Origin of the sequence: Mycobacterium leprae TN (assembly GCF_000195855.1) — a bacterium.
GTDB classification, from domain to species: domain Bacteria; phylum Actinomycetota; class Actinomycetes; order Mycobacteriales; family Mycobacteriaceae; genus Mycobacterium; species Mycobacterium leprae.
In genome coordinates this window covers 288,358-403,700 of sequence record NC_002677.1, presented here as the reverse complement: position 1 = coordinate 403,700, position 115,343 = coordinate 288,358, and the positions used below count along the sequence as shown (strand labels likewise).

88 protein-coding genes, 2 tRNA genes, 15 pseudogenes and 1 riboswitch (1 of these 106 running past the window's edge) are annotated in these 115,343 nt (G+C 57.9%); of the genes and pseudogenes, 42 read left to right on the top strand and 63 right to left on the bottom strand.

What is annotated here, in order from left to right:
• A protein-coding gene (locus ML_RS01580; RefSeq protein ID WP_010907667.1) for an SDR family NAD(P)-dependent oxidoreductase crosses the window boundary here: on the top strand, positions 1 to 3 show its final stretch. Its footprint begins 912 nt before the window's first position; the window shows 3 of its 915 coding nt (coding positions 913-915); the start codon falls outside the window, past its left edge; its stop codon occupies positions 1 to 3.
• A gap of 549 nt (positions 4 to 552) precedes the next feature.
• Here ML_RS01580 and ML_RS01575 read toward each other — a convergent pair.
• A complete protein-coding gene (locus ML_RS01575) occupies positions 553 to 759 on the bottom strand; it encodes a benzoate/H(+) symporter BenE family transporter (RefSeq protein WP_269147083.1) in 207 nt (68 codons plus the stop codon).
• Positions 760 to 804: 45 nt separating this feature from the next.
• The gene (locus ML_RS14780) at positions 805 to 1,074 is read right to left on the bottom strand and encodes a hypothetical protein (protein ID WP_231846677.1); all 270 of its coding nucleotides are present in this window, start codon (positions 1,072 to 1,074) and stop codon (positions 805 to 807) included.
• 758 nt (positions 1,075 to 1,832) lie between these two features.
• Between ML_RS14780 and ML_RS01565 the strand changes: the two genes are divergently transcribed.
• From ML_RS01565 to ML_RS01530, 8 genes and pseudogenes are all read left to right on the top strand, one after another.
• Positions 1,833 to 2,930 (top strand): alpha/beta hydrolase, encoded by a 1,098-nt coding sequence (locus ML_RS01565; RefSeq protein WP_049769636.1) that lies wholly within the window; start codon positions 1,833 to 1,835, stop codon positions 2,928 to 2,930.
• A 92-nt stretch (positions 2,931 to 3,022) separates the two neighbouring features.
• Positions 3,023 to 3,605: pseudogene (locus tag ML_RS01560) on the top strand (SDR family NAD(P)-dependent oxidoreductase); the annotation flags it as partial.
• A 610-nt stretch (positions 3,606 to 4,215) separates the two neighbouring features.
• Complete coding sequence (locus ML_RS01555) at positions 4,216 to 4,401, top strand: hypothetical protein (RefSeq protein WP_111480958.1); 186 nt, start codon at positions 4,216 to 4,218, stop codon at positions 4,399 to 4,401.
• Positions 4,402 to 4,631: 230 nt separating this feature from the next.
• Positions 4,632 to 4,835 (top strand): hypothetical protein, encoded by a 204-nt coding sequence (locus ML_RS01550; protein WP_111480957.1) that lies wholly within the window; start codon positions 4,632 to 4,634, stop codon positions 4,833 to 4,835.
• A gap of 62 nt (positions 4,836 to 4,897) precedes the next feature.
• A complete protein-coding gene (locus ML_RS18395) occupies positions 4,898 to 4,987 on the top strand; it encodes a hypothetical protein (protein ID WP_414085545.1) in 90 nt (29 codons plus the stop codon).
• A 37-nt stretch (positions 4,988 to 5,024) separates the two neighbouring features.
• Entirely contained in the window at positions 5,025 to 5,756 is a 732-nt protein-coding gene (locus ML_RS01540; RefSeq protein WP_010907665.1) for a phosphatidylserine decarboxylase, read from the top strand.
• Positions 5,753 to 6,655 (top strand): CDP-diacylglycerol--serine O-phosphatidyltransferase, encoded by a 903-nt coding sequence (pssA, locus tag ML_RS01535; protein WP_010907664.1) that lies wholly within the window; start codon positions 5,753 to 5,755, stop codon positions 6,653 to 6,655. Before ML_RS01540 ends, pssA begins: the two co-directional genes overlap by 4 nt.
• A 23-nt stretch (positions 6,656 to 6,678) precedes the next feature.
• Positions 6,679 to 8,520: pseudogene (locus ML_RS01530) on the top strand (AAA family ATPase); the annotation flags it as partial.
• 19 nt (positions 8,521 to 8,539) lie between these two features.
• Here ML_RS01530 and ML_RS01525 read toward each other — a convergent pair.
• The 3 genes from ML_RS01525 to ML_RS17180 form a co-directional block, all read right to left on the bottom strand.
• A complete protein-coding gene (locus ML_RS01525) occupies positions 8,540 to 9,244 on the bottom strand; it encodes a class I SAM-dependent methyltransferase (protein WP_010907663.1) in 705 nt (234 codons plus the stop codon).
• Between the two features lie 713 nt (positions 9,245 to 9,957).
• Entirely contained in the window at positions 9,958 to 10,083 is a 126-nt protein-coding gene (locus ML_RS17185; RefSeq protein WP_269147053.1) for a hypothetical protein, read from the bottom strand.
• A 675-nt stretch (positions 10,084 to 10,758) separates the two neighbouring features.
• Entirely contained in the window at positions 10,759 to 10,887 is a 129-nt protein-coding gene (locus tag ML_RS17180; RefSeq protein ID WP_269147052.1) for a hypothetical protein, read from the bottom strand.
• Positions 10,888 to 12,360: 1,473 nt separating this feature from the next.
• Between ML_RS17180 and ML_RS01520 the strand changes: the two genes are divergently transcribed.
• Positions 12,361 to 12,711 carry a DUF7937 domain-containing protein gene (locus ML_RS01520; RefSeq protein ID WP_111480956.1) on the top strand — a complete coding sequence of 117 codons (351 nt, stop codon included), beginning with the start codon at positions 12,361 to 12,363 and terminating at the stop codon, positions 12,709 to 12,711.
• A 193-nt stretch (positions 12,712 to 12,904) separates the two neighbouring features.
• Positions 12,905 to 13,159, top strand: coding sequence for a hypothetical protein (locus ML_RS14775; RefSeq protein ID WP_156517121.1), 255 nt, complete (start codon positions 12,905 to 12,907; stop codon positions 13,157 to 13,159).
• A gap of 1,246 nt (positions 13,160 to 14,405) precedes the next feature.
• On the opposite strand, the gene ML_RS01510 is transcribed toward ML_RS14775, so the two are convergent.
• The 4 genes and pseudogenes from ML_RS01510 to glnX all read right to left on the bottom strand — a co-directional run bounded on the left by ML_RS01510 (position 14,406) and on the right by glnX (position 19,367).
• Entirely contained in the window at positions 14,406 to 14,570 is a 165-nt protein-coding gene (locus ML_RS01510) for a hypothetical protein (protein WP_156511965.1), read from the bottom strand.
• 198 nt (positions 14,571 to 14,768) lie between these two features.
• Positions 14,769 to 17,045, bottom strand: coding sequence for a serine/threonine-protein kinase PknG (locus ML_RS01505; RefSeq protein ID WP_414085544.1), 2,277 nt, complete (start codon positions 17,043 to 17,045; stop codon positions 14,769 to 14,771).
• 26 nt (positions 17,046 to 17,071) lie between these two features.
• Entirely contained in the window at positions 17,072 to 18,049 is a 978-nt protein-coding gene (locus ML_RS01500) for a glutamate ABC transporter substrate-binding protein (protein WP_041323669.1), read from the bottom strand.
• Positions 18,049 to 19,367 (bottom strand): annotated as a pseudogene (gene glnX, locus ML_RS01495) (protein kinase G-activating protein GlnX). The gene ML_RS01500 and the pseudogene glnX overlap by 1 nt, the downstream one beginning before the upstream one ends.
• Before the next feature lie 221 nt (positions 19,368 to 19,588).
• Here glnX and ML_RS18390 point away from each other — a divergent pair.
• A pseudogene (locus ML_RS18390) lies at positions 19,589 to 20,166 on the top strand (NUDIX hydrolase).
• On the opposite strand, the gene thiE reads toward ML_RS18390, so the two are convergent.
• On the bottom strand, positions 20,159 to 20,866 hold the full coding sequence (gene thiE, locus ML_RS01490; protein ID WP_010907660.1) for a thiamine phosphate synthase: 708 nt from the start codon (positions 20,864 to 20,866) through the stop codon (positions 20,159 to 20,161). The pseudogene ML_RS18390 and the gene thiE sit on opposite strands and share 8 nt — an antisense overlap.
• Positions 20,867 to 21,023: 157 nt before the next feature.
• Here thiE and thiO point away from each other — a divergent pair, with 157 nt between their 5' ends.
• From thiO to thiG, 3 genes are read left to right on the top strand one after another with little or no spacing between them, the layout of a single operon-like run.
• Entirely contained in the window at positions 21,024 to 22,046 is a 1,023-nt protein-coding gene (gene thiO / locus ML_RS01485) for a glycine oxidase ThiO (protein WP_010907659.1), read from the top strand.
• Between the two features lie 7 nt (positions 22,047 to 22,053).
• The gene (gene thiS, locus ML_RS01480; protein WP_010907658.1) at positions 22,054 to 22,278 is read left to right on the top strand and encodes a sulfur carrier protein ThiS; all 225 of its coding nucleotides are present in this window, start codon (positions 22,054 to 22,056) and stop codon (positions 22,276 to 22,278) included.
• Complete coding sequence (gene thiG / locus ML_RS01475; protein WP_010907657.1) at positions 22,271 to 23,056, top strand: thiazole synthase; 786 nt, start codon at positions 22,271 to 22,273, stop codon at positions 23,054 to 23,056. Before thiS ends, thiG begins: the two co-directional genes overlap by 8 nt.
• A gap of 678 nt (positions 23,057 to 23,734) precedes the next feature.
• Here thiG and thiD read toward each other — a convergent pair.
• Both thiD and thiC read right to left on the bottom strand, forming a co-directional pair.
• A complete protein-coding gene (thiD, locus tag ML_RS01470; protein WP_010907656.1) occupies positions 23,735 to 24,574 on the bottom strand; it encodes a bifunctional hydroxymethylpyrimidine kinase/phosphomethylpyrimidine kinase in 840 nt (279 codons plus the stop codon).
• On the bottom strand, positions 24,571 to 26,202 hold the full coding sequence (thiC, locus tag ML_RS01465; RefSeq protein ID WP_162618306.1) for a phosphomethylpyrimidine synthase ThiC: 1,632 nt from the start codon (positions 26,200 to 26,202) through the stop codon (positions 24,571 to 24,573). Before thiC ends, thiD begins: the two co-directional genes overlap by 4 nt.
• 3 nt (positions 26,203 to 26,205) lie before the next feature.
• Positions 26,206 to 26,316, bottom strand: a riboswitch (TPP riboswitch).
• A gap of 1,722 nt (positions 26,317 to 28,038) precedes the next feature.
• Here thiC and ML_RS01460 point away from each other — a divergent pair.
• A complete protein-coding gene (locus ML_RS01460; protein ID WP_010907654.1) occupies positions 28,039 to 28,248 on the top strand; it encodes a hypothetical protein in 210 nt (69 codons plus the stop codon).
• Positions 28,249 to 31,596: 3,348 nt separating this feature from the next.
• On the opposite strand, the pseudogene ML_RS14765 reads toward ML_RS01460, so the two are convergent.
• The 5 genes and pseudogenes from ML_RS14765 to ML_RS01430 all read right to left on the bottom strand — a co-directional run.
• Positions 31,597 to 31,744 (bottom strand): annotated as a pseudogene (locus ML_RS14765) (IS21 family transposase); the annotation flags it as partial.
• A gap of 1,418 nt (positions 31,745 to 33,162) precedes the next feature.
• Positions 33,163 to 33,462, bottom strand: a complete 300-nt coding sequence (locus ML_RS14760; protein ID WP_049769633.1) for an RNA-dependent RNA polymerase family protein — start codon at positions 33,460 to 33,462, stop codon at positions 33,163 to 33,165.
• A 7-nt stretch (positions 33,463 to 33,469) separates the two neighbouring features.
• Positions 33,470 to 33,720 (bottom strand): annotated as a pseudogene (locus tag ML_RS14755) (RNA-dependent RNA polymerase family protein); the annotation flags it as partial.
• A 654-nt stretch (positions 33,721 to 34,374) separates the two neighbouring features.
• Complete coding sequence (locus ML_RS01435) at positions 34,375 to 34,518, bottom strand: hypothetical protein (protein WP_156511828.1); 144 nt, start codon at positions 34,516 to 34,518, stop codon at positions 34,375 to 34,377.
• A 65-nt stretch (positions 34,519 to 34,583) separates the two neighbouring features.
• Entirely contained in the window at positions 34,584 to 35,252 is a 669-nt protein-coding gene (locus ML_RS01430) for a VTT domain-containing protein (protein ID WP_010907651.1), read from the bottom strand.
• 132 nt (positions 35,253 to 35,384) lie between these two features.
• Here ML_RS01430 and fbaA point away from each other — a divergent pair, with 132 nt between their 5' ends.
• Complete coding sequence (gene fbaA, locus ML_RS01425; RefSeq protein ID WP_010907650.1) at positions 35,385 to 36,422, top strand: class II fructose-bisphosphate aldolase; 1,038 nt, start codon at positions 35,385 to 35,387, stop codon at positions 36,420 to 36,422.
• A gap of 15 nt (positions 36,423 to 36,437) precedes the next feature.
• Here fbaA and ML_RS01420 read toward each other — a convergent pair whose 3' ends face one another.
• Entirely contained in the window at positions 36,438 to 37,316 is an 879-nt protein-coding gene (locus tag ML_RS01420) for an Rv0361 family membrane protein (RefSeq protein ID WP_010907649.1), read from the bottom strand.
• A 111-nt stretch (positions 37,317 to 37,427) separates the two neighbouring features.
• Between ML_RS01420 and ML_RS01415 the strand changes: the two genes are divergently transcribed.
• Entirely contained in the window at positions 37,428 to 37,841 is a 414-nt protein-coding gene (locus ML_RS01415) for a DUF3151 domain-containing protein (protein ID WP_010907648.1), read from the top strand.
• Here ML_RS01415 and ML_RS01410 read toward each other — a convergent pair.
• The 3 genes and pseudogenes from ML_RS01410 to ML_RS01400 all read right to left on the bottom strand — a co-directional run bounded on the left by ML_RS01410 (position 37,838) and on the right by ML_RS01400 (position 40,269).
• Positions 37,838 to 38,749 (bottom strand): annotated as a pseudogene (locus ML_RS01410) (cation diffusion facilitator family transporter). The gene ML_RS01415 and the pseudogene ML_RS01410 sit on opposite strands and share 4 nt — an antisense overlap.
• Positions 38,750 to 39,064: 315 nt before the next feature.
• Complete coding sequence (locus tag ML_RS14750; protein WP_049769632.1) at positions 39,065 to 39,319, bottom strand: hypothetical protein; 255 nt, start codon at positions 39,317 to 39,319, stop codon at positions 39,065 to 39,067.
• Positions 39,320 to 39,579: 260 nt separating this feature from the next.
• A complete protein-coding gene (locus ML_RS01400) occupies positions 39,580 to 40,269 on the bottom strand; it encodes a hypothetical protein (protein WP_010907646.1) in 690 nt (229 codons plus the stop codon).
• 183 nt (positions 40,270 to 40,452) lie between these two features.
• Between ML_RS01400 and ML_RS01395 the strand changes: the two genes are divergently transcribed.
• The 5 genes from ML_RS01395 (at position 40,453) to ML_RS01375 (ending at position 46,144) form a co-directional block, all read left to right on the top strand.
• The gene (locus tag ML_RS01395; RefSeq protein ID WP_010907645.1) at positions 40,453 to 41,751 is read left to right on the top strand and encodes an adenylosuccinate synthase; all 1,299 of its coding nucleotides are present in this window, start codon (positions 40,453 to 40,455) and stop codon (positions 41,749 to 41,751) included.
• Between the two features lie 14 nt (positions 41,752 to 41,765).
• Complete coding sequence (locus ML_RS01390; RefSeq protein WP_231846826.1) at positions 41,766 to 42,404, top strand: PaaI family thioesterase; 639 nt, start codon at positions 41,766 to 41,768, stop codon at positions 42,402 to 42,404.
• A gap of 704 nt (positions 42,405 to 43,108) precedes the next feature.
• A complete protein-coding gene (locus tag ML_RS01385) occupies positions 43,109 to 43,333 on the top strand; it encodes a hypothetical protein (protein ID WP_145985162.1) in 225 nt (74 codons plus the stop codon).
• A 1,090-nt stretch (positions 43,334 to 44,423) separates the two neighbouring features.
• Entirely contained in the window at positions 44,424 to 44,867 is a 444-nt protein-coding gene (locus ML_RS01380) for a rhodanese-like domain-containing protein (RefSeq protein WP_010907643.1), read from the top strand.
• A gap of 56 nt (positions 44,868 to 44,923) precedes the next feature.
• Complete coding sequence (locus tag ML_RS01375; protein ID WP_010907642.1) at positions 44,924 to 46,144, top strand: O-succinylhomoserine sulfhydrylase; 1,221 nt, start codon at positions 44,924 to 44,926, stop codon at positions 46,142 to 46,144.
• A 1,631-nt stretch (positions 46,145 to 47,775) separates the two neighbouring features.
• Here ML_RS01375 and ML_RS18385 read toward each other — a convergent pair.
• Positions 47,776 to 48,365: pseudogene (locus ML_RS18385) on the bottom strand (SDR family oxidoreductase); the annotation flags it as partial.
• Between the two features lie 115 nt (positions 48,366 to 48,480).
• Here ML_RS18385 and ML_RS01370 point away from each other — a divergent pair.
• Entirely contained in the window at positions 48,481 to 48,852 is a 372-nt protein-coding gene (locus ML_RS01370; RefSeq protein WP_010907641.1) for a DUF3054 domain-containing protein, read from the top strand.
• Here the strand turns inward: ML_RS01370 and ML_RS01365 are convergent.
• Positions 48,841 to 49,596, bottom strand: coding sequence for an MBL fold metallo-hydrolase (locus ML_RS01365; protein WP_010907640.1), 756 nt, complete (start codon positions 49,594 to 49,596; stop codon positions 48,841 to 48,843). The genes ML_RS01370 and ML_RS01365 overlap by 12 nt on opposite strands.
• A gap of 87 nt (positions 49,597 to 49,683) precedes the next feature.
• On the opposite strand from ML_RS01365, the gene fgd reads away from it, so the two are divergent.
• From fgd to ML_RS17175, 6 genes are all read left to right on the top strand, one after another.
• Positions 49,684 to 50,694, top strand: coding sequence for a glucose-6-phosphate dehydrogenase (coenzyme-F420) (gene fgd / locus ML_RS01360; protein ID WP_010907639.1), 1,011 nt, complete (start codon positions 49,684 to 49,686; stop codon positions 50,692 to 50,694).
• Positions 50,654 to 51,226: a hypothetical protein gene (locus tag ML_RS01355; RefSeq protein ID WP_049769630.1), complete on the top strand. Its 573-nt coding sequence runs from the start codon at positions 50,654 to 50,656 to the stop codon at positions 51,224 to 51,226. The genes fgd and ML_RS01355 overlap by 41 nt, the downstream gene beginning before the upstream one ends.
• A 65-nt stretch (positions 51,227 to 51,291) precedes the next feature.
• A complete protein-coding gene (locus tag ML_RS01350; RefSeq protein WP_145985161.1) occupies positions 51,292 to 51,486 on the top strand; it encodes a hypothetical protein in 195 nt (64 codons plus the stop codon).
• A 57-nt stretch (positions 51,487 to 51,543) separates the two neighbouring features.
• Positions 51,544 to 51,714, top strand: a complete 171-nt coding sequence (locus ML_RS14735; RefSeq protein WP_156511953.1) for a hypothetical protein — start codon at positions 51,544 to 51,546, stop codon at positions 51,712 to 51,714.
• Positions 51,698 to 52,003: a hypothetical protein gene (locus ML_RS01345; RefSeq protein ID WP_049769628.1), complete on the top strand. Its 306-nt coding sequence runs from the start codon at positions 51,698 to 51,700 to the stop codon at positions 52,001 to 52,003. The genes ML_RS14735 and ML_RS01345 overlap by 17 nt, the downstream gene beginning before the upstream one ends.
• A 416-nt stretch (positions 52,004 to 52,419) precedes the next feature.
• A complete protein-coding gene (locus ML_RS17175; RefSeq protein WP_269147051.1) occupies positions 52,420 to 52,605 on the top strand; it encodes a hypothetical protein in 186 nt (61 codons plus the stop codon).
• A gap of 2,769 nt (positions 52,606 to 55,374) precedes the next feature.
• On the opposite strand, the gene ML_RS01335 is transcribed toward ML_RS17175, so the two are convergent.
• The 5 genes and pseudogenes from ML_RS01335 to ML_RS01320 form a co-directional block, all read right to left on the bottom strand.
• Positions 55,375 to 55,812 carry an FAD-dependent monooxygenase gene (locus ML_RS01335; protein ID WP_111480954.1) on the bottom strand — a complete coding sequence of 146 codons (438 nt, stop codon included), beginning with the start codon at positions 55,810 to 55,812 and terminating at the stop codon, positions 55,375 to 55,377.
• A 444-nt stretch (positions 55,813 to 56,256) separates the two neighbouring features.
• Positions 56,257 to 57,031 (bottom strand): annotated as a pseudogene (locus tag ML_RS18380) (DUF427 domain-containing protein).
• Between the two features lie 381 nt (positions 57,032 to 57,412).
• Positions 57,413 to 58,170 (bottom strand): annotated as a pseudogene (locus ML_RS14725) (hypothetical protein).
• Between the two features lie 1,117 nt (positions 58,171 to 59,287).
• A tRNA-Leu gene (locus ML_RS01325) sits at positions 59,288 to 59,361 on the bottom strand.
• Positions 59,362 to 60,905: 1,544 nt separating this feature from the next.
• The gene (locus ML_RS01320; RefSeq protein WP_145985160.1) at positions 60,906 to 61,103 is read right to left on the bottom strand and encodes a hypothetical protein; all 198 of its coding nucleotides are present in this window, start codon (positions 61,101 to 61,103) and stop codon (positions 60,906 to 60,908) included.
• A 347-nt stretch (positions 61,104 to 61,450) separates the two neighbouring features.
• On the opposite strand from ML_RS01320, the pseudogene ML_RS01315 reads away from it, so the two are divergent.
• Both ML_RS01315 and ML_RS14720 read left to right on the top strand, forming a co-directional pair.
• Positions 61,451 to 61,748 (top strand): annotated as a pseudogene (locus ML_RS01315) (WXG100 family type VII secretion target).
• A 797-nt stretch (positions 61,749 to 62,545) separates the two neighbouring features.
• Positions 62,546 to 63,152: pseudogene (locus tag ML_RS14720) on the top strand (response regulator); the annotation flags it as partial.
• A gap of 751 nt (positions 63,153 to 63,903) precedes the next feature.
• Here the strand turns inward: ML_RS14720 and ML_RS01310 are convergent.
• The 12 genes and pseudogenes from ML_RS01310 to ML_RS01265 form a co-directional block, all read right to left on the bottom strand.
• Positions 63,904 to 64,056 carry a hypothetical protein gene (locus tag ML_RS01310; protein WP_156511845.1) on the bottom strand — a complete coding sequence of 51 codons (153 nt, stop codon included), beginning with the start codon at positions 64,054 to 64,056 and terminating at the stop codon, positions 63,904 to 63,906.
• A gap of 1,457 nt (positions 64,057 to 65,513) precedes the next feature.
• The gene (locus ML_RS18375) at positions 65,514 to 65,747 is read right to left on the bottom strand and encodes an MMPL family transporter (RefSeq protein WP_111480951.1); all 234 of its coding nucleotides are present in this window, start codon (positions 65,745 to 65,747) and stop codon (positions 65,514 to 65,516) included.
• A 207-nt stretch (positions 65,748 to 65,954) separates the two neighbouring features.
• A complete protein-coding gene (locus ML_RS14715) occupies positions 65,955 to 66,170 on the bottom strand; it encodes a hypothetical protein (protein ID WP_049769627.1) in 216 nt (71 codons plus the stop codon).
• Positions 66,171 to 66,442: 272 nt separating this feature from the next.
• Positions 66,443 to 67,396 (bottom strand): Ppx/GppA phosphatase family protein, encoded by a 954-nt coding sequence (locus ML_RS01300; protein ID WP_010907637.1) that lies wholly within the window; start codon positions 67,394 to 67,396, stop codon positions 66,443 to 66,445.
• Positions 67,393 to 67,896 (bottom strand): DUF501 domain-containing protein, encoded by a 504-nt coding sequence (locus tag ML_RS01295; protein WP_010907636.1) that lies wholly within the window; start codon positions 67,894 to 67,896, stop codon positions 67,393 to 67,395. The genes ML_RS01300 and ML_RS01295 overlap by 4 nt, the downstream gene beginning before the upstream one ends.
• On the bottom strand, positions 67,889 to 68,572 hold the full coding sequence (locus ML_RS01290) for an FtsB family cell division protein (RefSeq protein ID WP_010907635.1): 684 nt from the start codon (positions 68,570 to 68,572) through the stop codon (positions 67,889 to 67,891). The genes ML_RS01295 and ML_RS01290 overlap by 8 nt, the downstream gene beginning before the upstream one ends.
• Positions 68,573 to 68,606: 34 nt before the next feature.
• Complete coding sequence (gene eno, locus ML_RS01285) at positions 68,607 to 69,896, bottom strand: phosphopyruvate hydratase (RefSeq protein ID WP_041323663.1); 1,290 nt, start codon at positions 69,894 to 69,896, stop codon at positions 68,607 to 68,609.
• Between the two features lie 137 nt (positions 69,897 to 70,033).
• Positions 70,034 to 70,823: pseudogene (locus ML_RS17700) on the bottom strand (lysozyme family protein).
• Between the two features lie 690 nt (positions 70,824 to 71,513).
• Complete coding sequence (locus tag ML_RS14710) at positions 71,514 to 71,669, bottom strand: hypothetical protein (protein ID WP_231846824.1); 156 nt, start codon at positions 71,667 to 71,669, stop codon at positions 71,514 to 71,516.
• A 290-nt stretch (positions 71,670 to 71,959) separates the two neighbouring features.
• Positions 71,960 to 75,634 carry a transcription-repair coupling factor gene (gene mfd, locus ML_RS01270; RefSeq protein WP_010907633.1) on the bottom strand — a complete coding sequence of 1,225 codons (3,675 nt, stop codon included), beginning with the start codon at positions 75,632 to 75,634 and terminating at the stop codon, positions 71,960 to 71,962.
• Between the two features lie 232 nt (positions 75,635 to 75,866).
• Positions 75,867 to 76,001 carry a hypothetical protein gene (locus ML_RS17165; RefSeq protein ID WP_269147049.1) on the bottom strand — a complete coding sequence of 45 codons (135 nt, stop codon included), beginning with the start codon at positions 75,999 to 76,001 and terminating at the stop codon, positions 75,867 to 75,869.
• 701 nt (positions 76,002 to 76,702) lie between these two features.
• Positions 76,703 to 77,314 (bottom strand): annotated as a pseudogene (locus ML_RS01265) (TetR/AcrR family transcriptional regulator).
• A 183-nt stretch (positions 77,315 to 77,497) separates the two neighbouring features.
• Between ML_RS01265 and ML_RS01260 the strand changes: the two are divergent.
• The 7 genes from ML_RS01260 (at position 77,498) to pth (ending at position 83,736) form a co-directional block, all read left to right on the top strand.
• Positions 77,498 to 77,569: transfer RNA gene (locus tag ML_RS01260), tRNA-Gln, on the top strand.
• Positions 77,570 to 77,666: 97 nt separating this feature from the next.
• Complete coding sequence (gene glmU, locus ML_RS01255) at positions 77,667 to 79,145, top strand: bifunctional UDP-N-acetylglucosamine diphosphorylase/glucosamine-1-phosphate N-acetyltransferase GlmU (RefSeq protein ID WP_010907632.1); 1,479 nt, start codon at positions 77,667 to 77,669, stop codon at positions 79,143 to 79,145.
• Positions 79,146 to 79,258: 113 nt separating this feature from the next.
• Positions 79,259 to 80,239 (top strand): ribose-phosphate diphosphokinase, encoded by a 981-nt coding sequence (locus ML_RS01250; RefSeq protein WP_041323655.1) that lies wholly within the window; start codon positions 79,259 to 79,261, stop codon positions 80,237 to 80,239.
• A 55-nt stretch (positions 80,240 to 80,294) separates the two neighbouring features.
• Complete coding sequence (locus tag ML_RS01245; RefSeq protein WP_010907630.1) at positions 80,295 to 80,609, top strand: thioredoxin domain-containing protein; 315 nt, start codon at positions 80,295 to 80,297, stop codon at positions 80,607 to 80,609.
• Between the two features lie 36 nt (positions 80,610 to 80,645).
• Complete coding sequence (locus tag ML_RS01240; protein WP_010907629.1) at positions 80,646 to 81,302, top strand: LpqN/LpqT family lipoprotein; 657 nt, start codon at positions 80,646 to 80,648, stop codon at positions 81,300 to 81,302.
• A gap of 1,174 nt (positions 81,303 to 82,476) precedes the next feature.
• Complete coding sequence (locus ML_RS01235) at positions 82,477 to 83,124, top strand: 50S ribosomal protein L25/general stress protein Ctc (RefSeq protein ID WP_010907628.1); 648 nt, start codon at positions 82,477 to 82,479, stop codon at positions 83,122 to 83,124.
• Positions 83,125 to 83,136: 12 nt separating this feature from the next.
• Positions 83,137 to 83,736 carry an aminoacyl-tRNA hydrolase gene (gene pth / locus ML_RS01230; RefSeq protein ID WP_010907627.1) on the top strand — a complete coding sequence of 200 codons (600 nt, stop codon included), beginning with the start codon at positions 83,137 to 83,139 and terminating at the stop codon, positions 83,734 to 83,736.
• A 110-nt stretch (positions 83,737 to 83,846) separates the two neighbouring features.
• Here the strand turns inward: pth and ML_RS01225 are convergent, their stop codons facing one another.
• The 5 genes from ML_RS01225 to ML_RS01205 form a co-directional block, all read right to left on the bottom strand.
• Positions 83,847 to 85,481 carry a fatty acyl-AMP ligase gene (locus ML_RS01225; protein ID WP_010907626.1) on the bottom strand — a complete coding sequence of 545 codons (1,635 nt, stop codon included), beginning with the start codon at positions 85,479 to 85,481 and terminating at the stop codon, positions 83,847 to 83,849.
• A 242-nt stretch (positions 85,482 to 85,723) separates the two neighbouring features.
• Entirely contained in the window at positions 85,724 to 86,695 is a 972-nt protein-coding gene (locus ML_RS01220; protein ID WP_197492506.1) for a 4-(cytidine 5'-diphospho)-2-C-methyl-D-erythritol kinase, read from the bottom strand.
• A 37-nt stretch (positions 86,696 to 86,732) separates the two neighbouring features.
• A complete protein-coding gene (gene rsmA / locus ML_RS01215; RefSeq protein WP_041322342.1) occupies positions 86,733 to 87,671 on the bottom strand; it encodes a 16S rRNA (adenine(1518)-N(6)/adenine(1519)-N(6))-dimethyltransferase RsmA in 939 nt (312 codons plus the stop codon).
• Positions 87,626 to 88,753 carry a resuscitation-promoting factor gene (locus tag ML_RS01210; RefSeq protein ID WP_010907623.1) on the bottom strand — a complete coding sequence of 376 codons (1,128 nt, stop codon included), beginning with the start codon at positions 88,751 to 88,753 and terminating at the stop codon, positions 87,626 to 87,628. The genes rsmA and ML_RS01210 overlap by 46 nt, the downstream gene beginning before the upstream one ends.
• 249 nt (positions 88,754 to 89,002) lie before the next feature.
• Complete coding sequence (locus ML_RS01205; RefSeq protein WP_064430326.1) at positions 89,003 to 89,860, bottom strand: TatD family hydrolase; 858 nt, start codon at positions 89,858 to 89,860, stop codon at positions 89,003 to 89,005.
• Between the two features lie 19 nt (positions 89,861 to 89,879).
• On the opposite strand from ML_RS01205, the gene metG reads away from it, so the two are divergent.
• Positions 89,880 to 91,493 (top strand): methionine--tRNA ligase, encoded by a 1,614-nt coding sequence (gene metG / locus ML_RS01200; protein ID WP_010907621.1) that lies wholly within the window; start codon positions 89,880 to 89,882, stop codon positions 91,491 to 91,493.
• A gap of 618 nt (positions 91,494 to 92,111) precedes the next feature.
• On the opposite strand, the pseudogene ML_RS14705 reads toward metG, so the two are convergent.
• Positions 92,112 to 92,714 (bottom strand): annotated as a pseudogene (locus ML_RS14705) (hypothetical protein); the annotation flags it as partial.
• An 87-nt stretch (positions 92,715 to 92,801) separates the two neighbouring features.
• On the opposite strand from ML_RS14705, the gene ML_RS01190 reads away from it, so the two are divergent.
• Positions 92,802 to 94,058 (top strand): aminodeoxychorismate synthase component I, encoded by a 1,257-nt coding sequence (locus tag ML_RS01190; RefSeq protein WP_010907620.1) that lies wholly within the window; start codon positions 92,802 to 92,804, stop codon positions 94,056 to 94,058.
• 1,093 nt (positions 94,059 to 95,151) lie between these two features.
• Here ML_RS01190 and clpC1 read toward each other — a convergent pair.
• The 14 genes from clpC1 to ftsH form a co-directional block, all read right to left on the bottom strand.
• Positions 95,152 to 97,698 carry an ATP-dependent protease ATP-binding subunit ClpC gene (gene clpC1 / locus ML_RS01185; protein WP_010907619.1) on the bottom strand — a complete coding sequence of 849 codons (2,547 nt, stop codon included), beginning with the start codon at positions 97,696 to 97,698 and terminating at the stop codon, positions 95,152 to 95,154.
• A 296-nt stretch (positions 97,699 to 97,994) separates the two neighbouring features.
• A complete protein-coding gene (lsr2, locus tag ML_RS01180; protein WP_010907618.1) occupies positions 97,995 to 98,333 on the bottom strand; it encodes a histone-like nucleoid-structuring protein Lsr2 in 339 nt (112 codons plus the stop codon).
• A 104-nt stretch (positions 98,334 to 98,437) separates the two neighbouring features.
• Positions 98,438 to 99,961: a lysine--tRNA ligase gene (lysS, locus tag ML_RS01175; RefSeq protein WP_010907617.1), complete on the bottom strand. Its 1,524-nt coding sequence runs from the start codon at positions 99,959 to 99,961 to the stop codon at positions 98,438 to 98,440.
• Positions 99,962 to 100,041: 80 nt separating this feature from the next.
• A complete protein-coding gene (locus ML_RS01170) occupies positions 100,042 to 100,866 on the bottom strand; it encodes a type III pantothenate kinase (protein WP_010907616.1) in 825 nt (274 codons plus the stop codon).
• A 2-nt stretch (positions 100,867 to 100,868) separates the two neighbouring features.
• Entirely contained in the window at positions 100,869 to 101,297 is a 429-nt protein-coding gene (panD, locus tag ML_RS01165; protein WP_010907615.1) for an aspartate 1-decarboxylase, read from the bottom strand.
• On the bottom strand, positions 101,297 to 102,238 hold the full coding sequence (gene panC / locus ML_RS01160; RefSeq protein WP_010907614.1) for a pantoate--beta-alanine ligase: 942 nt from the start codon (positions 102,236 to 102,238) through the stop codon (positions 101,297 to 101,299). Before panC ends, panD begins: the two co-directional genes overlap by 1 nt.
• Complete coding sequence (locus ML_RS01155) at positions 102,235 to 103,164, bottom strand: Rossmann-like and DUF2520 domain-containing protein (protein ID WP_010907613.1); 930 nt, start codon at positions 103,162 to 103,164, stop codon at positions 102,235 to 102,237. The genes panC and ML_RS01155 overlap by 4 nt, the downstream gene beginning before the upstream one ends.
• Positions 103,165 to 103,264: 100 nt before the next feature.
• On the bottom strand, positions 103,265 to 104,563 hold the full coding sequence (locus ML_RS01150) for a DUF6779 domain-containing protein (protein ID WP_010907612.1): 1,299 nt from the start codon (positions 104,561 to 104,563) through the stop codon (positions 103,265 to 103,267).
• Between the two features lie 145 nt (positions 104,564 to 104,708).
• Positions 104,709 to 105,185, bottom strand: a complete 477-nt coding sequence (locus ML_RS01145; RefSeq protein ID WP_010907611.1) for a DUF3180 domain-containing protein — start codon at positions 105,183 to 105,185, stop codon at positions 104,709 to 104,711.
• Positions 105,185 to 105,760, bottom strand: a complete 576-nt coding sequence (gene folK / locus ML_RS01140; RefSeq protein WP_010907610.1) for a 2-amino-4-hydroxy-6-hydroxymethyldihydropteridine diphosphokinase — start codon at positions 105,758 to 105,760, stop codon at positions 105,185 to 105,187. Before folK ends, ML_RS01145 begins: the two co-directional genes overlap by 1 nt.
• Positions 105,760 to 106,158, bottom strand: coding sequence for a dihydroneopterin aldolase (gene folB, locus ML_RS01135; RefSeq protein WP_010907609.1), 399 nt, complete (start codon positions 106,156 to 106,158; stop codon positions 105,760 to 105,762). The genes folK and folB overlap by 1 nt, the downstream gene beginning before the upstream one ends.
• Positions 106,151 to 107,005: a dihydropteroate synthase gene (folP, locus tag ML_RS01130; protein WP_010907608.1), complete on the bottom strand. Its 855-nt coding sequence runs from the start codon at positions 107,003 to 107,005 to the stop codon at positions 106,151 to 106,153. Before folP ends, folB begins: the two co-directional genes overlap by 8 nt.
• Positions 107,002 to 107,619 (bottom strand): GTP cyclohydrolase I FolE, encoded by a 618-nt coding sequence (folE, locus tag ML_RS01125; RefSeq protein ID WP_010907607.1) that lies wholly within the window; start codon positions 107,617 to 107,619, stop codon positions 107,002 to 107,004. The genes folP and folE overlap by 4 nt, the downstream gene beginning before the upstream one ends.
• Positions 107,620 to 107,635: 16 nt before the next feature.
• Complete coding sequence (ftsH, locus tag ML_RS01120) at positions 107,636 to 109,999, bottom strand: ATP-dependent zinc metalloprotease FtsH (protein WP_041323651.1); 2,364 nt, start codon at positions 109,997 to 109,999, stop codon at positions 107,636 to 107,638.
• A 987-nt stretch (positions 110,000 to 110,986) separates the two neighbouring features.
• On the opposite strand from ftsH, the gene ML_RS14700 reads away from it, so the two are divergent.
• Complete coding sequence (locus ML_RS14700) at positions 110,987 to 111,148, top strand: hypothetical protein (RefSeq protein ID WP_231846675.1); 162 nt, start codon at positions 110,987 to 110,989, stop codon at positions 111,146 to 111,148.
• A 2,969-nt stretch (positions 111,149 to 114,117) separates the two neighbouring features.
• Here ML_RS14700 and ML_RS01105 read toward each other — a convergent pair.
• From ML_RS01105 to ML_RS01095, 3 genes are all read right to left on the bottom strand, one after another.
• A complete protein-coding gene (locus tag ML_RS01105; protein ID WP_041322338.1) occupies positions 114,118 to 114,303 on the bottom strand; it encodes a hypothetical protein in 186 nt (61 codons plus the stop codon).
• Between the two features lie 474 nt (positions 114,304 to 114,777).
• Positions 114,778 to 114,957, bottom strand: a complete 180-nt coding sequence (locus ML_RS01100) for a hypothetical protein (RefSeq protein WP_231846674.1) — start codon at positions 114,955 to 114,957, stop codon at positions 114,778 to 114,780.
• The gene (locus ML_RS01095; protein ID WP_164920132.1) at positions 114,954 to 115,115 is read right to left on the bottom strand and encodes a hypothetical protein; all 162 of its coding nucleotides are present in this window, start codon (positions 115,113 to 115,115) and stop codon (positions 114,954 to 114,956) included. Before ML_RS01095 ends, ML_RS01100 begins: the two co-directional genes overlap by 4 nt.
• Positions 115,116 to 115,343: the final 228 nt, after the last annotated feature.

The window sequence follows — 115,343 nt, the reverse complement described above, 5'->3', positions numbered from 1 at the left end:
TGATCGACAAAATGAGCCAGACTGACCAGCACTCAAATTAGATTTTAGATTATTTTAAATTTTAGATTGGAGTGACCGGTACCTCATCTATGCGTCTATGCGCAGTCCCGCCACGCCAATGGATGAGCCCGATGCCACCCCCCTGGCTTATAGTGTGCCTACCTGCCGTCCGACCGTAAATAATAACGCTCGAACCTCTACTTGGCCAATCATCAGAACACCGGCGGCGACTATGAGCCTGTACCGAATAGAACCGTACCACACCACTTTCACCGCACTATCGCGGAGATCCTCTTCGTGTTGTTCGGAATAATGAAGTTCTTACTACGGCCACGAATGGCAGAACACGAACCAAGGCGACTTTGCTCAACATTTTGCACGGCCGGGATTCACTGTCTCTGCAGCAAGGCTGATCTGCCTCCATCTTGATGCTCACTCCCGACATTATTTCTCAAGGCCTACGTCGAGGACCTCGACGAGTACTAACGGCGACGAGCATGGCCAACACTGCTAGCACCAGCTAGACGAAGGCCGAAGGTTGTCGCGGCCGGCCTATCGCCGCTCCGGATCACGATGCACTTCGTGAGAGGCCGGAACAGCCGCGCTGACGGCAGCCAGGTTGATCGCGTGCCCGCCGAATAATAAAGTGCCGAACCCGGTGACCGTCATTGCTTCCCGCCAAGGAACTCGGGTAGCCGCAGGAGCCACACAACCACAACTAAGCACAACGCCGGGTACGTTCTGGTCCGCCATCGTGATGATGTAGAGAAGACGTATGAGGGGTAACTCGACGACGACCGCTGCCTAACTCAGCCGCGGGACGTCCAGTTCAGGTGCGAAAGCAACGGTCCCGAAATGCCCGAGCGGTGGGTGAACACAACCGTGCTCAGCGTAACCACGAAAGTCGACGGCACCGCCCACCGTTGCGCGAACCTGGTGAACACTAGCCAGGTCAACAGGATCGGCGCCACCTGCAACGGGTGTGCGGCCAGGCCGCAGAGCGGGGGACAGACACAGCTGTAGCACAACGCCGGCAAGCAAGAACGTTCCGACCACGGCCGACCAACCGGCCATCCACCGCACAGGCGCCAACCAGTACTGCGGCGCCAGGTGCCGACCATGCGATGGTGAGCGTTAGCCGGTACCGCAGGCTCAGCCACAACGTCCGGAACCAAACTAATGGCACCAAACCAAGCCACGGCATGCACCGCGAACCCCAGTCGGTTGCAGTCACGTCGGCCTACAAGCGAGAATAATAACAATACTTTGAGTCAACAACGTCCAGGCAATGAGCATCTATGCAAGTAGCGCGACGACCGTGATGACGGCCGCTGACCCCGTTTGCGGAAGCGCAGTAGATCGCCAACGACACCGATTAGTCGAGCAAGCCGCCGCAGTCTAATCAATCGGTAACTACGCCGCAGTCCACGGCCGACAATTCGTTCCCAGCGCCCAGAACGGACCTGGCACACAGCCACTTCCACGTGGCAGTCGGCGTAAGCGACCCGAAATCAAGTCCCGCCCACCATGGCACAAATTATGTAATTTGATAGATTTTAATTATTAACTGTTAGCGAACGGGTATTGGACGGCTGGTATTGTTTGCCGGCATCGTGTCGCTGACACGCTGGATTCGTGCCTGGGAGGGAATTGTTGCGGTGTATCTCACAGGAGCTGGCATTCGTACGCAAAGCTAGTGCCGGTTGCGCAGGCATCAGTGGCGAATTTGCCTGTCCTAATTTTTTATTTTGGGGGAGATTCCAATGAAAAGCTGGAGGTTTTGCAGCTTTGTCACACCCCTTACCGGACCATCAAGACGTCGAAAGTAGAGCATGACTACGCTCAGTAAACTATCTGGCTCTCCCAGGGTTACTACGCGTCCGTGCGATGCACTGAAGGCCTACAGACGTGGGGCACGAGGATTGGCCATCAGCGCCGGAGCTCCGGTCGAGATTGTCGAGTCTGGCCCAAGTATTGCTGCGCGATTAGCTTCGCTGACGTCACGGCTGACAATCCGGCCAATTCTGGCGGTCGGCAGCTACGTCCCGCAGCTTCCATGGCCATTCGGGTTGATCGACCATGCTGCTCGTGTGCTACTCCCGGTCACAAACGCGGCTCGGGCCGAAGTGAACTTATCTAACACGTCAGCGCAGCTGGTCCGCGCAGCTGGAGTGCGGCCCGCTGATGGCAGCGGGCGGATAGTTCTTTACCTGCATGGTGGAGCGTTTCTGGGGTGTGGGGCGAACTCGCACCGTCGACTTGTCGAGACACTCTCGAAGTTGGCTGACTCCCCAATTCTGGTGGTCAACTACCGGCTGCTGCCTAAGCACTCAATCGGGATGGCACTCGATGACTGTCACGATGGCTACCAGTGGCTGCGACGGTTGGGTTACGACCCAGAGCAGATAGTGTTGGCGGGCGATTCCGCCGGTGGGTACCTTGCACTGGCACTTGCCCAGCGACTCCAGGACGTGGGTGAGGAACCAGCGGCGTTGGTGGCAATTTCACCACTGCTGCAGTTGGCTAAAAAGGGTAAGCAGGCGCACCCCAACGCCAAGACTGACGCAATGTTCCCGCCGAAGGCGTTCGATGCTCTTGGCAGGTTGGTTGCTAGCTCAGCCGCGAAGAACAAAGTCGACGACAAGCCCGAAGAGCTCTACGAACCGCTAGACCACATAGCACCGGGTCTGCCACGAACACTGATTCACGTGTCCGGATCCGAGGTGTTGCTACACGACGCACAGTTAGCCGCGACGAAACTGGCGGCCGTAGGTGTGCCGGCCGAGATCCGCGTGTGGCCAGGACAGGTGCACGTATTCCAGGCCGCCGCGCCGATGGTGCCCGAAGCCACCCTGTCGCTGCGCCAGATCAGCCAGTACATCCGAGAGGCTACTGCCTCTAAAGCCTCTAGAGACAGGCAAAGCCTCTAGAGACAGGCCTGATATGGGATGGTGCTGGCCGCCGTCCCCGTTATCCGTTCAGCAACCCTGCAACACCCTATTCTGATGATTATGTTGTAGCTATGGCCCTAGACGCCCAGTCCCGCAAATGGTCAAAGGCCCATACACCAGATTAAAGCGGCTGCTTCGTTGTCGTCACCGACGCCAATACGGACACCGGATACTACACAACCTGCATGTTCGGTCGATCGCGGGGTGCACGTAGTGCTAGCGCTGCGCGATCTCGCAGAGGGCAACGCCACGCTGGCACGCATGGTTCCCGCCTGTCAGCACGACGACGTCACACTGCAGGAACTCGAACCTGGGCCGCTCACTGGACTTAGTGCGGGTCACCGCGGATGTACTGTGCACCACCTACCCACGCATCGACTTGCTGATCAACAACGCCGGGGTGATGATGGCCACCAAAGCATGTCGCAGCGGACGGTTTCGAAATGCAGTTCAGCACCAAATCATCTTGGTCATTTCACGCTAACCCGACTGGTGTTCGACCGGTTACTGCCGGTGCACGATTCGCGGATAGTGACCGTGAGCAGCCTCAGTCACCGACAGCAGGCCGAGATCCACTTCGACGATCTGCAGTGGGAATGCCACTACAACCGGATCGCCGCCTATGGGCAGTCCAAGCTGGCCAACCTGCTGTTCAACTAACAGCTGCAACGCTGGCTCTGACCCGTCTCCAAGGAATTCACCGGCGTCACCTATTCGATCCAAAGCTCGATCCGCGCACCTCATTGCCGGGCCAATGATGACCGATTACGGTCAATTAAAGATTGTCAGTGGTTCCGTAGCGGACATTATGATCTGTGCCCGTCCGGCGGTCGTGGTTCCGTTGATCGAGACCTTGAGACAGAACCTGACCGCAGGTGTGGTCGCGCAGCTTTCGCTGCTGGTTTTCGACAATTCGGCGATGGATGGCGCTATGCGGTACGCACCGAGGACACTTCAACGTACAAAATCAGAACACCCGGTACTGCTGCCGGTCCTTTTCTTCCGGACACACCGATCAATTGACGTTGCAGCCCGGTAACGCACATTGGATCATGACCAGAGCGCCGATACCCGGCGGAGGCAACGGCCATGTGCCGGTCGAAAACATCGACAGCGGGCGACAATCGGTGTCGATTCAGCAAGGACCGCCCGGATCGGCAAACACATTCGACCGGCGAGCGAAAACGTTGCCTCGGCAGTACCGTGCTTTGAGCAGGTCAACTGATGACACCGACCGTGCTTGGTTTGGCCGCAGCGCGTAAGTATGACCAAACTCAACGTGATCTCGCAACAACGGGTACTGGTGATCTCCAACGGGTCCAAGCTGGTTTCGCCGGACACCCCACTACAACCGGGACAGATCTATGAATCGAACGCGATCATGCTGGCCGGGGCCGTTCGCGACGCTGGCCCGACACGTAATAGTCGCCACCGTCACCACCCGAAATAACATCGTGTATTTCAACACGATCCTGGACTACTACGCTCGCACTGAAAAACAAGATTGACCTGATCATCACCAGCGGAGGAGTCGGCACTGGCGTCTAAACAGTCGTCGAAGACATGTTAAGCGGAGACGGCTACCTAGGCGCGTAACACTAAAGCCAAAACCATCGAGCCGAACAAAACCACACAGTCGAATTTCGTCAAGGTAACGATGCAGCCGGGCATCGGCCCCGGGTGCTTGGTGCACCGATCGTCACGCTGCCGGGCAACGCGATCAGCGCACTGGTGTCTTTTGAGGTATTAATCCGTACCGCGCTTACGCCTGGGTATGCGCCTACCGAATCCGCAGCCACCGCACCAGCCCACGGTGCTTACCGAGGCGGTAAATTCACCATGCAGCAATTCCGACGTGAGCTGTTCCATCCCGCCGACTATTAGGTTAAACGGAGTCGACACCGCTCACCAGTTACGGCCCACCAGCGCACCACCACTTGCCATGACTGGCATCGGCCAACGGTCTGCTGAACAGACCAAAGAACGTTGTGGAGGTGTCAACCGGGACTCAACTGCAAGTCTGGGATCTCAGGTAACTACGGCCGAGCAATGCTGACTCCGTAAGATGACCGAGTGGCAAGACGCCCCCGCGCCGAATCCTCGAAGGAAGGCCCTGCGCATCTACTGGAGTTGGTGCGTTCCGCCGTTCCGCCGGTTCACTCTGCTGGACACCCGTTTATCTCCGCTGGCCTGGCAGTGACCTCGGCCGGGGCAGTGGGACAAGTCGTCACCGGACGTGATTTGCGCTGGCTACGCCGGGTGGGATTGCTGGCTGCCAGTGCCTGTGCAGTGTTCTTCCGTCACCCCTCGCGGGTGCCACCCACCCGCGCCGGTGTCGTCGTCGCCCCCGCCGACGGCATGATCTGCGTAATCGACTCTGCCACGCCACCCGCCGAACTCAGCATGGGCAACATGTCGCTGCCGAGAGTCAGCATCTTCCTGTCGCTATTGGACGTGCACGTGCAGCGTGCCCCGATAAGCGGCGAGGTGATCGCCGTGCAATACCAGCCAGGCCGCTTTGGAGCAGCCGATCTGGCCCCGGCTAGCACCGAAAACGAACGCACCAGCGTACGAATCCGCACAGCCGGCGGTACTGAGGTGGTAGTGGTGCAGATCGCAGGCCTGCTGGCCCGCCGAATCGTGTGCTACGCGCACATCGGCGACAAGCTGACGATCGGTGACACATACGGACTGATCCGGTTTGGCTCCCGGCTGGACACTTATCTGCCACCAGGTACCGAGCCGGTCGTCCAGGTGGGACAGCGGGCAGTCGCCGGCGAGACCGTGCTGGCCGACCTGACATGACTAGCAGGCCCCGGAGCAGGCGAGCAGTAAACCTGCAGATCCTGCCCAGCTCGATGACGGTACTTTCTATCTGCGCGGGGTTGACCTCCATCAGGTTCGCCCTGGAGCACCAGCCGAAGGCTGCGATCGCATTAATCGCTGCGGCCGCCATCCTCGACGGACTGGATGGCCGGGTTGCCCGTATCCTGGGCGCTGAGTCGCGGATGGGCGAAGAAATCGACTCGCTAGCCGATGCAGTGAACTTCGGAGTGGCGCCGGCGGTGGTGCTCTACGCGACAATGTTGTCCACAACGCCCGTCGGTTGGGTAGCGGTGCTGCTTTACCCGGTGTGTGTCGTGTTGCGGTTGGCGAGGTTCAACGCTCTGCTTGACGACGGGACCCAGCCCGCCTACACGCGCGAATTCTTCGTCGGGATGCCGGCTCCGGCGGGTGCAGTTTCAGTGATCGGTTTGCTCGCCCTGAAGTTGCAGTTCGGTGCTGGCTGGTGGACATCTACCTGGTTCCTTTGCATCTGGGTGACGGGGACGTCGATGCTGTTGATCAGTCGAATCCCGATGAAAAAGATGCACACCGTGTCCGTGCCGCCTCACTACGCAGCCGTATTCGTGGCGATGCTGGCGATCTTCGCGGCGGCTGTAGTGCTGGCCCCGTACCTGTTGATCTGGGTTATCATCCTCACCTACCTATGCCACATCCCGTTCGCGATTCACAACCAGCGCTGGCTTGCCGCGCACCCCGAGGCGTGGGATGACAAATTCAAGCAGCAGCACGACGCACGGCGCGCGGCGCGCCGTGCGTGTCCGAACCGCCACGCGGTTCCGCGGCTTGGATTGCTTAAGCCAGGCAGCCGATCGATGGTGCGGTCGGGGCTGCGGAAACCGGGACGGCGGTTTATATAATCTGACCTGGTTTAGCGTTGTAGGATTCGACCCCGCAACTTACGCTCAACACCTCCGCCGGCGACTCCCACCGCGGCGTCATCATTTACACACGAACGCCGTTGCTGCCCTTGCCATACTAGAATGGGATGCGGTATCAGGTAGTGAGTACTTGACCACGGCGGTGTTGTCCGGCTAAGGCAGTTAAGTAGGCACCGTATTGTTCGGCAAGGTGTACGCTATCGAACGTCGAGCTGCGCGAACGCACTGCGGTGATCGTCAGCGCGCTCACCGTTTACGAGGCCCGATCGGTTCATCCGGTCACTCTGTGCCAGTCTTGCTGGGCAAAGTGACGACCGTCGGGGACGCAGTGCCATTGCTGCCCAGCGACCTGAGCCCAGGTACATCAACGTCAGCCAACGTCCGCGCACTGGCATCGGAGGTCAGCATAAGCTAGATCCCTAATCTGCTCACCGTCACCGGTGTGGATCCCGACGAACCGGTCAGCGTGCAGCCGAACCCACTAGTAACTTGGGGTGCCAATGTCCCGTAGAGCGCTGGAGCAGCGGTTGCGAGCCCAGCAATCGGAGTCGACGATCTCTCAAGAGCGGGCAGGTGCAGGTCAGCAAGATCACCGAATGGCTCAAGCTTGCCCCCGACGAACCGCACATGCTGAACCGTCGGCGGGACTGGGTATGCTGGTGTCGAGTCAGACCGGTATCGGCAAAGCGACACTGATCTGTGCGGTGTGCGTCCGCCGCAGGCTGATTGAGCTCGATGGTCCGGAGGTCAGCACGCTGATCGCCGAACACCGACTCAAACCGTAGCCTGCGCGGTGACTGAAGTGCGTGACGGTGGCGGCGTACAGCTCACCACTGATGTCTACGCACTGCTGCCGGCCAGTCGCTAGCTAGTCGCTCCCCGCATCCTCGCCGACCTGTGCACTGCGGTGACCGACCGGCATTGTGGCGTTGATTGCCACCTCAGCGCATCCGACCAGCTCAATACGGCTGTTGAGCGACCCTGAGCTGTGTGACCGCGAGCTGAGTTGGGTGATGCCCAGTGCCTCCAACCGCAGAGCACTCCGGAGACACCGCTGCATTCGGCGCCCGTCGGCGATCGCAATCTCGACGAGACTCCTGGTACACAAAGCGGCGCGGCGGGCTGGGTAGCAAGCCAGCACCGACGGACCACCACTCCAACTGAACCAAGCCCGACCTGGCCAGGGTGCTCAGGACAATCCCGGCCACTGTCGCGCTCAGCCAACCATGAGCTAGCGGTTAGAAGCGTAACGCTCAACTAGGTCGGTGCATGGCCTATGCCAAACACAGGCACTGACCGAAGCAGTGCTGTGGTCATTGCAGCATCCCGACAACTTCATCAGGCTGGGCGTCGACCCGCCACACGAGGTGCTGCTGTACAGTCCGCCGGACTGCGGCAAAATTTTTGTGGTCCGCCCGCGTTAGCCAGCACCGGGCAGTTGAGCGTGCACGCCGTCACAGGCTCGGAGCTGATGGACAAGTGGGTCAGCAGCTCGAAAAAACGGTCGGGGAATTGTTCCGGCGGGCCCGCGACTCTGCACCGTCGTTGATGTTCCTCGATGAGATCGACGCTTTGGCGCCCCAATACCGCAGCAGCTCACAAAATCCTGTGTACCGCCAGGAAATCTCTATACCGCTGAGCACCGACGGCGACCTCGCCGATGTTACCACCGAACTCGACGACTACCGTGCCGCCGACTATGTGGACTGCTGCGGGAGACCGCGATCATCGCGATGCGGCGTTGCATTGACGCTACCAATGTGACGGTGCCCAACTTGGCGGCAGCTCGCAAAACCCGCGCGTTCTCGCTGGACACCAACCAAGTCTCGAAGCTGCGGACGTTCGCAAAGGCCCCCTCCGGGCCTAACCGATCACCCCGTCAAGGCGAGAACAGACGAGCATTTGGTTGCCACCCGCTTGGAATTCGTAGTCAACGGCGACAACTTCGCCGTGAACCCCGTCGGCGCGCAGCCTGGCCAGCAGGTCGTCGAGGTCGTATCGGATCGACCCCATCACCACCAGCGGGAAAATTCTTAACTCTATTCGGGTGACACGCATGAGTTCGTTGATGGCTTGGTAGTGAAAATCCGGCGAGAGTCGGTCGGCGTAGGTGAAGAGCAAGTGCGAGCTAAGTACAAGGTCAAAAGCATGGGTGGAAAACGGCAGGCGAGGCAGTGCGGCTTCCACATAGTTACTCGGGTTAGCACAGTAATCATGAAGGAATAGTCGACCTGCCCGGCTTCGTGACTGATGGTGATGCTCCGGACTGCTGAAGAAGGTCCACCGATACTCGTCAGGATGGGCGCGGACGTAAGCGTTTCCACGGTCGGTTTCGGCTTGGATAAACGACGCTAGGTCTGCGACCGAAAGGTTACGACCATAAAAAGGGTCAACGGCCATCGAACGACCACCGGCCGCGTTAATTTCAGCCGTGGCGCTGGATGCACCACCGGGACAGTCCAAAATCGTGGCGTTCAGATCCATGGCAGACAACGCGAACATCGCCCGGTATTCGTCGAAACCCCGCGAAGTTATCACGACCTTACCGATCCCACTGTCGGAAATCATCTTAGCCAACTAGGCACCACCGAAGTGAACAGCGGGCTCATAAGCACTTTTGATCAAGCCTACCACCATCAGCAGTACTCCATTTCAGCGGGATCACGGCAGATCACCTTTGACTTTGACGCACCGACAAATTTTACCGTTAATTCCACCATGCCGTGGGTTGACACGGCCACCGTGTCTTACTGCACAACCGACTGGGTCTACTCACCGCATTTACTACTCAATCTAAAACTACTACACCTTGAACGAAGACACTAAGAACAATGAATCATGCATCGAAACTGCAGTTTATTCTAATCTTTTTGGCGTGTCGTGTACGTGGTTTAAGCATCTCAGTCATCAATCCTAATGTCTTGAGGTTGAGCGCTTGTGTTGTTCACGTTCGTGCTTTGAAGTCGATACGCAATGGAAATTGTCGACCGACGTTACCGGTTTCGGCGAAATGTATTTTCCAGATCCACGTTTCACTGCGTACATGCAGATTTATGCCTAACGGAACCTTTATGCAACCAGTCAGCACAACCGGTTGCCTATTCAGACAACCGAAATTCGACCGTCACAGTGACGGAGTCCACTACCTCTTGAACGCATTGAGACAGTGCGCCGCCGAAAGTACAGCGTAGCGGTCAGCCGGACTCATCGGGAACCGAGGCACCAAAAGCTTAGAGCCACTGACCAGTGTCGCAATGGGTAAAGTACTTAAGTAGCACATATCAGCCTGGCAGTGCCGCGCCACAGGCGGCGATGACCCATTCGAATAACACCATCACCTGGTCTTCGATGTTGCGGAGCTGCGCGCCGGTGCCCGGGTAACCCGTCTCGTCGGTCCGGCACCGCAACCCGTAAAAGCCCCTGTGTGAGATCCGTGCATTCGGTTATCTTGGCCAACACGCCGACTTCACACCGTGTTTCACCGCCATAGACCTCATTGCCACAGGAAGTCAGCACCACACCGAACTATCGTAACCAGCCCTGTCGATTCTCACGTCCCAAATTCCACCGATCCTCGCTGCATGACCACACCAAAACCAAGCCCAAAATCAACAACACCCCAGCCAACGCGACGACACCTGGCCTAGTTAATCGGATGGTGCTGACTGGGCGGGGCTGACCACTACGTCCAGATCACAACAGATCGACCAGCAGGCCGCTCATGAAATCACCTTCCAGAAGGCCACGATTGCGTGTATATAGTGCCCCGTAGTGGAACACCGCTGACCCTATGTATTTACCGCCCGTCCTAGGCTTCCCATAGCTTACGTCGAGCTAGACTACCTGCCACCCCCGGCAGCCGCAGCGCGCTGGTCTCAACTTTAGCATCGACGTATTCGTCGTCACATTCGTCCGTATCGACCGGCAGCAGCTTGTCATCGCCAGCTGCGACTCCTCACCAACCGCGTCCGCGACTTCGGCCGGCGGGCACAATGGTGATTTCCTCCTCAGCCGCCAACGCCGACTGGGCCATCGTAGCAGGCGCGATGGCTAACGCTACGCCACACGCAAGCATAGGATCGTCAGGTAACCTCTCCCCGCATGGTCGACACATCGTCGACCTGGTAAGCAACATGCAGTGCAGTCAGCAAAACACCCACCAGAGAGAGCTCGGTCGGAGCGTCGAGCTGGTTGTTGAGCCGAAACATCATTGTGTCCAACGTGACGCTGACTTCGGCACCTGCCAGCAGGGTCGGTGGCGCGTACTAGTCTTCGACCACCCAACCCCATACCAACAGTGTCGCCGTCTCATCGCCTACCAGCACCACCGAACCTGGACGCCCCCGCATCAGCGCCGTCGCTGCCTCCGACTCGGACAGGATCGCGACGTCCCCTATGCCGGCATCTTCTAATGTCTGTCGCAGCTAGATCGGCTTTGGGCTGATCAGCCCAACACAGCCGCGTGGCCACCAGCCGGAGGCTCGCATCGACCAACAGCTGATCCGTGCCGACTGCGGTATCGGTCATTTTCTCGATTGGGTTATCAGCCAAGTCAACAATGGATTGGTCAAACGCATCACCCGAACCGACAAGCGTCAATCTGGCGGCCCGGCCTGCGACCAGCAACCCCCAAAACGACGTCCATCACGGATCCCCTTCCTCCTGGCCACCTCGTGGCTAGTATAATGGTCCTAGAATCACTGCAATGCGGTGCAGTCGGCAGCATCAGTCACTCAAAGCAACCAAGTTCACTCACAGCGCAGCATAACCAAGTTTCCCAGTGGGGAACGTTCGCCAAAGGACTGCCGTACCTTCGCAAAATTTTCTGTTCTCAGCCGCTGCCACAGCGTCCGAACTGCGAATATGTTCGCACGTAAGCGGTGCAGTCGACAAAATAGGGTGGTTCCCCCACTACACAACCAAACAAGCACCAATCACCAATATAGTAATTGTTCGTGCTTCCCTGGGGGCACCCGTGAACCAGAGCAACGGCGAGACGCCTAACCTGCACGATCGAGCGGCAGGCCGACACCGTGTAGGGCACCCCAGGCGCCGCCACCTCAGGACCGGACACTACGTAAGGACGTGTCTACTGGGACCCCCAGCACACAGCCGGATAGCCAACCCAGCGACGGAACCACATCCGCGACTTGGTCGCCGCTAATTTTGTCGTCGCCGCCCTGTTCTCTCCTTGGAGCCTCTATTTCGGTTGGGGGTTGGGCCACACCCGCCAGCAAAGTACCGTTATTTGGGCTCCTGAGGACGGTAACCCTGCTTTCTCTCAGGTTCGCTCGCCCGTAAACCTATGTGGGCCTGTGTAGGTTGTCGAGAGCTCGGTTCAAGCTTGCCCTGGCTGGCCGGCTTCGTCTGTTACTCAACGAACCCTATCTAACTGTCAATGGCCAGCTTTGTCGTCTCCGACGCGTTCCAAGCGAGTCCAATCCGTTGGATTAGTACACGTGGCCCGGCGGTGTCGGGCCCGGGGCCTGGTTGGGGGCAGCCGGCGCACTTGAGCACACAACCGATAATGACCGGCCCAGCCGTAGACGATGACGGGCACCGAAGGTGGCTCGGGTCTGGCTCAGATCATCAGCTACGCAGCAATGATCGGTACATCGCTCAGCACCATTTTCAACACGTGCTGGCGGGTGAGGTACGCGTTGCACTCGGGCGGTTAGTCTGACTTGGCCAAGAAAAACATCACGGTTATTGCTACAGCAATGATGTATAGCTTGGTGTCGCTAGCCGCTGTCCTCGTCACGGCCAGCTGGATTTTTCGCAGCACCAAGGCGTCCCGACTCTCGACTACCGGGCTCGAGATATACACGCTGGCCGCTGGGGTCCTAGTGTGGCGCCTGCCCACCGAACGCTACGTCGACGCGTTCCACGGCATTGCGCAGAACACCTCTACGGCGGGAATCGGATGCGAAGGTTATTTGGCATGGACAACTACCGCGGTGATTTTTGCACCCCCAATACTTTTCGCACTGCACAGCTACCGTGGCGGCGCACCAGAAGACGAGAGCCCCTGGTGAAAGGCTACCCGAAAAAGCTTACTGCTCATCGCGATGTGGTGCTTGGGATCGGTGTTGATGAGGATCACCGACCTCGGGGTCGCGGTGAGTGTGAATTTCCTCTTATCGCGCTACGGTACCATGACGCTGGCCGCGTTCGGATTTGACCACCACGGTCTTCGCGATCTAGCTTCGCGTCAACCTAGCCAACACCTTGCGCTCCGCGAGGCTTGATCTCGTCACTGTGCGGATTTCTCCTCACCATGAGCATTTCTCGGCTTATCGCGAGCATCTCGTTGGCACCATGGTTCCAAACACCACCGGATGGCATAACCTCGTCTACCGCAAGAACCTCGCCCACCAAATCACCAGCATCTTCGATGTGGTGTTGTGTTGGCTAGCTCTCGGCGTACTTGTCGCTGTCGTCATCACAGGTCATATCATTGGCCAACGTATGCGACACCAGTAACCCCATCCCGGAGACCACTGTGCCGGCATCCACTACAACAACAACCCGTATCCCAACTCAGTCACCTCAGATCTTCCGAGGCTCACCGAACCAAGACTCCGCCACGATCCAGACACGTATCGAGGCAACGAAGATCTACCGGCATCCGGGCTTACGTGAACTAGTTCGACGTTAAGGCGTGTTGGTGTTCGGTGGCACGCACGTTCGGATTGACGGGGTTGAATTGTACTTTGTGTGCATGTTCTGTTGTGGGGGTGGAGTAAAGGGTGGCGGTGTGTTGCAGTGTTGTGAGTTGATGTGATCGATCGTTAACCGTTCGTTTGGGTTGGGTGGGGGTGGGGATCGTGCGTGAGATCACCAGCAAGGGTGGGGCCCGCGTGTTTGCGGGTTGCTTTGGGGGTTGCACTGATTCGACACCAACTATGCTGGCTAAGACGCTCAATCGGGTTACTGAGCTTGTATTGCTTAGCTATGCAGTGAGCAGTGGGCCAGTGGCTTTAAAGGCCGGCAAGGTGAGCGTTGTGGGCAGCTGCGTACGGAGATAGACATGTGTGCTGGCCAAGAAGTACAGTCCCGAACAAATTGTGGGGGTGTTGGCCCAAAACCTATCCCGACCGGCCCGAAAGATGCAGGTGTCCTATAAAACACTTCAACATCGAGTCCAAGCTCAACCAACATGTGCGCACTGGGTGGATGTTCCGCACGCTGAGGGCACAGCACGCTAAAACCGGGCACCACCATTATTCTCTAGGTATGGCCACCACCAGTGCACGTCCCGCGAAAACTACACGACCGTGTGGTGCTCTAACCTCATAGCATTGGGCGGATGATGTAATCATCGGCAAAAATTAGACCCCCAAATCGGCGCCCTGGCCGAACACAAGTAGCGGATTCGTGCAGCTGCTACACCTATCCAAGGACCACAGCACTGATGTGATCACTGCGGCCATGATCAACCACAAGACAACGCCCTACCACAGAATCGCTGTACAACCCCAGCGTGAGACCAAGACCTCGAAACGACTCTCATACCCGCATCACCACGGCATCGATACCGACCTTTGCGACCTGACGCACCGACCCGCCAATACACTGACCCACCACCCTTTACTCCACCCCCACAACAGAACACAAAACACTTCACCCATCAACACCGCCACCCAAACCACTGTTACAACCAAACCATGAATCCAGCGTGCGTGTTTGTTATACGCCGTAGCTAAAGTTCTAATACAAGGTGCGGGGTCTATTTGTAGGTCTCGGCGATCTGCAAGATAAGACCCAACAGCCACCTCAGAAACGGCTCGGCCTCCTCATGGATCTCGATCATGCCAGCCCGACGCTGCGCTTGCAGATCGGTGACCACTTGCCTCAACGGCGCAACAGCTCCAGAAGGCATCTCCCAAACCACCGTCTACTCCTGGGCGTCTGAAATCAATGAAGTATGCGATGCACATAAGCTGCGATCCTGGAAGGGAGTCCTGGGATTACCGAAGACCCCGCACCTTGAAACCTTGAGAGAGTGCAGTTCCGTGTTGACTACGGTAATTCCACAGTTAGAATTCGCGCGCTGGATGCACGCAATCGAAGTCCTGAACGCACGCTAGCACTATAATGTACTCGTGGGCCGCACCTTGTTGGCCATGTCCACCAAAGTATAGCGGTGCCGTTGGGTGGGCGCGACTCGGGCCAGGCTGCGTAGCGAGGCCTCAACACCTAGTCGCAATCCGTGTTTCGTGAACGGAAAACCTAGGATGTGATTGGCGCTGGCCTGGTTATCGGCTAGCCAGTCCATCGCGCACCCCAGGACTAGAGCGCGGATCTGCAGCACACGTGGTTCGGTGGGCGGCAGCGTCTCCACTCGCCTGGCGGCGTCACGGATCTGCTGTTCGGTGATTTCGTTCGTGGATCGGCCGGACAGCAGTGTCACCGCACTGGTCAGGCGCGCGGTGGTGAAATGGCGCGAGGTAGGAGGCACTTCATCAAGGGTGCACACCGCACCGGTTCGGTCGCCCTCGGCTGATTGGAATCTCGCCAGCCCGAAAGCCGCTGATACCACGCCGTCATTGGTATGCCACACAGTACGGTAAAACTTATGCTCGTCGCTTTCGCCAGCCAGTTCGGCGGTGGCGGCTAGCGCGAGCTTGGGTGCCAGCTCGCCGGGAAAGGTATTCAGCACCTCGGTGAAATGTTTGGTGGCCGAGGCGTAATCGCCGGTGAGGAGATCGGCGACAGCACGGTACCAGACCAATCGCCATTGGCAGCTAACCCGATCGGCCAGGTCGTCGAGTTTCCGGTTGGCCTTGACCACATCACCCAGGTCCAGCAGCGCACGGACTTCCATCAGCGGCAGTTCAACCGACTCAGCCAAGTCGATACCCTGCGCATCCAGCATGCCGTGCCGGGCTGCTCGCAGCGAGTCCAGTGTCTGCACCGGCTGGGAGAGCACCGTCGCCTGCAGTACCGGGGCGGCCACGTCGGTCGGATCAACCAGTGGAACCTGCAGCGCCGTCACGATATCTTTGGCGGTGAGCTTCTCCGAATGCAACCTGCCGTCTAGATAAACATCGGTGTGGGCTACCAGCAGGTCCACACCGAATGTCGAGCGACTCGGGCTGAAGATGGTTGATAGGCCGGCCCGCGGCACCCCAGTGTCTTGGGCGACCACTTCCCGCAACACACCCATCAGCTGCGCGGACATCTCCTCGGCGGAGCTGAAACGGCGCCGTGGGTCGGGGTTGATGGCACGGTGCAGCAACCGAGCAAAAGAGTCGTAAGTAGTCAACACCGGATCGTCTTCGGGCAGCCCGTCCATGTAGCGGCCGTTGCGGGTGCGCAGGTTCAACGTGAGCGCCGCGAGTGTGCGGCCCACGGTGTAGATGTCGGTGGCCACCGTCGGTCCGGTACGCACGATCTCTGGCGCCTGATAGCCGGGTGTACCATAGATGCAACCGAACGAGTTGATCCGCGACACCGCGCCTAGGTCAATCAATTTGAGCTGCTCTTCAGTGAGCATGATGTTCTCTGGCTTCAGGTCGTTGTAGACCAAGCCGATGGAATGCAAATAGCTTAGCGCGGGCAGGATTTCCAGCAGGTAGGCGATTGCCTCGGCGACCGGAAGTTTCTCGACGTTGCCCTTTTTCGAGCCCCGCTTCAGCGATCGTCCACCGATGTATTCCATTACAATGTAGCCGACCGGATCCCCGGATGTATCTTTGTGCTCCACAAAGTTGAAGATCTGAACGATCTGTGGGTGCACCACCTCGGCGAGGAATTGCCGTTCGGCCACTGCGCTCGCCTGCGCCTCGGCGTCACCGGAGTGAACCAGGCCCTTGAGTACCACCGGCCGGTCGTTGACGTTATGGTCGAACGCCAGATAGACCCAGCCCAACCCGCCGTGCGCGATGCAACCCTTGACCTCGTACTGACCGGCGACGATGTCTCCGGGACTCAGCTGAGGTAAGAACGAATACGGGCTGCCGCAGTATGGGCACCAACCCTCTTTAGCCCCTTGGGCGCCATCAGCCTCCTGACCCTCCAACTCGGACCGGCCGACCGGCCGACCGCAATTCCAGCAGAACCGCTTGGATTCCGGCACCACAGGATTGGTCATCAAGGCCTCAAGCGGATCAATATCGCGCACCCGGCGGATTTCCACGAGTCCGCCGCCAAGCTGTCTGATCGGCGGTAATACCCTGGTCGCCGGCGTTATACGGTCTTGCGGCTCGGTGTCCACGCTGGGGACAGAGATATGCAAAAGGTCATCGTCGTCATCAAAATTAGGCCGGAATATCGCCTGGGTGGACTGCAGGCGCCCTTCCGTTGTGCCGGACGGCGGGTCTGCCCGCTGGGCGGCCTGGCCCACGTCTTCGGTGTCGTGGTCCATGTGTTCTCTCTTCATGGACTCGGCCATCAATCCACATACCTCGGTGTGGGCGGAGCTGGCGCCGGCCCAAGGACCGTTAACCACTTTCGGTACAACGTGATCCAGGTGCCGTCCCTACGGATGCGCTCTAGTGTGCCGTTGACGAACCGAACCAACGTGGTGTTGTTCAAGTTAATCCCTATGCCATAGGGCTGGGTGGCCATATTCGGCCCGACGATGTGCAAGTAGGGGTCTTCCTCGACTAGCCCGGCTAGGATAGCGTCGTCGGTGCTGATGGCATCGATCTCCCGCTGCTGCATTGCCACTAGGCAGTCAGCCCAGTTCTCCGCTGACACAATGATCGGCGGTGGTACCACCTCGCTAACTTGATGTAGCGAGGTGGTACCACGTGTCATGCAGACTCGTTTGTTGGATAGGTCAGATGGCTTCGTGATTGGTGAGTCACGCGGAGCGAGGATACGCTGTTTGGCATCAAGGTAGACGGTGGAGAAGTTCACCAGCTTGCGTCGCTTACAGGTGATCGTCATCGTCTTAACGATGATGTCAACCTCCGATTTCTGCAGCGCGGTGATGCGTGCTGCGGTTGACAGAATGCGGTATTCCATATGCGATGGGGTGCCGAAGATATCGCGCGCCACCTCGCCGGCGATGTCAATATCGAACCCGGTGATTTCGCCGGTGATCGGGTCGCGAAAGCTGAACAAGTTGCTGCCGATTTCGAGCCCGACGATCAGCCGGCCACGAGCGCGGATCTCGGCCACCGCAGCGTCTGCTTCGGCTTTTGTGGGAAAGGGGCGCAGGCTGGCGGTCGGGTCGCAGTCCTCCTCAGTGTTGTCTTGTGGCAGTAAGAGTTCCGGCGGCACTTGCTCCATGCCGACCGGTGTGGGTGGCGGCAGCGTTGGCATGCTGGCCACCGTCAGGAGTTCCGCATGGCCGCAAGCGGCCAGCATCATCGCCGTGGCGAGCACACTACAGGCGCGTTGGATCTTGAACTGGCGCGTCATCACCGATATTCCTTCAACCGCGGCCACAGGCCGAGGGCTACCGCAATGGCGACGCCCAGGCTGAGTACCATGCCCCCGATTTGGGCACCGGATAACCCGCTGCGCGCATTCAGGATGTCTTGGCGCAAGCGGGTGCGGCTTTGGTCCACCGTCCTGACCAACTCGTCGTCGAGCTTGTCAAACGCGGGGGTGGAGTCGTCCTCACCGCTACCCAGCGCAACCTTAGTAGCGGCCAGGTAGTTACCTACCGAGATGTAGGAGTTCATCCGATCATTCGCCTGCCGCCAGCGGACCAGCAGCTGGTCAACGCTTTGCAGGTCTTCCTTGTCTATGGCGTCGCTGCGGGACAAGTACTGGCCGATCTCTTGATGCATGGTGTCGATGCGGGTGTAGAACGCTCTCCTCCGGCTCTCGTCATCGCCGTGCCGGATCAGCGACAGCGTCTCGTCAGCTCGCGCTTGCTGAGCGGTGATCTGGACGTTGGTAACAGTTCTCAGCGACTCGGCCGCAGTGTCTTTGGCGCTACGGCTGGCGGTCGTGGAAATCGTTAATGCGGTTCCGACCCACATCACCATGACGAGAATGCAGAGCGCGCCCGCCACGAGCCCGAGGTTGATCCGGCGCCTGGTGCGCCGGGCCAGCCAGCGGTGGGATAAAGCACCGAAGACCACGGTAGTGGAGACGATAAGAATCACCGGGAGTGGAATTTGAGTGGATGCGGTGGTTTCGGTATCTACGCGGTTGGACGTCTCCTGGTAGAGCTCTTGTGCTGCGGTCAGGATTGTCGATTGCATCAGCCCCGATGCTTCCGACAGGTACGACGACCCGACCGGGTTGCCTTCCCGGTTATTGGTGCGGGCGATCTCGATCAACCCGGTATAGACGGCCAGTTCAGCATTGATCCGGCCCAGCAATTCCACCAGCCGGGTGTCGGTCAGTCCGCTCGACGCCCGGGTTGCCGCCACCGCGGCGTCGGTGACGGCCTGTTCGTAACGCAACCGGACGGTGCGTGGTTCAGCTTGGGCTATGAATGCAGTGGCCGCTGCGGCGTCGGCAACTGACAACGTGGTGTAAAGCCGTCCAGCTGCGAACGACAGCGGCTCGGTGTGGCTCAGCACAGTACTCAGCACATGTTGCCGATGGTTGATGGTTGTCGAGGTGGCGAACGCGCTGAGGCCGCCGAGAGCTGCCAAAACGATGCCGATGGTCAAGATGCGGCCCGGTGTGGTCGAGACGAACCACCAGCGTGGATGGACTGCGCACCCGTCGACCGAGACCCCAACGGCTCGGTCGACGGGTGCGCCAGCTCAACCGTCACCTCTGCTCCGACCCCATATCTTTCGACATTTTTGTTGGTCGTCTAGAACATCTATGAAGCAAATTCTAAGAGGATGCTGCGCGGATTGGATGAAAGCGGACCCAGTTAGTTTAATTCAGTATAGCTCTGTGGTCGTTCTGCCGGTTCGCAGGCACGCATCCGTCACCGAACAAGTAGTGCCTGAATATTCCTAGAATGCATGCCGAAACCATTACGGATGGGTGCTATCCGACCCGCAACGTCCACTACTGGGGTCGGTATGACACACCTGGTTTGTTGCTCCGAGCACCGCGGCCCGACGAAACCACCCCGCGTTGTTACTGCAGCATAGGGTGTCTTGGAGTCCAAGGCGGTACTTGGGGTTTGTTTGGGGTTACTCGGGATAACCACGAGACCCCCAGTGAGACCGCGGTACGCGAAGAAGCCCGACCTCATTGCGGAGCGACTCGAGGTACAGTTGATATTGGTGACGGCCAAAGTCTCCGCGCTCCGAACTACTACCTGGACCCATATCACGGTTGTTGCTGATGCCCGCGAATTGCTGCACACTGTGCGCAACCGGAAAAGTGCCAAATTACGCCATGTCGCCGAGTTCGAGGTGGGCAAGCCCGAACGGATTGTACTAGTTTGGCCGCCAACCGGCAACAGTTGCACATCACCCCGCTAGATCACGACGACCACCGCCGGCAGAGTCTGCCTCGCATCATGGAGATCGAGATGCGAGATGGGAGTTTGGGGGTGGTGTATGCCAAGTGATACGGCTCTGGCAGCGCTGCAGCTGAGTCAGCGTATCAGCTAGTTGCTGTCAGCGTCGAAATGAGTTGTTCGGCTGCGGCGCGGGGGTCGGCGGCCGCGGTAATTGCCCGCACCACTACAATCCGGCGGGCACCGGCATGGAGCACGTCGGGCAGCCGCTGCGCGTCGATACCGCCGATAGCGAACCACGGTTTGTCTCCAGCGAGTTCAGCGGCAGCCCGCACCAGCTCAAGACCAGGAGCCGGGCGGTCCGGTTTGGTAGGGGTAGGCCAACAGGGCCCAACACAGAAATAGTCGACCAGGCCAGCGTCTAAGGCGGCCACAGCCGCGGCAACCTGGTGCCGATCATGGGTAGACAGGCCGATCAGCATCTGGCGGCATACGATCTGCCTCGCCACACCAGGCGGCAGATCGCCCTGTCCCAAATGCAGCACGTCGGCGCCCGCCGCGCGGGCAATATCGGCGCGGTCGTTGACCGCGAACAAGGCGTCGTGTCTTCCCGTCGCGTCGGTGAAGATCTCGCACGCGGCCAACGCATCGCGCGCCTCCAGTGGGCCAAACTGCTGTTCACCGACCGAACCCTTGTCTCGCAGTTGGACGATGTCCACCCCGCCGGCCAGGGCGGCGTTGACAAATTGGGCTAAGTCGCCGCGTTCACGCCGCGCGTCGGTGCATAGATAAAGCCGCGCCTTGGCGAGACGGGTGGACAGACAGATCGCGGGCTGCCTATGAGGCTCCTGCACACTGCGACGCTAGCGTAAGATTCGAAGAACTTCAGTACACGGGAGTCCCCAGGCAGTCCGAATCTGCGGGGCTGAGAGTGGGCACAGCCAGAGTGACTGAACCTACCCTTACCCTCCCACACCTGATCCGGGTCATGCCGGCGAAGGGAGGTTCAAGATGCCGTCAGGCCCACCCGCGGGGTCGCTGGCCGTTATCGGCGGCGGCGTCATCGGGCTATCGGTGGCACGCCGCGCAGTGCAGGCCGGGTGGTCCGTGCGTGTACACCGGACCCACGAGCAAGGTGCGTCCTGGGTTGCCGGGGGCATGCTGGCCCCGCACAGCGAAGGCCGGCCCGGTGAGGAACAGTTGTTGCAGCTGGGCCTGAGGTCGCTACGGCTGTGGCACGAAGGTGGATTTACCGACAGGCTGGCTCCGGAGGTTATTACCGCGCGTGAGTCGCTGGTGGTGGCCGTCGACCAGGCTGATGTCGCTGACCTACGCACGGTTGCGGACTGGTTGTCCACGCAAGGCCACCCGGTGATCTGGGAATCTGCTGCCCGCGACATAGAACCCCTACTGGCACAAGGCATCCGACATGGTTTCTGGGCGCCTAACGAACTAGCAGTGGACAACCGGGCCTTGCTCGCCGGGCTGTGCTTGGACTGTGAGCGTCTAGGGGTGCGATGGGCCTCGCCGGTCAACGATCTGTCCTGTGTCAACGCAGACGCGGTAGTGATTGCCAATGGCATTGGCGCTCCTGCGCTGTGGCCCGGCCTGCCGGTCCGTCCGGTCAAGGGGGAAGTGCTGCGTTTGCGCTGGCGAAATGGTTGTATGTCATTGCTAAAGAGGTTAATTCGAGCCCATGTGCACGGCAGGCAGGTGTACCTGGTTCCGCGTGCGGACGGAGTAGTCGTCGGTGCCACCCAGTACGAACACGGTTACGATACCGCCCCGGTCGTGTCGGGCGTGCGTGATCTGCTTGACGATGCGTGTGCCGTGCTGCCAACGTTGGGCGAGTACGAGCTGGCTGAGTGCGCGGCTGGACTGCGCCCAACGACACCGAATAACCTGCCACTTGTGCACCGCCTAGATAACCGTACGCTGGTAGCTGCCGGCCATGGCAGATCGGGATTTCTGTTGGCACCATGGACAGCTGAGCAGATCATGTTCGAACTTGCCGCGGTCGGAGCCCAAGCGTGATCGTCTTATGATTGTCGTAGTCAACGAACGACCGGTCGAGGTTAACGAGCAGACCACCGTTGCTGCGCTGTTGGAGTCTCTGGGCTTCCCGGCTAGTGGTATTGCTGTCGCGGTAGAATTCTCAGTGTTGCCTCGATCTTACTGGGCAACAAAAATTTCTGAGCTCCCCGCTGTTACTGGGAGGTCTGAGCCAATCAGACTCGAAGTGGTTACGGCAGTGCAAGGTGGTTGAATCAAAATTCACAATTGGGGACCGCACCTTCACCTCGCGGCTCATCATGGGTACCGGGGGAGCCGCTAACTTGGCTATATTAGAAGAGGCGTTGATCGCCTCAGGCACCGAGCTGACGACAGTAGCGATCCGCCGGGTCGACACCGATGGTGGATCCGGATTGCTCAAGCTACTCAGCCGGCTTGACATCATGCCGCTGCCCAATACCGCCGGGTGTCGCAGCGCTGCAGAGGCGGTGTTGACCGCACAACTGGCCCGCGAGGCGCTGAACACCAACTGGATCAAACTCGAAGTGATCGCAGACGAACGCACCCTACTGCCGGATGGACTTGAATTAGTAAGAGCAGCAGAACAATTAGTTGACGCTGGCTTTGTGGTTCTGCCGTATACTAACGACGACCCTGCGCTGGCTCATAGACTAGAGGGCACTGGCTGCGCGGCAGTGATGCCGCTAGGTTCGCCGATTGGCACTGGCCTCGGCATCAACAATCCACACAATATCGAGATTATCGTAGCGCAGGCTAGAGTCCCGGTGGTGCTCGACGCCGGAATCGGTACTACAAGCGACGCTGCCTTAGCGATGGAATTAGGCTGCGACGCTGTGCTATTGGCTTCTGCGGTGACTCGAGCCGTCGACCCTCCGACCATGGCCGCCGCGATGGCCTCTGCTGTGACCGCCGGCTATCTTGCACGCCGGGCCGGGAGGATCCCAAAACGCTTCTGGGCGCAGGCTTCTAGCCCGGAACTGATGCGGACCGGTGAGGAGTTGGGCAATTGAACTTCCTCCCGGAGGTGAGCCGGTATATTGCACTGGGTAGTTCGATGGTGGATGGTACCAATATTCGTTTCCCGTGCTGCTGGCGTGCCATGTAGATTAGGTTGATCAGCGCGGCACTAAACGCATTTGGTAGCCGAACGACTCAACCTGCAGCTTGTCGACGTCACCTTTTTCTGGCACCGGCACTGCCTACCTATTGGCCGAGCCACTAGCACAGTGCTCCGCTTTAAATTGCTGCGTTGGACAGTTCGGAGCCTTTGGTCACGATCACTCTTGGGAAGCAAAGACTTGGATACGCCCCGTTTCTGATGACTGCTGTGCTGCCTCGGGTAGCGTGCCATCTCCCGGTAATCGGTGGCCTTATCCCGTTAACTGCTGGACCGCGATGCACGCGATCGAGCGCTTAACGGGGTGTTCGATTCGTGGTACAGGGCCCGTCGGGTAGTGTGCCAACACGCCCCACGCACCCTGGCTTTCTTCGTCGACTACTTGACACTAGTGCCACCCTGCGGGTGTGCTGGCTCTGCCAGGTTATATAGCCAACCGCCCCGCCCCCATTTGTCGCAGACTTGTTGCAGCAGTGATGATTCCCTATTTCTCCGGCGGCGTGGGTGAGGACCACAATGCTATCAGGGGCGGCGGTTCCTTCTTCCTGCTGTCGGTGATTTGCTCGAGTTATCATGTCCTCTGAAATAATGGAGAGACTGGGCCGTGGCCACGGCCCAGCGGATAGGCGTCGCGCAGGCATTCGGTAACCCAGCGCTTACCGAAGCCAACTGCGTCCGGCACAGTGTATCCGTGTGCTAGCGCGCAGGACACCGCAGCCGCCAACGTGTCACCGCCGCCGTGGTCGTTGCCGGTCTGCACCCGCGGCGCATCGAACTCGTGGAAGGCAACGCCTGCGGAAGAGCCACCGTAGAGCAGGTCGCAGCTGCGGTCCGATGACCGCAGGTGTCCCCCCTTGACTAGTGCCCACTGTGGGCCCAGGGCATGCAAGGCCATCGCTGCCGCACGTTGCGATTCGGTGTCGACCACGTCGATACCCACCAGTAGACGCACTTCGTCGAGATTCGGCGTAACTACCGTGGCAAGCGGAAACAATCGATCGCGAAGTGAATCCATGGCCTCACCCGTTAGCAGTGGGTCTCCGTGCATAGATGCGCACACCGGGTCGACGACCAGCGGTGTCGTCAATTCGAGCCGCAGCCAGGTCTCTGCCACCGCGGCGATGATGCTTGACGACGCCAGCATACCGGTCTTGGCCGACTGGATGCCAATGTCGGTGACCACAGCCTTGATCTGACTGGCCACGATTTCGGCGGGGATTTCGTGAAAGCCTTCGACTCCCAATGTATTCTGTATAGTTACCGCAGTTACCGCAGTGCATGCATGCACACCCAGCACGGTCATGGTGCGCATATCAGCCTGGATTCCCGCGCCGCCCCCGGAGTCCGACCCGGCGATGGACAGCACCCGTAGCGGTGTCGTGCCCGGGGGCGGCGCTGGCAGGTAGTTCACTGCGTGAGCGGCAGATACACACGATTGCCGTGCTCGGCGAACTCGGCTGATTTCTCCGTCATCCCCATCTCGATGGCTTCTTCAGTGTCGAGTCCGTGCTTGGCCGCATATACTCGTATATCAGCGGTGATCCGCATAGAGCAGAATTTCGGCCCACACATCGAACAGAAGTGCGCCGTCTTAGCCGGCTCGGCCGGCAACGTCTCGTCGTGGAACTCTCGTGCGGTGGGGGGATCAAGCGATAGTGCGAATTGGTCGTTCCAGCGGAATTCGAACCGTGCCGTGGACAGTGCATCGTCACGTTCCTGCGCGCGAGGATAGCCCTTGGCCAGGTCCGCTGCATGCGCGGCGATCTTGTAGGCGATCACGCCGTCCTTGACGTCCTTGCGGTCTGGCAGACCCAGATGCTCTTTCGGGGTTACATAGCACAGCATCGCGGTACCGGCTTGGGCGATAACAGCCGCGCCAATCGCCGACGTGATGTGATCATAGGCCGGTGCGATATCGGTGGCCAACGGGCCCAGCGTGTAAAACGGTGCCTCCTCGCACAGTTCCTCTTCTAGCCGCACGTTCTCCACAATCTTATGCATCGGGATGTGTCCTGGTCCCTCGATCATGACCTGTGCACCATGGACTTTCGCGATCTTTGATAGCTCCCCCAGAGTGCGCAACTCGGCGAACTGTGCAGTGTCGTTGGCGTCGGCGATTGAGCCGGGTCGCAGTCCGTCACCAAGCGAGAAAGTGACGTCGTAGCGCGCGAAGATATCGCAGAGCTCCGCAAAGTTTGTGTACAAGAACGACTCCCGATGATTGGCTAAACACCAGGACGCCATGATTGACCCACCGCGGGACACGATGCCGGTGACCCGCTTTGCGGTCAACAGTACATATCGCAGTAGCACACCGGCGTGCACGGTCATGTAATCCACACCCTGTTCACACTGCTCGATCACGGTGTCGCGGTAGATCTCCCAAGTTAGCTTGGTTGGATCGCCCTTGACTTTTTCCAACGCCTGATAGATCGGCACAGTGCCGACCGGCACCGGCGAATTGCGCAGGATCCACTCACGCGTTTCGTGAATGTTCTTGCCGGTGGACAGGTCCATGATTGTGTCTGCACCCCAGCGAGTGGCCCACACCATCTTGTCGATCTCCTCGGCGATCGACGATGTCACCGCCGAATTGCCGATGTTTGCGTTGACTTTGACCGCAAATGCCTTACCGATGATCATCGGCTCGATCTCAGGATGGTTGTGGTTGGCAGGAATCACCGCGCGGCCAAGGGCGACCTCGACGCGCACCAACTCGGCGGGCATGCCCTCGCGGTCAGCGATGAACGCCATCTCCGCAGTAATCTCTCCGGCACGGGCCCGCTGCAGTTGTGTGCCACGGTCACGGATCACGCCGGGCCTGGGCGGCAACCCGGCCGTCAGGTTGATCACCGCATCGGGATCGGTGTAGGGCCCGGAAGTGTCGTAAAGGTCGAAATGGGCGCCGGTGGATAGATGTACTCGGCGGAACGGTACCCGCAGGCTAGGTCCGCCATCCGGGTTCGCTACTTCTCGGTAAGCCTTGCTGCTTCCAGGGATCGGTCCGGTGGTTACGGATGGTTCAGTGGTTTTCGACAAGGTTTCAGTCATTATTCATCTCCCTACGCCGGCATTACCCGGTCAGGTTCATACGGTCGACGGCCCCGATCCGTCCTCTCAGCGCACTTGGTGTGTGCTCCCGCGTGGTTTTTTGTTGTTCCCCTCCATTCGAAATTCTAGCGCAGTGTTCCAGTGGTTAGTATGCGCGGCAGGTACAGACCAGGATTAGCCATCGCTATGGCAGCTGTCGATTGAGCGGTGTTGTCTACAACAAAACTGTTGGTCTAGCAAGCAAAAGTATTCGGCCGATCGTGTACACATCGAGGATTTGCTCGATCATGCATTGCACTCTGAGGAGTTGTTTTCGAGTCGTCACAGTTTCGTAGACACTTCGAGCGGTGTGCACAACACGATCGTAGTGGCCGACCAAACATTGGATTGAATCTAGCACGGTATTGGGCACCGCGAACTACTAATCGACCTCACTTACACGATTGACGACACCCGGCTAGAGACGCGGCACGAGACCCTTGACGTGACGCTCCCTCACTACGTTGATTGAGCGCCATCACTCCCCACATAGATCGCGTTCGAATGACTATATCGAAGCTAGGTTCAGTACTTTAACCTACGTAGTGTGATATCGTTTTATACATCCGGCCACGATCGTATCTTGTTGTGAGCCTTCTTCGTTAAGAGGCACGGCTCTGGACTGACATCACAGAACCGTACAATTGGTCACCAATTAGCACATAGCAACACTGGCCCAAGTCTATACATGAAAGCTACCCGCTTTACATAGCGGGCTATCAGCTAGGTCGTTTAATAGCAAATTGACGAACATCGCATAATTTTTGCAAAAATTAAGGAATTAAGTATTTTCTCTTCGCTGAAAGATAAGACAATATGCTGGCAAGCACAATGCGTGTCTTCCGTTGAGGATTAACACCAACTGCTAGCAGCCAGCGGCATTGCTTGAGCCGCACAAGATATCCAGTGCCTCCTGCGTGGACGTTGAGTTCGATGTCAAGATAGCCGACGAGCACAACAGCACTGAGCGCCCTATGAAACTAAGTGCGACAAGACCGATCCAGCACAGTCGTCACTAAGATCGTGAAGTTTGCACCCCAACTCATTACCTTCGATGTCTACCCAGCGGTCAAATGTGTCGTAATTCATGCTAAACGGTGTGTACGATGCCCTCCGCGATAGCCGCGAAGCCCGATACATCTTCTGTGACGTGGCGCGTTATGGTGTTGTCGAGTATTGTCGACTCCAATCTGAAAAGTCGTGTCTAAGCTTTTATTCAGGCCGGTCGATGTTGTCACCGTTGTTCACCACACCAACGGCATTACCTAATACGGCCTGCATCGCCCGCTTTGCCAACTAGCATGGATTGACTGCTGTCGCTTTAACATGAGTTGCTACCGGCGTGCAGAAGGGTATGCGCTCGGCAGGTCTCGTGTAGGAGAGATTGTTGCCAGTAAAGGCAGGGATCTCGGAAGAGCTAAAGGTTATGACGTGACGATTTCATGAGCTACCAGCTGCCCATCAGGCTCAGGAGGAGATTGCCATGTGGATTTTGTGCGGTGGAAACCCAGCCCGTCGATCTTATCCATCGATTGGGAAGTTTAGGTGCCCCATGACTGCCGGCGGCTCGAAGCCTCCCGTGACGCTTGCCCACAAGATCGATAAGTTTTTCCAAATCGTCCGTGCACCGAATGAGGAATAGCATACTAATAAATGAGGTTTCGGCGGTGTGCTAGGAGGTTGCGGGAGACAGCTTCTCGCCTACATAACCTATGGCAGGTTGTGTACGACCAGGCGAAGACAATCCGATGAAGCGTCATTGCAGACATTGGCTGATTTTTCGATGTGCCGGTTGCCTACTTCTTTGATGACGACCCGAGTAAGCAGATCCAAACAGAACTGGAACTGCTTGGAGCAGTGTGCAATATGGGGGTTAGCAATATCGCTTTGTATGCGGCGAACCATCGCCAGACGAGTTCAGGAACCGTCAGCGACATTATCGACAAGCTCGTCAAGCGTGAAGCTCTCGAACGAACTGATGGCAGACACGGCTAGAACAACTTGAGCGCAAACGATTTCAAGTCATAATCACTATGGCAGTAGCTACTCATGAACGCCAACTGATGCCCAGCACTTCAATTTCGGCAACATGCTTATTTAGCATAGGATCCAGTTAAGTTCAAGTCCCTTGACAGTCGCAATGGATTCCAGCCGGTACCTCATGTTACGCTAGCCAGGTTTCCACGTTGCTGCAAGGACGGTATAGGCTGTACATGTGATGTGTGTGCGCTAGTAGCGCACTCGACATCTTTGACCAGGAGTTCGCACGGAAGCTTTCGTCGCCGTTGTCGGAAACCTAACCGCTGACACCGGGATGCGGTTCACAGACCGGTTCGATTATCGGAGTTTAGCCATGCCAACCCCGCTGGATATTTTTCCAACTAGTGATGCCGATGATATCGTATGTCTGCGGCGACGGCTGGTAGCCAAGCTGGCTCTGCGACGACGGGACGAATCGACTGCTCAGGCTTCGCAGTTGATTGATCTTAATAATGTGTCAACTCCAGGAGGTCTGCGAGTTCTACTTCGTTGACCGCATCGCTATTCTGCTACTGGCTGTCATACTCGGCGAGCTGCTTGGACTGCCTGATGACGCTCGCGATCGATCACTAGCACGGGCGAATTCAACGATGCACCCGGCCAGGGCTGCCGCGAGCATGAGACACGTTAGCTAGCATGCAGTAAATTATTGGACTTGACAGCCACTAGGGGTAGCGACCCAGACTCTGCTCACCCGGTTGATCGCAGCCAGTAGTGTTAAAGCCAACGAACTGGCCAGGCTGCTGTTCTAACTGCTCTTTGTTTGGTACTTAAAGTGCTCATAGACTTGCTGACTGGGTCGGTGCTGACGTTGTCGAGTAGGCATGAGCAACTCTAAAACTCTTTACTTCGGCTCCGACCAGACCTCAGCGGTCGACGCACTATTGTGCTTTCTCTCACCACCAGGGTTGGCTGGACCGCGCTTCGCAGTCACCGATGTTGAGATCGGTCAGCATACAGTCGTCGCTGGACAGACGGTACGGTTATATCTTGCATCGGCTAACCATGATCCACAAAGATTTAACTGTACCGACGAGCTCGAACCAACCCGACCCGCACCCCATACCGCAGCGGCGGCCGTGCTCAACCAGCTCTATATGCGCTGGCCGGGTATTTGCGTAATCGACCGCGGGGATACAATTATCTGGTGTTACGGATTTCACTACCGCAGGACGCTTACCCTACCAGGGAACCGAGCTTAACATCATCGCCGGTATTTGAAAAGCGCAGACTCAGCGAACTGCAATTTAGTAAAAACCAATCTCGAATGTAACTTGGGAGACGTGAATCCGAAATACAGAGAAAGTAACAGCATTCGGTTACGTTGGTACTCAACTAGACTCAATCAACTCGATGCACACGCCGATGGTACGCGACGGTCAAACAGTCGAGGTTACGTACCGAGGCTTAGCCGAAGACGTCGCCAAGACTACGGTTATACTTTTGTTGACTAACCGTCTGTGAAAAGCTGCGCAACTGACAAACTAACCGAGCTAACTTGGCGAATAGGTTCACAGTGACTCAGCTAGCCAAGACGTTGACACAGCAGTGGAGTAGGCCGATGTGCCTGCGTACGGAACAGCTTCCGGTAGAAGAATTCTCGAGGCCATACTAATTGCTTCCGATATCGATATCATAGTTTACCACCTCCTGACTAGCAAGGTGCATCAGTACCACATTGCCTACCACGAATTTGGCAATGTGCTTGCTGGCAACCACCAGGTCGTATCCGAAAATTATGCACTACATCTGCTCGCGTCGAGTATCGATCCCATCCCTCGTGCGAAGTATCCTGGACCGTAGCTGATCATAAAGCGACGAAGAACACTAAGCCGATCGCATAGTAAAATGCTTATTTTCAACACGCTACATACGGTCATCATCAGGAATGGATGACGACAATCGAGACTGAAATCAGAATTCTTTTTGCGACTCTAGTCACCGGGGCCTGACCCGAGGTGCAGTTCGCGATAACGTACACAGCAGTGCTGGTGCACTCGCTAGCGTGACGTTGATCTGGCGACTGAATCTAGCAATCAGAAACCCTCACAGTTCGGAACGGTGGGCGGTTACAGTAGCCATAGTTTGTTCAGCAATAGGCTTCGAAGGTGCAGTGCTCCATATTCTACCAGTGGATCGGGGCGCGTGAGCAGTATCCCCAGTCTCGCTAGCCTGATAGACTCGGCCATCCTCACCGCCGCACTGGTCGACATCGTGTGTACCGCCTACAGCACAAACCGCATGTCACGCTGCACCGGAAACTTCGGTCTCTCGCCTTCGCCGGACGATGGCGGTGAGCCTCATTGTAGTCACTGCCATAGCAATCCTTCTTTTTTCGCATCACCAGTGCATGACCAAAGTGACCCAATCTATTTAAAATACCACTATAGCACTATGCGATGAGTGGTACCTCTGACATCTTCTTGGAAGATTGATCTCTGCACGTATATCTTCAGGCTTCTATGCTTGATTGTGCTGTGCACCCACTAGATAAGTGCTTGTGCACGCCCAAATCTAATTGCGCAGCGTCCTGTTCCTGCCGGTTCTAGGGTCTAGAGTTACGATCGTATACAGCATCGGCAAGGCAATGGCCATCACCGCCACCTATGCGGGAATCTCCATGTAATCGTTGAACATCGCGGTCGCCCCAACTTCCGTTAGCCTCGATGCGGCGAAATGCTGATCGGCTTACTGTGCCTTTCAAGGACCCTGCGAACTAACGGAGCAGTGCAGCTAATGTGGACACTCTACCGACGGCGTCCTTTGTGGTCAGATTTGGGCAACACGCTCACCTACACGATATGAATAACTACAACGATGCAGCAATCTATTCGGACTTGTCTGTACCGTAGCGTTATAGAAAATTGTGACGCCTTGTTTGATTCTTCAACCACACTTGCGTCCGGAAACAACCACACGAGCCGAACAACTCGCCGTCACACGGCACATCATAAATTAGCAAGCGTCCCACAGCTGGGTCGGTGGAAGTGGCACGAATCGTCTCCCCAGTGAACGCTCATAGCAGTAGCTCGGTGGCCACCGACCCTAATGAGGTTTTTCACCAACCTGACCAGCTCTCGTTCGTTGGCGAGGTTCGCTGGCTTGCTGAGGTTGCCATACGTACCAACCCTCTCCGTTCGTTCCTGCCCTTCTCGACAAACTCGATGATGAGGTCACTTCCGGCACATCGGACAACGGAGACCAAAAACCTCTCGCATGCAGATAAAATCCGTAACCGCATCGGCTTGGTTTTTGCCCGGGCAACACCGACATTTCAACCGACGAAAACCACAGATCGCACTAAGCGATCTCCCCGGTCAAATACAACGTACGTGATGCTGGATTCGGGGGTAGATACACCAGACGTAGCTTAGCCACCCAAGCAACACTACCTAATCGATCGAGTCCAATCAATCCGCTTAACGATCACCGTCGATAACATCCTAGAATAATCTAGCAGAAATTATCGAAGCCCGGTACGAAATCCATAAACAATCAAATAGCATTATCTAAAATATATTTAGATTGCTTATCTCTACACCAAATTAACGATATTATTTAGTATCCCTACTACCCAAGAGAAGCCTTTATTAACATTTTCTCAGCCCAGTGTTATGTGGACGCCAGTGATGCGTAAAATAATTACAGATACTGATGATAAAAGTTGAGAACAGCCACGTTCTGTGTGATTAGATAAGGCACGTGGTGGCGATGTTATCTTCGTGTTAATGCGGTCCCGATTTGGTTCACTCCGAATTCATTTCATCCCATAGCAGTTTCAACGATGGTGACACGGGGTGCTTTCTTGCAACCGATCCCAACCACAAACCATCAGGTCAAACCGTTGCAGCTAGTCAATGTCGCCAAACATGAGTTAAGTCAGGTCTGATGTGTTCGCTAGTGTTGTGTGTTGGTGATTGTTTTAACGTTTGATTTTGTTGAGGGGGTGTCTGCGGTCTGGGTTCAGGTGAACGGTGTGGTGTGTTCGTTGTAGGTGGGGATCGCGGTTTCGAGGTTGTTGATATCGGTGAACGTGTTGTGGCGGGTGATGGTGGTGAAGAAGATTTTGGTTATGTGTCAGCTATGAGCAGCTTGTCGGTGTGAAGTGCAGTGTGGCTTGCTGGTTATCCTGTAGCCAGGATCGGCTGCTGGGGGTTTGTGGGTTGGCGTAGTTGTCGCAGATTGGGGCATGCCTGTATGTGTGGGTGTGTTTTGGTGGCGAGTTTGAAGGTAGTGGCAGAATCGGTTTGGGTGTGATCCAGCTGCTTGGGTCTGGGGCTTCATTGTCGACGCTAGAGCATAATCGCGGCCGCGGGTTGAGTAGGCCTGGGGCGCGGTGTGGGTGTATTACTTTCGGTCCGTTTCCCAGACTGGTCGCCGATCCTGGTGTGCGCGTCTTTGCGCACCGGGCTTTTCATGGTCACTACCGTTAGGCGGTGGGAATACTGGTCCAAGGGTTGGGTATTGTGGTGATTTGGTAGCGGTACCGGGTGACCGGTATCGAGGTCGGGTTCAATAGGGTGGTCTCTTCTGCGTCAATCGGTTTTCACCGTTTTTCGGAGGTGGTGAACTGCCGGCGAATGTCTTTCCATCTCCGGCGATACAGTGCTCGAAACCACCGATGGTTGATCTGTGCCAGCACGGCCCCCGGATTGCGCTGTGATTTCCTGTTTGCCAGGGCACGGATCTTGGCTTTGACCGACCGTCGTGCCCGGTCGGCGATACAAGTCCTAGACATGCCCACGTGGTCGTTGCCTTCTTGGGTGTCCACCCGGTGTGGAAGCCGCGAAAGTCCATACCAGTTACCGAAGTGCGCGGTCTTTGTCTTTGCAGTCGACAGCTGCAGACCTAGAGGCGTAAGCATCGAGTTTATTTCGTTTTGCAGGCCTCTGGCGTGTCTGGTCGCCATGTGCTGAGTACAACGCAGTCGTCCGCTACGCGGGACGACTGCGTTGTACTCAGCAGGCCTGTGACGCGGCGCCGACTAGGCAGGTAAGCAGTGGACATCGAGCCGCACGGTTTCCATGGCTGCATCCGATACTCATCGAGCCCAGGCAAGGCGATGTTGGTCAGCACCGGCGACAAGATATTGCCCTGAGACGTTCCGGTGTGAGTGTTCTGGTGCTCACCAGACTCGGTGAGCACACCGGCCTTAGAAAACGCCTTCACCAGGACCAAGTACGCGTTTATCCTTGACTGGCAATAGCATCCGCTCCAACAGAGCAGAATGTGAGATAGAGTCACAGCGCACCTCAATGTCTGCATACAGCACCCACCGATAGCTTGTAGTGCTGTATTGGTGAATTTCGGCGATCGTGTCCCTGAGATCGCCGCTTGGGGGCGGAATCCAGGGGAGATCGGCTCGAAAGCGGCCTCGACGACAGGCTCCAACACCAGCTTCAACGCAGCCTGAACGACTCGATCCGCAGATTGTCCAACAACCCGCTACCTCGACGATTTCCTCAACATGGGCTCCGGTCCGGGCGTCCACACCAGCAGTATTCGCCCCATAGTTGCCCGTGACCCAGTCAAACGCCACCAACAATGTTCGCCGGGTCACACACGAGATTGAACAGGTCATCAAACCTGCGGCCACGATCGACCGACGATGACCCCAACCCGATAAATCGTGTTGGCCACACAACACCCAAGCAGGACCTAGGACGATTCCTCCCCTTCCCGACGCCACCCAAGGCCAAGGTGCCCCCGCTTCACCGTTCCTGCTGCGACAGGCCCGGCGGCGAAGATCTCTCACCTTCACTGCCATGCCAATCATCAGCACTTCGTGACGCACGTGGATCCAGGTCGAGCCCGACCACATCACGCCGTTTGGTCTCCCACGTCGGGGTCGGTAACGAACTTGAAGGTCTTCACGCGATGCGACTGGATGCCCCCACTTATGCCAGATCCGCGCGGCCAAGGAAAACGAAATCCCCCACAGCCATCAACTGCTCCGGTGACGGGCCGCTCCGACGCTGAACGGCCGATTCGCATAACATCGCCGACCAACGTCTCTACGAGCACCATGACCTCATCGATCACCGAAGCACGTCCCGTCCCCGGCGTACCCGAACCGCGATATCAGTATCTAGCCACTCCATCGGACACCAACCACACAATCCACGCCCGTGTCACCTGCCCCACCAGCACCCACAACACCCTCGTCAACCACCCCAGCCGACCCCGGTCGCCATCGCGCAACTCCAAGACAGCAACCACATACACCGCCCACTTACCTCAACCAACCACACCTAAACGCCTCAAAACCACCCACCACTAGCTGCTTGGGTTCAGTCTGGTAAGGCGAGTTCGCTTTTGGCTGTTCGGCTCTGCGACCGATAGCCGTGCCAGGCCGCAATCAGCGCTGGCAGCAGTGACACGAATAGAATGCCCAGGATGATTTTCTCTAAATTCTGGCGGACGAACGGCACGTTGCCCAGGAAGTAGCCGGCAACCGTGACGCCTCCGCCCCAGAGGATGCCGCCCACGATGTCGAACCCCAGATACAATGGATAACTCATATAGGATAAGCCCGCGATCACCGGGGTGAACGTCCGCATGAACGGCAAGAAACGGGCTAGGATGATCGTCCATCGCCCGTGCTTCTCGAAGAAGGCGTGCGACTCGGTTACGTAGTGCTGCTTGAAGAAGCGTGAATTTTCTTTCTTGAACAGTGCGGGGCCGATGCGCCGACCGATGAGATACCCGATCTGATCGCCTAATACCGCTACCACCGCTACGGAAGGGGACAACACCCAGATATCGATCGTCCCCTTAGTGGCCAACAGCCCCCCGGTGAACAGCAGTGATTCGCCAGGTAGCAATGGGAACAGCAAGCCGGTTTCGACGAAGATGATGACCAGGGTGGCGGGAAGCATCGCCGCCGCGAAAAAGCCCTCGGGACCAATCCAGAACATCGGGTCGAGGGTGGGCGGCAAGGCCACTATGGCGGTGTTCATGACGTCACAACATACCGACCGAAACACGTAGCCTCTGCTGGCTGTGGACAAAAAATCCTGCGCAGATTGGCTGCTAACCGGCATTGGGATGTTGCGATACTGGATAGACTCAGTTTTCAGGAGGGAAGTTTCATGCCTATCGCAACACCGGAGATCTACGCCGAGATGTTGAGACGCGCCAAGGAAAACTCATACGCTTTTCCGGCCATCAACTGTACGTCTTCAGAGACCGTCAACGCCGCTATCAAAGGCTTTGCTGACGCTGGCAGTGACGGCATCATCCAGTTTTCCACCGGTGGTGCGGAGTTCGCCTCCGGGCTCGGCGTGAAGGACATGGTGACGGGTGCGGTAGCGCTAGCGAAGTTCACTCACACTATTGCGGCCAAGTACCCGATCAACGTTGCACTGCACACTGACCACTGTCCCAAGGACAAACTGGACAGTTACGTGCGCCCTTTGCTGGCGATCTCGGCTAGAAGGGTAGCGACCGGTAAGGATCCGCTGTTCGGATCGCACATGTGGGATGGCTCTGCGATACCGATCGATGAGAATCTGGCCATAGCCCAAGATCTGCTGAAGGACGCAGCGGCCGCCAAGATCATTCTCGAAGTCGAGATCGGTGTGGTCGGCGGCGAGGAAGACGGCGTGGCCGGCGAAATCAACGAAAAATTATATACTACTCCGAAGGATTTCGTGAAGACGATAGATGCTCTGGGCGCCGGTGAACACGGCAAGTATCTGCTGGCTGCGACGTTTGGCAACGTGCACGGTGTCTATAAGCCTGGCAACGTTAAGCTGCGTCCCGACATCCTGGCCGAAGGTCAGAAGGTGGCAGCGGCCAAGCTCAGTCAGTCTGAGGGCTCGAAACCGTTCGATTTTGTGTTCCACGGCGGTTCCGGTTCGGAAAAGTCGGAGATCGAGGAGGCGCTGCGGTACGGTGTGGTGAAGATGAACGTTGACACCGATACCCAATATGCATTCACTCGCCCAGTGTCCGGTCACATGTTCACTAACTACGACGGCGTGCTTAAGGTCGACGGCGATGTGGGCAATAAGAAGGTGTACGACCCGCGCAGCTATCTTAAGAAGGCCGAAGCATCGATGACCGAGCGGGTGCTTGAGGCCTGTAACGATCTACGTTGCGCCGGAAAGTCGGTGGCGGCTAGTTGACAGTTGACTGTTGAGTTAGCCGCTAGGGGACTGGCAGATCTTCCATTGATCGTCGCAGAACTGCAGGTCAAGGCTGCGTGTCGAGCGGACCTGTGGGTCGTAGGCCATGAACGTGGTGATGTTTGCTTCGGCGTGTTGGCCGTTCACGACGACCTGGTCGATGCTGGCGATCACCGGATATTGTTTGGCCGCTGAAACTCTGTGGTACGTCTCGTCCCACGAGGACTCATCGTACTCCACGTAGCCGTCGCGGGTGGTACCGCAGGTTATAGAGCGCAACGCCGTCAGGTTGCCGGTTTGCACCGCGACGTCAAAGCTCTGGATGGCGTGCCGAACCTGTTCTGCCGGCGAGGCTTTCACGTGTTTACCACGGGTCAGCAGCACGGTGCCGAGAATTGCGATCGCCGCTAACGCCAACACCATCATGAGCAGCGCCACCACCCAGCCCCAATGAAAATGTCGAGCTGACCGCAACTTAGTTCCTAGCACGGGTGGAATCGATTGTGGTACAGCAGCTTTTGGGGAAATCCCTAGATGTCCTGGTGGATCGGACGAGCTTAAGGGAGGGTGGATGGCTTCGGTCGCGGGATCCGGTGCAGTGGCCATGATGGCGGTCGCTCTGGCGTCGAAGCCGGGTGCGGTGAAGCGGCGCTCGTGATGCTGTCTGTCTGCCCCGGGATCTTGGTCTGGCTCGGTTTTGGTTAGTACCATCGCCTCGGTTTCCGAGTCGCTATGCGCTAGTGGGTAGCCTGCGGCGATCTCTTCGCCGTGAGTCATGGCCGGGTTGTCTTTGGCTTCGGGTAGATTGGACACGACGTTCTTATCCAAAGTGCGTGGAGCCAACCCGGGGCGGTTTAGTGTGATGCCGCGTTCGGGCTCGGATGCATTAGGCATTTAGCGCTCCTGTCTTCCCGCTATCGAGTCAATATTTAGAGTTTAGCGACTCTGGACCCGGATTGAGGCGTGAGTCGATGTGCTGGCGGGGTGAACGGCAGAATGGAGACCATGACGTCAATGGGTGATCTCCTGGGGCCTGATCCGATACTGCTGCCCGATGACAGCGCCGCCGAGGTGGAACTGCGCGCAAACAAGGATCCCGGAACCGTTGCCGCCGCCCATCCTTCCGCGTCGGTGGCCTGGGCGGCACTTGCTGAGGGGGCACTGGCCGACGATAAGGCTACCACAGCTTACGCGTATGCCCGCACTGGCTACCACCGCGGTCTCGATCAGCTGCGCTGCAATGGCTGGAAAGGTTTTGGCCCGGTGCCGTATTCGCACGAGCCGAACCGCGGCTTCCTGCGCTGCGTGGCCGCGCTGGCGCGGGCCGCGAACGCCATTGGTGAGACCGACGAGTATAGACGCTGCCTGAATCTGCTTGACGATTGCGACCCCGCAGCTCGCAACGAGCTCGGGCTCTAGAAGATTTCCGAACAGTCATAGATGTCGTCGGTACATCCGATCTGGACTGTCGCGTAGGCTAGCCTTTCCCAGGACTTCGGCCAACATCGGACCCGTTCCAGAGCCGGCCCACCTCCGGATGGAGTTGCTGTTGCTGGTCAGGTGCGCGGTGGGACATATCTTCGCCGAGCGAAAGTGTTCACACGTGCAGGTCGTGCACTTCGGTGACGTCGCCTGCGTCCTAGTGCTGAACGCAGTGCCTCGACATCGATTGTGGGCCGGCGACAATTAGGAAAAGATCCGCAAGCCGCCCGGGCTAGCGAGATTGCCCGTGGCAGCACCCAGAGCGCCACCAGCACGGCGACCACCACGTCGGCGTAGGGCCAGTGCGTGGTTAGGGTGACAACACCGGCGATCAGCACACCGATGTTGCCTACGGTGTCCGCGACCGCCTCCATATAGGCACCCTTAATTGCCAGGCTGTCCTCCGCGTGCGGGCGCAACAACAGCGCTACCACGAAATTGGTGACCAGGCCGGCCAGCGCCGCCACCACTATCGGCATGCCCGGGATGTACGGGGCTTCCTTGAACCGTCGGATCGCCTCGTATAGGATGAACGTCGCGACCCCGATCAGCAGCGCGGCGTTGGCCATTGCGGTAAATACCTCGGCGCGATGCCAGCTGTAGGGGCGGTTGGGTGCTGAGTGACCATGCTTAGCCAGCACCAATGCGGCCAGCCCCATGAACACGGCAACTACGTCGGTGAGCATGTGTCCCGCATCGGCGAGCAGTGTGATCGAGTTGATCAGTAACGCTATGGTCAGCTCCACACCAAAGAACACCATCAAGATCGCTGCGGCAACGATCATGCGGCGGATCATCCGATATATGGCGGCCTCAGCGGGAGTGTAACTACCCCCAGAGCCCATGTGTGCAATATATGCGTGTTTACGCATGCATTGCAAGCGTTAGAACCAGCGGCTCCATTAAAGTGGGCAAATGCATTGTCCACGGTCACCAGCCAGTGGGTCACACCAGGCAAGTTGAAGAGCGCCAGTACACGATCCACGAAGAGAAACGTGGTTCATGCCTAGTGCCAACAAAGAGAACAGCAAAATGAACACAGCGTACTGCTTGGCAGATTTGATCTCGGGACTTAATATGCGGCTTTGAGTCGTCGTGATCTTCCAGGCCCCGGAGCCCGACGTGCGAGCCCTGGCCACCGCCGGCTACGCCACCTCTGCCTACAAGGCTGTGTGCGCAGGGTCGTAATACAACCTGATCAGCATTATCATCAGCATAGCCAACGCAAGGTTGGCCGCCGGTCCGCCAAGCTGACCAGGGTGCGGACGGGTAGGCTTCATGAACCAGGTCCGCAAGTCCACGGCTGCACCCGGCAGGACGATACTGCCCAGCACGATGAACCACATCGTCACCAGCAAGTGAGAGCGCCGGATCGCGGTAACCGCAGCAGATCCATTGTCAGGTAGCCGCTGCACTGCAATATCGTGGTTGCTGAGACGTCTTGTTTGCCGAATCGTCAAGCCTTAGGCGTGTGCCCGCATTCGTGCAGACACAGCGAAACCAACCAGTCGGCGCGATCACGAAGATAAACACTCCGGCATGTGCCAGTGGTCGCACGCTCACCCCGGCGAGCTACGACAGCACAGCTCGGCGGTGGTCCAGTCTGACCAGGGCCACAAAGATTCGGGCGAGGTCGCACCGATTTGTGCTGAACGGGAGAACTTACCAGTAGCAATTACCGGACCAGCATCCAGCCTTCGACGTTGCGGTAGAACGTCGATCGCCGCTCCCGACGGCGCGTCGGGACACCATCACGTACCACAGCGACACCGGTGCTGCCTAGCTGCACCGCTCGGCCGGTGAGCCATCGGCTCCAGATGCCTATGCCAGTTCGGGAGGTATGCAACCTGGCCCGTAAGCCCGGCATGGCCAGCGTCGGTGCGATGCGCACGCCGGCGACATCGCCGTCGAACAGCGGGATGTCATCAACTATTGCCTCACCGTGCAACGGCTGTCGGTCGACAACCGGAAGCCAGTCTGCCCTGCCTACGATCACCGACCCGGTCTCGTCGCGGATCAGCGGTACCCGCGTGGCGTAACCGCGCCGGGCGCGTCGCGCCGCTCGGCGCCCGGTCGGAAGGCGATAGACCCGAGTCGCCGCGGTGCGTTGGTGCGGTACATAAGCCACCTCAATGTCGAGCCGGTCGGCACGTAACAGCCGTCCCAGCACCGCTGCCAGGTCGCCGTCGCCGCCAACGACCACCAGTCGCCTGTACGGGCCGATCGTCGCGTCAATGGAGTCGATGTCGTCGGGACCGCCGGCCCGGTAGGTGGACAGCGCGGTTAGGGTGTTCCATCGTTGTCGGGTTCGGTCGTCGCCAAACAGCAACACCGCCACGCCGGGGGCGCTATCGGACGTGTTCAAGATACTCCTCGCAAACGGTTGTGTTCGAGCTAGAACTGCTCGGCCTCCCTACCGCCGGTACGCGGCTGGGGGTTACCCCACAGCGGGCCGAGCACGGCTCGCATCATTGCAGGGCTAAGTTGATCACCGGCTGGACCACAATAAGCAGGCGTAAACACGCGGGATTTAGGTGGGAGCAAGTCAATGCCGGCAGTCGTCCTCATCGGCGCTCAGTGGGGCGACGAGGGCAAAGGTAAGGTCACAGACCTGCTCGGCGGACGTGCCCAGTGGGTGGTGCGCTATCAGGGTGGCAATAACGCTGGGCATACCGTTGTCTTGCCTACTGGCGAGAACTTCACACTGCATCTGATCCCGTCGGGGGTGCTGACGCCGGGTGTTACCAACGTCATCGGTAACGGTGTGGTGGTGGATCCCGGAGTGCTGCTCAGCGAACTGCAAGGCCTGGAAGATCGTGGTGTCGACACCTCCCAGCTGCTGATCTCAGCCGATGCGCACCTGCTGATGCCCTACCACGTGGCCATCGACAAGGTCACCGAGCGTTACATGGGCAACAAGAAGATCGGCACTACCGGCCGCGGTATCGGGCCCTGTTACCAGGACAAGATCGCCCGCATGGGGATACGGGTCGCCGATGTCTTAGAACCTGGTGAGTTGACCCACAAGATCGAGGCTGCGCTCGAGTTCAAAAACCAGGTGTTGGTCAAGATCTACAACCGCAAGGCGTTGGACCTGGCTCAGGTTGTCGAAACGCTGCTGGAGCAGGCGCAGCAATTTCGACATCGCATCACCGACACTCGTCTGTTGCTCAACGACGCCCTCGAGGCCGGTGAGACGGTGCTGCTTGAAGGCGCACAAGGCACCCTGCTCGACGTTGATCACGGCACCTACCCGTATGTGACATCGTCGAATCCGACGGCGGGCGGTGCGGCGTTGGGCTCCGGTATCGGACCGACCCGGATCCACACTGTGCTAGGCATTCTCAAGGCCTACACTACTCGGGTGGGTTCTGGTCCTTTCCCTACCGAACTGTTCGACGAGAACGGCGAGTACTTGGCCAAGACTGGTAGCGAGATCGGCGTGACGACAGGACGACGGCGGCGTTGCGGGTGGTTCGACGCCGTGATAGCCCGCTACGCCACCCGGGTCAACGGGATCACCGACTATTTCCTGACCAAGCTTGACGTGCTGTCCAGCTTGGAAACGGTGCCGGTCTGCGTCGGCTATCAGATCGCCGGTGTGCGCACCCACGATATGCCGATAACCCAAAGCGATCTCGCCCGTGCCGAGCCGATCTATGAGGAGCTGCCGGGTTGGTGGGAAGACATCTCCGGAGCGCGGGAATTCGAGGACCTGCCCGCCAAAGCGCGTGACTACGTATTGAGACTGGAAGAACTTGCTGGAGCACAGGTTGCGTGCATAGGTGTCGGTCCGGGACGGGATCAGACCATCGTGCGATGCGATGTATTGAGGAGCCGTCGGTGACCTACTATTCTTCCCTGCGCCCAGAAGACCTACCTCCAGAACGCCCTAAACACGAACACTATAGCGGCTTTCCTGAATACGAACTGGCTAACCCTGGTGTGGGTTTTCGTCGATTCGTGGCAACTATGCGCCGCTTGCAGGACCTGGCAGTGTCCGCTGACCCCAGCGACGAGGTATGGTATGCCGCAGCCGACCGCGCCGTGGCCTTGGTCGAGTTGCTAGGCCCGTTTGCCACCGATGAAGGTAAGGCGCCGGCTGGGCGGGTGCCTGACATGCCCGGCATGGGCAGTCTGTTGCTGCCGCCCTGGACACTGACCCGATCCGGCCCCGATAGTGTTGAAATGACCGGATACTTCACTCGATTTCACGTCGGGTTCAACCACGCGGTGCACGGCGGTGTGCTACCCTTGGTGTTTGATCACTTGTTCGGCATGATCTCGTATACTGCAGGCCGCTCAATCAGCCGAACGGCTTTTCTGCACGTGGACTACCGCAAGATTACCCCAATCGATGAACCATTGGTGATGCGGGGACGGGTCACCAGGACTGAAGGTCGCAAGGCGTTTGTGTCCGCAGAACTGGTCGACGGCGACGAGATGCTGTTGGCCGAAGGCAACGGCATGATGGTGCGGTTACTCGCCGGGCAGCCCTAAGGAGGTATTTTTGGCTAACCGATTGTTGGTTCTGCGGCGGCACCACAGTGCTGGTACGTCCGACAAGGTTGGGAGGACGACGAGGGCGGCGTAGAGTTGGATATGGCTAATCCGGAGTCTGCCGAGTGGCTCCCAGGTGGGGTCGTCGGTGCAGGGGTCGATGGGGAGCAGCCCCCGGACCGCAAGGCCGGTCATGCCTCTGCCGACCAAACTGGCTAACGCGATGCCGGTATGAGGGCTGTCCGAATCATATTGCTCGATTATAGCGGGGGCAGCGCTGGGCAACATCGCCGGGATTCTGCATACCGCTGACGGAACGACCCTAGGTCTGAGGAACCAAAAGCTCGCTGACTATGGCAGCTCGACCGGCAACCGCTGTCGCCGATAGACTATATCAACGGCAGGGGATGGAGTCTTCGCGGCCAGCCATTTCATCGTTGTGTGTGGACTCCCCCTAGCTGTCCCGCCGCTTATGCCCATGCTGCCAAACGAAACAGCAACAGGTGCGTGCATCGGAAGGTTAAGATCTGAGAGAAGAGGTGTGGGCCAGCCCGGCACGGCTGCCGCGGTTTTCGGTGTCACCGCTTGGCTCAACAGCGGCGTAGCGTCGCTGGTGTACTCCGCGACAGTAGCCGTCGAAGAGCCGACGTAGCTGTCCTATTGCGCCGATGTCCTGGTCCTCCATTTCGCTGTATTGGGCTTCGATGGCTGCGATTGCCGGGGTGTTTCGGCACAGGATACAGGATATTGGTCTGGGTCAGAGAGGTCACCATGCTGCGTTTGTTGATAAGGGTACTGTCATTGTCATCGAGTGGGCTGCCTTAGGCTTTCATCGCCGCCAGGGTCTGGGAGCGGATTCCACGGCCGGGGCGGCGGTGGTTCCTGATCCACGCCACGAAGGGGCCTCCGCGGCCAACCATCGCCAGTGACGAGGGAAACTGCTATGTATTGGCTGATGAGCCCAGAAATCACTGATTCGTAAGAAGTTGCTAGTTGAGTACGGTTTCGTAGCCAGCTTCTGCCGGACTGTCGTCGTTGCGACTATCGGCTTCAAGTCGGGGCCGGAATAATTCTGGTGGACTTGATTTCCGGGGGGAACCTCATAACTCCAGCATGGCTATTTCCTACCGGCGCCAACGGCGACCGCGTTGACAGGCTTGGTGTCTGCATATGAGCCCGCGTTGCAGCCAGCATGGCCACGCGAACTGGTTGTGAATAGCGGCAGCTTGGGCTCACTCATCGCCGAACTGATGGTTGCCCAAATCCCTTGTGGCCGTTCTCAATATTTCCTGTTGTGTTGTCACTGAGGACATGGATTTCTACTTACCGAACTTTCAGATCTGCGACGAGCCTTCCTGCGGTTAGTGGGGGCTCTCGGTCCTACCCGCTGACGTCAGGTACTAGCGAAATCGGTGCTAGGAGGCCAGCCACCTGGGGAGCAATCCGATTGGGCCGGTCCGAACACCATTGAGCCGAGGAGCGATTTCACTCTTATGCGGGTTGCTTAGATAGCTTAGGTTGGGAACGCCACCAGTCCCCCGCCAAGCACCTATCCCAGAGCAACATGGATAGTTTGACTCCGCCTGCGGGGCCATTCGACCGAGCGAGAGGGTGAGTGGGGGACTGACGGGAAGTACGATCCCACTGACACACAAGCGCCCGTCGAGCTACCGCAAGGGATGAAACGACGGCGATTGTTGGTCTCTGCCAGCTCACCAACGAGCCCACTGCCGACGCCCTAACTGGTGCGCGCTTTGGGTGCCAGAAAGCGACCTTCGGATGTTCTGGCTATACGGCCAGCCATAAGTTCCAGGTCCGAGAGGGATTTATTTCGGTGTGAGCCGATCCATTAGACGCCGTATGTTTCTGGCTACCCGGGGAACCGCCACTCGGCAGGACGACGCGTCACGCCGTGGATATGCTCATTGATGGGTTTGCCTTCTCGGGATCACTGGGGGTGGTTCTCAGGCGCTGATATCAGGAATCCTTAGAAGATGGAAAGTACCAGGTAAAACACCTATGAGCACAGAAATGAACCGTCCCTATGCAGGGGATATCACCCCACTGCAGGCATGGAAGATGCTTAGTGACAACCCGCACACGGTGTTGGTCGATGTGCGCACCGACGCTGAATGGCGGTTCGTCGGGGTACCCGACACGTCAAGTCTTGGCCGCGAGGTGGTGTACATCGAATGGAACACATCTGACGGCCTGCCAAACGTGAATTTCCTCGCTGAGTTGCAGGAGCGGATCCCGCCAGCAAACGCCGAGCGGGGAGAACGCCCGGTGGTGTTCCTGTGTCGTTCGGGCCACCGTTCTATGGGCGCTGCGCAGGTCGCGACCGATGCAGGAATCTCTCCATCGTACAATATATTGGATGGTTTCGAGGGCCATCTTAATGCAGAAGGTCACCGCGGTGAAACCGGTTGGCGTGCGGTTGGGTTGCCGTGGAAGCAGCTGTGACTCGCGCCAGTGATGAGGTGGGGGCAGCTTCCGCGTGCGTTGGAGACCCGGCGCAAATGACCGACGACCGCTCTGTTCGCACGCCTAAGGCTTTGCCGGACGGCGTCACCGCGGCAACCGTGGGCGTCCGTGGTGGCCTGTTACGGTCCCGGTTCGAAGAAACCGCCGAGACGATGTACTTGACGTCTGGTTACGTCTACGAGTCAGCGGTCGTTGCAGAAAAGTCGTTCACCGGCGAGCTGGACCACTTTGTGTATTCGCGTTACGGCAACCCTACCGTGACGATGTTCGAGGAACGGTTACGCCTGATCGAGGGAGCCCCTGCGGCGTTCGTCACCGCGAGCGGCATGGCTGCGGTTTTCACTTCGCTAGGTGCGTTGTTGGCCTCCGGCGACCGGTTGGTGGCCGCGCGCAGTCTGTTTGGGTCATGTTTCGTGGTGTGCAATGAAATTCTACCGCGGTGGGGTGTCGAGACCGTCTTCGTCGACGGCGAAGACCTTGTGCAATGGGAGCAGGCGCTTTCGGTTCCAACTCAAGCGGTGTTCTTTGAGACGCCCTCGAATCCGATGCAGTCGCTGGTAGATATCGCGGCCGTGACTGAGTTGGCTCACGCGGCTGGAGCAAAAGTTGTTCTGGACAATGCCTTTGCTACACCACTACTGCAGCACGGTTTACCGCTCGGGGTTGACGTGGTAATCTATTCAGGTACTAAACACATCGACGGCCAGGGGCGGGTGTTGGGCGGTGCCATTCTGGGTGACAGGGATTACATCGACGGTCCTGTGCAAAAGCTGATGCGCCACACTGGCCCAGCAATGAGCGCTTTCAATGCCTGGATATTGCTGAAAGGTCTTGAGACACTTGCGATTAGGGTCGATCACTGTAATTCCTCGGCGCACCGTATTGCAGAGTTCTTGGAGAAGCACCCGGCGGTGAGTTGGGTGCGCTATCCATTTTTGGTGTCGCATCCGCAGTACGACCTGGCGAAGCGCCAAATGTCTGGTGGTGGAACGGTGGTGACCTTTGCGCTCAATTCTCCGGAGGACGCCGCTAAGCAACGAGCCTTCGAAGTATTGGACAGGCTGCGGCTGATCGATATTTCTAACAACTTCGGTGACGTTAAATCGCTTATTACGCACCCGGCGACTACCACTCACCGCGCGATGGGCCCGGAGGGCCGTGCTGCGATCGGGCTCGGTGACGGTGTGGTACGCATCTCCATTGGCCTCGAAGACGCCGCCGATCTGATCGCTGATATTGATCAGGCCCTGAGCTAGTAGCGCTAGCCGGATGCAGTGCGCGATTGCCGAGCAGCGGTGTAGTTTGTACGTATTCAGATTGCATCTGCAGTAGGAGATGGCGATGAAAACCGCGGCGTTCTGGGGAGAATAGTACCAGTTCTAGCTTGACGGTGGGTGGATGCTGTCCTGTCTCAACGGAAAGCGGCAATCGCCATTGATAACAATCAATATGCCGAGTGTTTACTCAGTCATGACAGCCTGGCTGTCTTCCGGTGAGGAATCCGCATTGTATCGGAATCCGGTCACGACATGCCCCGTTTGCGTTAACTCAGGGAAATAGAGCTCCTAAGACGCGTACACTCAGTGCGTTCTCGCTTGGGCCGGGAGCTGGATGGCATCCAGAACTACTCTAGTAGAACACACGTATTCGGCCAACCGCCAGGACGCTGCGACCGTTAGCCGGCGGTCGACTGTTCGGCGTGTTCAGCCTCTTCGTCGGTAGCAAGCACTCCTTTGTGTCTGCGTGTGTTTCCCCATACAGTTCATGACCAGTCTGGGCATGTAGATCTATACCATCTGGCTGGTAAGGTCGTCTGGTCACGAGTCAGACCCAAGAAGGGGGTCCCTAGGTAGACCAGGCGGCGATCCGGTTCCGATGGCCAATCAAGGTCATACGGGGGCAGCATCAGCCACGCCAACCAGGCTTGAAGCCGTGCTTATCGGCGTGAACGGAGGTGTAGATATCGTTGGGGAAGCTAGGTTGCTACCTTGGCAACGTGCAACTTTTCGTTACCGCACTGCTCAATGCCCTCGTTGCGTCGGCAGCGCAGGGTTAGCTTTCGAAGGCCTTGGCTGATTCCTGACTGTGCTGGTTCTTTCGTTCACTTTGAATGTAATGATGTTGTTCAACAACAATTTCTATCACTATACGGTTAATGTGTTGCAGCGACAGGCGGACTAATCAGATCCCCGGACAACGCCTCGACGTTTGGGAACGAACTCTTGGTGATGACCAGCATCGTGCCTCCCCATTGCCTGTTGCTCCGTCGTTAGGCCCGTGCCCCTAACTCTGCGTCGTCATCAGACTTTGAGGCGGCGGTTCTGGTGCTGGCTAACACGATCACGGTATCGGCAACCGAGCCGTTGGTGATTCACATCTTGCGACCGTTGATGCTCCAATCCAAGTCGTCGTTACCGAGTTTTCATCGCGGCTGGATCGTATCTGACGTTGGGCTCGGTCAACCCGAAGCAGCCGAGCAGTTCACCGGAAGCCAGCGCTGCTTCTGCTCTTCGGACTCATTTTCCGGATCGCTAACATCGCCAGCTAGCCTTGCACTTAGACCATTGACTAGATACTGGAGTCAGTGGTCTCCTGTTTTACACAGGCCAGGCAGTAGTGCACGGCTGAGCTACTATTATTACATTTATTACATCCGACTCCGGGGAAGTGCATGCTTAGCAGCCTGAGTCCGCTGAACTGTTTTGCAAGTTCGTGGATCGGAAGGTCATCGATTTCGAACCAGTCGGCAGTATATTGGTGACATGCTCTGTGGAAACTTTCTGCCCGCGTCGCGCACAACGATCTTATCGCTTGGCAGAGATGCATCCAGGACGAGCAGGTTATATCGGTCGAAGGCGGGCGATGCTTGTGTGCCCTCATATGGGCAGGCTGCCATTGTTAAGCCACCGCTGGCACTGATCACCTGACCGGTAATAAACGATTCAGCTTCAGACACGAAAAACACCGGGGCGTTGACCTTCTAGGTCTGGCTCAGATGTCGGAGCGGAATCGCTTTGACCCGAGTCTCTTTCAATTTCATGGGTTGTGCGTGAAACAGCGGCATGTTGGCCGGAACTGGGCACACGCATGGACCATAATCTGGCCAACGGTGTCACGATGACCCCACCCTTCGTGCCAGCGTGTGCCTCAACGTCGATAGCATGAAAGTACCGCAGCGGTGAAACGGCCCCAGGTAGTTGATTATTGCTATTTTTCCACGAATTCTGTTGTAGCGTTGATGAATTAGTTATTTCTGTCTCAACAGGTTGTGTTGATCACGGTGTTGGTTACGCCGGCCTCAGCTCGGATACGATCACGCAAGGCGGCGACTTGGTCTGGTTCGGCGATATCTATCGGCAGCGCGGTGACCGGCTGGGGTTACTGATCCGCGGTGGACGTAGATGCGGCCTCGTCGAGGTCAGTAGTCACGACCTGGCCGCCTTGTGCGGCGAACGCCAGCGCTATTGCCTTGCCGATAGCCGATCCAGCGCCGGTCGCCCCCTCAAGTCGTGCGTGCGAATCGGTGCTTCAGTGCCGACTAAATCTAGGTTCACCACCGTGGTGGGGTCAAATAGTCGCGTAGTCTTGCTGCATGCGGCTGGGGCAAGCGCTGGCATGGCTAGCTACCGACATCGTCGCTGTGTCGGTGTTCTGCGCTGTCGGGCGCTGCAGTCATGCCGAAGGCCTCACCGTCGCCGACCTCGCAGTTACTTTGTGGCCGTTTCTTACCGGAACGGCTATTGGGTGGCTGGCGTCTCGCGGCTGGCAGCGGCCCACGGCTGTTGTCCCCACCGGTGTCGTTGTCTGGTTGTGCACCGTGGTGGTCGGTGTGGCGTTGCGCAAAGCTAGCTCCGCAGGTGTGGTCGCGAATTTCATGGTGGTAGCTGCATCGACTACCGCGGCATTGTTCCTTGGTTGGCGTGCTGTCGTTGAGCTGATCTTGAGGCGTCGCTCAACGCGTTAGCGCTCCGGCTTGTTTCAACGCCGCTTCCGTGGCCTCGCGGATGGGGCCGTGCCATAGCTCGCCGTGGCCGGGCGCCAGGATGCGGGTTTCCAGCAGGCCCAGCGCGTCCAGGCTGCGCAGACACTGCTTCTGGCTATGGCTGAACACGGCCGTCAGTAGCTGCGGCCCACGGTGACGCAGCAGCGGATGGCCGGTTATAAGTGCGTCACCACTGATCAGCACGCCGTCGACGACATATGAGCAATGCCCGCCGGTGTGCCCCGGAGTGAAAATAGCCATCGGGTGACCCGGCAGCCCGGCGGCCGTCTCCGCAGTCAGCGGCTGGGCGGTCGGGATACCGCCGCGGATCAGGCCGCCACTACGAAGCACGTGACCGGACCAGATCGCCCACCGTGGCTGCCACACACGCATAGCGATATTGAGCAACGAAACCTGTTCTAAGTACTCCCGTTTGGTGTGTCCAACCTCGTCGGCATGGCAATATACTGGAGTACGGTGTTTGCTGGCGAACCAGATCGCTGAACCCATATGGTCGATGTGTGCGTGGGTCAACAGAATGGCGCGCACATCGCCGGCCTCATAGCCAAGTTGGCGCAGTGAGGCCACCACGTCATCGCGGTCGCCAGGATAGCCGGTGTCGATCAACATGACGCCAGTGTCATCGGCCACTAGTGCCCAGTTCACCGCGTCGCCGCGAGCAAAATGCACCGAATCGGTGACCTGGAAGAGAGTCGCCGCTGCCATGTCGGAGAGTCTAAGTCTGATGTGTGGAGACCTGCTGCGCCCGGCTCAGCTGCGCTTGCAATCGGCCACGAGGAGTAGAAAGAACTAATGGCTGAATTGAGACTTGGATACAAGGCGTCAGCTGAACAATTCGCACCGCGTGAACTAGTCGAACTCGGGGTTGCCGCCGAAGCTCACGGGATGGACAGCGCTACCGTCAGCGATCATTTCCAGCCGTGGCGTCACCAGGGCGGGCACGCGTCATTCTCACTGTCGTGGATGACTGCAGTTGGTGAACGCACTAACCGGATTCTGCTGGGTACCTCGGTACTTACCCCGACGTTTCGCTACAACCCTGCTGTCATAGGGCAGGCCTTCGCCACCATGGGCTGCCTCTATCCGAACCGGGTCTTTCTCGGAGTTGGCACTGGTGAGGCGCTTAACGAGGTTGCCACCGGGTATCAGGGTGCCTGGCCGGAGTTCAAGGAGCGGTTCGCCCGGCTGCGTGAATCTGTGCGGCTAATGCGGGAGCTGTGGCGCGGTGATCGTGTCGACTTCGATGGCGACTATTACCAGCTCAAAGGTGCGTCGATTTACGACGTACCCGAAGGCGGTGTGCCAATCTACATTGCCGCAGGTGGCCCGGAGGTGGCCAAATATGCCGGTCGCGCCGGCGAAGGCTTCGTCTGCACCTCTGGCAAGGGGGAGGAACTATACACTGAAAAGCTTATTCCTGCCGTCCTAGAAGGGGCAGCAGTGGCTGGCAGAGATGCTGACGACATCGACAAGATGATCGAAATCAAGATGTCCTACGACCCCGATCCCGAGCAGGCTCTGTCCAACATCCGGTTCTGGGCGCCGCTATCGCTGGCCGCCGAGCAGAAGCACAGCATTGACGACCCGATCGAGATGGAGAAGGTCGCCGACGCACTGCCGATCGAGCAGGTTGCCAAGCGCTGGATCGTGGTGTCGGATCCTGATGAAGCCGTAGCAAGGGTTGGTCAATATGTGACGTGGGGCCTCAATCATCTGGTGTTTCATGCTCCCGGTCATAACCAGCGCCGCTTCCTCGAGTTGTTTGAGAAAGATCTGGCGCCCCGGCTGCGGCGGCTGGGCTGAAGGCAGGCTGCCGCCGAATCCGGCGACCTCGATTGCCGCGCCTGAATCGGCGTCCGGCAAGGTGACGATCGCACTGGACATCCCGAGATCGGTACCCCTTGACGACCCCGAAGCCTACTTGCACACCACGATCGCTAAAGTCGGCGTGGTTTGGCCGATCACTCGGTTCAATGATATCTGTTACATTACGCTCTGGAATTACTGCTGGCTCACACCGCCCCGGGTTTGCTCTATCAACTGGTGCTTTAGTGTGACTTATCGACAGTATAACGCGATGGCCGAGGCATGCGACATCGTCGTGATTGTCGGCAACGATTACCTTGACCTGGGAGTGGGAGCTTATCCCACTGAAACTTTCGGTCAACGTTCGCATCGCGGTCAACTAGGGAGCGCCTATGCTGCTCGCGGTGAGTGCCAATGCCCGCAGCCCCGACCACCTTTCGTAGGTGTTGTCTTGTCGGTGGTGTTCCTAAGAGACTGGCCACCCCGCGTGCCCACGCCTCGATGGTGGTGGCCCACCGGTACAACTTGAGTCCGTGCGCGAGGCGTTGCGCGTGTTCGTCCCTCCCAGCTATACGCTGTCCAGCCCGGATCCTGTTGGCGACGTCGATCGTGACTGAACTGAAGATGGCCGTGACCGGGACGCCAGTCAGCGGTGACGTGTCTCTGTGGGATTGCGCGGTCACCGACATGTTGGTCGCCAGGATGCCCGCCGACCATGTGCTGGAACGGCGGTGTGATGGGATGACGGTCATTACCCCAGTGACCGCTCTGATGTGGCGCTTGCCGTAACCAGTTCCCATTCCGCCGAAAGGTTTTCTGGAGTTTTCGTGCATCATCCTAAACGGTGTGTTCGAACTGCAGCCGTCGATCGCGGCGTTGGTATCGGGGCTGCGGCTGAGGTTGCCGATCACCACCACCCTGGGTACCTACAGAACGGCCAGCGTGGCCACCTCGGCTTGCGGCAACCGTGCCAGCACAAGGTCGATCTGCACTGGAACTGATGTACCGCCACGTTGATGTTGCGGACCTGTTGACCCAGCTTGCCATCCCGATCCCGACTGCTGCCATACTGCCCATGGTCACCTATTGCTTGCAGCAACATACTCGATCGGGTGTTGACCTGCAGAACTGCAGGCTGGTGGCGGTTGGGCATCGGGTGGTGTACGTCGGCAACGAGAGTAAAGCCAGCCTCTTGTCCACGCTGCATAAGACGTCTGCGGTGCAAGAACTCGAGGTGACACGAAAGTGGCCGCACAGCATTCCGCGTATCGTGGTGTTCGCCATAGTTTTCTTTCACGATCTATAACCAGCGGCTGCAACATACGCCATTGATCGTCGGCTGGTCGAGCGATAGTAGATTCGCCGCTATGGATTTTATGGCACGTCGCATCGGTAAGTGAGCGGGCCGGCCGCCGCTTTCCTGGACAGTTCGTACCACAGTCTTAATCAGATTGTGTTGCAACTAAGTCCCGGAGCCTTGGTAGGAGGTCGCAGTCAGTAGGCTACTCGACACTTCCGTGATCCTGCCTCCGCTGGAGAGTTTGGTTATGAACACCCGCGGTGATGCATATAGCCCCCTAGCGTCATCAGCTAGTTGTGGCTCAGCGCTCAGACAGATGTCGACGAGATCGAGTCCATGCTCAATCACCAGTCGGAGCCGGCAGGTTAACCGGGAAGCGCTATTTCCTCTCCACCACAAGAGATGTATAGAATCAAGCTGCAGTGCAGCATAATTTTAGCACACGATGTGGTCATCGTAATCGGTTACCTAAGTACATCGGACCCTACCTTGCGATGCTGGGACATACTGATGCAGTGAGCTTTACCGTAGGGATCGACGAAAATAACCCGACGGTGCGTAGCGATGCGTTACTCAGCATAGCGGGACTCGACATCATGCTTGACTAGGGCTGGAATTTGATCTCAAGGCCCAAAGCTGGGGGATTGTGTGCATTTCTCAGGACAGCTCACCGATTGCTGTCCTTGTGGTGCCAACCAACGAAAAACTGGCCATCACTCGTGACTGTATGTACGTGCTCACATATACGACGAAATTCTTAATGGAAGTCTAAGCGTGTTGTCCACGTTGTTCAGCGGATACGACGTTACTTGTAAGAGTTGTCGAGTTCGGCTACTGTGCCCGACGGATTCGGTGATCTCGTCGACCAGGAGTTGCCTGGGATCGTCGTAAAATGACGAGGTACCTGTGCCAAGGTGCGTCAGTTTCCGCTCCCGGAAGGGAGATATGGGACATCGAAAAGTGCAGCACCTTCTACAGGGTTGGTGGTACCTCGTTAGGCTTGCCTACAATACCTAGTTTAGGCAGGGTATGCGCGCCCGCGCCGGTTTTGGTTAAGCGTCACGCCGGTTAGGCGGTGGGTACAGGCGTAGTGCTTGTCGGGCTGTACGCGGCATGTCTGCTGGGCATCGGCCCGGCGGTCATGGAACCACGTAAAGCGGGAAACTCACTCGTCGTAACGCCTTAACGAAGAAGTGGATAGGTGTGGATAAGTATAGTGGCTTTAGCTAATCTTAACTAGATTGTCAACGTAGGATTTTCGAGGAATTCTACGCTGGCATTCACAATTTATAATAAGCAAAGTATCGCCTTTTCCTACTATCTAAGTGGACAACTTCTTGTTGGCAAAGATTGATATGTTATTTTTCATATTCGTGAAAGGCTGGAGTATGGAGTGTGGTAACAGGGACTTCGGTGTCTGATTTTGACTATTGAACAGAATTATTGAACAGAATTGATGAAGTTTCGAGTACGGCTGACATTACCTAAAGCCATACTGTTCAATGCAATTCGATAATACTGTTATCCTTATCTTCCAGCTTAGCGATATCGGTGAATCGTCGGCTCAAACCATTTAAGCAGTGCTTGGCGTAGCGTGTTACCGACACGGATCCACACACCACGCCGGAAGCATTGGTTCTTATTCTTAGGAGAAACATGTCAGAGAAGCCCTCATCTTTTGTGACGAGCACGGCGTCGTACTGGATGGCATAGCGTCAGATGTCCGATCTGATGCATCGCCCAGTCTGATTTCCTTCACATGCCCGGAGACGTGATAAGCGTCTGAACTAACGTTGGCGGAAACTGCGTATCGATCAGAAACGCACAGACTACGACGGGATCCGGATCGCGTGATCGGCTTGCGCTGTCGCGTAATATTTCTAAAGTATTCCTTGATGTCGTCAGCGGTTAGGTAGGGATAATCTCTACCTCGGATTTTCCTTCATAATGACTGGACATTCGTAAATAGTCTTTCGATCGACAACAATGCATTCAAGCAGGACATGCACCATGTATACTGTCAGCTACGTTGTAGGACAGAAACAAAAGTATAGAGGTATGAGATTTTCTCCACGATCAGTCGCCTAGGAATGCACGCGGGCCAGCGACTGGAGCGCGCCACTCAACGCCAGATACCGTTTCCAGCCTCAGTATTTCATGATTCTGGGGTTCTGGTGGGGTGTAATGCACGTAAGTGACTGTCTTTCCTGACCACGTTGACCGCAGAGCACCGAGACCGCATAACGTAGCGCTCTCTCGGGGTTGAATTGTACTTTGTGTGCATGTTCTGTTGTGGGGGTGGAGTAAAGGGTGGCGGTGTGTTGCAGTGTTGTGAGTTGATGTGATCGATCGTTAACCGTTCGTTTGGGTTGGGTGGGGGTGGGGATCGTGCGTGAGATCACCAGCAAGGGTGGGGCCCGCGTGTTTGCGGGTTGCTTTGGGGGTTGCACTGATTCGACACCAACTATGCTGGCTAAGACGCTCAATCGGGTTACTGAGCTTGTATTGCTTAGCTATGCAGTGAGCAGTGGGCCAGTGGCTTTAAAGGCCGGCAAGGTGAGCGTTGTGGGCAGCTGCGTACGGAGATAGACATGTGTGCTGGCCAAGAAGTACAGTCCCGAACAAATTGTGGGGGTGTTGGCCCAAAACCTATCCCGACCGGCCCGAAAGATGCAGGTGTCCTATAAAACACTTCAACATCGAGTCCAAGCTCAACCAACATGTGCGCACTGGGTGGATGTTCCGCACGCTGAGGGCACAGCACGCTAAAACCGGGCACCACCATTATTCTCTAGGTATGGCCACCACCAGTGCACGTCCCGCGAAAACTACACGACCGTGTGGTGCTCTAACCTCATAGCATTGGGCGGATGATGTAATCATCGGCAAAAATTAGACCCCCAAATCGGCGCCCTGGCCGAACACAAGTAGCGGATTCGTGCAGCTGCTACACCTATCCAAGGACCACAGCACTGATGTGATCACTGCGGCCATGATCAACCACAAGACAACGCCCTACCACAGAATCGCTGTACAACCCCAGCGTGAGACCAAGACCTCGAAACGACTCTCATACCCGCATCACCACGGCATCGATACCGACCTTTGCGACCTGACGCACCGACCCGCCAATACACTGACCCACCACCCTTTACTCCACCCCCACAACGAGTCCGCGCTAACATTAACCTCAACACAACCGCCAGTAGTCACCACCCAGCGAGCCCGGTAATCGAGCAAGTAGCCGACACAGGGTGTTCTAGAGCATTAGCAAAGTCACGGTAGCCTTGCCGGGAACCGGATCGTCGCCGAACTCCATCGTCACGACCAGCGAGCACCCCAGCTACAGGTCGAGCAAAAGCACCAACACCCCTTGCTCAAATCGGTGGTGCCCGGATGACAAGGGACCGAAAACAGATATAAAGGATACTGCCTACGCCAAACCCGAAGACGCCGACAACGCTGTCGACGGCACGAAGGTGATCGGGAATGTGCACGTTACTGGCATGAATAACGACAGAAGCGGTATTCTCGGGGAACTCGATCCTAACGTTCTTGCGGACACAGCTGTGCGAGCCGTCGGCGGCGAGTATGTACCTGATGGTGAGTGTATAGCCTCCGTCAGGTCCGACAACCACCAACGTGATGCCGCTGTCCCCGACCAACTGGGTGAGTTCGCGACGCCAGCGGACGGCGACGCCGAGACTGCGAGTGCATCGTTCCAGTAGCCGCACTAAACCGTAGCTGCCACATCGGCAACACAATGCATCGGATTGCCTAGCTCCTGAGCATAAACCAATGGAATCACGACGCACACACCACCCACAACCGGCTGATGTGCACCAGACTAACCACCGAACTCGTGATAGAGCCCACGCATATCAATCATCCGAATTAACTAGCCGCCAAAGTCATTGGCTTTGCACTCTATTGCCGGGATTGGCGAAACAATCCGGCACAATCGGTTGCACGCCGCACAACGCCAGTTCACATGCGATCATTAGACCGTTTGAGTCCGCACCGGAAACGACTACGTCAACCAGCTTTCCCCTATCGTAGGTACTCTTCACCACTAACCGTCGAAACAGCGTTGTCTATCCAGATTCTGCACTGAGAGAACCAGACCTTGCCGTCGCCGCTCTTCCAGGTGGCAACACCAGCAATGACGGCTCGGCGCGACGTACTCGATCTATTACCCGCACGACGAACAACCGGCCGGCAATCAGCTGAATCGGTTACGCTATCGCAGCGGGACCCTACTATCGACGGACAATAATATCGAATTTCTCGTTATAGAAGGACACCGGGCTAGCGATCGACGTAACAGGAAGTAATGGTATACTATTACGTCGACGCCAGACCCGGAAACAGGATACATCTGGTGTCTCTCCCACACTGACCAGTAGCCCAATAGCCCCCCCCCCGTGTATGGATACAGCTTCTGCATCGAGCTGGGTTCTACATGTTCGAAGGCGGCATCGCCCGGATCGATATAATCCCTCGTTGGTAAAATGGTTTCGAATAGCAGGACAGTAGATCGAGTATCGGCGAAGATGACTGTCCAGCTCTCCCCGAACATGGCGGTGCGTGCGGCGACCGTCGATCTACGAATGCGGGTTGCGTGAGGGACCATAGATCGGCTTGTCCTTTTCGACCCACCGCAGCCGATCCCTGTCGAATCGCACGGTGCCCACTACGGGGCGGTCGCCCTCGATGTCAAACACTCGCGCGGCTGACTGGTGGCTCTGGCAAGCCCCAAACGCCAAGTGCAGCCACGACGGCCACAACTACACACACTGTGGGTGGCTCTCATCGCGCAAGAACCCCGCGCAGCCATCCGCCAGTGCCATATAGTTAATAAAGATCATGAAAATTTTACCACACATAACGCGTATGTGCTATGTGTGTAGTAGTGACAACTAGTGCCGAGTCAAGATAGCAACGAATTCGAAGAGGTGCGAACTGGCTTTTTCTTCGCACAGCTACCATTTGAGGGCAGTTACAGTTCCCCCCAAAAATTATGCCGGTGGTCATATGTCACCTACTGGTCCTTGGAGGAAAGAGAGTTCGGACGATCACGCACAATCGCTGTGCGGTTCAATGCTAACGCGCTCGGCCCGGTAAGCCTCGATTTGGTCGCGGCCATTATTGGTAATGGTGACTGTTTCTCCGCGAATAGCATCTGTTGGGTGCGTTCACAGCGGTGCCCCTATGTTGTTTGGTCGCAACAAAATGTGGAACGCACACAGATATCCGGGTGTACCCCGCCGCAACTAAACATATCCAAGCGTAAACATATCCAAGCGGCGGAGCCGCTGAACAGGTCTTCGGAGCAGATCGACTGTAGCACGTTTTGGTGGAAACGGTACCGAGTTGGGGTGTTGTCTCCTGTCGCCACTCGCGGACCTTGTCGATCTAGGGCCACAATTTTCGGGAATCGTCCCCGGTCAGCGGTGTTTCCATCCCTCCGACCGTCACGTCGTAGGCCTAAGTTATACTTGCGCCGACTTCGCGTTTGGCATGTTCCTGCGCATCGATGGTGGCTTCGTCGTAGGCAACGAACGATACTTCCCAGGAGAGATCGCCGACTTCGGCTAGCATCCGGTCGAGCAAAAAAACGCGACGTTATCACCGCCACACCAAACAACGAAAACAGAATAACCCCTTAGCAGACGAAGGTACAACGAAGTCCTAGTATCTAGGATAGTGACGTAGGTTCCCGCCAGGCCCTGCACGATCGGTGGGATCGCCGACGAGACTGTAATGCCGGCTAAAGCGGCACCCTAAATCCAGGTGAGTAGCGTAACGATCCGGGCGAACAGCTGAGTCTTGACCACGTCGTCAGGCCGTTCCGCGGCTGCGAAGTCACGCACAAACAGTTCGCCGGTCAGCTGGCCAATGAGCACCACCCACAAGATCCCGGCGATGCTAAACTGCTTTATCCAGCTGGTGGTGAACGACTCGGTGAGCGCAAATACCAAAACTGTCAGCACCAAAAACTTTGGAAAGTACTCGATTCCGAGCGCATGTTGGCGTTTTCCGGTGACGCTGTCACTCAGCCTATAGCCGCGACAGCGATTGCCAATGCTACCAACACTTCAGCGGTAAAGGGGACGTTACCAACCAGCACCCCAATAGACGATCCACGGCGCAAAGCCAAACAGCACGCTCACACTGAGTCAGTGCATGGGCATTGACCCCGATTGGCGTCTAGGTACAAACAATGCGGCAGCGTTAGCTGCCAAACAGACTTATTACCCGTTGCTGGACAAGCGATTTCAATTACATGCCCAACAGATTACCGGTGACCGGGTGTTTGAACCTTACCAACGGATAACCAAGTAACTAGCGTAGTTAGCGCAACACAGATTCCCGACGATATCCAGATCCGGCAAGCGGAGCCCCCAGACTACGACCGCGTCGTGAAGATGCACTAACCGAGTAGGCGACAGTCCTACGCCGGAATCCTGACACCCTATGTGCTTGACATGTTCAGTGAGCAAAACTGGAGCTACGACGGGCATGCCCACAAGCTAAATCGACTTGGGTAGTCAATGTGGCTTGCCGAGACCGACTAACAGGCTCATCGGCATAAGCATCTTTGGACCAGAGCCAGTTAACCCCCATAATCTCAAAATCAACGCGCTCTATATCGCAATAGAAAACCAAGGCGAGATGTCCGAAGCGTCTTGCTTGACAATGCTGTCCGCTCACAGTCCGAAGATGACGTCGACTTGTGTTACGCCAAAGAGAGTTATCGAGCGCACTACTTCTACTCGTTTTACGAGAACAAAGGCTTCACCCCTCGATGGCCGGTACTTCGCATGTACGGTGATACTTGGTGTCGTCAAGGCACCCTAGATGGATTAGACACTTCACCGATCAAGGCAGTCCCCATTACCCCCTCCCCACGCAGCCGCCGCGCTCGCCAGCTAACTAACCCTGAACTTCCAGGCCCAGGCGCCACCAGCAAAGCGACATCTCTAATATGACGTTGCCAGTCAACCCCGGCACCAATGCCAAATATGACAGTCAGAATACCCCCTCCCCATGTTTCTGACCTGTTTGCGAAGGAATCGGCTCGTTTGACATAACGTCCCACCTGCTTTGGATGCAGCTGGGTGATCGCTATGCTGCTGCCACACCGATCGTTGACACCAACTCCTAGAATGCGCTAGTGGCCATCACCTTCGCAGACACAGCTGAGATTGACGCTTGCGCCATGCCAACAGCACCGCAAGCCTAATCTCCAACCTTCCGGTTGCATCGGCACAGCCTGCGTGTTACCAGTGCCCCCAGTCGGACTCGAACCGACACTTGACGGATTTTAAGTCCGCTGCCTCTGCCAATTGGGCTATGGGGGCCCGGCGAAGAATCTAACGTGCGGAAGCCGTTTCTGGGACATTGCATCCCAAAGCGATGTCGCCGCGTTACCCGACGTGCGTTGAAGCTTCGTTTAGCGAGCGATCCGCACGCCACGCGCATTAACCGGTGCCTCCAATGGGAACCAGATGATGCCGCCATGTCCAGTCCGATCGGAGCTTGTTAAAACTGCCCGCGTCGGCGCTAAGAACGTCGTAAATATCAGTTCCCCTGAACCTTTCGTCAGAACTGCGAAGACGTAGATCACTGCCCTTACAACAATACACAGGGGAACCTACGCAAACACAAAGTCGGTCCGATCCCTGGGTTGGAAGCGTCACACCGTAGGAACAATTGATGTTATTTCTAAAAGCGATATCCAAAGAGTTAGCCACCACTGCGACACAACTAGCAACGATAGGCAGTTCACTGATAGCGGAAAACCCATGCACAGTCGCCCAGAACCCGGCAGCCCCACGGCCGCCGACTAGATATACGCCCTGGAGAAAAAGATCCTTGCTACCTATGGCGCTCTTTATCAACAGTTCGCTGCCGAAACCCAAGCGATTCAAGAGCAATTTATAAACACCTTGGGACTCACGCCAGTACGTATGGAACCGCTTAAGCCGCCAACGCATCCTCGGCCAGTGCTGGGTCCTGATGGACCCATCAATGCCCTGATCTAACTATCAACTAGATGGACACAATGGTCGAGACCACTGTCAGCAGCGCCAGCAGCAACCTGTTGATCCTGTATGTTAACTTGGCGAACTTGCTAAACTATGAGGATGGGAACTGGTCCTCCGCTATGTCGTTCATGACTGGGATAGCGAGTGGCGGTCTAATTCCAGTTGACGCTAGGGACGCCGCCAGTGCAGCAGGGTCGCCGCGGACCTCACCGGAACGACGAGGCCGGCCGGCCTCTGGTGTGGCTCACACAGGCATAGGGCCAATGCCGATTGCCGCGGGCGGAATTGAGCAATTCAGCCGTCCTACATAATATGGAGTCAATCGACACCAGGTTAACCGGCGAACAATGGACCTGCGCGGGAACGACAGCAGCCCAACCATATGTGAACTAGCTTAGCACCACAACGGCGGCCGCTTATGAGAAGTCGTTTATGGTGACGCTGCCCCCAGAGGCGATCACCGCCAATAAGACGTTGCTGGCCGGTTTTTGGTAACGACGAACTCCTGTGGGTATCAACACGCCAGTAAGCATGGCCACCGCGGCTCACTACGTCGAGATGTGGGTCTAAAACGCCGCCGAAAATACCTACGCGGCCTACTCACTCCAGCCGCTGAGGCCGGCGACACAGGCCACTAATCCTGGTGAGACGGCCCTGCAACCTAACGCAGTTAGCCGGCCTGGGGGCGTCCTCCCCAATCCGGGGGTGGCTTTCCACTCTAACCTCTAGCCTGCAAACGCGGTGTGGTTGCTTGCTAATCTGACTGCTCCTGGTTCGACTGTATGGAGCCTTTTGCTCCCCGAAATGCAAGCTTTCGAGAATGCAGTCAACGGTCTTTTGTTGACTCTAATTGATACTTAATGGATGGCGTCCAGCAAGTCTGCCACTACGGCTTGGTGCGTTGGCACCACCATTCCGACCACAGTGCCGCTGGAACATACACTTGGCACCGTAGCGCCAGCAGTTGTCGCCAGTGACGTTGTTGGCGCTTCAGGTGCGACCACCGCAGGGAAAGCGGCGTTGGCGAATATGGCAGTGCCGACAAGCTTAGGCAACGCGCCGCTCGTCGGACCCGGACTCGGCGACCACTCCAACTAGAGGGCAGTAGCTGGATCGTACCCAACTAAGCCGAATCGGTCACCGGGATGTTCGAGTAGACTGGGTATGACAGCGACCGCCAAGGGCGCCAGCGCGTATGCCGGGCCGCGATAAGGGTTCAAGCCCATCGTCATGCCCAAGCAGATCGTGGTCTGATGCGAAAAATAGGGATATGCCATGCATTCGAGACCATTAGTTAACCGCTAAGCCGTAACCTAGCCGTTATGCGGTTTCCGCTGCACCTATTACAAACACAAATGATTTCGACAAACTAAAGACTGTACGATCAAGAGAGTAGAGCAACATGGCACCACGTTTTATGACCGATCCGCACGCGATGCGGGACATGGTGAGCCGACTTGAGATGCAAGCCCAAACGGTCGAGGGCGAGGCCCTCAAGATGTGGGCTTCGTCACTGAATATCGCGGGCTCTGGCTGGAGTGGGACTTAACAGGCGACTTCCTACGACACTATGGAGCAGATGAATCAAGCGTTTCGCAACATCGTGAACGTGCTGCACGGGGTACGCGACGGCCTAGTGCGCACGCGCCAACAACTACGAGCAACTAGAGCAAGCATTGCAACGTCTCCTGGACAGCTAGCCATTAACATGTCAGGAGCGCTATCACAATGATCATCAGTTCAGCGATGTCGATGCCCATAGGGCCATCATCCGTAATGTGCTTACTGTCGAAGATTTTGGGCCGGATCCATTGATTTACAAGCACGCCCACTCCCAAAAGTTACAGACCTCCTGTAACACAACATGGCCAGCACCGACAACGCCGTAGAAGCCAATAAGCCTGACACCACACAACGAAAGTCACGCATACGAAGCGGTGTGCAGGCCTTTCGTGTGTACTGGGAAACAGCCTTACCCAACCAGCAAACACCGAATCAGCTTGGCGCGGAATACAACCTGCTGCCCCATACCTCGGGCTCGCGCCCGGCCATACTCCCTGTTGCCAGCCTGGAAACGCCCACACCCGCCGTCAACACCGGGGCCGTGCCGAACTGAGATGACCGCCCGCCACCGTGCCTGTCCGCACGCGGGCTGAGACGGACTTGCCGTCGAACTGCATGGCGCCAACAGTGGTTACCAGTCGGTGCTCTCGGGTCTGACAGACGAATCATGGCTGGGCCTGGAGTTGACGTCAATTGTGGCCGATCCATAAGACAAATAAATATACATAACAGTATTTTTTTGGCTTACTATCTACATTAAGAAGACTGATACAGCACTAGTAAACACATAGGTGCTCGGACTCCAGCCCGAAATTGGGTAATGCATCCATATTGGATAATTTACGATAATCAGATTACGTGCTCAAGAAAAATGAGGAAAATACCGCAATGTCGGGATGTGAGTAGCTAGGATCCTCTTGGGCAGCTGCCTTAGATCTATCAGGCCACCGGAACACCGATCCGAGTTTTGCTGGTCGACAACGATCCGGCGTTGACCAACCCGGTGAAGATGGCCCTACACTATGAAGGCCGGGCGATGTAAAGCGTACACAACGGACACGAAGCCCTAACCAAGTTTGACAAGGTCAGCCCCTGACATACTGGTCCTTGACATCGTGCTCCCCGACATGGAAGTACTACGAATTCTACAGCAAATCCAAGCGTCCAACCGTACACCCCGACGCTGTTCCTTAACGCGCGCAACTCGGTCAGGAACCGAGTAACCAACCTAAACTGTAGGTAACTAACGACGACATGACCAAGCCGTTCAGCCTCGAGGAGCTGATCGCTCGACTCCGTGGGTTGTTGCGGCGCTCCACCAAGCTACCCCCCACTCGCAGCCGAGGTCCTCAAAGTCGGCGACTTGCAAGTCGACACCGCCAGACGCATGAGTTACCCGGCAGCGGCACGCCGATATCGCTGCTGCCATCGACCAGGTCTGGAACTACGCCTTCGCTAGGCGCACCAAACATCGTCGATCTATCCATCTCTTATTGGAGGAAATGATCGACTCCGGTAAGAAACCGATGATCCATACCGTCTGCGCCAATTCTGCGGCCACCGGAATAACTCCCGAACGCCTCCATATGGCGACAGACCGAAACGTCCGATCCAGAAAAGTTCCTATAATGACTCACCCGTTCCGTTGCGCCACCAGGTTGCTGTTAGGCGTACGAGCTGTCGTCAGTGTAGTGCTTGGTAGCCGTCGGCGTCGTCTTCGTGCTGAGCCCACGCAGGTATGTCACCGCGATAAATACGCAACGGTCACCGAGGGTCTGCACACATTAGATAACCCATACGCTAGATGCCTCAACGGCGAACATACTTCTGCACATGCCAATACTTCGCCGTTGTAAAAGGCGCAGCTGGAATTCACCGAACAGACGCCCGTAAACCTTAACCGTGCTAAACAACGGCGTCATGGTAGGCTTGGCAAGCTTCTTCTCCGAAAACCAGCCGCGCCCCGCGCCGCTCGACGCGGTACGCGCTCTCGAAACGCAGATGTGAATGACGGCCTGACCCATACCGAAAACCTCGGCAGCCGGGAACCCTAGCGGGTTGACTGCCGTGTGGAAGGATCCCGACATCCTTGTCGTCGGCGTGTCGCTCCTACCCTCACCAACCAAATCATTGCACGAAAGAACATAACCACCATCGTTCTTATGGCTAGCGCACCGCTGGTCACGGCGGCGCTCACGGTTCGGGTGGGGCCCCGGATACACCCTTCGCCCGTTACGCCGGAGTCATCGCGGAGCTACCCACGATACCCTTTACCAGCGATGGCGACTTAGCCTAACTGGTGATTCCCGCAGTGAACAAACGCGGAAGCGCGACTCGACGCACCGTTGGATCGATTACCTGCCTGACAAACCGGTATAGAGCCGAGGTGAGCACGCCCAACGCCACCAATTCGTCAGCAACCTGCTCAGCAACGCCCGAGTACACACGCCGCCGGGCGTAACAGTGACGACGAGCTCACTCGTCAACGCGGCGACCCCAGTGGGCCAGACGACAAACGGGCGATTAGTAACGATGGGTCTGACAGTTGACGTCGACACCCTGCCACGGCTATTCAAGCAGTTCGTCTGCTCGGGCAAATCCTGGGATAATGGGTTAGGCAATAGCTTGAGCCAGGCCATCGTAAGCTGGATCGTCAAGGCGCATCATGGCTCGGTTATCACCGAATCAGCTAACAACCGAACAATTTTCAGGTGAGACTTCCGATTACGAATTCCTGACTAGTCCTCTACACTCGGCACGCCCGCCAAGGAGTCCTCGGTGAATTGCAGGGTCTCCGTCCCACTCCAAGCTACTCAATACGTCAAATATCGACTGAAATGGCCAGAATGTTAACATAACTAAGCAGCTTTTACCCGATATAAATAGCTGCGATTTGGTCACCCAAAATAGTCAAATCTGCGATATTATTTTGTGTACCAAATTAGCTATTTCTCACATCTCTACAGTATCATCATCCAGGCGGTATATATTCTCGAAATTCGATGAAAAAGTGTCCATATTTCTATATAGTAGCCGTTTTTTAGCTATCTAGTGAGCATACTTTACGCAATTCATTCATACGTTAGTACTAAACAATAAAAACTGTACATGAACATGTGTTCCACATGCCGATCTAAAACAGTATTTGCGGGTGATGGATTGCTGTTTAGTCGGATCGGAAAATGGTCGGCACACGCCAGATTAGCGTAACGCGAAATATTCCTTTATCCAGCTTGTCCAGTATCAAAAAATCCGCCGTATTTAGCATATTATTATCCAATTTTATCGTATAAAATATCTGGCTTCATACGGGCAGAGTAGAAGTGATTATTCGTGACAGAAAATCCTTCATTTTCCGGAGCGAAGTTGGGTAAATATTCCAGGTCATTGTAGTTGATCATAAATCACAGAAGCCCGAAAGCCGACAAGAGCAATCACCATTGCTGACAGTCAGAACGGGCAGGGGGTAGCGAACTACCACAGTGCCAACTCACCGTCAAAAACAAACTTTAATAAAAAATTTTGAAGTCGAACAGGACAAAACGGCTTCCAACAACCAGCATTCTTGTCCACCATTTCAACGCGGACCGCCAAAGTAATCAGCATCCTCTACCCGCGGTGAGAATCGCCAGGCTCCTAAAAGAGGGCCTCCGGGCAAATTCGAGTCACAAAATAGCACCAGCAATAGTCAAGTCAGTTCCCAAAATGATATGAACGGCTACGCGGTACATGATATAAAAGGCGGACCCTTTAGTTTCGCCGGCCTGGTTCTCCTCTTGATACTGCCTCTGAAGAGGAAACTCCCGTAATCCTTGCCGGTCTAAAATATAAACGACCTAACAAGGTGGTAAGACCAACTGCACCGCTATGCATGAGAAGATCGGCAACTGCACGTACCACAGTCAATTAAACTGTGACCATGAACGACAAAGCAATGATGCTAATGACCGAACGATAGAAAAATAGCAACACAACAAAATAACAACGACCGAAGCCACGGCGATCTCGAACACCAATGTCTCACCACTGCGCCGCATATCCACAATAAGTGGCGATGCCCCTGTTACATAAGTCTGAATACCAGGCAGAGCAGGTATATATGCGACGATCTTACGGACGGCATTCACGGGATTCATTGACCAGCTGCTCTCCTCGATTACCCGCCAGAAGCAATGGTACAGATACGTCCTTAATATAGTTGCTTTGCGCGCCTGCCGCAATTATGGTATCAGCATAGAAATCTAGCACGTTTTAACGTGCTGCTACCAGTTCTGTATCATTACGTCGTAATACTTATGAGCTGCGTCACCTAGCAGTTGGTTACTCTCCAACACGGTTATCGCTTAAACTATCGGCATTCCCTTCGTGGAACACCTGACCAATGTACCGAACGCGCCTTGCTCGACCACTTCCAGCGATGGCACGAAGACAGTGAGAACAACGCAAATAGCCAGCCAATCCAAAATTATGGACACCGCAAAAGCGTGGACTGTCCGCTCGATTGACCGCTTCTCCGCGTGCACATGGGTAGCGGAGTCATTCGTATAATCGACCGTCATGCAGATTGCACCCTGCAGTAACCGTTAACTTCGTCGAAGGGCCTTGGCAAGTTTTTTAAAAAAAACTTGTGAAGCAGTCGATGCTAATTTTTTCGACAACAGAATGTAGCAGCGAAACGGTTGGTTATATCGGTTCGCCATTGGGGTGCACTCATCAGTGGAGACAGGTCAACTCCTCTATGTCCGCGCGAACCACAAACCGTTGGTCAACCTTAAGCAACCCACCACTCGGTCAACAATTCTGCGGTACCAGCCGTGACATCGACCGGAGCTTACCCCGCGATCGAGAGCACGATGCCATCCAGAATGTCACGTTCGCTGACGATCAGCTCGTCGATTCCCGCCCAGGTACGCAGCTCGCGCACCAACTCCTGGACCAGGACCGCACCACCGCCGATCACGTCGGCCCGGCTCGCATGCATCGACGGCAGCGCGACGCGCTGTACGCGCGTCATGCCGATCAGCCTGTCACAGACTTCCATGAGATCACTGCCGCGCACTCGCGAAAGATGAATGGCCGCAGCGTCGTACGTCATCATATTCTGTGCCAGGGCAGACAGTGTGGTCATCGTCCCAGCCAGCCCAACCCAGGTCCGTGCTTGCTCAACCGATACCATCTGCAATGCCACTTCGAGCCGTTCACGTACCACCTTGCGGGCCGCAGCGACTTCCTCGGGTGTCGGCGGATCGGAGTGCAAACAACGTTCTGTAAGCCGCACGCAGCCGATGTCGGCCGAATAGCTCGCCACGACCCCGCACTCCGCCGAACCACCACCAAGAACGATCTCGGTAGATCCACCACCTAAGTCGATAACGACGAAAGGCGCACCAGCGCTATCTAATTCGCCGACAGCACCATCAAAAGACAGGTCAGCTTCCTCGGCCCCGGTGATCACCTCCGCTACAGATCCAGGGATCACGGTGCCAAGCACGTCGGCTGTCATTGCAAAGAGCACATCACGATTGACGACATCGCGCGCGGCCGACGTGGCAACCATGCGCACCCGTTCGACGCGGTGAGCACTTAGCAGCGCAGTATAATCGACCAGCGCGGCCCGGGTCCGGGCAATCGCGTCCAGCGCAAACTCGCCCGTTGCGTCGACTCCTTGTCCCAGCCGCACGATCCTCATCTCACGATGCACATCGCGCAACTTCCTGCCCGCCACATCGGCAATCAGCAACCGAATCGAGTTGGTACCACAGTCAATCGCGGCGACCCGACTCACCGGTCACATTCCTTCCATTGCCCTGCTACTAGGGTCGCAGCCGTCTTCGGATCGGCGGCCAACAGCGCGAGCACCTCGTCACCGAGCGAGTTCAACCCGGGCCCCTTGGCCAGCGAATGAGCAATCAGCACGTGCAGACACTTAACCCGGTCGGGCATACCTCCAGCAGAGAACGTGGTCCCCAGCGACTCGATTGCATCCCGCTCGGTCAGATACGATTCGTGTGCTCGTCGATACCCGGCAGCCAGCTCGGGATCCTGGCCCAGTCGCTCGGTCATCTCGCGCATCAGTCCGGTCGATTCCAGCCGGCTCGCTGCGGCAATGAGGACCGGATGCGTTAGGTAATACAACGTCGGAAACGGGGTGCCGTCATCAAGTTTCGGAGCGGTTTTGACAACACCGGGCTCACCGCTGGGGCAACGGTAGGCGATCTCGAGGACCCCGCGAGGCTCGCGACCTAGGTGCCGAGCCACTGCTTCCAGATCGGCACGGTCAACCACCGGACGTAGTGGATAGCGGAGTGAGTGAAAACGGCGGCGTGCCGGCACCTGGCGGTAGGTGCGGAGCATCAGCGATATTATGCCATAGCGAAGTGTACCACGGGTCGTTGTTGGCTGGTTTCGCGGCGCGGCCCCCTGGTTGCGAGGACACCGCAGCCGTCGATGGAAGCTGGACTTGAAACGGCACATCTCCGGGCATCACAAAACCGAGGCGCTCGCGGGCCCGCGCCGCAATGTAGGCCGAGTCAGCGAGTTTGCCTTTCTGCTGCTCGAGATCTGCAATTTGGCGGCGCAATGTGGCTTCGGTTGCCGCCAACTGCTCTATCTCGGCGTGTTGCGCGAAGTAGGTGCGTACAGGCCCGGCAATGGTCAGTGTCAGCACACAAACAACGGCGGCCAGCACCGCCGCGCGCCGCGCGGTAAAACCCAACTGCTGATCGGACCGCCGTTCACGGGATTCGATGATCGACTGTCTGATAGGCTCAACCACATGCTGAGTCAGCATCCGCGTCGAGTTACGACCGGAGTGGGACGATGCCGGTGTAGTCCGGGAAGGCTTGACGGACAGCTTAGCGACGGGCTTGGTGGAGCGACGACCTCGAACCGAGTCGCCGGCTTTCCCCGGACGCGATGCCGGGGAGCGGCGCTTCGGATCTAGCCGTTTCGCTTCGGACATGGGAAATCTAGCAGTGTTCCTGATTGGCTGTCACTTATCTCGTTTCCACGACGTATCGCAGAAATGCCAGATCGCCGGCATAGCGGGCGGCGTCGCCGAGCTCCTCTTCAATCCGCAGCAGCTGGTTATATTTAGCGACGCGCTCACTGCGGGCGGGCGCTCCCGTCTTAATTTGCCCGCTACCGAGAGCCACGACCAGGTCAGCGATCATCGTGTCCTCGGTCTCGCCACTGCGGTGGCTGATCATCGTGCGATATCCGCTGTGATGTGCCAACGCAACAGCTTCGAGCGTCTCGGTCAACGTGCCTATCTGGTTCACCTTGACCAGCAACGCGTTTGCCACACCGCGACCGATGCCCTCCTCCAGTCTCTCAGGATTGGTGGCAAAGATGTCGTCCCCGACGATCTGCACCTGTTCCCCTATCGACGCCGTCAGAGCAGCCCAACCGTCCCAATCATCTTCGGACAGCGGATCTTCGATGGACACCAGTGGGTATGAACCCAGCAAGTCGGCATAAAACTCAGTCATCTGGTCGGCAGTGTGGGTCATGCCCTCGAAATGGTAGCCGATGCCGTCCGTGTAGAACTCGGTGGCTGCCGCATCAAGGGCCAATGCCACATCGGCACCCGGCTTAAAACCCGCCGCTTCAATAGCTAAGGTGACCAAGTCCAGCGCCGCGGTGGTTCCGGCCACTTCAGGGGCAAAGCCACCCTCATCACCCAGGCCGGTGCTTAACCCTTTTTTCTTCAGAACCGATTTGAGAGCGTGATATACCTCGGCGCCCCAACGCAGCGCCTCAACGAAACTGGGTGCCCCGATCGGTGCCACCATGAACTCCTGCACATCAACAGCAGTGTCGGCGTGCGCGCCGCCGTTGAGAATGTTCATCATAGGCACCGGAAGGATATGTGCGTTAGACCCTCCAATATAACGGAACAGCGGCAATTCCGCTGAATCGGCGGCTGCCTTGGCGACGGCCAGCGAGACACCCAGGATCGCGTTACCACCCAATCGGGACTTGTCGGGGGTGCCGTCGAGGTCCAGCAGCTCCTGATCGATCAGCCGCTGGTCATTGGCGTTGAGGCCGATCACCACTGGACCGATCTCGTCGAGCACAGCATCCACGGCCCTTTTCACACCCTTGCCACCGTAACGACCGTCGCCGTCACGTAACTCGACGGCCTCATACTCGCCGGTCGATGCGCCCGAAGGCACCGCTGCGCGGGCGAAGGTTCCGTCAATCAGCACCACCTCGACTTCGACCGTGGGGTTGCCGCGGGAATCGAGGATCTCGCGGGCCCCGACCTGCTCGATAACCGGCACCAAGTTCTCCTTATAGTCATGGCTGAGACGTGGACGTCCTGTGGGTGGGCTCAACCCCGCCAGCGAAGAGCCTCCACTGGCGCGTCGGTCCCAGGCCGCCTTTAGCGTAAAGCCTGGATCACCCTAAATCTATTTTTCTACAGCGGGTGACCAGCCGCGTAAGCAGTCGCCTTAATCTCGGACGGCCTGTGCATAGACACACACAGGAGTTGTTGTAGGCGGGCAGCGCAGTGATCCGACCTTCGTGGTGGCGCCAGATCTTTTCCGAGTCAGCACAAACAGCCAGCGGCCGACAACGTGGCGTAGTAAATGTTGTCCGGGCTAGCAACGCCGTCGTTGTTGGCATCGACCCCGTACAACCGCGACGTTTCCGAAATAAACTGCATCGGTACCATCACTCGCGTCCTCCCAGCCATAAGCCTACATACCGCCCTCATCGTTATCGACGACGCGTACGGTGTCGCTGGTACTCTTACTGTTTAAGATGAACACCTTCTTAATAGAAGGGCTAAAGCACTATTGGGTACCAGCGTCGCGCCGCAGTGGGTTCTCCACCTGCACGATGCCAGCCGGCAGGAGCCACGCAATACGGCACTTGGGGTTCTAGACCTCAACGGTGCGGGCAGTATAAGCATAGACCTCCAGCGCGATGACCGGATTGTCGAACGCCGCAAAGCGTTTCTCCGCCCACACACACGCAACTGAACTGATCGGCGGGTCGATCGTCGGCATGGGTGTCCACCGACGGGGCAGGATCTCCGGCTGGAGACGAGACAACGTTCGGAAATGAAAAGGCTAGCGTGGTCAGGTACAGCTGGACGCCAGCAGCGTTACGGTCGCGCCGATCACGGCGACCGTACGCAACCAAGGTATCGGCGATACCACACTACCCTTATGATTCCCCGGCACCGACTTCGGCCTGATCATCGTCCGATCGATTTGCCGATTACCCCGTCGCTGCAGGGCCGTGGCGCACCGACACTGCATCGACTCCAGTGGATTATCGATCAGCTACTAACAACATACAGCTAGTATGGGTATTCGGTGTTGGTTGTATTAATTGATCTAAAGGTCAATTAATACAGGAAAGTCATTATAGCAAACACTATGGTGATTGCTGGTTGGAAATGCGGATGTACCGGTGTTAGCACCGCTTAGACACTTTGGGTTCGGCGTCAAGCTTGGAGTCGTCTCGAGACCCCCGGTATCCGCTGCGCTGTTCTCGTCGGAATCGGCATTCTGCGGCTCGGACTCCTCGCCGACAGCCTAGGTGCCGGATGGCCAGTGGGCGCGCCATGACGTCATCGGCTATCTAGCCGAGTAGAGTTTACGTCAAACTATTTAAGCATGCTTTCGCCGCAGCGCGCGGCGACAATAGCTTCCTCACCGCCGCAGACCGTATACACAAACTCCAAAACAGCTGCGCGACTCAACGTCTACATCACCGGATATCGAGATTAAAGTGATCTGGTTGAGGATCAGGCCAGCAGGCCATCTAGTTTTTTCGGAACGTTGAATCCCCTTTTGCTCCAAAAACTAATGCAGACTGGCCGACACAGACGTCGTCTATCACTGAGTTCCGCTGCTTTTCAGGGTCCGTGCACTCTTCCCACTGAGCTAATTGGTTATCAGGCGAAATTGGCTGACTGCAAGCACTGCCAGTACTCGATGGCACAACTTGCCCATCAGCGCAACAGCGACGTCTTCGACAGTGAAAGGAAGTTGCAGCACGCCCTCTACGATGCAAGCATGGAAGAGAACCTGTAACAACACGTAGCCTAGTTCTTCACGCAACGAGTCGTGGATCTAGTCCCCTTCCCAAAGGCCAGCTGTGCGCAGTTTGTGCATCATCGCGAAGGCGTCGACCAGCCGCTCGCCATGCGGAGCCTCCGGTGCCGAAATCAGCCGGGAACCGGAGGTCGGTCACACAATGACGGCGAGGCGGCTCGGGTCGGACGACAACAACAGCGGCACATCATCACCGGAATGCGCAGGACGCGCCGCCGGCAGTGACCAGGGCAACGCGGGTCAAACAAAACCACGTTCACCGAACCTGTTATTCCTCACTTCGATGTCGGTTCCGGTCCCGTTATGCCAATAACCTTCCTCGGTAGGCCCTGCAGCGCCGTGATCAAGTCAGCCACCGCCTGAACCAATTCCACATCGCGGATACACGGGACACCTAAGGTTCCCCCGGAGCTGCCGGCTCGCGGTATAGGAACCTGGACCGTGGCCGCGGTAGCACGGTACTGCGCTCCGGGATACATCCGCTTTAACCTCACTTGGGCGGAATCTATCAGCCTAATTGGGGACAACCGCATGGTAGAGGCCGACGGGGCGGTCACTTCGATGATGCCCGAGCCTCGACACAGCAGCCGCAACTGAGCCACCGCCACCAACCGCTGGGCCGGCTCTGGCAGTGCCCCGTAGCGATCAATGAGCTCGTCCACAACGGCCGCTACCTCTGTGTCAGAAGACGCCGCGGCCAACCGCCGGTAGCCTTCAAGTCGGAGCCGATCACTGGCGATGTAATCTGGCGGCAGGTGTGCATCCACCGGCAAGTCGATCCGTACATCCTTCGGCTCCTCCGGAGTAATGGCGGTTTTGCCGTCGGCAACGGCTCGGTACGCCTCGACGGCCTCACCCACCAGCCGCACATAAAGGTCGAATCCGACCCCTGCTACGTGCCCGGACTGCTCGACACCTAGCACGTTGCCGGCGCCGCGGATCTCTAGGTCCTTGAGCGCGACCGCCATGCCCGCTCCCAGCTCATTGTTCTGTGCGATGGTCACCAACCGGTCGTAGGCGATCTCCGTCAGCGGCGCCTGCGGCGGGTAGAGGAAGTAGGCGTAACCACGCTCGTGGCTACGGCCGACCCGACCCCGCAGCTGGTGCAGCTGAGACAGACCGAAGGTATCGGCGCGCTCGACGACGAGCGTGTTGGCGTTGGGGATGTCCAAGCCGGTCTCCACGATCGTGGTGCACACTAAGATGTCGTATTCGCGGTTCCAGAACCCCCGCATGGTGGTTTCCAGCAGATCCTCGGGCATCTGCCCATGCGCGACCACCACGCGCGCTTCGGGCACCAAGCCACACACCCGGGCAGCGGCCTGATAGATGGAGCTGACCCGGTTATGCACATAAAACGCCTGCCCATCGCGCAGAAGTTCGCGCCGCAGCGCAGCCGCGACCTGCTTGTCATCGTGCGGCCCTACATAAGTCAAAACCGGGTAGCGCTCTTCGGGCGGCGTCAGGATCGTCGACATCTCGCGAATCCCAGCCAAGCTCATCTCTAGGGTGCGCGGGATCGGGGTGGCGCTCATGGTCAGCACGTCGACGTGGGTGCGCAGCGACTTGATGTGCTCCTTGTGCTCGACGCCGAACCACTGTTCCTCGTCAACCACGACTAGACCCAGATCCTTCCAGCACACCCCGGTCTGCAGCAGCCGATGCGTGCCGATCACGATGTCCACCGACCCCTCGGCAAGGCCGTCGATCACCGCGCGAGACTCGGCGGCGTCGGTGAACCGTGACAACCCCTTGACAGTCACCGGAAATCCGGCCATCCGTTCGGTGAACGTCCGCAGATGCTGGTCGGCCAGCAATGTGGTCGGTACCAATACGGCAACCTGCTTGCCGTCCTGCACTGCCTTGAACGCCGCACGCACCGCGATCTCGGCCTTGCCGTAACCAACGTCACCGCAGATCACTCGGTCCATCGGCACCGACTTTTCCATATCGCCCTTGACCTCGGTGATCGCGGTGAGCTGGTCGACGGTCTCGGTGAAGCCAAACGCGTCCTCCATCTCGGCCTGCCAGGGCGTGTCCGGCCCGAATGCGTGTCCGGGGCTGGCCTGGCGTTTGGCGTATAGCGACACCAATTCACCCGCAATTTCTCGCACCGCGCAGCGGGCCTTGGTCTTGGTATTAGCCCAGTCGCTGCCGCCGAGCCGGCTAAGCGCCGGCGCTTGCCCGCCTACATACCGTGACAACTGATCCAGCGAATCCATCGGAACATACAGCTTGTCGGCCTGCTTACTTTTCTTATTCGAGGCATATTCCAGCACCAGGTACTCGCGACGAGCACCGCCAACGGTGCGCTCAACCATTTCCACGAACCGTCCGATGCCGTGCTGATCATGCACCACCAAGTCACCAGCGGTAAGTGCCAACGGATCGGCGGCGCTGCGCCGCTTGGCCGCCAGCCGCTTGCCCTCGACAGGCGTCGCTCGGCTGCCGGTCAGATCGGCTTCGGTGATGATCACCAGGTTGGCGCCCGGTATAACCACACCATCAAGCAGCGGACCTTTGAGCACCCCGACCAGGCCTGGTCGCAGGCCAAGTCCGGGGGCGGCAGCCGGTTCCAGCATCGCACCCGGAATGTCAGACTCGGCAAGTCGCTCCACCACTCGATGGGCGGTTCCGGTCCCAGGCGTGACGATCGCCGCATATCCACCGGTGGCAACATGCGCACGCAGCATCGCAAAAATGCCGTCGATGGCATGCTGATGCCCACGCGTCGACGGTGCCGCCCGGATGTCGAGCTCCAAAGCCGACTCGTCGGACAGTTGGCTCAAGGTCCACCACGGATGACCGGACCGGATGGCGGCGGCCTGCACGTCGCCTAATTCTACGAACCCCGACCCGTACAGCTGCTCGACATCGACGGGTGCCGCGTTGTCTGCACCTATGGCGGCAACCGACCACGACGCCTCGAGGAATGCTCGATCGGTCTTGATCAAATCGGCGGCCTGAATGCGGACCTTTTCCGGGTCACACAGCAACACCGGCGTGTCAGCAGCGAACTGGTCAGTCAGCAGCGCATAATCGTCAGGACAAAGTACCGGGAGTAGAGCCTCCATCCCGTCGACTGGTATCCCTTCGGCTAGCTTGGCCAACACGTCAGTGACGCTGCCGGAGATGGCAGGTTCCTCTGTCGGTCGCCGTGCAGCCGCCTGCGCGGCCAACTCGACAGCCCGAGCTCGCACGTCGTCGCTGAGCAGCAGTTCCCGGCAGGCTATCGCAACCAACGTGTCAACACCGATCTCGGGAATAGAGCGCTGATCGACCACCGAAAACATCCGCATCTCGGTAATCTCGTCACCCCAGAATTCGACACGCACCGGATGTTCGGCAGTCGGGCCGAAAATATCGAGAATCCCACCGCGGACGGCGAACTCGCCGCGCCGGCCGACCATATCTACCCGGGTATATGCCAGCTCGACCAGGCGCGCGATAACCCGTTCAAAACCGATCTCATCGCCAACGCTCAAGGTAACAGGTTCCACCAAACCCAGCTGCGCTGTCATCGGCTGCAGCAGCGAACGCACCGCGGTCACCACCACCTGCAAGGGTGGACCCAACCGGGCATCGTCGGGATGGGCTAGTCGGCGCAGCACCATCAGCCGGGCACCGACGGTGTCTACACCAGGTGAAAGTCGTTCGTGCGGCAGCGTCTCCCAGGACGGGAACATCGCCACCGCGGCGCCGAAGACACCGCGCAGCTCTGCGGTAAGATTGCTCGCTTCACGACCGGTGGCGGTAACCACCAGCAAGGGACCCAGCCTAGCCAGCGCACTGGCGACGAACAACCGCGCACAGGCAGGGCCAGCCAGGATCAATTCAGCTGGTCTAGTGCCCGCGCGCTCCATGAGCTGGCCGAAGGTCGGCGCAGTGAGTGCCAATTCAACGAGCCCCGCGATTGGGGTGTCTAGGCAAGCAGGCCCCGGTGCGGTCATGATGCCCTATTCTAGGGTCCATCGGGGGCACTAGGGGGCTTCGTCAAGAGCGACCCCGGCGGGCCCGTCACGGTATCGTGAGGATAACCGCACCCGACACCACCCAAGCACACCTTAGAAGCATGACATTGATATTGAGGCCAGTTCGTACCACCAAAAGAGCTTCTTGCTGTCTTTTGGCAAGGCAGCGCCCTTTTGGCAAGGCAGCGCCCCAGCGATTCGATCCCGCGATCTAGTCGGGCTGCATTGCAATAGCGACTCGCAGGTCACCGACGCGGCCCTGTACAGCGAGGCTATTCACCGTATTCATCGCGGCGATGACCAATGTACGTACCCAGAACAGCGTCATCCTCACCGAATGCAACATCGGAAATGGCTACTGGTATCGGTATCCCGTATGTGGCTGAAAATCGCGGACTATACCCCGGCAAGCTGATCTGCGTGATCGAGGAGTCGCTCTATCACGCGGACGCCACCGAGCATTTCCCCCGCCCGGCCATAATGATCATAAGGTGTATAGTATGGCCTGACGATCAGCGGCTGGGCCAGTGTCACATTTTACTGCGTGTGTGTTCGGTTAAGGACCAGCCCGATGTCCGCACTTTCGCTGCAGTGGACAGCAATGTGAGCGATCACCTGTGGGTGTCGCTGTACGGGGCAGGAAGCAGTACACGGTCACGTCGGCGAGCCGGCGTCCAGCTGGGAGTCAAACGGCGTGTCCACCTTAGCGGGGCAGCACTGCGAAGCCGGCGACGAAATCGCTCGCGATATCGAGCTGCCTGCTGACGTGCTACCCCGGCGACATGCTGGCTGTGTCCTGCACCGGTGCTTACCACCACAGAATGGGGTCACACTACAGTACAGTCGACCCACCACCTTTGGTAACGATCAAGAATGGTCGGGCCCGTACACTAGTCCGCCGCTAAACGATCGCTGACCTGCTGTCACGCGACTTCGCTTAAGCAGAATCGTTAGCTCTAGTAACGTGTTCCGGCTGGATCATCGAATAAGTCGTAATTTCCGATGGTTTTCCACTGTTCCAGTGCCGTGTGTTCAACGCGCCAAAACCTACTCGTCCTGCAGCCGAGGAACAACCTCCAGGTGGGTCAGACCATTCCACATCAGGTTAACCAGGTGGGCTGCGACTACTACATTTTTTCCATTTTTTCCTTTTTGGACTCCCGTATGTGGAGCCACCATTGCGCCGTCATCGACACCGAACCCACCAGTGCTTGCGCGTACAGCTAGGCCAGGCTCGGGTCTAGGCCACGACGAGCGTCGCCGGCCAGGATGGAGCTGACCTGGCTGACGGCGTCGTTTAGCATGCTGGAATTAAGTTCCCGAACTGATCGAGACCGGGGAGTCGCAGATCATGATCCGGAAGCAGTCCGTGCGTTCTTCGCACGTAAGTGAGCAAGGCCAGCGCGAACCGCTCGACACGCACCCGGGACCAATTATTTGGTCAGCGACAAGGTGATGCCGTCCAACAATGCCGACATCTCACGGTCGACCACCACCGCGTAGAGGCCTTCCTTGCCGCCGATAATGTTCATACACGACCGGCTTGGACACGTTAGCCGCTGCGAGATCTCTTCGATTGAGGCCCCGTCATAGCAGCGCTCAGCAAACAACGAGCGCGCGATACCAAATAAGTTGGCGACGGCGCTCATTACCGGTCATCCTGACGCGCTGCGCGCACTTCTTTGTCCGGCTCTTTATCCAACACCGCCACACCGTTGATGATATTAGGTACGCCTGATCAAATTATTCAGACTCCTCTCGTGCCGGACGCGGCCCGCAGACTAGAGTCATATGGTGACGCGGCCCACCAACCACGGCGGACCGCTCCTCGTAGGTATCCAATCCGTCGTGGTGTAATCGGCAGCACCTCTGATTTTGGTTCAGATAGTTCAGGTTCGAGTCCTGACGACGGAACGGCGTTTTTGCCGCAAGCGTGCATGAAATGCCACGCTTGACGGCGAGTCGACGTACAGACACGCGCGCTCACGGGCAAACCACTCGAGGAGAGTCGATGACGTTTCGTGGTGATACCGCGGTCCTCGTCTTAGCGGCCGGCCCCGGCAGCCGAATGCGGTCAGATACACCGAAAGTGCTGCACACCATCGCTGGTCGCAGCATGTTGTCGCATTCACTGCACGCGATCACCAAACTGGCACCCCAGCATCTAGTCGTGGTACTAGGCCACGAGCATCAGCGCATTGCGCCGCTAGTCGCCGAACTGGCCGACACCCTCGAACGCACGATTGACGTCGCATTACAGGATCGACCTCGCGGTACCGGACATGCCGTGTTCTGTGGCCTGTCCGCATTACCCGATGACTACGGCGGCATTGTCGTTGTAACTTCAGGCGATACCCCACTGCTCGACGCCAACACTCTGGCCGAACTGATCGCAACCCACAACGCCACATCCGCCGCAGTGACGGTGCTAACCACGACATTTAGCGATCCCCTTGGCTACGGCCGGATCCTGCGCACCCAGGACAATGAAGTTATGGCGATTATCGAGCACGCCGACGCATCGCCTTCACAACGCGAGATCCGCGAGGTAAATGCCGGCGTGTATGCCTTCGATATCACGGCGTTGCGGTCGGCGTTGATCAGACTGAACTCCAACAACACCCAACAGGAGCTCTACCTCACCGACGTGATCTCCATCCTTCGCAGGGAAGGCCAAAAGGTGAATGCTCAACACATCGACGACAACGCACTTGTGGCTGGCGTCAACAACCGCGTTCAGCTGGCCGAACTGAGCGCCGAACTCAACCGCCGCATTGTGGCCACTCACCAGGTGGCCGGCGTTACCATCATCGATCCTGCTACCACTTGGATCGATATAGACGTGACTATAGGCAACGACACCGTAATCCACCCCGGTACTCAGTTGCTCGGCCGCACTCAGATCGGCGAGTGCTGCGTCATCGGCCCGGACACCACGCTGACCGACGTCTTGGTCAGTCAGCGTGCCACAGTGGTCCGCACGCACGGCACATCGTCAACTATAGGTGCGGGCGCTATGGTCGGTCCGTTCACCTACCTGAGGCCCGGAACCGTGCTGGGCACCAAGGGTAAGTTGGGCGCCTTCGTCGAGACCAAAAACTCCACAATCGGAACCGGCGCCAAAGTGCCGCATTTGACCTACGTCGGCGACGCCGATATCGGCGAGCACAGCAACATCGGCGCGTCCAGCGTATTCGTCAACTACGATGGCACAGCCAAACAGCGCACCACTATCGGGTCACACGTACGCACTGGGTCGGACACCAAGTTCGTCGCGCCGGTGACTGTGGGCGACGGCGCTTACACAGGCGCCGGCACAGTCGTGCGCAACGACGTCCCGCCGGGGGCACTGGCTGTTTCCGTGAGCCCCCAACGCAACATCGAAAACTGGGTGCAGCGCAAGCGACCCGGCAGTGCCGCAGCTCAGGCAGCAGAAAAGGCCTCAACACGTACAGGCAAACAATCCCAGCAGAAATCCGAACCTGACTAGCCACCGTGAATTTCGTTTTCCGGCAACCCGGCCACGTGTTCGGACCAAACACTTACATACGATGAGGCCTTCTCATTTCCTATCTCAACCCCAGATACGGCGAGGGCGGCATGTTGAGCCACGACTGGACCGACAATCGAAAAAACCTGATGCTCTTTTCGGGCCGTGCGCATCCCGAGCTAGCCGAGCAGGTAGCCAAAGAACTCGACATGCACGTCACCACCCAGGACGCGCGGGAATTCGCCAACGGCGAGATCTTCGTGCGCTTCCACGAATCAGTGCGCGGCTGTGACGCCTTCGTCCTGCAATCTTGCCCGGCACCGGTGAATACCTGGCTGATGGAACAGCTGATCATGATCGACGCGCTCAAGCGGGGCAGTGCCAAGCGGATCACCGCCGTCATACCATTCTACCCTTACGCTCGACAGGACAAGAAGCACCGCGGCCGCGAGCCCATCTCGGCGCGACTGGTCGCTGACTTGCTTAAAACGGCGGGCGCCGACCGGATCGTGACGGTCGACCTACACACCGACCAGATTCAGGGTTTCTTTGACGGGCCCGTCGACCACATGCGCGGACAAAACCTGTTGACGGGGTATATCAAGAACAATTACCCGGACACCAACATGGTGGTGGTCTCCCCCGACTCCGGCAGAGTGCGGATCGCCGAGAAATGGGGCGACGCACTGGGCGGTGTCCCGCTGGCCTTCATTCACAAGACCCGCGACCTTCGCGTACCCAACCAAGTGGTATCCAACCGAGTTGTCGGCGAAGTCGAAGGTCGCACCTGTGTGCTGATCGACGACATGATCGACACTGGCGGCACCGTCGCCGGCGCAGTGCAATTGCTGCGTAACGATGGCGCCAGTGACGTAATCATCGCAGCTACCCACGGTGTGCTGTCGCCCCCGGCTGCTGAACGGCTGGCCCAGTACGGCACCCGGGAAGTGATCGTCACGAACACGCTACCGATCGGCGAAGAGAAGCGTTTCCCCCAGCTCACGGTTTTGTCCATCGCACCGTTGCTAGCCAGCACCATCCGCGCCATTTTCGAAAATGGCTCAGTCACAGGGCTATTCGACGGAGAAGCGTAGATGGTTACCGGACAAAACTATCCTTCGGGGCACCATCGTCATCTACCACAACCCGATGTACAGCACCTCTTGTAAGATGCTAAACTTAGTGCGAAAGAAAGATTTTAATCACATCACCGCGGAATATCTGAGTATGCCGCCATCCAGGAGCGAACTGGTAAAAATTATTCACATCGACGATGTGGATGTGCTCACTGCTGTACGCAAACATGAACCGTTCGACGCCGAACTGAACCTCGCCACCGCGACCGATGAGCAGCTGCTGGACTCCATGGCCGAACACAACACCCGCTTCAAACGGCTTTTTGTCGTCACGCCGAAGGGCGCCCGGCAGGCTAAGCCGATCGACGCGGTACACGAAATTCGGTGAAAGCCTCCAGCGACGATGCAGAACGAAGCGACGATGATGCAGGCAATCCGTCTCGGGCTGCACACCGCTGCCGCGGTAGTCACGCTGAGCATATCCGCGGTCTCCTGCGGGACGAAAACCCCTGACTACCAATTAATCCTGTCGAAAAGTTCTACAACCACTACGACCACACCCGACAAGCCCATCCCTTTGCCGCAATATCTGGAAAGTATCGGCGTCACCGGGCAGCAGGTGGCGCCGAGCTCCCTGCCCGGTCTGACCGTGTCGATACCGACCCCACCGGGCTGGTCGCCGTATAGCAATCCGAACATCACACCGGAGACGCTGATCATCGCCAAAAGCGGCAAGTACCCGACGGCAAGGCTCGTAGCGTTCAAGCTGCGCGGAGACTTCGACCCAACCCAAGTCATCAAACACGGGAACGACGATGCCCAACTCTTCGAGAACTTCAGGCAGCTGGACGTTTCGACGGCAAACTACAACGGTTTTCCGTCGGCAATGATCCAAGGCAGCTATGACCTCGAGGGCAGGCGACTACATGCCTGGAACCGAATCGTGATCCCCACCGGTCCACCACCCTCTAAGCAACAGTATCTCGTTCAGCTCACCATTACCAGCTTGGCCAACGAGGCGGTCGCACAATCAAACGATATCGAGGCTATCATCCGCGGCTTTGTCGTCGCCCCCAAGTAATTCCGGCCCAAAGCAGTCGCGGCTGCTTCCACGCCACGGCGGTTAGATCCTTGACGCCCGCAGCTGATGAACTACCTGGGCCCCAGCCAGAAGGGACAAAACAAAGAGATGTATTTCGAATAAGCTAAACACCAGAGACTATTTTCTCCAGCATATATGTATGCCGCCGCCAACACTCGGCAAGACTTGGCGAATAAGCTTTTAGTATTGAAGCTACGGCATTTAACTATGTGTTAAGCACGCTGCAGCGAGAGTGGCTAGATCCGACAGCGACACACACGGCCAAAGCGGCCGTGCCCTACCGGTAGCGGCGCGAGACCGGTTGGACAGAATATCAATGTGACCACCCACCAGACCCTGATCTTCAGGTAAGCTTATGAGGCGGCGGTTAACAATGCGGTGCCCCGCAGTACATCGCTCTCACCCCGTGTTCAGTGAAAAAGCAGATCATGGATAATTGTTCGGGCAAAATTTCTGCGATGATCGTGGGCCTCAAGGAGGAATATGAGCAGTTTTGGTCCCAAAACATTGCAGCAATGGATAGCTGACACTAAGCTGGTGGGTGCGTTGGCGACGCTGGAACTAACCTTGGGAGGCCCTCGAGCATGCCCGCATCCCCACGTCCAGTCTGCGGGCTTACAACCAGTCTAGGCTCGCCAACCTACTGTTCACCAGCGAGCTGCAGCGGCGTCTCACCACGGCCAGTGTTCGTCGCTGCGAACACTGGCCGCCCATCCCGGCTACTCAACATACCGACTTGCAAGAACACTTCGGGCCACAAATTCGGCGACGCACTGATGCGGGCCGACACCAACCACCAACATCGATTTCGACGACCAGAAATCATTGTGCGCCGTATCACGGGATGTGCCGGGCAACACGTTCGCCGACCCGAAGTTCGGCCTTTTATCGGCCAAAGCCAGCGAGGGACCGCAATCGGGCGGCCCGGCAAACAGCTACCGCCACTGCGCTGTGTTAGAGTGCCCGAGCAAATCACAGGGGCCAAATTTCCCTCTGAGGTTCCTATCCGCTGGCCTTTCCGGACCTCACAGCGAGGGTGGATGTGGATGGCGGTTAACCAGACTTCCAGCACACCGTTATCGACGGAAACCGACTTAGACGTCGCGCTCCTACCCCCGAATCTCAAGGCATACAGCACACAGGAGGCGACATCATGGCTAAGTCAACCGTCAACAAGCTGAGCGTATCGGTGCGTACTAACACCGGCAAGGGCGCGTCCCGGAGAGCCCGGCGTGACGGCAAGGTTCCCGCCGTCCTCTACGGCCACGGCGAGGAGCCACAGCACCTGGAGTTGCCGGCACACGCTTTCTCCGCTGTACTCCGACACGTCGGCACTAATGCGGTGCTCACTCTCGAGGTCGCTGGAAAGGAACAGTTGGCGTTGACTAAAGCAATCGACGTCCATCCGATCCGCCACACCATCATGCACGCCGACCTGCTGGTCGTCCGTAGTGGAGAAAAGATCGTCGTCGAAGTCCCCGTTGAGGTCGAGGGCGACGCTGGACCCGACATCCTGGTCACCCAGGAGACCACCTCCATCGAGATCGAGGCCGAGGCGCTGTCGATTCCCGAGCAGTTGACCATGTCCATCGAAGGCGCCGAACCGGGTACCCAGTTCACCGCCAGGCAGATACCCCTGCCGGTGGGCGTCACTCTAGTTTCCGACCCGGAGATGCTGGTAGTCAATGTGGTAAACGCGCCGACGGACGCACAAACCAAGGCCAAATACGCAGGCGAGGCACACGAAGCTCCGGAAGTAGGAACAGCCGAAAACAAGACCGCCGCAACCGAGTCCGAGTAGGCGGTTCGCGCGGTGGCCGAACCCACATTGGCCAGCGGGTGGTACCCCCGGTTGGTGGTCGGCCTAGGCAACCCCGGCAAAAACTATGGCCGTACCCGACACAACGTTGGGTTTATGGTTGCCAACCTGCTCGCTGTGCGACTGGGCTCGAAATTCGAGGTGCATAAGCGTTCTGGCGCTGACGTCGTCAACGGCCGTCTGGCGGGGTGTTCGATGTTGGTGGCCAAGCCACGCAACTACATGAACGAGTCTGGCCAGCAGGTGGGGCTACTAGCGAAATTATACTCGGTAACCCCCGCGGACATCATCATCGTCCACGACGACCTCGACCTCGACTTCGGTCGTATCCGGCTCAAACTCGGCGGCGGCGAGGGTGGCCACAACGGGCTGCGCTCGGTGGCGGCCGCGTTGGGTACCAAAGACTTTCAGCGGGTGCGCATCGGGATTGGTCGTCCGACTGGCCGCAAAGATCCGGCGTCGTTTGTGTTGGAGAACTTCACCACTGCCGAACGCATGCAGGTTCCCACCATCTGCAAGCGGGCCGCCGACGCCACCGAATTGTTGGTCGGATTGGGCCTAGAGCCCGCACAGAACCACGTGCACGCCTGGTAGCAGCCGGTCGCGTCCTCAGCTGCACCCCACGAGGGCGCATTTCCGCATTTCCGTAAAACGACACGCCGGAAACCATGGCAGTTTTCATCAGCTCGGCTGCCGGTCGAACACTAGGTGACGAGGGTAACGGAACTGGCCCGCCGCAGTTTGCCCGACGGCGTCTTCGGAATGGTTCCCGGGCCGAGAACCACCACGTTGCGTGGCCGCACATCCACCTCTTTGAGCACCTCGTGCGCCACCTGATGCTCAATGCGGCGCACTTCGGCGGTGTCCTCGAAAGCGTTCGACTCGACAGCGACAGCGAAGGTCTCACGCGAATGCCCGGCGTCGAGTCGTACGGCCACTGCACAACCCGGGCGGACACCATCAACCCGACCCGCCGCTCGTTCGATGTCGGTCGGGTATACATTGCGGCCAGCCATGATGATGACGTCCTTGACCCGACCACACACTACAATGTGACCGTTTTCCATCTGATAGCCGAGATCCCCAGTGTCATACCAACCGTGCTCATCTTGGGCCGAGATGAAGCCGCCCATCGTGATATAGCCCGGGGTCAGCGACTCCCCACGCAACTCGATCACGCCGACACCTCGGGACGGAAGCACATTGCCATCCTCATCAACGATACGGACCTCCAGGCCGTCCAGCAGCGGACCGAGTGAAACCAGCCGGCGGATGTTGCCCTTGGTGGCTGGCACCGCACGGCGCAGCGCGGCCAACAGGTCGGCATCCACCTCGTCAACAAGCAACCCCTCTCCAACCGGTGAGAACGAGACCGCCAGTGTGGTCTCGGCCATTCCGTATGCGGGCAGGATGGCCTCCGGCCTGAAGCCGAACGGCCTGCCCGCGTCGATCAAGTCCTCGACGTCCGCCGGGTCCACCGGTTCAGCACCTGACATCGCAATCCGCAGAGTCGACAAGTCGAACTGGCCAGGTTTGGCTTGCTTGCGCAGCCGCTTGGTAAACAGCGAGTAGGCAAAGTTCGGGCCGCAGATGACGGTGCCCTTGTACTTGTCGATCAGCTTGGCCCACAGCAAAGTGTCGCGCAAGAAGTCTATCGGGGTGACTTTGACCAGCTCGGCGCCGAAGTACATCGGCACGGTCAAAAACCCGATCATCCCCATGTCATGAAAGCACGGCAGCCAGCTGATCATCACGTCTTTCTCGACGTTGTACCTGACGCCGATAAACATAGCTTCGACATTGGAATACACGTTACGGTGAGTAATCTGGACAGCTTTGGGCGAACCCGTGGAGCCGGATGTCAATTGCATCAGCGCCAGATCGTCCTCGTCAGTTTCGATCGGGTCGACCGGATCGGCTGCCAACAACTGCTCGACGGTCACCACCTTAACACCGCGAGCCTCCAGAATTGGCGCTACCGCCATAAACGGGTCGGAGATGATGACCGCTTTGGCTTCGATCATGTCGATGACGGTGGTGGTGTCTTCTTCCCATACCGCCAGGTCGGTCCGCGGGGTGGGCTGATGCAGCATGGTTAGGCTAGCGCCGCGCATCCACAGCCCTTGTGCGGTCGGAGCAATCTCCACCGGCACGCCAACGAGCACACCGACCGCGTCGCCGTGACCAACACCGACACCTGCCAACCCACCGGCTATTCGGCTAGCGCGCTCATGCACCTGACCCCAGGTGTGACGAACCGGATTGTGTGGCTCACCTGTCACTATGCCCTTTGAGGACTCACGGGCGTTGCGGAACATCTTCTCGGTAAACTTGCTCACAACCCCTCCTCGGTTCCGATATTTTCCCCAAGGGCCTTGGGATATCATGTTCAGCCTGCTGGACGTCGCTGTGTAGCAAGCACACGTGCACTAGTTGGGGAGCAGTTAAATCTCGAATCAGCGATGAGCCGACGACCCCGCGATTCGTTAATCGCCCACCGACACAACGTCGACGTCACCGCAAGGAATCTTAAACTCCTCTTAAGTCACTGCCAAACGATAACGTAAATTTGAGTTAGATTTCACATGTCATTCAGACCTCGGCTCATGGGCGCATGTACCACCCGAGCACCGGGTACTGGTCCGGTGGCGACCCGAACAGTGCGACAGACACCCGCCCCTGCCAACTGCGCACCGACATCGATCGCCGAAGTCGCCGAGGCACACAGGAATGCGCAGGTAGGACCCGAGCCAGACACAATGCCCGCGAGCGCACCCGCTTCCATACCGGCGCGGAGCGCACACCGTAGCGCCGGGTCCAAGCTGACCGCGGCCGCTTGCAATTCATTGCCTAGCAACGGCGCCAACTGTTCGGGATCGGCGGCGACCAGGGCGGCCAACACCGGCCCGGGTTCGGCAAGCCGTGGTGGATTTCCGACATCCCTGAGCCGGTCAAACTCGGTGTACACCGCCGGAGTGAGCAAACTGCTGTCGGCGAACGCCAACACCCAGTGGAAAGTGGCGCGGGACAACACGGTAGCTAGCTCCTCACCGCGACCGGTCCCCAGCGCGGTACCACCGTGTAGTGCGAACGGCACGTCGCTGCCTAGCTTCGCTGCGAGCATGCACAGATCGCGTCGAGGCAGGCTGAGTTCCCACAACGAGTTCATCGCAACCAACACCGCGGCCGCATCGGCGCTGCCGCCCGCCATCCCCCCAGCCACCGGAATGGACTTGTCAATCATGATCGAAACGTCCGGAGCCCGGCCAACGTGCTCGGCCATTAGCTCGGCCGCCCGCCAGGCAATGTTGTGTTCGTCAGTGGGCACGTGGTTGGCGCCCTCGCCGACAAGTCCGAGCGACAGCACGTCGGCGTTGCGCACCGTAACCTGGTCGACCAGCGACACAGCATGGAAAACCGTCACCAGCTCGTGGTAGCCATTATCGCAGCAATCACCGACAGCGAGGTAGAGATTGATCTTCCCGGGAACCTGAACGGTGACCGACCCGGTGGGCATCCACTGTGTAGCGGCGTTACCATCAGACGCGAACACCACAGCAGAATATCGCTGCAGGCAACCAACCCGCCCGTCAGCTCGCCGAAGCAGACCGCACCGCCGCGTCGTCTCGACCATCAGAACGTCGCAGCAGTCGAACGAAGTCGTCGATGGACAGCGTCTCGCCGCGACGGGCAGGATCGATGCTAGCGGCAAGCAATCGATTCGCTGATTCGTTACTCGAACCCGCCCACTTCACAAACGCGTTGCGAGATGTCTTGCGCCGCTGAGTGAATGCAATGTCTACCAGTTCGAATACCTGCCGACGGAAGGCGTCATCAGTCGGCCATGGCGAAGTCGCATAGCGGTCGACGCGTACCAAACCGGAGTAGACACGAGGAATCGGCCAGAAAACAGTCGGAGACACCATGCCACAGCGACGGACCCGTCCAAAGAAACTCAACTTGACGCTGGGCACGCCGTAATCCTTGCCACCCGGCTCGGCGGCAAGCCGTTCGGCGACCTCAGCCTGCACCATCACCGTAACAGTCCTGATGGACGGGAACTCGGCGAGCAGATGCAATAACGCCGGAACCGCAACGTTGTACGGCAGGTTGGCAACTAGCGCCGTCGGCTCGGTAGCCAGATCGCCACGGCGAAAGGATAAAACGTCGCGGTTGCACACCGTGAGCCGGTGGATCTCATTATTTGAATGCTCAGCAACCGTCTGCGGCAACCGACCCGCTAACACTGGGTCAATTTCTATGGCACTGACGGCAGCGCCGCAGTCCAGCAATGCCAGCGTGAGCGATCCGAAGCCAGGACCAACCTCCAAGACGAAGTCAGACCGGTTCACTCTGGAAGTCGAAACCACACGTCGCACCGTGTTGGCGTCGTGCACGAAATTTTGGCCGAGAGATTTCCGTGGCCGACATTCAAGTTCTTTTACCAGCCACCTGATCTCGGTACGCTCGAGTAGCCGGATGGTCAGTGTGCACCCACTCTTCCGCTGCACACTGGCCAAGCATCCCATCCTTGGCGCGCCCGCGTCACCTCAGCAACCGCGATCTGCTCTTCTCGGGTGGCAAGGTCAGCACGGGGAGCATACCGCAAGCCGCCGTTGGCCACCCAAGTGCCCTGGTCGAACTGGACACCGCCGTAATACCCGTTACCAGTGTTGATCGCCCAGTTCCCACCGGCCTCGCAACCCGCAATGGCGTCCCAGATAGACCCGTCGCTAACGGGGGGCACCTCAGTACCGGGCTTGGTACCCACCCGGATGACCGATTCGCGGGCCGGCTCCACCACCACGTTGGCGACGGGCAGCCGGCCGGTCTCGACACCGTTTACTGTGGCCACCGCGAACGTCACATCCTGTGTGCCGGGGGTGCCCGGGTCCTCGACAACCACACGGCTGATGTTCATCTCCGGGTCCTCGATACTACGGGAACTCGGGGGTAACGGAATTCGCTCGATGACTCTTTCGATGCGGTTGCGGGTCACCTGGATCTGCATACCTTCCACTATCGGCGAGGTCGCACTCGGCGACACCTGATCGCTCGCTAGCAGTGGAATACCGACAGCGGCCAGCAACCCTCCGACATTCGACGCCGGCAAGTGCACCATGCGCACCGCACCGCCATCGTTGATCTGGACCGTTTTGGCGCTGACGACAGGCAGCGCCATCCCAGTCAGTGGAACACGGCTGCCACGAGAAGCCACGATGGGAGCCGTGTCGGTCAGCGCAAGCTGGACCAGCGCCTCGTCCACAGTGGATGCCGTCGTCCAAACCTGTTGGATGTCCTTACCATCCAGAGAAATCTGTAGTGGTCTGCTGCGCCGCAACACGATGTTGTCGGTGGCATGAACCGACACATCAGCGGCAGGATACAGGTCGTCACACTCGCCGACGGCGAACCCGTTCTCCTGAATGATGTCAATCACCCGTGATTTCATGGTCATCACCTGCATCGGGGTTCCGTCGACAGTCAATGTCACCGTCTTGTACGCGGCGACCGCGTAGCCACCAGCGAACGCGATGACCAAAAGCAGCACCCCAACTACAAGCCGGAATATCGGCGACGAGGTCTCATGGAGCCTCGTTAGTACGTTCAACGCTCGCCTACCCCGACCTCAGAAACCAAATATCATCGACCTTTTTGGCTTGACTCAAAAAATTACAAAAATATTTTGAGCTTCAACAGAACCACCTCAACCAATAACAAAAAAGTAACGAACTGGCCAAGACGGGGCAACTCCGATGCGCAGGATGTAAGGGAAATCACGCCGGAGCTCCCTCGCGTCTGAGCTAGCCAAGTTACGATCTACGCCGTAATGGCGAGAGAGCGAGCTAGGCAACCTAACCTATACAGATCCTAGCTTGTACACGCGTAGAGCATTGCTAGTGGTGATTTGCGCCAGCTCTTCTGGGGAACGTTCAACCAATTCAGCAACGGCTCTAACAGTGTAAGGAAGGCAGTAAGGTTCGTTAGCTAGACCCCGGTGGGGATGCGGGGTCAAAAATGGCGCATCGGTTTCCACCAGAAGCTGTTGCGCTGGGATCAACGGAACAGCTTCCCGCAGGGGACGAGCATTACGGAAACTCACCGTCCCGGACAAGCTGAGCATCCACCCGGCGTCTACGCAGCGGCGGGCCATCGCAGCATTAGACGAAAAACAATGAAAAATTACTTGCTCGGGGGCGCCCTCAGCACGCAAGACGTCAAGCACTTCCGCGTCAGCTTGCCGGTTGTGGATCATCAGCGGTTTGCCACATCGCTTGGCAAGATCAATATGCCATGCGAACGCCTCGCGCTGCACGTCAGGTGGGGCACAGCTGTCGAGGCGGCCGGGCCAATACAAATCCATACCGGTCTCGCCGACAGCCACCATCCGCGGATGGGCCGCCAGTTGTTCAATCTTGGCCCGAGCGGCACTGGTGAGCGAGTTTGCTCGCGTCGGGTGCAACGCCACCGCCGCGTACACCCGCCGGTCCCACCCGGCGGCAGCAATGACCCAACGCGCAGATTCCAAGTCGTCTGCGACGGTGACGACCGCAACCACACCTACAGCCGCGGCTCGCTCAACGATGGCATTCACGTCATCGGCGTCGCGGGCGCCGCACGCGTCGAGGTGGGTATGGGCATCGACCAACGGTGACAGGGGTTCCGGCGCAGGAGGCGCGTCTTGTTGTCTAACTAGGCGGTTAGAACTCACGCACACACAATAGGGTGGAGTCTCGATGAGGCCCTATTACATCACCACTGCCATCGCGTATCCCAACGCTGCGCCGCACATTGGTCACGCGTACGAATACATCGCCACCGACGCGATTGCCCGCTTCAAGCGGCTTGACGGCTTAGATGTGCGCTTCCTGACCGGAACCGACGAGCACGGCCTGAAGGTCGCACAGGCCGCCGAAGCAGCCGGCGTGCCGACAGCGCAACTTGCCAGGCGCAATTCGGGTGTATTTCAGCGCATGCAAGAGGCACTCCACATTTCCTTCGATCGGTTCATCCGCACCACCGACGCCGACCACTACAAGGCAGCTAAGGAAATCTGGCGGCGAATGGATGCGGCCGGCGACATCTACCTAGGTACCTATTCCGGGTGGTACTCGGTGCGCGACGAGAGGTTTTTCGTCGACTCGGAGACCAAACTTCTCGATAACGGCATCCGAGTAGCAGTAGAAACCGGCACACTAGTCACCTGGACTGAGAAAGAGCAGACCTACTTTTTCCGACTGTCGGCATATGTCGACAAATTGCTAGCCCACTACGACGCCAACCCCGACTTCATCGGACCCGAGGTGCGTCGCAACGAAGTGATCAGCTTTGTCTCCGGTGGGCTGGAAGATTTCTCAATCTCGCGCACTTCATTCGACTGGGGTGTACAGGTCCCAGAACATCCTGACCATGTCATGTACGTCTGGATCGACGCGCTAACCAACTACCTCACCGGAGCCGGGTTCCCGGACACCGACTCGGAGTTGTTCGGTCGTTACTGGCCCGCTAATCTACACATGATCGGCAAAGACATCATCAGGTTCCATGCCGTATACTGGCCGGCGTTTTTGATGTCAGCCGGAATCGAGCTGCCACGAAGGATTTTCGCACACGGGTTCTTACACAACCACGGCGAGAAGATGAGCAAGTCGGTGGGCAATATCGTTGACCCGATGGCGCTGGTACAAACGTTCGGCGTGGATCAGGTTCGATATTTTCTGTTGCGCGAGATCCCGTTCGGCCAGGACGGCAACTACAGCGAAGAGGCGATCATCACCCGGATGAACACCGACCTGGCCAACGAATTCGGCAATCTGGCGCAGCGCTCGTTGTCGATGGTTGCCAAGAACCTGGGCGGCGTAGTGCCTGAACCCAGTGAGTTCACCTCCGCCGACACTGCGCTTCTCACGACGGCCGACGGCTTGCTGGAGCGGGTGCGCGGCAACTTTGACGGACAGGCGATGAACCTGGCCCTGGAAGCTATTTGGCTGATGCTCGGCGAAGCTAACAAGTACTTTTCGTCGCAACAGCCCTGGATCTTGCGTAAGAGCGAGTCTGAAGCGGATCAGGCCAGGTTCCGTACCGTCCTCTACACGACTTGCGAGGTGGTGCGGATTGCGGCGTTGCTTGTCCAGCCCGTTATGCCGGAATCGGCCGGCAAGATGTTGGACTTGCTTGGCCAGGAGGAAGACCAACGGGCATTCACTGCCGTCAGTGTGCGGCTGGCCCCCGGCACGGTGCTGCCGCCACCCACCGGTGTGTTCCCCCGCTACCAGCCTTCCGAAATCGAGGGAGCGGACCCCGTGAAGTCGAGCAGCAAGCGGAGAGAACACAATAAGCGACGGGAGTGAGACGAACAATCGCACGTAGTTGACGCCAAACGAGACAAGCACCCGCAATCGAGTGAGCGGAACGGAGTGATCCATGGCCTCCGACGACCCGGTCACTGGGCGTTGTGGTCAGGCCGCGGCCACCGGCCGTTACGGTCAAGGCGAGCTTCGGGGGGGGGGGGGGGGGGGGAGGAATTGTCCCATCGCAGCCACCAGACGGTCGCGGAGTTGGGAAAACGTCAGGAAAAATGTTACCGCAGTCGCCGAAGTAATAATAATACTGCGTCACCCCACTTAAATACACCGTTGCATCCACTAGTGCCAGTAGGACCCGTCGGGATACTTCTCGGCGCCGCATACCCCCAAATCGCCAAACCCCATTGACCACCCACGCAGTAGTTTTTCGTGATGTCCAGCTTGTCCGAGTCTGGACAGACCAGCACCGACAACCGCGGCATGATATATTATTGTTATAATACAATAACTACGCATCGACCTAAAATTTCACGTGTACCAGCGAGCCGGTGTTAAAGAATCTGTTGAGAACTCGCTATGCACCCATTCGCATAACTGATTAATCCTCCTGGACAGTCAACGACTTTCCCCCTCGGAAGACTCGGTCTATGTAGGCGCACAGCGTCATTCGTCGTTGGCTGATGCTAGATTTCCGCGCGGAATATCGAGCGTAACAATTGGATCCGGAGAGATCTCGACAGTCGCGAGGCAATACCATCGGCGGACAATTCATCACGTGTGAACCACCTGCCTTGTGCTGTGTTGCCATTCCACCAACGCCCGCAACGTGTCATGCCCGGGTGCCAAGCCGCCCAGGTCGACGTGCACCGATTTCGTTGGTCGATGCTGGGCCAGGCTCCTCGGGTGATAGGATGGAGTCATCACGGACCAACGTCTTGAGGTTGACTGTTGGTAATAACCTGCGAACACTGCGCACGCGAAATTTACCAAACTTTAGCAGCTGAGTTGCCAATTTTCGCTGGCCGCAGCGGAACCGTAGTTGGTCCAAACGACGGGTACCGTCGTCACTTTACCTTGTATCGATTACGATCCCGACCGCGCCTCGACCGAGTATCGGTAGCCGGCGGCGGCATTTGCTTGCTCCCAAAGTCGATACAACTTCGGGTCCATCGCCGATGGCGAATCCCGATCCGGAAAGTTGGCACTCGACGTCATCGACACGTGATATTTTATGATGTCGCACAGGCCCTTTTCGTAGTAAAACCGTGGTTCGATGGCGGAGCCAGAGGCGAGCCAATCCAACCTAGATGACGCCTGGAGTGAGAAAATCGGCTGTTCTGTCAAGCTAGTGCGGTGCGAATCGAGCGACTCGGCAATCTTGGCGACGCACCCCGGGTGCTACGCTCTCTCGGCGACGCCACAACCGGGCTCGATTTGCCGCCGCCTGCCGCGCTGACCGGCGAGTGGTTCGATGCGCTGGCAATAATCGCGCCTAGTCTGTCAGTACAACCGGTGGATGTTAACGACGCGTTTGCGGTCCAGTTAGACGCACGAACACCCGATTCGGCAGTAGCAGTAGGCGGAGGCTGGGTCGGCTACCTGTCCTACCCAGACCCCGCAGCCGACAAGCAGCCGAACCGGATACCCGAAGCCGCCGGAGGTTGGACCGACTGTGTGCTGCGCCGCGACCGTGGCGCGCAATGGTGGTACGAGAGCCTGTCCGGGGCACCGATGCCCGGCTGGCTGGCAGCCGCACTAGCAACAACGCCGGCACCTGCGCGAAATTGCCAGGTAGACTGGGAGAGGACCGACTGGGGGGCCCATCGTGACGGGGTACTTGCCTGCCTGGAGGCGATTCGTGCCGGCGAGATCTACCAAGCGTGTGTGTGCACACAGTTCACCGGAACAGTCACCGGGGCCCCGCTGGACTTCTTCATCGCTGTGGTGGCACGTACCGCACCGGCGCGTGCTGCTTATATCGCTGGACCGTGGGGTGCGGTGGCATCGCTATCCCCGGAGCTATTCCTTCGACGCCGTGGTGCCGGCGTGACGTCCAGCCCGATCAAAGGCACCCTGCCGTTGGCAGCCTGGCCGTCGGCATTACAAGCTTCGGCCAAAGAGGTGGCCGAGAACATCATGATCGTGGATCTGGTGCGTAATGACCTCGGCCGGGTAGCCATTACCGGCACGGTCACCGTGCCCGAGCTGTTGGTTGTACGGCACGCTCCGGGCGTGTGGCACCTAGTGTCCACGGTGACGGCCCAGGTGCCTGTCGAGCTGCCAATGGCGGCACTATTAGACGCCACCTTCCCGCCAGCCTCGATCACTGGGACCCCCAAGCTAAGGGCCCGCAAATTGATTTCGCAATGGGAACACAGACGTCGCGGGATATATTGCGGCACAGTTGGTTTGGCATCACCAATCGCCGGATGTGAGCTGAACGTCGCGATCCGAACCGTCGAATTCGACACCGCCGGTAACGCCGTGCTGGGAGTAGGCGGCGGGATAACCGCCGACTCCGATCCCGATGCCGAACTGCAAGAGTGCCTGCATAAAGCGGCACCTATTCTTAGGCTAGCATCCGTCGCTACCGTGGCGTCGGTCGGTTAGCCCGGCAAAATTTCTGATAACACTCACAACGCAGGCCCCGCGTACCTGAAGTTCCACTCCAGCGCATAGACCCATGTATCGTGAGTCGACGGCGATCCGAGAGCCGGGGATGCCTTCTCCAAGCATTATCAACAAGCGGCCAAAGCCCTGCCGACCGCGGCGCCCGCAGCGAAAACGCCAGAAGCGGGCAGAACCGATGGAACACGTTAGACTTACACCGTTCTCGACGGCAGATTAGATGATAGCACCGGAAGTAATTCCCAGGGCCGCCCGACGCTCTAACCCGCCACTGCCTTGGTCTCTATTGCCTTGACGTTCCAGGTTCCGGCCTCGTTGACAATCTTCGGTGGCAGCTTCTACTGCTTTAACTCCTTAGCTACGCCGATTGCACAAACCTACAACGCCTGCTCGTTTACTTCCCAGTACAAGAAAATATTGTTTCTGGAGCTGTCCGAACTACCCCATCTTGTTCCCCGAACATAGTGGATGCAGCTAGCGTATTATACCATGATAAATTCTCGGCCACGTCGTGCGGGGGCATCACCTACTCACACACCTCATAAATTATACTCCGCAACAATCTTACGGATCTGTTTGGCCGACGCAGGGCACCAACTGCAACCTCTCATGGCCACTTTTGAAATAGCGAGGTCGCTGCGGCCATCTCTCGCCGACAGACCGAACCACTAACCTGGCAACATTATTCGCACTTCTCCGAAAAAACGAGTTATTTCAAACATTCCATTAGCCATATGCTGCCACTCATTAGAGGCTGCCAAATCAATTTAGGACCCAAGCTGAATATATATATATATATATATATATATATTAGCAGAATCTATCTTCGATGGTAACCCTACTGGCAATCGCCAAGAAGAAACCATCTCTTAGTTAATTCCTTACGGCTCATAACGCTGCTGCCCATCGTTTGGGCAGCAGGTCGAATGTACAGCGGTGCTAACTTTCCACTTGCGTCCATATACGCGCAAGCAAGTCAAGAATAATCACAGCTCCAGCGATGCTTTCCTGATACCTGGCCGCGTACGTAGCGAGGTACGCAATTAACAACGTTAGCCAAGCTGGATGGCTTGGCCTACTGCTCGACCGGCTCAGGCCCGCCAGCGCTGTGCACTCCGGCCTTAGCCAGATCCGGCTCTGTCGACGGCTTGCGGATCCCAGTGAAAGTGAACTTCACGTCCTCACCGGGGCCTTCGCCATCCCAGTTGTCGACGTCGACGGTGACGACCTGTCCCGGCCCGACTTCCTCGAAGAGGATCTTCTCCGAGAGCTGGTCCTCGATCTCGCGTTGGATAGTACGCCGCAGCGGGCGAGCACCCAGCACCGGATCGAAGCCACGCTTAGCCAACAAGGCCTTAGCCTTGTTTGTCAACTCCAGCGTCATGTCTTTGACCTTGAGCTGGTTAGCAACCCGGCTAATCATGAGATCGACCATCCGGATGATCTCATCACGGCTCAGTTGGTGGAAGACGATGATGTCGTCGATGCGGTTGAGGAACTCTGGGCGGAAGTGCTTCTTCAGCTCATCGTTGACCTTCTGCTTCATCCGCTCGTAGTCGTTCTCACCACTACCTTGGGTGAAGCCCAGACCGACCGGCTTGGAGATGTCGGAGGTACCAAGGTTGGATGTAAAGATCAGCACGGTGTTTTTGAAGTCCACCGTGCGACCCTGCCCATCGGTGAGCCGCCCGTCTTCAAGCACCTGCAACAGGCTGTTATAGATCTCCTGATGCGCTTTTTCGATCTCGTCGAACAGCACCACCGAGAACGGCTTGCGCCGCACCTTCTCGGTGAGCTGACCGCCCTCCTCGTAGCCGACGTATCCCGGCGGAGCACCAAAAAGCCGCGACGCGGTGAACCGGTCGTGGAACTCGCCCATATCGATCTGGATGAGCGCGTCGTCGTCGCCAAACAAAAAGTTGGCCAGCGCCTTAGACAGTTCAGTCTTACCGACACCGGACGGGCCGGCGAAGATGAACGAACCCGACGGGCGCTTGGGGTCTTTTAGCCCGGCGCGGGTACGACGGATCGCCTTGGACACGGCCTTAACAGCATCCTCCTGGCCGATAATCCGTTTGTGCAGCTCCTCCTCCATACGGAGCAGCCGGGTAGTCTCAGCCTCGGTGAGCTTGAACACCGGTATACCGGTCCAGTTGCCCAGCACCTCGGCAATTTGCTCGTCGTCAACTTCCGCAATAACATCGAGATCGCCTGAACGCCATTGCTTTTCGCGTTCTGCACGCTGAGCTACCAGTTGCTTCTCCCGGTCGCGTAGGCTAGCCGCCTTCTCGAAATCCTGGGCGTCGATCGCCGACTCTTTCTCCCGGCGGGCTTCGGCGATCTTCTCGTCGAACTCACGCAGATCTGGTGGCGCGGTCATTCGGCGAATCCGCATCCGGGCGCCTGCTTCGTCAATCAGGTCGATCGCCTTGTCCGGGAGGAATCGGTCATTGATGTAGCGATCGGCCAGAGTGGCGGCGGCCACCATCGCCGAGTCGGTGATCGACACCCGATGGTGGGCCTCGTAGCGGTCCCGCAGGCCCTTGAGAATCTCGATAGTGTGCTCCACCGTTGGCTCACCCACCTGCACCGGCTGGAAGCGGCGCTCCAGGGCGGCGTCTTTCTCGATGTACTTGCGATATTCGTCGAGGGTGGTAGCGCCAATGGTTTGCAGCTCACCGCGGGCCAGCTTGGGCTTGAGGATCGACGCGGCATCGATCGCCCCCTCGGCGGCACCGGCACCTACCAGGGTGTGCAGCTCATCGATGAACAAGATTATGTCACCGCGGGTGTTGATCTCCTTGAGTACCTTCTTCAGGCGCTCCTCGAAGTCACCGCGGTAGCGCGAGCCGGCTACCAACGAGCCCAGGTCAAGTGTGTAAAGCTGCTTGTCTTTCAGCGTCTCGGGAACCTCACCGTGCACGATGGCCTGCGCAAGACCCTCGACGACAGCGGTCTTGCCGACGCCAGGCTCGCCGATCAACACCGGGTTGTTCTTGGTGCGCCGGCTCAGCACCTGCATCACCCGCTCGATTTCCTTTTCGCGGCCAATGACCGGATCCAGCTTGCTCTCCATCGCAGCAGCCGTCAGGTTTCGACCGAACTGGTCGAGCACCAGAGATGTAGATGGACTACCGGATTCGCCACCCCGGCCTCCAGTGCCCGCTTCAGCAGCTTCTTTGCCCTGGTAGCCACTTAGCAGCTGGATCACCTGCTGGCGCACTCGGGTCAGCTCGGCGCCCAACTTGACCAGCACCTGGGCGGCCACACCCTCTCCCTCCCGGATAAGGCCCAGCAAAATGTGCTCGGTGCCGATGTAATTATGGCCGAGCTGCAGCGCCTCACGCAAGCTCAGCTCAAGAACCTTCTTGGCACGAGGCGTAAACGGGATATGCCCCGACGGCGCCTGCTGACCCTGGCCGATAATATCTTCGACCTGACTGCGAACGGCTTCAAGTGAAATCCCCAACGAATCCAACGATTTCGCCGCGACACCTTCGCCTTCGTGGATAAGACCCAGCAAAATGTGCTCGGTGCCGATGTAGTTATGGTTGAGCATCCGGGCCTCTTCCTGTGCCAGGACGACCACCCTGCGGGCACGATCGGTAAATCTTTCGAACATCGGCGGTTACCTGCTCTCCCTACACCATCCATACGACCCGTTCCAGCCCATGGGACCCGAACCGTGTACCTGCCGTCCACTGTAATGGTCGGCAATATTGCCGTTTCCAGTGGCTTGGAGTATCCGAGGCTTCGTAGTCCTGCGACACCAGGTTCTTAACCCCAGAAACGAAGAAACCGCCGAATCGCTTCCGCCAGTTGCTGGCGATCAGTTCGCCAGCAACGAAAGCAACATATTTTTTTAAAGTACTGACGCCCGGGTCCTAGAGCCCGGGCGTCAGTACAGAACTTTTTATTTTAAGTCGCCGCGTGGAATGCGTCAATGACGTCGGCCGGAATACGACCACGAGTCGACACATTATGTCCGTTCCGACGAGCCCATTCCCGGATCGCCGCGCTCTGTTCGCGATCGATCGCCCCACGGCCGCGTCCAGAATTGGAACGCCCTCGCCGCCGACCGCCGACGCGCCGTCCGGCGGACACCCATTGCCTCAGATCGCCACGCAGTTTCGCGGCATTCTTGTTCGTAAGGTCGATCTCGTAGGTCACCCCGTCAAGCCCGAATTCGACCGTTTCATCGGCGGCGCCCGCACCATCGAAATCATCGACCAAGGTGACGGTCACTTTCTTCGCCATTATCTTACCCTCACGTTTCTTCCTGAGCAGTTTGGATCAACCTCCCCAGATACTAATCTGCCATAAGAACACCGCATACTCAATCTCGACACAACACGAACAGTTCAGTTGGAGTGCGGCCGAACAATCGGGAACAAAACAGTCTCCCTAATTGACAGTCCAGTCAAAGACATCAACAACCGGTCGATACCCATTCCAGTTCCAGTGCATGGCGGCATCGCGTACTCCAGTGCCGCCAGAAATTCCTCATCAAGTGCCATCGCCTCATCTTCCTCGGCGGCTGCAGCACGGACTTGTTGACCAAATCTTTCCCGCTGCACGACCGGATCGTTTAATTCGGAGTACCCCGTGGCCAGTTCAACTCCACGCAGGTAGAGATCCCACTTCTCGGTCACTCCGGGGATGCTTCGATGCTGACGGGTCAAAGGAGTTGTTTCGACCGGAAAATCTTTGACAAATGTGGGCGCGCTCAGGGTGTTGCCCACTGTGTACTCCCACAGTTGCTCGACGAGTCTTCCATGTCCGTAACTGGGCTTGTCAAGAATCTCTGGACCAATCCCACGGCCAAGCCGATCCGCGATGGCTCGCAGCCGATCGACTGACGTCTGCGGCGTGATTTCTTCACCCAACACAGCCGACAGAGACGGATACATTTGTATCGTCTCCCATTCTCCATCTATGTCGTAGACGCTGTCATCAGGCATCTGCAGTTGTCTGGTCCCGATCGCCTCATCGGCCACCTCTTGAATAATTTCTCGGGTAACGACCGCCGAATCGTCATAGGTTCCGTAGGTCTGGTAGGTCTCTAGCATGGAAAATTCCGGGGAATGCGTAGAATCGGCGCCTTCGTTTCGAAACACTCGATTAAGTTCGAAGACCTTGTCGAAACCACCGACGATGCATCGCTTGAGGAACAGTTCAGGTGCGATACGCAGGTACAGATCGATGTCCAGGGCATTGGAATGTGTGACGAATGGCCGGGCCGCAGCGCCACCGGCCAGAGTCTGCAACATAGGCGTCTCAACTTCGAGAAAACCGCGTCGTTCTAACGCAGTCCGTATGGCGCGGATAACGGCAATTCTCTGATGAGCTACTATTCGCACTTGCGGACAGACAATAAGGTCAACATAACGCTGTCGCACCCGCGACTCTTCACTCATCTCTTTATGCGCGACGGGCAGTGGCCGCAACGACTTAGATACCATCTGCCAGGAATCAGCAAGAACTGATAACTCGCCGCTACGCGAGCTAATCACGTTCCCGTGTACATAAACAATGTCGCCAAGATCGACGTCGACTTTCCACGCGTCAAGCGTTTCGGAACCAACCTTGTTGAGACTAATCATCACCTGCAAGTTGGTGCCGTCACCGTCCTGCAGTGTCGCAAAGCACAGTTTCCCCGAATTACGCGCGAATATTACCCTACCCGCGATACCAACGATGTCATCGGTGGCGGAGTCGGTCGCCAGGTCGGGATAGGCTGCGCGAACCTCAGCTAGGGTATGGGTGCGTTCAATGGCGACCGGATACGGGTCACGCCCCTCCGCCAACAAACGAGCACGCTTGTCCCGGCGAATCCGAAACTGCTCAGGAAGAGCAGCGTCAGTCTCCAACGGGTCAGCGTTCACGACGTGCCAGCTTAAATGACCTCACGCCGGGCACTGTTCAGTGGCGTCGAACAACTTCACGTGCGCACTGCCAGACGTCGTCAGCGCGCCGTCTTCAACCGGCCACGCTGCGCTTCCCGATTGCGTTCGAAGACCAGTCGCAGACCATGAAGGGTCAGGTGCCGATCGTAGTGGTCAACGGTATGCAGCTCGGGCAGCAACAGCGGCGCGGTATGCCCGGTAGCCACGACCGCAACCCGATTACCTAAGTCGCCGGAAAATTCCTCCACGTCCTGGCGCATGCGGCCGACTAAGCCATCGACCAGCCCAGCAAAACCGAACACCACACCGGCCTGCATACATTCGACCGTGTTTTTACCAACCACCGAGCGGGGTCTGGCCAGCTCAACGCGGCGCAACGCGGCAGAGCGGGCAGCCGCGGCATCCGAAGACACCTGCACTCCGGGCGCAATGGCACCGCCCAGAAACTCCCCTTTGGCCGACACCACATCCACGCAGATCGACGACCCGAAATCGACCACGATGGCAGCTTGACCGAACTTGTGGAACGCCGCCAGGCAGTTCACGATCCGGTCGGCACCCACTTCTTTCGGATTATCTACCAGCAGCGGGATACCGGTGCGCACCCCCGGTTCGATCAGTACGTGCGGCACCGACGGCCAGTACTGATCGAGCATGATCCGCACCTCGTGCAGCACCGACGGGACGGTCGACAATGCGGCAGCTCCGGCGAGTCGCTCGGAATCATCACCGATCAAGCCGTCGATAATCAAGGCCAGTTCGTCCGCGGTAACCTCGGATTCAGTGCGGATCCGCCATTGCTGCACGACCTTTGCATGCTCCTTGGATCCGGACAGCAATCCGACGACGGTATGCGTGTTGCGAACGTCGATGGCCAGCAGCACAGTTACCGCGCACCGATCCGGGGATCAAATAGTTCAGCCGCGACAGATATGTCCAAGGGCACGGAGCCTGGATCGTGGCCCAGATCGATCGGTTTGTTATCGGCGTCGACGAACACAATCCGCGGCTGATAAGCGTGCGCCTCGGCATCTTCCATGGTCCCATAGGAGATCAGGATTACCAGATCGCCCGGATGAACAAGATGCGCTGCGGCGCCATTGATTCCAATCACACCGGTGCCACGCTCGCCAGCAATTGCGTAGGTGACGAGCCGGGCACCGTTATTGATGTCAACAATGGTAACCTGTTCACCCTCAAGCAGGTCCGCAGCGCCCATCAAATCGGCATCGATGGTCACCGAACCGACATAGTGCAGATAAGCCTGCGTGACGGTGGCGCGATGAATCTTAGACTTTAGCATCGTCCGTAACATCACTTCATCCAAGGTGTTTGGGCGTGTTCAACCCGACATTCGTCCGGACTAGCGATGCCGGAGAAATTTCCGATCTCAATCGAAATATTGTCGAGTAGTCTAGTGGCACCAAGCCTGGCTGCCACTAGCAACCGGCCGAACGTGTTGTCGCGCATCGGGCCGAGCCCAGCATCGCGTAGCTCCACGTAATCGACCACAAGGCCGGGCGTAGCGTCCAGCACCGCGCGGGCTGCGTCCAGCGCAGCCTGTGCCCCCCCTGTCGCTGCGTGCGCCCCGGCCGTCAACGCCGCCGACAGCGCTGCGGCCAGATCGCGCTGCACAGGATCCAGGTAGCAGTTGCGTGACGACATCGCCAGCCCATCGACTTCGCGCACGGTCGGGACGCCGACCACGACGACGTCGACGTTCAGATCGGCTACCATCTGCCGGATCAGGACCAGCTGCTGGTAATCTTTCTCCCCGAAGAAAACTCGGTCAGGCCGCACGATCTGGAGTAGTTTGAGCACGACGGTTAGCACACCGTCGAAATGGTTTGGCCGCGGACCACCTTCGAGCTCGAACGCTAACGCCCCGGGGCGTACGGTGGTACGCAATCCGTGCGGATACATCGCCGCGGCAGTCGGCGTGAACACGATCTCGACATCTTCTGCGCGCAGTAGAGCCAAATCATCGTCGAAGGTACATGGGTAAGTGTCGAGGTCTTCCGCGGCGCCGAATTGCAGCGGGTTAACGAAGATCGACACCACAACCACCGAACCAGGCACACGTTTAGCCGCACGCACCAGGGCCAGGTGCCCGTTGTGCAGCGCACCCATCGTCGGCACCAGCATCACCCGGCGGCCGGTGTGGCGCAACGCGCTGCTGACATTGGTGACGTCACGGGGCGTCGAGTACACATTGAGCTCGCCCGGGTTGAATGCCGGCTGCCGACTGTTCGTCATGGCGCCAGCGCTTCGACGACATCGTAGGGAGCATGGGCACGCTGAGTCTTCCGTAGGGCATTAACCCGATAAGCCTGGGCCAATTCTGGGCCAATCCGCATCAGCGCGACTAAGTGTCCCGCTAACGCGTCCAAATCACCGCGGGCGACCAGTTTGGTAAGCCCGGCCTGGCCGCGCTGCAGGGTGTTCTCGCACGCAGCCCGGGCCAATGACCCAACGATGCGTTCGACAATAACGTCGAGCTGGTCATCGACGACCTCGCCCCTGCAAGCTGGAGGTACCCCTAGTCCGAGTAGTTCGCTGCCGCGCAACGCGGACCGCCGTACCTCAAGCGCGTCAGCTAACACCGTCACGATGTGATTGCCCACATGGGGCGAAACGGAATGGTAGAGGATGCGGGCGTACTCTACCACACAAAACGGCTCTCCGCCCATCTCCAAAACCAATGACTGCGCGATCGCATACCCGACATCGTCAGTCTTGGTGATCCCGAAGTAGGTATCCCTCAATTGACATTGACTGAGGTCCTCGTCGGAGCCGGAGAACATCATCGCCGGGTGAATTGCCAGAGGAATACAGCCATCCTTGCCCAGCTGTGCGAGGATGCCGACCCCGTTGGCCCACGAAGTGTGGGCCACGATCGTCCCGGGTCGCGGCACCGAAGTCACAGCCACGCCGGACATCAGTCCGGCGAATTCACAGTCGGGAACCGCCAACAGCAGCAGCTCAGCACTGGAGGCTACCTCCGGTGGCGAGGCCACCGAGGTTTCGGGCAACCTAAACTGCACCCACTGCCGCGATGCATGGGAGACTGCGCTGCATGCCACCACGACTTGGTCGGCGCGCTCCAATGCGACACCTACCCGGCCGGTGGAGAGGATCGCAATATTGAGCCTGGCCGAGCGCAAACCATCGAACTGCACCATCGCAGACGGCCTCACATGTTTGTTGGTTCGTTCCAGTCCCATGGCAGGGGTACCGGACGGTCACTATGACGGTAGTCGATTTGACAGCCTAGACCCAGTGTCATGCGTAATGGCCCTCACGTCTGCGCCGCCGGCCACCATCGGTCGACTCGGCCCCTAGCCGCGCCATCAAATCGGCGACCGACTGACCACCAGCTGCTAAGTCACGTCCCTTTACCCCGTCCGTCAAGAGATCCGCGCTGCGGTGCCGGGGTACCGGATCAGAAGGCGACGCCGGCACCAGCCGTGGTGGCTGCTCGGCGAAAGCAGGACCAGCAGGTGGCGTCGGCTGGCTGATCGGGGTGCTGCCTTTGGCAGTGATGCCCTCAATGCTGTAAGCGCGATATTCGGCGGAGTGGCGCGACCGCGCCCGGCGACCCGACCCACTGTGCTGCTGCGCGGTCTCGGCTTCGCCGGGCGAGCTTGCCGCGGCTTCGTCCAGGCTGGAATGGCGGGACCGCCGCCGACGACCCGACGGGGCGGCAACCGAGGCACTCGCGGACTCGACGTCCGTCCAGGCACTGTCTTGTGTACCAGGAGGCAGCCACTGTTCGTCGGCGGCGTCCGGTTGCCAATCCTTCATATGCGGTTGCAACAGTTCCTGTAGTGGGGCTGATCGTGGCGGCCGGTGACGAGGTTCGAACCGCGAATCTGACTGTGACGGCGGGTCTTCAAAGTGCGGCAGCACCCCCCCCTGCTGAGGCGCCTGCCCTCGAGGCGGCAACAGTGGTTCCTCGGGGACGTCGATGATCGAGGTGTCGTCGGCGCTGTTGGTCACCCGGTCTTGGCGAACCGACGTGACACGATTGCTGGGCACCCAGTCGACGGGCTTGCTCTGGCCATCGCGGACCCAATTACTATAAGCGCACGTTGGGGGGGCTGCTTTTGCCTGCGGTGCCTCCGCACCCGCCAACGCCGGGCGGTGCTGAAGGTCTGTGTCGAACAAAATCTCCAGGTTGGTTCGTAACGCCGCCAGCTCCGCCCGCAGTGCCAACACTTCGTCAGCGGCCTGACTGCGCAGCTCGGAGGCCAACTCGCGACGCAATTGGGATTCCACCGTCAACTCATATTCGCGGCGGGCCGAGATTTCCCGATCCAACTGCAGGTCGTAGACGAGCTTGAGATTACGCACCCGAGACTGATCCGCGTCGCTCTGCCGACGGTAAAACACCGACACAAAAGCGCCGGCGACTGCGGCCCACAACGCCAGGATCACCGCGAGCTTGAGAAGTTCCACCCGATTGGTGAAAACTAGTGCGGAACTAGCCCCCATCGCGAGGATCAGCGAAACCGTCAAGAGCACCCAACCCGGCCTGCGGCCGCCGCGCCGGACGCGGCCGCCGCGGGACAGAACGGTCATGGCCTGACTGTACCCGGGTGAGGTCAATCCGCTTGTCGCGCCAGTCCGGCGATTCCCACCTGCATCAATCGTGGGTCAAACTGCGGTGAAGTGCCCGACTACTAACCAAAGCTACACTTGGCGGTCAGCAACGTTGGCGAGCAAGCTAATTTTCGGCACCCTCGCCGTGCTCGGTGGGATCTTGCGGAGATTTGCAGCAATGTTGCAGCCACAAGGCTGCAACTAGTAACGCCAGAGCGCTGAGAGCCGCCACGACCGTTCCAGAGGTGTCCTTGTCAGCAACCCGCAGCCACGGCCACCGCGGCAAAAAGTACACCAATACACCGACCCACCAACCCAGCACTAGCGCACCCACCCAGGCCGACGCCTTGGCAACCATCAGGCTGTGTGCTACCGCTAGCGGGTGCAGCCAACCGGGGCCATCGCCGATCTCACCATCGCTGATCTTGGTCCGCACGTAGCGCGCCCACAACGCCTCGGGGATAGCAACCGCAAGCAACGACAGACCAGTCCACACGGTGATGGGTGGAAACCACCGGTACAGCACAAGCACCAGCAGATAACCTACTACCGCAGCGCCAATCATCGCGGCCGTCAGGTCACGTTTCCGGGTCGGTCCCATCAGTCTGATTTCGGACTGACTGGCCGCGCCGGCGAACTACGTTTCAGCTTGAGCGTCAGATTGGTCAACCGCACACCTTCCCGCTCGGTCGGCTCCATCTCTGCCAACAGCCGATCGACCCGTTGCGCCCGCCCAGCGACGGTCAGCTCAGCATCCGAGTCGACAGCCAACCACGGAACCAGCACGAAAGCCCGCAGATGAGCCCGCGGATGCGGCAACGTCAAGTTGCTTTCGCACGTAATCACCTCGACCGCACCGGTCGTAGCACCCGAAGTCTGATAGCAGGAGATCAGATCGACGTCGAGTGTGCGTGCGCCCCAGCGCTGTCCCCGCACCCGACCCGCGTTCCGCTCGAGCTCCTGAGCCCGACACAGCCAGGCCTTCGTGTCATACGCCGGGCCGTCGGCGATCACTACCGCGTTGAGGAACGATCTCTGCTCCACGGCTCCCCACGGGACGGTGTCATACACCGGAGAGACCGCGACAACCGCATCACCCAGCCCATCGACGGCTGACTGCAGCCACGCCAGCCGGTCACCCAGATTGGATCCTATAGACAGTACGACGCGAGTCATCACACCCCGCTCGCAGGAATCATCGAACCGCGACCGCCGCGTCGCGATCGCCGAACCACCACCGCCACATCAGAGAACTGCTGCGGGATCGGCGCCTGCGGCTTGTGCACCACCACCTCGACGGCGTGCACGCGTTCGTCGTCCATCACGAAGTCGGCAATCTCGCTGCCGACTGTCTCGATCAGGTTCCGTGGTGGGCCGGCGATGATCGCGGCAGTCCGCTCGGCCAGAACCACGTAGTCATAGGTGTCAGCTAGGTTGTCGTTCGCGGCCGCATCGGCCAGATCGATCCATAAGATGACATCCACGATGAAGTCTTGTCCGTTGGCGCGCTCGACCTCGTAGACACCGTGTCGTCCACGAACTATCAAACCGCGCAACTCCATTCGGTCAGCCATCACATCTAACCTTTTCAATCTGCGGCCCAGCATGCAGCCAAGCCCCGACGACCTTGAGTGCGTCGACCGAGGCACGCACATCGTGCACCCGAACACCCCAAGCCCCGTGTAGGGCAGCAAGTGCGGAAATCACCGCGGTCGCCGTCTCACGTCCGTCCGGCGGTCGTACCGCGCCATCAGCCCCAGCTAATAACCTACCCAGGAACCGTTTACGCGAGGCGCCAAGTAGAATCGGGACCCCAGTAGCCACCAACTCCGGTAACGCATTCAGCAGCGCCCAATTGTGCTGTCCCGTCTTGGCGAATCCAAGCCCGGGATCGATCACTAGACTCCCAGGATCAACACCTGCGGCCACAGCCTGATCGACACCAGCCAGTAGGTCGGCACGCACTTCAGCCACCACGTCGCGGTAATTCGGAGCCTCATACGGCCGTTCAGCCGACATCAGTCGCCAGTGCATCAACACCCACGCAACACCGGCTTCAGCCACCAGAGGAGCCATCGCGGGATCTGCTCGCCCACCAGACACATCGTTGACGATCCGTGCGCCGCTTTGCAGCGCCGCCCGTGCAACATCAGCGCGCGTAGTATCGATACTTACTGTAATCCCCTGTGCTGCAAGTTCTTTTACGACAGGAACGATACGAGAGAGTTCAACTCGAGGATCGGTCCTAATGGCACCGGGCCGGGTCGATTCGCCACCGACGTCGACAATCGCCGCGCCTTCCGCGACCATTGCCAGGCCGTGCTGGACAGCATCGTCAGGATCAAGGTAACGTCCGCCATCTGAGAACGAATTGTCAGTGACGTTCAAAACCCCAATAACCTGCACTGGCGCCAAACTCACTTACGCAGGATGAGGCCGAGCGCTTCGGCACGAGAAGCAGCATCAGTTTTGAACTGACCGCGCACCGCCGACGTCGTCGTGATCGCGCCAGGCTTGCGGACACCGCGCATTGCCATGCACAGGTGCTCGGCCTCGACGACGATGATGACCCCGCGTGGATCGAGCTTGCTGACCAAGGCGTCGGCGATCTGGCTGGTGAGCCGCTCCTGCACTTGTGGCCGTTTGGCGTAGAGGTCCACTAGCCGAGCGATCTTCGAAAGCCCGGTTACCCTACCGTCCGCGCCTGGAAGATAGCCGATGTGCGCCACACCATGGAAAGACACCAAATGGTGTTCGCAGGTAGAGTACATCGGAATCTCTTTGACGATCACCAGTTCATTGTGTTCTTCGTCGAACATGGTGTTCAGCACAGTTTGCGGGTCGGTGTAGAGCCCAGAGAACAGCTCGCGGCATGCGCGGGCCACGCGAGCCGGGGTGTCGGCCAAACCCTCCCTATCCGGGTCCTCGCCAATCGCGTACAGCAACTCGCGAATCGCGGCCTCGGCACGCTGCTGGTCAAAAACCCGGATGCGCGGGACCGCGGTGCTTTCCAGCCCTAAATCCAGTAAGGCCATCGAATTCTCCGTTTCGTCAGCCGTGCGCCGGTGGGTTGGAGGGGCTCACGCCCTCGTCCAACTGTGCAGGGGGCTTACCCGCGTCCGGGGCGGATTGACCAGGCGGCGGGTAAGAAGGACAAGGCGGGTACGACGGATACGGAGGGGGGGCTTGGCCCGGATAGCTGGGCGCGGGCTGCGGCCAATAGGGCGACTGTGAGGGTTGCTGTTCAGGCGGATACCAGTAATCCGGCGGCTGTTGTGGCGGCCATCCAGGCGCATGCCAACCCGGCGGAGCGCCATAGTCGGGTTGAGTAGGGCCGTGCTGGCGCTGACGGTCCCCGGCATGTGAACCATTGGCCCCCTGGCCGGGGGGCCCATCGGTATCCGATTGTGCTGCTTGGTGCGAGGCCTCAGCGGCCTGCGAAGCACGGGCGATGGCTGCCTTGAACGCCGGCTCGGGGACTGGCTGGGGCCAGGGCTCGCCGCGCTCGATCGCCAGCTCGCCGGGTGTCTTGATCGGCGGCTTGTCCGACGGGATCCGCCCACCAAAATCGTCGAACATGGTGAGCCGGGGTCGCTTTTCGACGCTGGCGAAGATCCCCTCCAGCTCTGGTCGGTGCAGAGTTTCTTTTTCCAGCAGCTCGCCGGCCAGGGTGTCAAGCACGTCGCGGTATTCGGTGAGAATCTCCCACGCCTCGGTGTGCGCGGCTTCAATAAGCTTGCGAACCTCATCATCGATGTCGCGGGCGACCTCATGAGAGTAATCCGCCTGGGTGCCCATGGTCCGGCCGAGGAACGGGTCGCCGTGCTCGGAACCATATCTGACCGCTCCAAGTTTGGAGCTCATACCGAATTCGGTAACCATCGAGCGCGCGATTTTGGTGGCCTTCTCGATATCCGATACCGCACCGGTCGTCGGCTCGCGGAACACCAACTCCTCGGCGGCACGTCCACCCATCGCGAACACCAGCTGCGCGATCATTTCCGAGCGGGTCCTCAAGCCCTTGTCTTCCTCGGGCACCGCCACCGCGTGCCCGCCGGTACGTCCCCGAGCCAGGATCGTCACCTTGTAGATAGGCTCGATATCAGGCATAGCCCAAGCCGCCAAGGTGTGCCCGCCCTCGTGATACGCTGTGATTTTCTTTTCCTGCTCGCTGATGATCCGGCCCTTGCGACGTGGCCCGCCGATCACCCGGTCCACCGCCTCCTCCAAGGCGGGTCCGGTAATCACCAGGCCGTTCTCTCGGGCGGTCAGCAGCGCCGCCTCGTTGACAACGTTGGCAAGGTCAGCGCCGGTCATTCCGACAGTGCGTTTGGCCAGTCCGTCGAGGTCAGCATCGTCGGCAATCGGCTTGCCCTTCGAATGCACGCGCAGCACCGCGCGACGACCTGCCAGGTCCGGGTTGGACACCGGGATCTGCCGGTCGAAACGCCCGGGCCTTAGAAGCGCGGGGTCCAAGATGTCAGGCCGGTTGGTTGCCGCGATCAAGATGACGCCCGCCCGATCGCCAAAACCGTCCATCTCGACCAGCAACTGGTTCAGTGTTTGCTCGCGCTCGTCGTGGCCACCGCCGAGCCCGGTGCCGCGCTGGCGGCCCACCGCGTCTATCTCATCGACAAAGATGATGCACGGGCTGTTCTGCTTAGCCTGGTCGAACAGGTCCCTTACGCGTGAAGCGCCAACGCCAACGAACATCTCGACGAAGTCGGATCCGGAGATGGTGAAGAACGGAACGCCTGCCTCTCCCGCCACAGCGCGGGCCAGCAACGTTTTACCGGTGCCCGGCGGCCCGTAGAGCAGCACGCCCTTGGGGATCTTCGCGCCGAGCGTCTGGTACCTACAGGGGTTTTGCAAGAAGTCCTTGATCTCGTAGAGCTCCTCGACCGCCTCGTCAACACCGGCAACGTCAGCGAAAGTGGTCTTGGGCATGTCTTTGGAAAGTTGCTTAGCGCGTGATTTGCCGAATCCAAAGCCCATTCGAGCGCCGCCCTGCATACGAGAGAACATCACAAACAGGCCCACCAGCAAAAGCAATGGCAGCACATAAACGAGCAACTCGCCCAGGATGCTGCCTTCGTTTACGGCGGTGGTGACCTTCGTGTTCTTAGCGCTCAGCGCGTTGAACAAATCGACCGCGTACCCGGTGGGGTATTTGGTTATGACCTTGTCAGAGCCATCGGTGTCGTTGTTGCCCTTCTTCAAGGTCAACCGCAGCTGCTGTTCCCGGTCATCAATTTGCGCGCTCTTGACGTTGTGGCCGTTGATCTGGGACATCGCCACCGAGGTGTCGACGAACTTGTAACCACGAGTGTCGTCGCTGAAGTAGAAAAACGACCAGCCGAGCAGCACCACTACAGCGATCGCCGTAACCATGCGGATAACGTTTTTTCGGTTCATCAATAACATCGGCCGTGCCGGCCAGGTTCCTTCCCCGATACACGCAGCTAAAAAAGTTTAGGCTACCGTCAGTGACGATCGCCAGCTCGGCAGAGCCGGGTGCAGCGGGTCTCCACCAACTTGCACAAACCAACGACCGGCAGTTCCCGAGTCTGGCCGACACCGCGGCTCCGCCCCCGAGTGGGGGTAGCCAGTGCACATCCTGGGGAACATAACCCTGAACGCATAGTCGACTGGGCTAGCCGCGCGCACCATAACAAATGGCGAGGGTAAACAAGTCCTTCTCAGGCCCGGCGCCATAGTGGCCATAGTGATTTGGTTTAGACGATGCGTTCAAGTCGGCTGAATACCGAACAATACGCAAATACCAATGGTGTGTCGCTACGGATAATAGAGGCCAAGGATCGCAACACACCGGTGGTGGTTCTGGCCCATGACTTTCACGAACTGGTCTACTCGTGTAGGAACCAAATTCCGACCTTCACCAAGCGAGCTACCACGTCTTGGCTCCCGAACAGTGTGGGTTACAGCGGCTCTGTCTCATCCGGATGCGTTAGAGACCTACACCATCCATGAGCAGACCGCCGACATGGTTTTCAGCGTCTAGCAGGCCGTCTAGATGAGCCACGATTTGGGGCGCCATCGTGGTGTGGAACGCGCCACTTCTTCCCTCAACACACGCGTTCCACGGGATACTCGGGAAAACTTCTTTAACATTTTGTATTTACATGGAGCACCATGTTGCCAACGCCGAACCCCGCACGCACGATTCGCCGAATGATTTAGGCACCATACGAGCACCGTCCGGCAACCAGAGCAAGGCAATACGGATGGTCGCCCCCAGCCCGAAAGGCTTTCATCGATCGGCTTCCGGAACCGGACCAGCTGCCGGATTGGATCAGCCAGGATCAACTGGACTATATAATACATATACATCAGCGAGTTTTTCGGTCGGCTTCATGAGCGGCCTAAATTGGCATCGCAATTTTGACTGCAACTAGGGAGACCACTGCTGAACGCACGGACGCCGCTATCCCCGTACCATCGTTGTTTATCGCCGGCGCAGCTAACCCGGTGGTGCTGGCATTCACCCGCACCGACCGTGCTTCGGGGATGATCTACGGTCCCTTACCGTCAGGTGATGATTGATGGAGCGGAGCACTGACTGCAGTAGGAACGACCCGACCTTTAGAACACCACCTTGTTGGATTTCCTCAACGGATTGGATGTAGTGGTCGGTGCTCCACTGCTTTTCAACATCTTCATCATACCGTTTAATATTTAATAATATATCGGCCAATCCCCCATAGTGGCGTTGGAATACGATATGGAGCGCGTTGTTGCGCTGGATAGCGTGGGGATAGACGAGGCGTGGTTCGGCGAACACCACTTCATGCGGCTACGAGTTGATGGCGTGCCTGGAAGTGTTCATCGCGCAGCAGCTGGAGCGGACCAAAGCACGTAAGGCTCAGCACCGGGCGTGGTCTTGGGTGCTGTTATCGGACATCGAATATGATGGTTAGCAAACCAATTGGGTAGCGAAGGTATGGTGCAAAAAATCTATCGAGGAGATCCTCGCGTTATTCCGATCTCATTGAGTGAGTCTATCGCCACTTCATACATAGTTCACCTTGCTCAACGCACAATTACACATCCACCTGACACATGAACCTACACCAGAAATCGCCACACCCATAATAGTAGCACTAGCCGTCTGCACCACGCCTGGCCGACACACTGGGCACGTCGCCTATTGTCGATGTCAGTGTCCAGCGGCCATGCTGGGCTGGAAAACATCTGGAAAGTGGTGCGCAAACAGGCCGACACAGTCGACCGGGACGAGCCGGACCGAGCTAATTAGCGGGTTCTGAGCATCATGCATATTGCTAAAAGCCGCTATCAGGCGATCGACGACTGCACCTACGAGCTGCAGAATTGCGCCAATTATTGCAACGTTGAGGGGTTTTTCCGGTTGCCAATACAGTCGACAGCACACAGAAACCTCATTAGTTTAGTCAACGACTAAACTGGCAAAGGTAATTACCGTATCGGTACATCCGATAAACACAATAGCACATATTGAAGACTTTACTCGAAAAGTACGGTGACTTCAGAATACTACGGGTGCTTGACCATACCTGGTCCTCCCCCATGCAACGTAACACTGCTATGAACTATTCGCCCGCAAGGTGATTCTCTATTGCAAAGGACAGCTAGAAGCATAGCAATCTTCTCACGACTAGGACAAAGGAAAATTTGGCCAAATTGATTCGCTACGACGGCGAGAAGTAGGTGAAAGCCGTTACCGAGATTCTAGAAACCGAAAATAATTGATGAGCGCCGCAGTGTTTCACAATGGACGCATGGCCTACCGGTACGGCGTGCTTGAACCGATACCCAAACCAGGTCGAGTTCTGGTCGGTGTGCGGTCGTGTGGAATCCGTGGCATCGACTTGTCTGGCATTTCGCAATTAACGGTGCTGACATGCTGGGCTCGCTGAACGGATTGCGCGTGATTCTGACGCATACAAGTAGATTTGAGCTGCGATGTCTATCGTGGGCCACGAATTCGACTACGGGGCGCTAGAAGCCGCGACAGAGACTAAAAAAACTTATACCCTCCAGGAATCCTGGTCACATCGCTCCCGATGTTGCTGTCTTCCAACGGCATCGAACCGATTATTTCGAACAGTATCCGATCGTCGTCTGCGCCTATAGGAGGCTGCTCTCGGCGCCGCCGTTGCTGCCAATCACCAACAGCCTAGATCTCAAACACGCAGCACTGACCGGATCCATAGCGGTAGGGTTGCATGCCGGTTACAAGTCCAACATAGCTACCGGTGAACTGCCCTGTTGCTTGGTTGCAGTCCGATCAACCTGGAAGTCATCGCCTCCTTGCCGCAAGTAGCATATAAGCCATTGTAGAATCAAATTTTTCGTCGCAGCTACGCGAGCTGACCGGCGCGATGGGCACGCATCAAAAACTAGATCCGGAAGAGGGTTCCCCGTTCGACAACGGGAACCCGCGGCGGCGTTGAGGAGGTAAGGGTGCCCAGGATCGTCTACGACGTAACGATTACGGGCGCATACAGTATGCATCTGATAGTCGCCGGAATGTGTATGCAGGCCGACACCATGCATCCATTTTTTGCGATAACTAAGGAAATCAGTGTGTAATTCGCGCCCTAATATTACCCGGACGAATTCGCTGAGTCGCTGCGCGTGATCGCCGAAGGCTACACCGATGCCACCCCGCTGATTACCGTAGAGGTCGATCTGGACGTGGTGGGCTAGACCTTCCCGAACCCAAACGGCACTGCAAAATGCTGGTTAGTCCGTAGATGGTTACGCCCAGCAGAGCAGCAACTCACATTTACCGAACTCCCGCTTGCACTGCTGGCACTGAAGTTGCCGGAATCGGCACCTATGATAAGGCCGCCGGGATAGCCTCTGCTGATTTCGCTGCAGGTTGCAGTTCCGCTTCCAGTGGAACCTTTAGTACGGCCTTCAATGTGCCGCCCCACCGGCCTGACTACGCTCCGCAGTAAGGACCCCCGCCAGGGCAACTGGCCGGTCACCGTTAGCAGCGAGGTCGCTGCTAACGGTGACCACGTTTTTGGGGCTGGATTCAGCACTGATTGCCTGATATTCCTGGACACGATTGGCAAAAGCGGCCGCCGCTGCTACTACCGACCCTGGTCGGCTCCCGCTGGGCGCACCTCGCTGATCGGGGCAGTCACGATCCCATTAGCTGCACTCACCACGAAGCCAATCGCCTCCAGCTACGCAGTCGGCACCGCCAGCAACTCCGACAAAACCATCAAAAACCACATGTGGTTTCTCCTTGTCTGTGTTGGGTACCCCAGATATTAAAATGGATACTTGGTCGTTTTATATTACTTTACCTTGTTCTCACTGTCTTCATGGGCGTTGGGTCACGATCGGAGTCAAGGTGAAGCGCCTAACAGTGCAGCAAGGACAAATTAGCTTGAAATCGATGATGATATGATAGGTTATATACTGTAACCAACCAGAAACGAAAAACGTTGTGGTCCAAATTATCTACTGCTTACCATTAACGTACGTGTGGCAGCTGCGCTCGGTGCGTGTTCCGATGCTCAGCCTTGCCTGGGTACACGGACAAAGTCCGGCGGATCGGCGACTGATAGGGGCCCGACGTGCGGGACACCGAAGAAATGCTTCTGCTCAATCTTTTCGGGAGGTCCGCCCAACAGCGATGCGCCTACAGGAGAATCCAGGAAGCTGGCCTCAGTCATCAGCTGACCTATGAGCAGGGCACGCACGCAACGCATCTCCGGAACCCTCCTCCTAAGGTCGGTTGTCGGACAACGCCAGGGCGGCATCGGTTAGCTTGTGCAGCATGTGACAGCAACAGCGCAGAATTTTCTGCTTCACCGCCAGGATGGGATTCTTGCCGTTGTAGCCATCACACTTGGTCGCTCGCTTTTGGTTAAGTAGCCCCGGGGAACCGCATCGAGCGACGCATTGACGTTCTGAAACGCCACCCAACACAGCTCCGGTGAGCCCTGAAACAACAGATAATCTCGGTATGCACTTGCCGTCAGACGAGTAGACGGTGACATCCAGCCCAGCGAAACGAAGCAATTGATCGGAGCGTGAGAACAAGCATGCATCACCAAATCTATGCCCACATTATCGCCGTACACAGCCAGCCGATGCCGTACTGGGCCTGCAGCACCTAGCAGCCCCTGCCGGTGTCGAGTTAAATTCACCAATTGGATTCTCAGTGGCTTGATCTAAGCACTTAGCTCATCAATGCGCCGTAGTGCTGTATTGATATACTGCCACCCAACCGGTGATAGTTCAGCGTAAGCCAACGCCTCGCCACCCGCCGCCGACAGCAGTGCCTTGATCGGCCGGAAACCCAGTTGGAAAAACTGTGCGTGGATGGCACTGCTGCCAGCACCGCCGCTCAATCCATCAGCGTGCAGTACAACAAACCCAGTTTGCGGTTCTTCAGCACATGGGCGACCGACACCCAACGACTCCGGATACCGGGCCCTGCAATAACTATAATGCGCAGCAGATGGGTATCGATGCTGCCATTACTGGCGCGCTTCTTAAGAAGCCACAACACAGCGCAACCTCACCGTCGAACAACTGCACAACGCCTGCGGTGTGACCAAAGGACGCTGGTACAGAGACGCCGGCCAAACCAATGTCAAGGAAGCGCACTGTGCCGCTCAGCGGATATTTAGGACTCAGCGCCGCGTCCCAATCCCTTGACCCATTCCATGGTCACCACCCAACAACGAGCGCTGCAAAATCCGACCGTAGAGTGCTCAGACCAGCAAACAATAGT

What these genes read in the sequence shown, in the direction of transcription:
- thiO (WP_010907659.1), top strand. Translation starts at nt 21,024, where the DNA reads ATGCCGTCAGGCCCACCCGCGGGGTCGCTGGCCGTTATCGGCGGCGGC.
- fgd (WP_010907639.1), top strand. Translation starts at nt 49,684, where the DNA reads ATGGCTGAATTGAGACTTGGATACAAGGCGTCAGCTGAACAATTCGCA.
- clpC1 (WP_010907619.1), bottom strand. Translation starts at nt 97,698, where the DNA reads ATGTTCGAAAGATTTACCGATCGTGCCCGCAGGGTGGTCGTCCTGGCA.
- ML_RS01235 (WP_010907628.1), top strand. Translation starts at nt 82,477, where the DNA reads ATGGCTAAGTCAACCGTCAACAAGCTGAGCGTATCGGTGCGTACTAAC.
- ML_RS01430 (WP_010907651.1), bottom strand. Translation starts at nt 35,252, where the DNA reads ATGAACACCGCCATAGTGGCCTTGCCGCCCACCCTCGACCCGATGTTC.
- ML_RS01345 (WP_049769628.1), top strand. Translation starts at nt 51,698, where the DNA reads ATGTACCGCCACGTTGATGTTGCGGACCTGTTGACCCAGCTTGCCATC.
- ML_RS14715 (WP_049769627.1), bottom strand. Translation starts at nt 66,170, where the DNA reads ATGACGGTCGATTATACGAATGACTCCGCTACCCATGTGCACGCGGAG.
- ML_RS01380 (WP_010907643.1), top strand. Translation starts at nt 44,424, where the DNA reads ATGAGCACAGAAATGAACCGTCCCTATGCAGGGGATATCACCCCACTG.
- ML_RS01385 (WP_145985162.1), top strand. Translation starts at nt 43,109, where the DNA reads ATGGCTGCGATTGCCGGGGTGTTTCGGCACAGGATACAGGATATTGGT.
- folE (WP_010907607.1), bottom strand. Translation starts at nt 107,619, where the DNA reads ATGGCCTTACTGGATTTAGGGCTGGAAAGCACCGCGGTCCCGCGCATC.
- fbaA (WP_010907650.1), top strand. Translation starts at nt 35,385, where the DNA reads ATGCCTATCGCAACACCGGAGATCTACGCCGAGATGTTGAGACGCGCC.
- ML_RS14780 (WP_231846677.1), bottom strand. Translation starts at nt 1,074, where the DNA reads ATGGCCGGTTGGTCGGCCGTGGTCGGAACGTTCTTGCTTGCCGGCGTT.
- ML_RS01395 (WP_010907645.1), top strand. Translation starts at nt 40,453, where the DNA reads ATGCCGGCAGTCGTCCTCATCGGCGCTCAGTGGGGCGACGAGGGCAAA.
- ML_RS01155 (WP_010907613.1), bottom strand. Translation starts at nt 103,164, where the DNA reads ATGGTGCAGTTCGATGGTTTGCGCTCGGCCAGGCTCAATATTGCGATC.
- ML_RS01525 (WP_010907663.1), bottom strand. Translation starts at nt 9,244, where the DNA reads ATGATTTCCGACAGTGGGATCGGTAAGGTCGTGATAACTTCGCGGGGT.
- ML_RS18375 (WP_111480951.1), bottom strand. Translation starts at nt 65,747, where the DNA reads ATGAATCCCGTGAATGCCGTCCGTAAGATCGTCGCATATATACCTGCT.
- folB (WP_010907609.1), bottom strand. Translation starts at nt 106,158, where the DNA reads ATGGCTGACCGAATGGAGTTGCGCGGTTTGATAGTTCGTGGACGACAC.
- lsr2 (WP_010907618.1), bottom strand. Translation starts at nt 98,333, where the DNA reads ATGGCGAAGAAAGTGACCGTCACCTTGGTCGATGATTTCGATGGTGCG.
- mfd (WP_010907633.1), bottom strand. Translation starts at nt 75,634, where the DNA reads ATGACCGCACCGGGGCCTGCTTGCCTAGACACCCCAATCGCGGGGCTC.
- metG (WP_010907621.1), top strand. Translation starts at nt 89,880, where the DNA reads ATGAGGCCCTATTACATCACCACTGCCATCGCGTATCCCAACGCTGCG.
- ML_RS01145 (WP_010907611.1), bottom strand. Translation starts at nt 105,185, where the DNA reads ATGGGACCGACCCGGAAACGTGACCTGACGGCCGCGATGATTGGCGCT.
- ML_RS01150 (WP_010907612.1), bottom strand. Translation starts at nt 104,563, where the DNA reads ATGACCGTTCTGTCCCGCGGCGGCCGCGTCCGGCGCGGCGGCCGCAGG.
- panC (WP_010907614.1), bottom strand. Translation starts at nt 102,238, where the DNA reads ATGACGAACAGTCGGCAGCCGGCATTCAACCCGGGCGAGCTCAATGTG.
- ML_RS01240 (WP_010907629.1), top strand. Translation starts at nt 80,646, where the DNA reads ATGCAGGCAATCCGTCTCGGGCTGCACACCGCTGCCGCGGTAGTCACG.
- ML_RS01565 (WP_049769636.1), top strand. Translation starts at nt 1,833, where the DNA reads ATGACTACGCTCAGTAAACTATCTGGCTCTCCCAGGGTTACTACGCGT.
- ML_RS01415 (WP_010907648.1), top strand. Translation starts at nt 37,428, where the DNA reads ATGACGTCAATGGGTGATCTCCTGGGGCCTGATCCGATACTGCTGCCC.
- ML_RS01290 (WP_010907635.1), bottom strand. Translation starts at nt 68,572, where the DNA reads ATGTCCGAAGCGAAACGGCTAGATCCGAAGCGCCGCTCCCCGGCATCG.
- ML_RS17180 (WP_269147052.1), bottom strand. Translation starts at nt 10,887, where the DNA reads ATGATGTTTCGGCTCAACAACCAGCTCGACGCTCCGACCGAGCTCTCT.
- rsmA (WP_041322342.1), bottom strand. Translation starts at nt 87,671, where the DNA reads ATGGGATGCTTGGCCAGTGTGCAGCGGAAGAGTGGGTGCACACTGACC.
- ML_RS01365 (WP_010907640.1), bottom strand. Translation starts at nt 49,596, where the DNA reads ATGGCAGCGGCGACTCTCTTCCAGGTCACCGATTCGGTGCATTTTGCT.
- ftsH (WP_041323651.1), bottom strand. Translation starts at nt 109,999, where the DNA reads ATGAACCGAAAAAACGTTATCCGCATGGTTACGGCGATCGCTGTAGTG.
- glmU (WP_010907632.1), top strand. Translation starts at nt 77,667, where the DNA reads ATGACGTTTCGTGGTGATACCGCGGTCCTCGTCTTAGCGGCCGGCCCC.
- ML_RS17165 (WP_269147049.1), bottom strand. Translation starts at nt 76,001, where the DNA reads ATGTTGCATTCGGTGAGGATGACGCTGTTCTGGGTACGTACATTGGTC.
- ML_RS01245 (WP_010907630.1), top strand. Translation starts at nt 80,295, where the DNA reads ATGTACAGCACCTCTTGTAAGATGCTAAACTTAGTGCGAAAGAAAGAT.
- ML_RS01375 (WP_010907642.1), top strand. Translation starts at nt 44,924, where the DNA reads ATGACCGACGACCGCTCTGTTCGCACGCCTAAGGCTTTGCCGGACGGC.
- panD (WP_010907615.1), bottom strand. Translation starts at nt 101,297, where the DNA reads ATGTTACGGACGATGCTAAAGTCTAAGATTCATCGCGCCACCGTCACG.
- ML_RS01420 (WP_010907649.1), bottom strand. Translation starts at nt 37,316, where the DNA reads ATGCCTAATGCATCCGAGCCCGAACGCGGCATCACACTAAACCGCCCC.
- ML_RS01500 (WP_041323669.1), bottom strand. Translation starts at nt 18,049, where the DNA reads ATGACGCGCCAGTTCAAGATCCAACGCGCCTGTAGTGTGCTCGCCACG.
- ML_RS01370 (WP_010907641.1), top strand. Translation starts at nt 48,481, where the DNA reads ATGCGGCTGGGGCAAGCGCTGGCATGGCTAGCTACCGACATCGTCGCT.
- thiS (WP_010907658.1), top strand. Translation starts at nt 22,054, where the DNA reads ATGATTGTCGTAGTCAACGAACGACCGGTCGAGGTTAACGAGCAGACC.
- ML_RS01505 (WP_414085544.1), bottom strand. Translation starts at nt 17,045, where the DNA reads ATGGACCACGACACCGAAGACGTGGGCCAGGCCGCCCAGCGGGCAGAC.
- pssA (WP_010907664.1), top strand. Translation starts at nt 5,753, where the DNA reads ATGACTAGCAGGCCCCGGAGCAGGCGAGCAGTAAACCTGCAGATCCTG.
- ML_RS01555 (WP_111480958.1), top strand. Translation starts at nt 4,216, where the DNA reads ATGACCAAACTCAACGTGATCTCGCAACAACGGGTACTGGTGATCTCC.
- folK (WP_010907610.1), bottom strand. Translation starts at nt 105,760, where the DNA reads ATGACTCGCGTCGTACTGTCTATAGGATCCAATCTGGGTGACCGGCTG.